A 113,170-nucleotide genomic window follows, 5' to 3' on the forward strand; every position below is an offset into this window, starting at 1 on the left:
CAAATGGTACTGGAATTTCCCATCATGGCCACCTATGCTATCCTGACCCAGGGCAGCCGCCTCGTCTATGCGACCCATGGCGACCGTTACAACCTGGAATCCCTGCCGCCCATGCAACCTGGCGACATCCTGCTCCATGGCCATACCCATGTCCCGGTCTGGCAGCCCTTCGGCCAAGATAACTATTATTTGAATCCCGGTTCGACATCGCTTCCCAAGGAAAATAGCCCGCACAGCTATCTCCTCTGGGAAGGGGCCACCTTCACCTGGAAGGACATGGCCGGCCAGACCTTTCACCAGCTCGTCTTATAGCATCCAGGGAAGGGATGGTTCCTATCTGCTTCATAACGGCGGAATAAGGCGGCCGTCTGCGTTTCTGAGGATACAGGAAAGGCGACGGTGCCAAAGCGGCGGACTGGCATGAGCCCCATGAGGGAATTGGTTAGGAAACACTCGTCGAAAGTCTCGATATCTTCCGGATACAAGGGCTTTTCGATGACATCATAACATTGACAGAGATAAGACCGGATGATGCCTGGCAGTAATCCGGCCTTTACGGGCGGCGTATAAAGCCGCCCGTTTTTTATAAAAAATAGATTGCTGACAGCGCCTTCTGTTAATTGGCCCTGCATATTGCAGAAAATCGGTTCGTCAATACCTTCGGCCCGGGCCTGTCGTTTGGCTAACATCGAGTCGCCATAATTAAAGGTCTTGTGCCGCACTAAGGGCGACGTTTCATTGCGGCGGATTGACGACAAGGCGATGACATAACCAGGGCGGACGGTCATAGATGCATATGGATTGGCACGGGATGTAAAATTTATATTTTTATCGGAAGCAAGTATTTTCAATACCCAATCTCCCTTACCCATGCTATACACATACTCCCACAAACGATGTTCCCAATCAAAAGAAAGCTCAATCCCTAAATATTCCAAGGTATGCCGCAAACGCCTTTCGTGAGCCTCCAGCCAGACTGGCCGGCCTTGATAGATGGGGATGGTTTCAAAAGCTCCCAGACCGAATTGGTAGCCGTCATCAAAGATAAGATTCATAATTAAAAGTGTCTCCTTTCAAAGCACTGAGCAAGGCTTTGGCTTTTTGCCAGATTTCTTCGTATTCAAAAGCCTCGTCGGATTCTGCCGTAATGCCGCCGCCGACGCCGATGGTATATTGATCATCGTGGTGGACGGCCGTCCGTATGACGATGTTTAAGTCACAGTTCCCGTCTAAGGACAGGTAGCCAATCGTCCCTGTATAAAGCTGGCGCCGGCTGAATTCTAATTCGTCGATGATTTCCATAGCCCGCTGTTTCGGCGCGCCTGTAATGGACCCACCTGGAAAGAGTGCCGTCAAGGCGTCGATGGCCGTCTTCCCTGGCCGTAGAGCCCCTGTTACGCCGGCGATTAAATGGAAAACCGTGGCATACGGCTCGATGGCAAACAGCGTCGGAACGGACACGCTGCCAGGACGGCAGATTTTGTGCAGGTCATTGCGCTCTAAATCGACAATCATCAGCAATTCACTCTGGTCCTTTTGCGATTGAGCCAGTTCCTGCCGCAGCCTTTTATCTTCTGCAGGCGTCTTGCCGCGGCGCCGCGTGCCCTTGATGGGACGCGTTTCAATCTGGTCATCGCGCAGGCACAGCAGCCGCTCCATGGAAGCACTGATGATTTGATAGGCTCCGTATTGTAAATAAGCTCCAAATGGCGACGGATTATCCCGGCGCAGACGGGAAAAGAAGGTGTACGGCGGGCAGTGGCTCCGGACATGAAACGTACTGGTAAAATTCGTTACGTAAACGTCGCCGGCGACAATATAATTCCTGAGCTTTTTCAAAGCCCTTTGATAGTCTTCACGAGTACTGTCGGGTTGGACGGTTATGGCATATCGGGGATTTTCGCCAGTACGTGGAAAGGACCTTTCCTGAAGGCGAGTCCGGATTTTTTCTTTCATCTGTGCTAAGAGAGCCTCGGCTGGCATTGTCTGCCCATTGGCGGCAAACCATACGGCATGGCTTTGCCGATGTTCGATGATGAAGAAATCGTAAAAGACCCAATTCATATCGGGCAGTGGAAAGGCAGGGGCGTGGTGGGACTTCATCCCATAGCGTGCCAGTCCGTAGTCATAGCTGACATAACCAATGGCTCCGGCCGTCAAGGGCAGGTCTGTCGGATTGGCCTGGTAATGCTTTTTCAAATAGGTTTTAAGGTACGTTTCAGCCGTTCCTTCACGAGCTTTTCCATCAATCTTCAGCTGGCCTTGTTCTACGCTTACCCTATGGTAGGGCACGAGGCCGATGATGGAATAACGCCCCAAGTGGTTGGTCAGCGACGAATCGAGGAAAACGGCATCTCTTTCATCGGCAAAGAGGGCGAAGAGCTGGCTGGCCGTATAGGGAAAGGGGGAATGGCAGATGAGCGGCTCAGTCATGACAGTCACCTGCTTTCTCCAGGCTGGATTCGGCCAAGCGGCAAAACATTGTTATCAGTTCCCTGCCATATTCGGATAAGACGGCTTCGGGATGGAACTGCAGCCCATAGAGCGGCCGGCTGTGGTGGGACAAGGCCATGACCGCGCCGTCATCACTGACTGCGTCTATGGTATAAACGGCGGGCAGCGTTTCCGGTTGGACCACCAGCGAATGATAGCGTGTGACCTGGAAGGTTTCCGGCAGGTCCTGAAAGAGGCCCCGGCCACGATGGTGAATCGCCGTGACTTTCCCATGCATAGGGCGTTTCCCACGGGTGACGACAGCCCCGGCGGCATAAGCCAGGATCTGCATCCCCAGGCAGACGCCCAAGATGGGCAGGGTGTGGCAGAAAGCGCGGACAATGGACAGAGAATGGACGGCGTCTTCTGGCCGTTTCGGTCCAGGTGAAATAATCAATCCCTGCGGTTTCAAGGTGGCAATCTCAGCCGGGCTTATCTGGTCACAGCGGTAAACACTTACGTCGCGTCCCGTTTCAGCGAATAAATCGGCTAGATTGTAGGTAAAAGAATCATAATTGTCGATGAGCAGATACATACGCCCTCCTTTATACAATAAAAAAGGATAACGACGGCAGCCCGAAAACTGCACAGTCGTTATCCTTATAGGTCCGTAAACTGTGGACTGAATCAGTATAGCACATTTTTACAAATTGCGGTATACTAAGGAAAAAGAAATGAGGGGGATTCGTTATGCGAAATTTAGAAAAGAAACTGCGCGCCGCTATCGTACAGGCTGCGCCTGTATTTTTCGATAAACAGGCGACGCTGCAGAAGGTCGTCCATCAAATCGAAGAAGCCGGTCGGAATGGGGCACAGCTCATCGTCTTTCCGGAGTCGCTGGTCCCATGTTATCCCTATGGCCTGACTTTCGGCTTTACTGTCGGCAGCCGGTCGGATGCTGAACGGGCAGACTGGAAGCGCTATTATGACCAGGCCGTCGTCGTCCGCCAAGACCTGCAGGATGTAGCCGCTGCGGCCCAAGCAGCCGGGGCCTATGTCAGCCTGGGCATTACCGAACGCGACGAAACGACGTATTCCCTGTACTGCAGCAATGTCGTCTTTTCACCGGAAGGGAAACTCGTTTCACACCACCGGAAAATCAAGCCGACCGGTGCCGAACGCTATATCTGGGCCGACTCGCATGAGCCAGCCACGTATTTCCCCGTCGTCCAGACGCCGTGGGGGCCCATGGGCTCGCTCATCTGCTGGGAAAACTACATGCCCCTGGCCCGGACGGCCCTCTACCAGAAGGGCGTCAGCCTCTATTTGGCACCGAATACGAACGATAACCCAGAATGGCAGGATACGGTCAAACACATCGCCATCGAAGGGCGCTGCTACGTCTTCAACGTAGACCAGTATTTCACCAAGGACATGTACCCCGCCGATTTGGTTGAAAGCGCAGCCGTTGCCAAATTGAATGACACAGCCTGCCGTGGCGGCAGCTGCATCATCGACCCGTGCGGCCATTACGTCACAGAACCCGTGTGGGACCAGGAAGCCATAATCTACGCCGACTTGGATATGGATCAAGTGGTCCTGCGTCACATGGAATTCGATGCCGCCGGCCACTACACCCGACCAGACATCTTGGAACTCATCGTGCATGAGTAGGGATGGTGTCGCGTGAAGGTTTCTGCCATCATGCGAGGCCACGTTCTCTTTTATGTTTGAAGTTTGATGTATGATGTTTGAAGCGATTGCTTTAAATTTAAAACCATCCGCTAACCACTAACCACTAGCTACTAACCACTTAAAAGGGGCTGTCGCATTAAGCCATTTCGGCTTTGTGCGACAGCTCTCTTTTTTTATTCTATTTCATCGTTCTATTCTCTTTTTTTAGCTAAACGTAAAAAAGGTACACGAAACAGACCGGCCATCCAGTCGGCAAAAAACGTGTGCCTTTGCTATGTATATGGTTATTCAAGCACTCTTTTTCACTTTTTTTAAGGAATAAAGGTATGTCCCGAAATTGCCGGATTGCAGCTTGTGATGTAAGGTCAAGACATTGTGGGCCATTGCCAGTATGATGCTGGTTGCCAGGGCGTTCTCCGTTCCATGGCTCAAAAAACGCCGGAACGACAGATTCGCCTTGATGTCGGAAAAAGCGCCTTCAGACTGGATGGAACGGTTCATTCGAAGCATCTTCCCTGTAGGAGAACTGATGTGAGCTTCCATTTCGGCCCGTTGGGCTTGGAACCTTTTAGAAAGTTCTAATTGCTTCGTCCTTTTTTCCAACGGCTTCTTGCTGCGATTGCCATGAATGCATCCTTTCTTATAGGGACAGTCCGAACAATCCTCACAGACATAATGGCTTTTGCGTATTTTAAATCCCGTGCTGGTTGTTTCGGTCTTTTTCCCAACACAGGTCAGCTTACGGTGATTGTGGCAATAAAAGACATCATTTTTCGCATCATAGTCCATATTCTGGAATTTGCCAATATCTTTTTTGAAACGGCGTTTTTTCCGCTGCTCATGGTCGGACGGTTTGATGTAAGCATCATACCCCTGTTCGGCGAGCTTCGTGTAATTTTCTTCGCTTTCATAGCCGGAATCTGCAATGATACGGGTATACTGGAAAGGGAAATGCTTGCGAAAATCTTCGAGGAAAGGCAGCAGGGTGGTACAATCTGAAGTCTGCGGTCCGACAGTGACCCAGGTAACGAATCCAGCGTCCACGCTATATTGTACATTATATGCAGGCTTGACCTGGCCGTTTTTCATGGCGTCTTCTTTCAGATGCATGAAGGTGGCATCGATATCGGTCTTGGCATAGCTGTTCCGGTCCCCGCAGTAATGAAGCTGGACGGCGTACTCTTTTGTCTTATGCAGGAAATCCTTGGCTTTTTCAATGGCCTTTTGCAATGGCGTCTTACGATGGCCTTTGCCATGGACGAAAACGATGTGTCCTTCTCGTTGGAGCCGTTTTAATTTCCCCAACAGCCGCCGTAAATGGTACCGATGGACAGCGTGTGTATGGAGCACTTGGATGCCAAAGAGTTCCTGGGTCTTAAGAATAAAGCCCGGAATTTTTGCTAATACTTTGGCCTGCCGTTTCGTGACACTCTTCTTCCAGACAAAAGTGTATTTATTGGCAACAGATTCGATTTTTGTCCCATCGATGAACAAATTCTTCAGCGATAAGGCCCCGGCCTGAGCCAAGACGGCATCCATGTCGGCAAACAAGGTCCGGCTGCATGCCGCCATATGATGAGAACGGAAACGGGCGATAGTCGCATGATCGGGAACGGGTTTCCCTTCCAGCAGATATTGGAAATTCAAATCTCTCCGGCAAGCCGATTCAATACGACGGGAACTGAAAATCTGGTTCATGCTGGCATAAATAACGATGGCCAGTAACTGGCGTGGTGAAGCCTGATTTTTCTCGATACGAGAATACGTCTGGTACAGCGGTGATAAATCCATCCTTTCTATGAGCAGCTTCACTAACCGCACGGGATCGTCATCCGGAATCTGAAATGAAATATTCAAGGGAAGTGATAGTTGATAAGGCGCTTCCCATATTGTATAATTGACATGCGTATTTAGTGTCGTCATAACTCTATTTTACGCGCAATCCCGGGCTTTTTACAGTCCGGGATTTGTTTTTTTCAGATTTTTTTGTTCAGCCCTAATGGATACGGCTGCCTGGCCCCTGGCGGGTGACATTGCGGGAACGACCTCGGTCCGGCGCGGTCCGGGTAGGCCGTGCCGGATGCCGTGCGTGCTATTTGCGTCCGGCGTGCTGCTTTGTTTGAGCGCAGCGAGTTTCAGCACGCCAGCAAATGGCACTCTCGGCAAGAGGAGTGGAGCACGCGAACCAGCTAGGGGCCAGGTGGCCGATGCCAACCTCTTCAGAAGAATCCCTCAGACCGCCGTTGGCGGCCAGCTCCCCTTCACAGGGGAGCCTTTTGGCGCTCCTGCGCCTGATTTCCAGAGTCTATTGCGGCAAAGCCGCTTCTGAGTCCGAGCAAACCGTCCACGAAGAACGACCATAAAGCTATGATGTTTTTGCATACATAAAAAGAGCCTGTGCACGATTACGTGCGACAGGCCCTTTTTCACCGCCGCAACATGCGGTATTTGAATTTGATTCGTTTCAGGCCCGTGGCTTTCCAGAAGTTGCGGGCCATTTTTTCGGAAATGATGTAAAACGCTGGGATGAGGAGCAACCCGCAGAGGGTAGCGAAGGTCATGCCGCCGACGACGGCGACGCCCATGCCGCAGCGGGCTCCGGCACCGGCACCGCTGGCAAAGGCCAAGGGCAGGCAGCCGATGATGGCCGTAAAGGCCGTCATGAGGATTGGCCGCAGGCGCAGCTTGGATGCGATGACGACGGCTTCCATCGGGTCGATGCCCTTGTCGACGCGCTCTTTGGCGAACTCGACGATGAGGATGGCGTTCTTAGCTGCCAAGCCGATGATCATGATGACGCCGATTTGCATGTAGACACTGTTCAAGAAGCCGCTCATGTTGGCATTGAACAAAGTCGCTAGCTGACGGATGGTGTATTCTGAGCCGACGGCTCCAAAGATACCCGTCGGTACAGTGAATAAGACGGCGAACGGCATGGACCAGCTTTCATAGAGGGCCGCCAGGCAGAGAAAGGCAAAGACTAGAGCCATAATCAGAATTTTTGTCGTTGAACTGGACGAGGTGCTTTCTTCGCGGCTCTGGCCGGACCATTCAATGGTCATCCCCGTAGGCATGACGCTCTTGGCCGCTTCTTCGGCTGCTGCCATGGCTTCGCCAGAGCTGTAGCCGCTGGCGGCGCTGCCCTGGATGGTGACGCTGCGGACGCCATTAAAACGGGTAATTGACGACGGGCCGGTGGTCATGGAGCTGGTCAGCAGCGTATCGAGGGGAACCATTTTCCCAGACGACGACTTGACGGAAATGAATTTCAGACTGTCTGCCTGAGAGCGATACGACGTGTCGGCCTGGACGATGACCTTGTACGACCGGCCGAACTGGGTGAAGTCATTGACCGACGAACCGCCGAAATTGGTCTGGAGCGCCGTGAAGACGTCGGACAATTCGATGCCCAGATTCTTGATTTTTTCACGGTCTACCGTATAGGCCACGCTCGGTGTATTGGTGGCATAGCTCGTGCGGACACCGGATAATTCCGGCCGCTGCGAGCAGGCGGCGACGACCTGGTTGGCCGCATTGCCCAGTTCCGTATCGGACAGGCCCGTATTATCCATGAGCTGCATGGTCCAGCCGCCTTCCTGGCCCATGCCGGGGAGGGATGCCAGATTGAAAGCCGCTACGCGGGCTTCGGGATGGTTGGGGACGACAGTCTTATTGAACTTGGCGATAATCGATTCTCCCTTCGGGCATGGTGATACTGGCCATAAACACGCCCTGGTCTTCGTCGGGGACGAACGTCGACGGCAGAACTTTGTAGCAGATGCCCATAAGGCCCGTGACCAGGATGAGGAAGACAGCGGCATATTTCAGATGACGGATCATCCAGCCGACTTTCCCCGTGTAGCGGTCCTTGAAATGATCGAAAACCCGGTTGAACCCGCGGAAGAAGGCACCCAGCGGCCCGGCCTGGATGGCCTTATCATCGGGCTTCAGGAGAACACCGCATAAGGCCGGCGTCAAGGTCAGGGCGACGAAAGCCGAGATGACGACGGAAATGGTGATGGTCACAGCGAACTGCTTGTAGAGGACGCCCGTGACGCCGCCGATGAAGGCGACAGGGATGAAAATCGAGGCCAAGACAGCAGTCGTGGCGATAATCGGCCCTTGGACTTCTTTCATGGCCGCTTCCGTCGCGTCCTTGGCCGACAGTTTATCCTTGGACATATGCTCTTCGACGTTTTCGATGACGACGATGGCGTCGTCGACGACCAGGCCGATGGCCAGGACCATGGCGAAAAGGGTCAGGGTGTTGATGGTGAAATCGAGGACCTTAAAGGACGCAAAGGTCCCGACGATAGAAACCGGCACGGCCAGGACCGGGATGAGCGTCGTCCGCCATTTCTGCAGGAAGACGAAGACGACGAGGATGACCAGGAGCAGCGATTCGACAAAGGTATCTTTGACTTCGTTGATGGATGCGTTGATGAAATTCGTGTTATCCATGACAATGGTATAATCCAGGTCCGGCGGGAAGGTTTCCTTGGCCTGTTCCAGGACCTTCTTGACTTCCGTAATCGTGTCCAGGGCGTTGGCGTCGCTGGAAAGCTGGATGCCGAAGCCAATTCCTGTCTTGCCGTTGATTTTGGAGTTGCTGCTTTCGTTCTGCGTCCCCGTCTGGATATTGGCCACATCTTTGAGGTAGACGAACTGGCCATTCGAGGTAGACTTCAAGATGATATTGCCGAATTGTTCCGGCGTCGACAGCTGGCCTTCGACTTTGGCGCTGTACTGTTTTTCCTGTGTCGCCGGTGCCGGCAGGCTGCCAATGGTCCCGGCCGGAGCCGACATATTCTGTTCCTTGATGGCCGCAATGACGTCCGATACGGTCAGGCCGCGTTCGGCCAGTTTTTCCGGATTGAGCCAGACGCGCATGGCATAGCTGGAACCGAAGGTATTGACACTGCCGACGCCGTCGATGCGCTGGATTTTGTCAAGCAGGTAAATATCGGCATAATTCTTGAGGAACGCCTGGTTATACGTCCCGTTCGGCGAATAGATGTTAGCCATAAGGACCATGTCGCCAGAGGCTCTGCGGACGGTCAGGCCCTGGGTCTGTACGTCGCTGGGCAGGCTGTTCTTGGCCAGATTGGCGTCGTTCTGGACGTTGATGGCATCTGTATTGCCGTCACTGTCCAGGCTGAAGACGACGGACAGGCTGTACGAACCGTCGTTGCTCGACGTCGAGGACATATAGGACATATCATCGACGCCTTTGAGCTGGTCTTCGATGACCTGGGCGACGGTCTGATTGACGATGGTCGCATTGGCACCGGTGTAGGTCGTACTCAGATTGACCGTCGGCGGCGAAATCTGCGGATACTGGGCAATAGGCAGGGACAGGAGGGATGTTATGTGCAATAACATAGTTTACATAAATAGGGGTCTTCCCCCTACTGAAAAAAGTGATACTTTTAGGCATAAGAAGGAGTTGATTCTTATGCCATGGGAAGAAAGGAATGTCACCAAAGCTATGTTACGCAAAGAATTCGTTGAACGGGTACTTGCTCATGAGAAGAGCAAAAAAGCCCTTTGTCTTGAATATGGAATCAGTCGTCCTACAGGAGACAAGTGGATTAAGAGGTATCGTGAAAATTCTTCTTGTGAAGAACTTTCACGAGAACCTCACCACCGTGCCAATCGCACATCCCCTGAAATGGAAGCACTGGTCATCAAGACACGAAAAGAAAATTATGACGCGTGTGCCTTAGTTGTCCATACCCTTTTGAAACGACAAGGTATTCCAAACGTTCCCTGTGTCCGTACCATTAACAATATCTTTCATCGGTACGGCTTGATCACACCGGACGCCAGTCAGGCAGCTACACCTTATACACGTTTCGAAAAAGAAGCTCCTAACGACATGTGGCAAACCGATTTCATCGGTCACTTCGCCTTGAAAAACCAAAGACGCTGCCATCCTTTGAGGGTGATGGATGACCATTCCCGGTTCAACCTAAGCTGCCATGCTCAATACGGGGAAACCTTCGGCGATACGATACCGGTAATGAGAAAAATATTTCTGGAATACGGTATGCCAAAGGTAATTCTGTGCGACAATGGCAATCCATGGGGAACGGTCCAAAGCACCGGATTCACCAAGTATGAAGTATGGATGATGGAACGGGGCGTCCTGGTAATTCATGGAAGGATTAAACATCCTCAGACACAGGGCAAGCAGGAACGGATGAATCAGACGTTCCGGAAGGGAGGCATACAAGGTCAGTTGTACAAGAATCTGCGGGATGCCCAATCCCATTTCGATGCTTTTCGGGATTTTTACAACAACAGACGGCCGCATACATCGCTTACGTTAGAAACTCCGGCATCGCAGTACACATCCAGCCTAAGGAAATATCCCCGCAGGATTCGTTCCTGGGACTACGGTGAAGGCCTTGAATTAAGGCGCATCAAAAGTTCCGGCTATCTCACCTACGGAGGACAAGGCTACTTTCTCAGTGAAGCATTAGGCAACAAAATTGTCGCTGTCCGGGAGACAAAGTTGGATGGAAACTCCATTTTAACCTTGTACTTTAGGCAATTCATCATCGGGAAGATTGACGTAAATAAGCAAGTATTCCTGATGAAACGGGCTTATCTGATTCACAACGATCCTCGTTTAGAAGGAAAATTAAAGCTTCAATAAGAAGAAATTTGTAAACGATGTGCTTGCATAAAGTGTAAAGGATGTCCTTGCACAAAATGTAAACGATGTTATTCTTGACAAGGGACAGGCCCCCCAGGATGACGATGATGATGGAAATGACGATGGCGAAAATAGGCCATCGGATGAAGAAACTAGACATGACGCGCCTCCTTATTTAGCCGTAAGCGATACGGAAGAAGTCGAAGCCGACGAATCGGATGCCGTCAGGGACAGGCCCAATTCATCAGCCGTGGTCATGGTGACGTCCAGGTCCTGACCTTCCTTCAGATTACTCAGGCCTTCGACGACGATATCGTCCTTATCGAGGCCGCTCTTGACGATATAGTAGCTGCCGACCTGGTCGCCTAAGGTGACGACGCGGGCGACGGACTTATTATCGCTCCCGACGACGATGACGAAGGACTGGTCCAGGACCTGCTGGACCGCACGCTGAGGCACGAGGATGGCATCCTTCAAGGGGGGGGCCTTCCATGGTAACACGGGCGAACATCCCCGGCAGGAGGACGCCATCGGCATTATTGAAGAGAGCCTTGACCGTAATCGTACCGGTACTGTCCGACACTTCCCGGTCGAACTGGTACGATGTCGACGTTTCATCGTATTTCTTACCGTTGCTCAAAGTCAGGGATGCCGTCGGCGGCGTAGGGTCTTCCGGCTCATTGTCATTGGCCATGCGGAAGTTCAAGAATTCATTTTCACTGATCGAGAACTAGACGTAAATAGGATTGATCGAACCTACCGATACCAGGGCCGTGTTGCCTGACGTGACATAAGTCCCGCTGGGGACGTCGTCCACAGAGAGCTTGCCGGAAATAGGCGCCCTGATGATGGTGTCGTCTAAGTTTTCCTGGGCCTTCTGCAAGAGGGCATTGGCATCGTCGTAACTCGACTGATTGCTGTCCACCGTGGCCTGCTGGTTGGTCAGGGTCTGTTCGGCTACGGCGCCGGAAGCTGCCAGCTGCTGATAACGGTTCAAGTCGACGAGGGAGTTGTTGAGCGTCGTCCGGGCCTTGTCGACATTCGATTTGGCTGAGAGGACTTCCGATTCATATTGGCGGTCATCGATTTTATACAAGGGCTGGCCCTTTTCAACAGGATCGCCAGCCGTGAAGTATTTCTCTACGATTTCTCCGGAAACGCGGGGCTTGATGGTGACGGCGTTGGTCGATTTGATCTGACCCGAATAGTCGTGGCTCACAGCCGTATCCTGCTGGAGGACTTTCATGGCCTTGACCGACACAGCGGCACTCTTAGTCGGTGTCGTGCTGCCGCAGCCTGCCGTCAGCAGGGACAGGGCCAGCAGTCCGGCCATCACCGTAGTGAGAAGTGTTCCTTTTCCATAACGTAGCATATGCATGATTCCTTTCTCTACAACATGTTTTAAACTATATTATAAGTGTATCATGGAAAAAAAAGGCAACATGCCTAAATGTTAAAAATTAGGTGTCGCCTTCTTTTCGATAAGCTGCGAAATATGTACTTTTTATGGTAATTATATGTAGTTAGAAGCTGTCATGCAATTTTATTGCCATTGGCTACAAGTTTGAAGCGCAGGCCCAGGACTTCGGCTGCCCGCTTGCACATGAGCATACGCTGGGAAAAGATTTCAAAATAATCAATCATGGAGCAAATCGATTCATCGAGCTCGATGTTCAAGGTAATGACTTTCTTGTGCGTGTCGACGTGGAGCTTCGACGACAGGGCAGCATAATTGACGCGGTCGTGTTTGTCGAAGGTTTCCGGTACGGTGTTGCGGACGCGGTCCCGGCGGACATCGCTCTTGTCGGCCAGGATAAGGGCGGCAGACAGGGGGTCAAAGGCGATGCCGCTCCGTTCATCGTGCTGGCCAATGGCCGAGATGATGGCAGCAATATCTTCTGGTGGTGCGCCCCAGTCGCGCAGGAAATGGAACGCCATGAGGGCCCCCGTATGGGCATGGTCTACGCGGTTGATGCTGTTCCCCAAATCGTGCATATAACCGGCAATGCGCACAAGTTCCACCATGTGGGCGTCATAGCCGAGCTTCTTCAGGATTTTGCCGGCCGTGACGGCCACTTTAGCCGTATGCTTTTGCGAATGGTCCGTATACCCCAGAGCATCGAGGACCCGGTTTCCCTGTTCTAAATAAACATTCAGCTCTTTGGCATGGGCAATATTTTCATAAGTCAGTTTCTTCATGATATCATTCCTTTTCTGTGCTAGTCTTTTCAGTATAACAAAGGAATGTATAAACAGCGTAAATATTCCATAAAAATTGTGCTTTGCTTCTACCGAATCCAACAATTTGCTAATTCTCTATTTTTATTGTACCATATCGGCCCAATAAAGCAAATAGAAACTATGTTCGCTAAAGGGATAATCGTTTCGTCGAACATAGTTTCTTTATTTGCAAAAAAATCCGCCTAATTTTCATAAATGGCCTTATGAGACGTTTTTTATCATCTTGTGAGTAATCACATGGGAAACTTGTTTTATTTTCCTTAAATCGGCAAATTCAACAGGAACGTTTGTTGCATCTTGTCTTTTCTCATAGTACAATAGTAAACAAAGGAGGTGCCGCATATGTATTTACGAAAACGAGGCAAGAAATGGTATTATACGATTGAAGTCCCGACGGAAGATGGTCAGGGAAGGCAGCGTGTGGAACGCGTCGGCGGTACTTCGTATGCCCAGGCGGCGAAAGCCTATCGCCAGGCCATGAAAGCCCTGGATGAAGACGGGGAGCTGCCGGAAAAGCCGGAAGTCAAGGTCATGGCTTTTTTGCGGGACTGGCTGGAAAAGGATGTGCGCATCAATTTAGGCCCTAATACGTATGATTCTTATTCCGGCATCATTAAATGGCATATTGGTGCCCGTTTTGGCAATTATGCCCTGGAAGCGCTGACGACGGCAGAAATCCAGGACTGGATCAACAGCCTGAAAGAGGATGGTTATTCCCGGTCAACGGTTAAATCTATTTTCACGGTCTTCAACGACGCCATGCGCTGGGCCGTCTCCAACCGCCAGTATATCGAAATCAATCCCATGGCCAACGTCAAGATGCCGAAATTCGATATTCCCCGGAAAAAGCCGGTCATCTTTTCACATCAGCAGATACAGATTATTTTCCATGCCTTCCCGGTAGGGCATAAATATTATGCGCCGTGCATGATTGCCTATTGTACTGGCCTGCGTGTCGGCGAATGCCTGGCCCTGCAATGGTCCCATATCGACATGGAAAACCGCACGCTTTCCGTGGTCAGTACCTTGTATGACAAAAAGGGTGTGCCCGTCTGCAAGGCCACGCCGAAGACGAAGTCGTCGGTCCGGACCATTCCTTTTAATGAAACCTTATACAAGGCCCTGCTCCGCCATAAGGCCCAGCAGGCCAAGAACCATCGTCTTTACGGCGACGACTACGTCGAAAGCGATTTCGTCTGTACCCGTGAAGACGGCCGTCCCATGAACAGCAATGACATGCGGTACTTCAATATGTGGTGCAAAAAGGAATTCGGCGGCGGCAGTTTCCATTCCTTCCGCCACACCCATGCGACGATGATGCTGGAAAACAATATCGAGCTCGACTACGTTTCCAAGCGGCTGGGCCATTCTACCATTGCCACGACGGCGAACATTTACGATACGATTACGGATAAACGCAATCGGGAAGCCATGAAGAAGCTCGATTCGATTTTGTGAAATCATGGCGGCAAACGCGGCGGCAAGATGCCGTAAATATAGCATAAAACCTTAACTTTCCGATAAGTAACACTTATCGGAATAATATAACAAAAATCAAAAATATAGAGAAGGAAGAACCCCTTATATCATGTCTCCTCAAATCACTACCTATAGCGGAAAGTTTTTCGATATCACCCATCCCGACCCGGCAAGCATCTGCATCGAAGATATTGCCCACGCCTTGTCCCTCATCTGTCGGGGCAACGGCCATGTGATGACTTTTTATTCCGTCGGCCAGCATTGTCTGCAATGCGCCAACGAAGTGATGGCCCGCCAGCTGCCGTCCCGGCTGGTCCTGGCCGCCTTACTGCACGATGCGACGGAGTGTTATATGTCCGACGTGCCCCGGCCGATGAAGCAGCTCATGCCGATATACCGGCAGACGGAAGCCAAATTGCTGGCTATCATTTATGAGAAATTCTTAGGCCAGCCCTTAACGGAAGGGGAAACACGCCTCCTCAAAGGGATTGACGATGATTTCCTCTGGTATGACCTGACCTGTCTCTTGCACGACCAGCCTCAGGGCGAGCCGCCACAGGTCCATTGTATCCCCGATTACCGGCCGCGTCCCTTTGCCGACGTCGAAGCCGAATACTTGCAGTGCTATCGTTCTTGTCAGGAGGGAGTCTTATGGAAATAGCCATCGTCACCGGCGCTTCGTCCGGGCTGGGCCGGGAATATGCGAAATTGCTGGACCAAGAAGGATTGGATGAAATCTGGCTCGTCGCCCGGCGCCGGCCCCAGTTGGAAACCCTGGCTGGAGAACTGACGACGAAAAGCCGTATCTACGCCCTGGACCTGACGGACAGGGCTTCTTTGCTGACGCTGCAGCAAGCCTTAGCGGCCTGCCAGGTCACGGTCCGTTATTTGATCCACGCCGCCGGCTTTGGCAAGATGGGGCCTGTGGCGGCCGTTCCGGCAGGCGTCCTGGAAAACATGATCGACCTCAACGACCGGGCCGCTGTCAGCCTGGTCCAGGCTGTACTGCCTTATTGTCATGCCGGCAGTCATCTGGTCCAGATTTGTTCCTGCGCAGCCTTCCTACCCATTCCGGAACTGGCTGTCTACGCGGCGACGAAAGCCTTTCTCCTACGCTACAGCCGGGCACTGGCCGTGGAACTGGCACCGCAGGGTATCCTCGTATCTGCCGTTTGTCCGTATTGGGTGAAAGATACAGGATTCATCGCGACGGCCCGCCAGACCGATGAAGGCCGGCTGTTCCGCCATTTTCCCCTGGCCGGGACGAAGGAAGCCATTGCCCGCCGTTCCTTCCAGGCCGTGAAAAAAGGCCGAGTCGTCATCACGCCGGATGTCGTCTCGACCTTGCTCCGTTTTCTGTCGGGGTGGATTCCCCAATCGATTCTCTTGTACGGCAGCCGCTGGTTCCGCTGACTTTATAAGCCGATGGCTTTCAGTGCCTGGTCCAGGTCACCGATGATGTCGTCCGGGTCTTCCAGGCCGATGCTGAAACGGATGAAGCCCTTGCGGAATTTTTCCGGGTAGAGATTGATGCGTTCATCGTAGCTGGGCTGCGGGAAAATCAGGCTTTCGTCATGGCCGAGGGATACGGCGAAGGTGACGACTTTCAAAGCTGCGCAGAAGCGTTCGACGGCCTTGTCGTCGGCTGCGATGCCAAAGGAAATGACGCCGCCAAAGCCGTGCTTCATCTGTTTCTTAGCCAATTCATGACCGGGATGGCTGGCCAGGCCGGGATAGGAAACGAAGGTGACGTTTTGCCGCTGTTCCAGCCATTCGGCGATTTTCTGCGTCGATGCGTTGATGCGTTCCATCCGCAAGGGGAAGGTCACGGCACCGCGGAAAATCTGCCAGGCATTGAAGGGGCTGATGACAGAGCCGACGTTGACCTGGGCTTCATAGCGGATCCGGTCCATCGCTGCCAAATCATTGGAAATGATGGCCCCGCCCTGGGCATCGCCATGGCCGTTGATATATTTCGTCAGCGATTCGACGACGAAATCGGCTCCCAGGTCCAGTGGTCGCTGGTTGAGAGGCGACGCAAAGGTATTGTCGACGGACAAGACAGCCTCGTTTTCATGAGCGATTTTAGCGATGGCTTCGATATCTAAAATGCCATCAGTCGGGTTGTCCGGCGTTTCAATATGGACTAGGCGCGTCCCCGGCGTAATCGCTTTCTTGACGGCTTCCAGGTCAGTCATATCGACCATGACTGTTTCGACGCCGAATTTCTGGTTGAATAATTCGTGGAACAGGCGATAGACTGCCATATAACTGACTTTCGGATAGACGACGCGGTCGCCCGTCTTGAGCAGGGTCCAGAACAGGGCGTGAAGGGCGGCGACGCCGCTTCCCAGGACGATGGCGTCATCGGCACCATGAAGGGCCGCTACTTTTTCTTCCAGCCAATGTTGATTCGGGTTGCCGTTACGGGCATACATCAGCAAATCCGTCGATGAATAGTTGACCTTCGACAGATCATCGGGCAGCTTGTAGCTGTTGGCCATGTGCAATGGCCGGCGGACAGCGCCCGTTTCTGCGTCATAGCCGGCACCAGTGTGTACAGCCTGTGTCGAAATGTCATACCCCTTGAACTTATTTTCTTTCTTAGCCATAAAAAATTCCCTTTTATGGTGTAAATAAATATTATACAAGTATATTATAAAGTATATCATCAAAAAAGTAAAAGCCTTTTGTTTTCCAATTCATATTGACTTTTTGACTTTTGCTAAAATAAGCGTATAATAGAACTATACAAAGAAATAGAAACAGCGCCGTTTCAATTGTTTAATTTTGTAGGAGATGATTGGTATGAGCAAGTTAACCCATCGTATCGAAAAGAAGGCTGTCGAAATCCTGGTCGACCGCATCATGGCCGAACGGAATCCGGCAGACCGTCAAAAAAAATTGAAACGCTTATCTTATGTCATGCAGCATCTGTTTGGCGACCTCTTTGAAAAGGAATCCTTTGACGATGCACGCAGACTCATCGATGAAGGGGGCAAATGGTTCCGCTTCCTCAATACGGCTCTGGATACCTTGAACCCGCATGTCGTCAAGACGGCCGTCATGGACCTGGGCTTTGAAGCTGGATTTTACGGCCTGCGTACGCGCGACGCCGCCAAGGCGAAATATCACTGCAATATTCCCTGGGCCATCCTCTTCGACCCGACCAGCGCCTGCAACCTGCATTGCATCGGCTGCTGGGCTGCTGAATACGGTCATACGCTGAACTTGTCGTTCGACGTCATGGATAAAATCGTCCGCGAAGGCAAGGCTCTGGGCTGTCATTTCTACCTACTCACGGGCGGCGAACCGCTCATGCGCAAGAAAGATATCCTGCGTCTGTGCCGGAAACACCCGGACTGTGAATTCCACGCTTTTACCAACGGTACGCTCATTGATGATGCTTTTTGCGACGAAGTCACGGACGTAGGCAATCTCAGCTTCTCCCTCAGTATCGAAGGATTCCGTGAAGTCAATGACAGCCGCCGCGGCGAAGGCGATTTCGACAAGGTCATGCACGCCATGGACCTCCTGCGCAAGCACGGCATCGTTTTTGGGACGTCCATCTGTTATACCCGGAAAAACATCGACACCGTCACGTCTGACGAATTCCTGGACCTGCTCATCAAGAAGGGCGTCTGGTTTACGTGGTACTTCCATTATATGCCCGTCGGCAACGACGCCTCGCTGGACCTGCTACCGACAGAAGAACAGCGGGCCTATATGGTACGCCGGGTCCGCGAAATCCGCAGCGTAAAAGGTGGCAAGCCGATTTTCGCCATCGATTTCCAGAACGATGGCCAGTTCATCGACGGCTGTGTCGCTGGCGGCCGCAATTACTGCCATATCAACCCCAATGGCGACGTCGAACCGTGCGTCTTCATCCATTATTCCAGCGCCAATATCAACAATCAGAGCCTGCTCTCATGCTTGCAGCAGCCGCTCTTCAAAGAATATGCCAAAGGCCAGCCCTTCAACCACAACCATCTGCGCCCGTGTCCGATGCTGGAAAATCCGCAGTATTTAGCCGCCATGGTCAAACGCAGCGGTGCCAAATCGACAGACCTGCAGTCGCCGGAATCGGCAGAACACTTATGTAATAAATGCAAGGCTTATGCCGTACAGTGGAAACCGACAGCCGACAAGTTGTGGGCTGAAATCGAAGCTAATAAAGAAAAAGAAGCCGCGGAAAAGAAGGTCCACAGCCCTCAGTCCGCTACTCATTAGGAGGAATCCCATGAATATCCAGATTTTCGGCACGAAAAAGTGCTTTGATACCAAGAAAGCCATCCGCTATTTCAAAGAACGGAACATCAAGGCCCAGTTCATCGACTTGAAAGAAAAAGGCCTGAGTAAAGGCGAATACACCAAGGTCAAGCAGGCCGTCGGCGGCCTCAATGCCATGCTCAATCCGAAATGCAAGGATCAGGATACGCTGGCCCGCATCCAATATGCCGTCGATGACGAAAGAGATGCCAATGTGCTGGCGAACCAGCAAGTCTTAAAGACGCCCATCGTCCGCAATGGCGCCAAGGCGACCGTCGGCTACGTGCCAGAAGTCTGGAAAACGTGGGAATAGTTTTTAGTTTGACAGAAATTAAACGTTTGGGTATACTCATAGTTACTTAAACGTTTAATTTTTTTTTATGGTGAACGAGGTGTAGAAAATGAAATATACTGTAAAAAGAACCGCTGTATTAGCCTGTGCGGCCTTGATGATCGGCAGCGTTTCCCTGGCTGCCAGCACGCCGAAGGTCCAGGCCATGGGGCTGCCCAATCCCATCGTAACTTATGATACTTATGAAAGTGTCGTCAAAGATGCCGGCTTTACGCCCTTATATTTGACCCGCGATGCCGGATTCAGCTGCTACTATCTTTCTTTGATCGGCAAAAACACGGCAGATATCGGCTTCCAGCGCTTAGGACAGCCGGAAACGACGGTCCGCGTCCGCACGATGCCGCAGAAAGCCGATAAATCCATAAAAGACATTTCTGGCATCTATAGCGTAACCTGGAAAGACCAGGTCATCGACGGCGTCACCGTCAGCATAGCAAAAATCAGTGACACGTCCTATGCGGCTCATTGGAAAGTCGGGGACTATCAGTTCTCCGCCCAGGCAACGGGGATGAGCGCACCGGAATTCAAAGCCCTCCTGGAAAACAGCCTCGTCGACGACTCGGCTCATTATTTTGTAAAATAAAAAACATAGTTTATAGTTCGAAGTTCGTAGTTTGCAGACGATGGCTTTACATTTAATCATTCACTAAAAACTACAAAACTTAATACTCAAAAAGCGGCTGTCTTTATAGGACAGTCGCTTTTTTGCGAACCACGAACCACGAATTACTAATCACTACTTACTCCGTGCAGCTGAAGGGACGATGCCGATGGCACAGAGAATCGTAAAGACGATGAAGGCCTGCTGGATGTGCTGGGCCAGCCAATCCGAGGCAGCCGAGGCCCCGCTTTGCGACAGAATCAGGGTGATGATAGCCACACTGAGGACCTGACCGATGAGGCGGACCGTACTGACGACAGACGAGGCAGCGCCGTAATATTTTGGCGTCACAGCCCCCATGATAGCATTGTTATTCGGTGCCGTGAACAGGGCAAAGCCGATGCCGATGATGACTAGGGCCAGGGCGATGAGCCAGAAAAAAGGGTAAGAGACATCCACCGCTAAGAGACAGAGGCCAAAGGTAATCAAAATCATGCCGGAAGAAGCCAGGACGGCTGGATTGATACGGTCCGACAGGGCCCCGGTGACAGGGGACAAGAGGGCCATCAGTACGGGCTGAATCAGTAAAACCAGCCCCGTATCGCGGGCATTGAGGCCGGTAATGCGCTGCAAGTAAATGGACAAGAGGAAACTGATGCCGAAGGTCGCGCAGTAATTGAGCATGGCCGCCAGACTGGAACAAGAGAAGACGCGGTTGCCTGCAAAAATACCATTACTTCCGATAAGCCAACCATAATGGCAATCATGGCCAGGGCATACAACAGACTGCCAGGCAAATCGAGACTGCCTTTCGCGTTGACGATCCATTCTTCCTTCGTCATGCTGCGGGCTGCAATCAGCCAGGCCAGGGCACAGATGAAGGCGATGAAATAAAAAATCGTCTTCCAGCCTAAGTAATAAGAAAAGAAGCCGCCCAGGACAGGCCCAAAGGACAGGCCGCAATATACGGCGGCAATCGTAAAGCCCATGGCCAGGCCGCGGCGCTGTGGCGGCGTGACCAGGGATACGATGGCCATGCTGGTCGCGAAAATACTGGCACTGCCCAGCCCCTGCAGGATGCGCAGCAAGAACAGACCGTACAAGGAGTTCACAAAATAAACGGCCAGCGAAGAGACACAGAACAAGGAGACGCCGAATAAAAAGATATGACGCTTGCCAATCCGGTCGGCAATCTTGCTGATTGGCATGATGGTCACGGTCGAAGAAATCAAGAACAACTCAATGACCCAACTGAGCTGAGCATCAGTCGCACCATAAGCCGTACCGATGCTAGGCAGGGCTGTCGTCAGGGCGCTGCTGGTAAAAGGATTGATGAAAGATACCATCATGACGACGGCTAAAATCGTATTTTCATAAGATAAAAATCGCTGCATCGCGAATAACCCTCCGTAAAAATAAATTGATAGATAAATGTAATTATACTGCCAGAGAAAATCATTCGCAAGAAATAATTTTTTGAACTATTTTTACGAGAAAAGGCTGATTTTGCAAATAGTTGATTAGCTCAACTATTAAAACACTACTGTATAGAAAAAAGGCCCATATCCATAGATAATATAACACATCAGCCTGATACTAAATCATGCGATAATACGACAATATCGCGGACTATATAGCGATTCGCACAATCCAGGCGTCGACTCCGCTTAGTGTACCCAAAAATACCACGGATCCTATATCCGATTCCAACCAGCCTGCATAAGCCTAACAATATATATATCTCTGCAAACAGATACAGATATATATTATAAAACACAGAAAAACTTTTCATCAAAAAAATAATAGCATATCAGCAGGGAGAATCACAAATAGCCAAGATAAAATAAATGAATTCAATCAATGACTGCGAAGAACTCGATACAGCGATTTTGCAGTCATTTTGAACATGGGGTAGAAATAGCCCCTCGATTACTTCCGATAACGTTAAATTATCGTAAGTTATTTTAAATGAGAATTCAGGCACATATTGTAACGCTTTCTATCCCGCATAACCAAGCCATTTATCCAACAAGTAACATCATCTTCACTTTTTCTCAATAACTGTCAAATTTCCTCGCTTTTCATATCAAAGTCGGCAAAATATCGGCAAAAAAACTTGCTGAAAACCTAGTAAAAAAGCCGTTAAAAAGCCACTCAAAAATTCACAAAAAAGCCCTCGAAAAAGCGATTTTTGGAGGCATAAAAATTCAAGTACTGATGTCGCTTGGCTTTTTTTCGCTCATTTCCTTAGAATCTTCCTTGACCTTTCGATTCATGGTGACTATAATGAGCGTGTGTTTTATGAGCCTTTGGCTGATCATAACTCACTTTCATTGTCCAATCACTTCATTAGCTACTACATCTGCAAATGGCTGAACGGCAGATGACGAGCAACCAGCCTAAGAGGCAGCTCTCTATAAAAAGCAAAACCCCCACGGTGTCCAGACCGTGGGGGTTTATTGTTCCTACTTGGAACTCACTAACTTTTTCAGCTACGTTAAGTATAACATGTCTGCAAATCCGATTCAAGCTTTATATAGCATATTCGCTTATTTTTTATGCCACCGAAATTAGGTGAGAAATTTCAAATTTACACGACATAATCAAACAACTTAATTTCTGTAATCTTTCCGTTATGAGTTGTAAATACCAGCCATTTTCCTTCTTCATGATAAGAAATATACCCGCGGTCATTTTTCCAGGGTTCTCCGTAGGCTTGTTCAATAGCGTCAGCATCCATACCTACTGTTAGTCCAGCCGGTGTAATCAAGCCGTTATTGGCCGTTGAAAAGATACCGGTCACGACATTGGTATTGGCATCAAAAAAGATGTAAAACGATGACCCGTAGGCATAGCTATAACTGTATCCGCCCTCAGCATTGGGTACTTTATCCGAAATGTGTGTCGGTTCTCCGTAAATAGATTGTACATAGTCCGCCGATGAACCAATGGTGATACCACCAATCGCAAATTCTGAATCAGGAATGGCAGCAAAGACGGTAGAAATTGATACAATCAATAATGAGAATACGCTAAGAATAAGGCGTTTCATGTTACCACATCCTTTCTATTTTATTCTGGTCTTTACTTAGCAGTATAGTACATCTATAATATAGAAGAAGCAGTTGCTGGTATTGGCTGCGGAGGCGTCACCTCATTAGAGCGTGAATCCGTAGAGGTACTGCCACAGTTGTTCCTATAGAATCAGTTGTCGATGACATTGGCCCAAGATATCCCGTTTCTATTGAAGCGCTCTTTTGGGAGGTACGGTCGACAACTGATTTTTTCTTAGACGGATAAAATTCAAGAGGCCGTCGTTGTAAGACAGCCTCTTGTTCTATTAAGCGGTACATTCCCTATTTCGGTGTAACGGCTACGACGCGGACAGGCAGTCCGGTCGCGCCTTCGATATTGGGCCAGGCTGCCAGGAGGATGGCACCGGCAGGAGCTACCTTGTCGAGGTTATCCAAAAGCTCGATTTGGACGTGGCCCTGGCTGATACGGACATCATGGCCCTTTTTTCAGCCGTCGCATCTTCTAAATGGAAGACAGCGAAACGGTTGCCACTTTCGGTAGTATAAATTTTCTTCATGATCGGATATCCTGGTTGGGCCAGTGCTTCTTGTGCCAGTTCATCCCCTTGTTCAAAAACGGCTTTGCCATAATAACGGAAAAAGAGTTTTCCTTTTCCCATAAGTCCACAGATTTCTACATAAGGATTTTCTTGCATTTGACGATAGACTTCTTTCATTGCGCCGACGCCAAAATAGTTCACTCCATCTTTTAGCATGTGGAAACTGATAGGACGCGATTTAGGGCGGCCAGCTTCTATGGTATTCAAAAAGAAAGCACCGCTCTCATCAACACAAGCGTTTAACCAATCGTTAATTTTTTTTGCAATGATTTGTTTTTCGGGTATATGGTTTTTCCTTGGTTGTTTTTGTGGGATTATGTGGGATAATATTGATTTTTTATATTCCGATAACTTACAATGCCATAAGTCTGCATCGGCTTGTGTAATGGGACGGATGACCCGGCAGGGATTCCCGGCTGCGACGACATGGCTGGGAATATCATGGGTTACGACGGAACCGGAACCTATGACAACGTCATCGCCAATAGTGACACCGGGATTGATGACGACATTACCGCCAATCCAGACGTCTGAACCGATAGTGACCGGTTTGGCGTATTCCAGGTTGGTATTGCGGACTTCCGCATCAATGGGATGACCCGCCGTATAGATACTGACGTGAGGTGCCAAAAAGACGTTGTCGCCAAAGGTGACGTAGTTTTCGTCTAGTATGGTCAGCCCCGTATTGGCAAAGAAATGACGGCCAAAGCGGATGCGGTCACCATGGTCGAAGTAGACCGGCGCCAACAGCACCATGTCATCTGGCGCCTGGGCAAAACAGCGTTTCAGTTCTTCAAAAGCCTGACGGTCGTTCAAATCGTCAGAAGCATTGAATTTCCGCTGCGCCGCATGGACCCGCTGGAAGCTGTCATCGTGAACATTGAACGGGTCGTACAGCTCCTGGCCAATCATGCGGTCCCACTCTTTCTGATTCAATAGTATCCTACTCCCTTCTCTTATATGCAATGCTATCCTTGAATCCGATACCATAGCTGCATTTCAAAATCGTTGGGAATCCCCGGTTCTGACATGAGCTGGCCGAAGCCTACGACAATGCGCGTCATGGTTTGGCGAAAGGCTTTTTCTAAGGGCATTTGCTTCACTTTATGGAGATACCACGATTCATGGATGGAAAGACACATCCCCGATTTCAGCAGCAACAAGCGGGCATCATGGGCCGCCTGGATTTTTTCGGGGTCGCCCTGCGTATCCGCCTTTGCCGCTTCCAAGAGCTCCCGTTGTTCGTCTGGCGAAAGGTGGCTGCGGAACATATGCTGAGCCAGGCGCCGGAACCATGCATAGTCTTCTCCGGCATCGGCCAACAACCGCGTCATGAATTGTTCTGAAGCCCGGTCTTCTAAAAAAGCCTGCACGCAGGCCAATTCCTGATTTTCCAAAGACATATCATCACCTCGCAGAGTGTACGTCACGCCTCACCCATCATCTGGCAAACAAGCTTTATGGAATAATTCTACACGTCAGGCATTAATTCCTGCTTTCCCCTGCCTTTCTTCGGAATATATTTCATCGTGTACGTAAGACCTGTCTGGCCGCCCATTTCGATGAAATGCCAGTTTTTCTTCCATCTGTCCTATTTAATTCAACGAAATCCATGTGTTATAATAGAGACAAATTTTACTATATTTGAGGTGATTATGTTGAAAGGAAAAAAACTCGCATCCATGTTAGCTGTCACAGCTATGTTGACCAGCTTCGGCCTGACGGGGATTGTTGAAGGTGCCAGCCGGGCCGAATTAGCCGCGATTCACGTCAATCAGTCCGAAAATTTCCAGTATTGGAACGAGAATTCTCCGGCTAAGAAAAAGCTGGTAGCTTATGTGCAAAAAGTAACGAATCCCAAAAATCCTGATTTCATCCCGGCAGAACATCGCCTGGCCGTCTTCGATATGGATGGAACCCTGTTGGGAGAACGGACCCCGTCCTATACAGATGGCGTCTTTTATGTGGACCGTGTCCTGCATGACCCAAACTGTAAAGTGTCCGATGAAGACAAAAAATTTGCTCAAGCCTATTGAGATGCCATTTCTCAGCGGAAACCCGTTCCCCCGGAAATCGAAAAGAACTTGTACCACAACTTATATGCCGGACTGGCCGGGATGACGCCGCAGTCCCTGGACGCTTACGCCCAGGGATTTATGAAAAAGCCCGTTATCGGCCTGACGAACCTGACTTATGGCGAAGCCTTTTACCTGCCTATGGTAGAAGTGATTTCCTATTTAGAAGCTAATAATTTCACCTGCTACATCGTTTCGGCCTCTGACCGCCCTCTCGTCCGCGCACTCGTCCATGGAGCCCTGCCTATCGCACCGAATCAAGTCATCGGGTCGGATCCGCAAATCGTTGCCAGCCATCAAGGCCAAACTAGCGGTGGTTCATATCAAATGACACAGGAAGATACCATCCAGTACGGCGAATTGGACCGGGTCAATGAAAAAATGAATAAAGTGTCATCCATTGTCCGTGAAATCGGGATACAGCCGGTCTTAGCCTTTGGAAACAGCAGCGGCGATTATTCCATGTTCCGGTATACGCTAAAGGACAACCCCTATAAAGCTGAAGTATTCAATATTCTCTGTTATGATACGCAACGTGAATATGGCCGCCCTGAACGGGCCGAACGCGATAAGAAGACATCTGCCGAAAATGGCTGGAATACTATTTCCATGAAAAATGACTGGAAGACAATTTACGGAGATAACGTAAAAAAGACACAATGACCCACCAGTCCATCTATTTTGTTCGAAATGTTCCGTCATACTTTGAATAATAATTCTAAAAGCATTGACAAATACGCGTTTTAATGTATAATATTCCTTAATATTTGAATTTTAAAGCTATTTAACACTTCATCACAGTTTCGCCAGAAGACTCCTTCCTCTTAGGTAGGGGCATCAATGGTGATGGATTTCGCTGGTTCGATGCCTGCGAAATCCACCCTATGTCTTTTCCGTCTTAGCCTTTTCACTTCGTCTACGGTATAATGGTAGATAACAGAGGCGGTGAATCCTAGATGTACTTGACGCAATCGAATGTCATCCGCGGCTTGGCGAAACAAAAGTATACGATGCTCCGGGAAATGTGCCAATACAGCAATAACCTGTACAATGTAGCGGTCTATACGATTCGGCAGCATTACTTCGATACCCAGCAATTCTTGCGGTACGAAGAAAATTACCCCATCTGCAAGGAAAATGAAAACTATGGCTTGTTACAGGCCAGTGTCGCCCAGCAGATATTGAAGATAGCCGACCGAAGTTTTCGTTCTTTTTTCGGGCTTTTGCAGAAAGTCAAGTCAGGTGACTATGGTTCAAAGGCTGTCCGCCTGCCATACTATCGTGAAAAAGGCGGTCTTTTCAATCTCATCTTGTCGACGAACGCTATTACCATTAAGAATGGCTTCTTAACCGTGCCGATGAGCCGTGAATATATGAAACGCCATAATGGCCATCGGATTCGGATTCCTGTTCCCGACAGGCTGAAGGATAAGAAAATCAAGGAAGTCCGCATCTGTCCCATGTATGGCGGACGGTATTTCAAGATTCAGTATGGCTACTTACAGGACCCAGAACCGGTGAAAACCTCGCCAGACCGTGTCCTGGCTATCGACTTGGGCCTGGACAATCTGGCCGCCTGCGTTACCAATACGGGGACGTCGTTCCTCATGGACGGTCGTAAACTCAAATCTATCAACCAGTATTGGAACAAACGCAAAGCCAGACTCCAAAGCATTGCCGCCAAGCAGGGCCGGAAGACGACGAACCAGCTCTGTCAGTTAGCGAAGAAACGCAATTTCCGGATGAAGGACATCCTTTGCAAGACAGCCCGTTACATTGTTAATTTCTGCATTGACCATCAGATAGGTACCATTGTTTGCGGCTATGATGGTGAACGCGGGTTCAATGCCCGTCAAGCCATCCGTTTTTTAGAACGCCTGCGTCTCCGGGGCAATCTGCTCGACGGAGTCCCCTTGGATAACGGCGGTACGCTGCGTATCGAAATCAACTGCGTCCATGAAGCCCTTCCCGATTCCCTGCCCAATGACCAGGCCGACAATCGCATCCTCAAGGTCTGCCGTCATCTGCAGCAGTGCCAGCCCATCCTGGTCACGAAAGACCTGGTCCTGCGATTGAACGGTCGCTGCTGGCCCTCGATGCGATTCAGCGCTTATAGACTCATTTCTTCAGATATTGACTGGAAATGGCGGGGTTCCACGAGCAGAGTCCCGCCGTTTTTTCAAAGCGCCATTTCTGTCGGACGTCGGGATATTTGTCATGATCCACTTCGCTGAGGAACATGTCCAGAGGCCGGATGAAGTCGCGGTATTCGCCATATAAGGTCTTATAGACGACGTAAGTCTCGCCCGTTTCGGCGTCGTCGGCTAAATCGAGGATGCGGTACATATGGTTCTTGAAATGGCGCCACGTTTCGCCGGGCCTGGGCAGGTCGCGGCCGAGGACAAAGGCCGTCAGAGCCGCAAAGGACGGCAGGAAGGGTACGGCGTCGGCCCAATCCTCGTCGACGAAGCCTTCGTCGCTCATCTGCTGGATCAAGGCTTTCATGGGCTGGTAATAGCCATCGAAGTCGAGAAAGGCAAAGCGTCCTTCCATCTGATGCAGTTTCACCTGGCTCATGACCTGGCTGATTTCTTCCAGCGCCCCAATACCGCCGGGAAAGGCCAGGAAGATATCGCCTAAATCCATCATCTGCTGCTTGCGTGACGTCATATCCGGCGTCACAATCAGTTTCGTCAAGCCTTCATGCTGTAATTCCTCATCCATGAAGAACTGCGGTTCCACGCCGATGACCTGGCCTCCGGCCTGCAAAGCACCGTCAGCCAGTTTCCCCATGAGCCCAGTCCGGCTGCCGCCGTAAACGAGGGTGTGCCCGTGGCGGGCAATCCAAGCCCCTAACGCATAAGCATAATCAGCATAACAAGACCGGTTCCCGCTGCGGGAACCGAGATAAACGGTAATATTCATAAGTTGCGTCCTTTCTTTCCCCTAATATATGGTATAATAAGTGTTATTATATCATATATTAGGGGGATTTTTCGTTATGATTTTCGTTGCCATGATTCTGTTAGGTTCCGTTATCGGCTTTGTCGGTGCTGGCGGAGCCGGCGTCACGATTACGCTGCTGACGGTCGGTTTCGGTGTTCCTGTCCATACGGCCCTGGCCGTTTCCCTGGCGGCCATGACTTTTACCATGATTTCCGGGACGGTCAGTCATTACCGGGAACATGAAGTCGATGTGAAGCCTGGGGCCATCATCGGCGGCAGCGGTATGATCGGCTCGATTGCCGGCGCCAATGTGTCCAACATCATGCCGTCGGAACTGCTGGCGACGATGACGTCGCTCATGCTCATCGCTTCCGGACTGATTCTCTATGTCCGCCTCTACCAAGACGCCTGGCTGACCCGGCACTTTCCCGTGCGGACGACAGCCTTAACGGGAAAGAAGCTCTATATCTACGGCATCATTACCGGTCTCATCGTCGGCTTCCTGTCCGGTGCCTTCGGCATCGGTGCCGCGGCCTTCATCCAGCTGGCTCTGATGGTCGTCTTCGGCATTTCCCTGCTCCACGCTATCGGGACCTGCATGATGATCGTCCTGCCTATTTCGGCTGCCGGCGGCTTGAGCTACTTGTTCAATGGCCGCCTGGACCTGTGGATTTTCGTCCAGACCCTGCTGGGCCTGAGTCTCGGCGCCTATATAGGTGCAAAGTTCACGCACTTAGCCCCTAAGCCCCTGCTCAAGGCAGCTATCGTCGCCATGCCGACCCTGGGCGGCATCATCATGGTCCTCTTCGGCCGCTAAGCCTGCTGATGGCGGTGCCAGCAGTAGCAGATCAGGACCGTCAGGATGACCCAGAACATCAGCCGTCCGCTGTGCTGGCCGAGGTGGATGAGGTCATGGCCTAAAAGGACTTCGATGACGACCCGCGGGACCTTGCCGACAGCCGTCGCCAGGAAGTGGTCTTTCTGGCTGAGGTGGCTGACGGCGGCGATAGCCGTAAAGGGGACGTTGGGGATATACGGAATGGACCGGGCCATGGCCAGCGTCGAGAAGCGGCTGTATTTATCGAGCTGATTCCGCAAGTGATGGCGGGAGATGACGTGGAGGGCCTGGCGGCGCAGGACCGTCCGCAAGATGAGGAAGCTCAGTTCCGTCCCCAGGACTTCGCCAATCCAGGAAATGATAAGGCCAGGCACGAGGCCGAAGATGGCTCCGTTGACGGTCAGAAAGGGAATCGACGGCAGACCGGTCATATCGGTGACGGTAATCATGAAGATACTGATGAGAGCGGCATAGATGCCGAAAGATGAAATATACTCGATAAGACCGTCGACATCACCGGCCAGGCTCAAGCGGAACAGTTCCTGATAGAAGTCGGGGATGACCCACTGGACGCTCCAAAAAGCCAGGAATAAGCCTAGGCAGACGGCGCCTTTCATCACTTTGTCCCATAAAGGACCATTGCGAATAGCCATAGATATCCCCTTCTCTCACCCTTGATAATTCTATTGTATACCTAAAAAAGGCAGATTCACAAGTGTTTTTTGTAAACTGCCCAAAGGAGGTTTAACTATGACAAAAATATCGGATGCACCGAATTTTTTTATCGGCCGCAGTGAAGTCATTGCCCAGAATGATAAATTATCCAATAAAGCCCGTCAGAGCCTGTATACGGCACGGGCCGCCAATACCGTCGATGCCTACCGGTCGGACTGGAACGATTTCTGCGACTGGTGCAGCTATCACCAGCTGTCGTCATTCCCGGCCGAACCGGAAACCATCGTCAATTACATCAACGACCTGGCCGACAACGCCAAGGCCAATACCATCGCCCGGCGCATCAGTGCCCTGACCGAGAATTTCGACGCCGCCGGTCTCAAAGAGAATCCCTGCCGCTACCCCATCGTCAAAAACGCCCTGCGGGGCATCAAGCGCATGAAAGGGACCATCCAGCACGGCAAGGCACCGATTCTCTTCGACGACATCAAGGAAATGCTGACCTATCTTGAAGGCGACGAAATCCAGCAGGTCCGCGACAAGGCCATCCTGCTGGTCGGCTTCTACGGGGCCCTGCGCCGGTCAGAACTGGCCGGCATCGACGTGGAAGACCTGAAGTTCACCCGCCTGGGCCTGCTCATTACCCTGCGCAAATCGAAGACGGACCAGTTCGACCAGGGCCAGATGATTGCCATCCCCATGGTCAAAGACAAGGACCTCTGTGCCGTCACGGCCTTGCAGAAATGGCTCGATGTCAGCGGCATCACGACGGGTCCGGTCTTCCGGGGATTGACGAAGGGGCATCATGTCCGTAAGACCCGGATTTCCGATAAATCTATCGCCCTCATCGTCAAGCACTATGCCGGGCTCATGGGCATGAATCCCGACGACTACGGCGCCCACAGCCTGCGCCACGGCTTTGCCACGTCGGCGGCCCAGCATCACGTCGAAGAACGGCAGATCATGCGCCAGACCCGGCATAAGTCCCAGGCCATCGTGCGCCGCTACATCGACGAAGCCGACCGCCTCATCGACAGCCCGATTTTAAAGATTACCGAAGATTCTCACCCTCACTAATCCACTAGCTGCCGGGCCAGCACCGTCCGCACCTGTTCGGCCCGGCCTGGGGCTACCGGCAGGCGCAGGACCTGGCCCGGACGGATGTCACTGGTGCCGGTCAGGCCGTTTTCTTTTAAAATCGAATCCATGACCTGGCGCACATCCGTATCATCACCGGCTGTAACCGAAGCCAGCTGCCAGACGGTCTGCCCCGGTTCGACGGCGACGGAAATGAATTCCTGCGAAGGCTGGTAACTCCAGCCGATCTGCGTACACATAAAGAGGGCCAATATGGCCAAGATGACATATTTCATGACAATCACTCCTGACTTTAAAACGAACGTTCCTGGAACGAATTTTCTTAGAACAACCGTTCGTCGATGGTTTTATTATATCGTCGAACGGTTGTTCCTGTCAAGATATTTTGAACAAACGTTTGATTTTTTTTATGAATTTCGGTATAATGAAGGTAGCTTATACTGGAATTACTATAACTTTCCAAGACTGGAGTGATATATATGATTAATAATGAAAAAATGCTGACGACCCGTCAAAAACAAATCTTAGAATACATCCGCACGTGTGTCCATAAATTCGGCTATCCCCCGTCGGTACGGGAAATCTGCAAGGAAGTCGGCCTGAGCTCGACGTCGACGGTCCACGGCTATCTCCACCGCCTGGAAGATCTGGGCTATATCCGCCGCGACCCGGCCAAGAACCGGACCATCGAACTCCTCGACGAAGGTTCGTGGCGGTCCAAGAAAATCGTCCCCCTGCCCCTGGTCGGCCAGGTCCGGGCCGGTGCCCCCATCTTTGCTGAAGAATGTGTCGAAGACGTCTACCCCTTCCCGGCGGACTTCATCGGCAATGACGACTGTTTCATGCTCGTCGTCCAAGGGGACAGCATGAAGAACGCCGGCATCCTCGAAGGCGACCAGCTCATCGTCCGCCGCCAGGAAACGGCAGAAAACGGCGAAATCGTCGTCGCCCTCATCGGCGAAGAAGCGACGGTCAAGCGCTACTTCCACGAAGCCGACACGATCCGCCTGCAGCCGGAAAATGACGAATACGAACCGATTTATACCCGGGATTGCCAAATCTTAGGCAAAGTCATCGGCCTCTATCGTCGGTATTAAGGGAGGTCTTCTCATGTCTGATTTCTCGGTGGTCCTGCCCGATGACCTTCCCTTATTTTCCGGCATCAGCCAGGAAAAAAGGAAGGCCATGCTCACCTGCCTGGGCGCACGGGTCCGGACAGTCCGCAAAGGGGAATTCCTCGTCCTGGCCCAGGATGAAGTGAATTACATCGGCATCGTCCTCAGCGGCGAAGTCCATATGATCCATGAAGACCGCTGGGGCGACAAAGCCGTCCTGGCCGTCATCCGCAGCGGCGGCCTCTTTGGCGAAACCTTCGTCTGCGGCACAATCCTGCAATCCATCGTAACCTTCCAGGCCGTCAAGAACACGCAGTTCCTGGTCCTCCCCTTCCAGAAGGTCCTGCACATCTGTACCAATGCCTGTCCCTTCCATTACCAGCTCATTGAGAACATGCTGCATCTCATGGCTGACAAGAATGCCCAGCTGCTGACCAAACTAGAAGTCGTTTCCAAGAAGAAGCTGCGCAAGAAACTATTGACCTACTTCTCATTCCAGTCTGAACAGGCCGGCAGCCAGACCTTCACCATCCCCATGACCCGGACCCAGCTGGCCGACTATCTCTGTGCCGACCGGACGGCTGTCGCCAGGGAACTGGCTCACATGAAAGACGAAGGCCTCATCGAAATAGACCAGCAGCGGGTGACGCTGTATTGAAAAAAGAGGCTGTCGCATTAAGACAGCCTCTTTTTGAGTATTAAGTTTGCAGTTTGTAGTTTTTAGTGAAGGTTTTTAAATTTAAAGTCCTTTTCTACAAACTCCGTACTACAAACTATAAAGTAACCAGGACCTCGCATGATGGCAAAAACCATCGTGTGAGGTCCCTTTTCTGTAGGGGCTCGCACGTGGCGAGTCCGCTCCGGGATATGTCCTATCATCCCTGACGGGCGCCCCACGTGGTCGCCCCTACCAATCACGGACTACTCTACTATAAAGAAAGAGCAACCTCTCAGTCAGCTTCGCTGACAGCTCTCCTATAAGGAGAGCCACGAGCACGAGCCACTAATCTTTTTTGGCTGCGATGCCGTAGGGAATGGACAGGAAGAGGACGGCACCGACGATGTTGCCTAAGGTGACGAAGGCCAGGTTGTAGAGGTAACCGCCGACGCTGACGGCCGTACCGGCGGGATTCAGCAGACCCAGGGTCAGGACGGTCATGTTGGCTACGCTGTGTTCAAAGCCACAGGTAAAGAAGGCGTAGAGGCACCAGAAGACCATGATCAGTTTGCCGCTGTCCGATTTGCAGCGGAAGCCGCACCAGACGGCCAGGCAGACCAGGACGTTACAGAGGATACCTCTGAGGAAGAGGACCAGCGGCGGCAAGCTCATCTTCATGGCAGCGGCATTGGCCAAAGCCTGGCCGACGCCGCCAGCCGTGCCGGCAGCGCCATAGAAGAGCAGGGACAGGACGATGGCGCCGAACCAGTTGCCCAGGTAACAGACGACCCACAGGCGGATGACGTCCGTCAAGGTGACCGTCTTCGACCGCCAGCCATTGTAGAGGACGAAGGCGTTACCCGTGAACAGTTCCGCCCCGGCGATGATGACCAGGCTCAGGGCGATGCCGAAGGACAGGCCCATGGCGATCTTAGTCATGGGAATGGCTCCCAAGGTCCCGCTGACCGTAAAGGACAGGAGGATGCCAAAGCCGATATAGGCACCGGCTAAGGCCGACAACAGGAAGTATCCCAGGGGATTCTTCTTCAAGAGGCCTACTTTCGCAGCTGCCCCGGCCGCGGTCGCAGCGTATTCGTCGTTGTACATAGGCTCCTCCTTATTTCAGCGGCAACGGTTTCTGGAATACATCCAGATCGGCCGGATTTACGTCTTTGCCGACGTAGAACGGTTCCGATTTCAAGCCGACATAGCGGATACCGGACCAGTTAAGAGGACGGTAGATTTCCGCCTTCTTCGGCAGATGGACGTCCTGGAGGATGAACTTGATGAATTCTTCCGGACCCGTACGGTCTACCATGTAGCCGATATGTTCCTTGCCACCCGGAGCGGTCGGGTCGATATATTTCTTGGCAAAAGCATAGACGTTGGAGATAATCTTCACGACGCTGTCTTCATCGGCCCATTTGATGAAATCGACGCCCATGCGCGGGTTCTTTTTGCCTGTACGGCCCAAAAGGGTGATACGGAAATACTGTTCCTTGCTGCGCGTCCAGGCACGGTTCGGGCAGGCCCAGACACAGACGCCGCAGCCGATGCATTTTTCGACATTGCGGACAGGACGGAAATTCTTCATCTGCAAGGCTTCGACAGAAAGCTGTTTACACTTGCGGACGCACATGCCGCAGCTGACGCAGCGGCTGGCATCGAACTGAGGTTCCGTCATGCCCATGACGCCGAAGTCATGCATGCGGATTTTGTCGCAGTCGTTGGGACAGCCTGTAAGGGCGACTTTGACGTGCAGGTCGTTCGGGAAAATAGCCTTTTCGATCCGTTTCGCCAGGGCCGTCGTATCGTAGTTGCCAAAGGGGCAGACGCGGTTGCCGACGCAGGCCATGACATTTCGGGTACCGGACGCTTCAAAACCAGCGCCTCGTTCGCTCTGATTGATGTCGAGTTCATCGATGATCGGCTGGAGAGCCTGTTTTACTTCTTCAACTTTTTCAAAGGGAATCCCCATGATTTCAAAGCCCTGACGGATGGTCAGATGGATTTCGCCATTACCGTACGTTTCGGCAATATGCTGGACCTGGCCCAGGACCTTGGCATTCAGGGAACCGCCGGGTACACGTACACGGGCTGAAGCCATATTACGATTTTTTGTTACCCGGAAAGCGTATTTCTTTAACTTACCGCAATTCATATCCATAATGTATCAGCCTCCTAGTCGATCAATGTACGAAGTTCGGTGTATTTGAATACCGGCCCGTCCTGGCAGACGTAGACTTTGCCAATACGGCAGTGGCCACATTTGCCGAGACCGCAGCACATTTTGCGCGATTCAGAGAGCCAGATTTTTTCTTCATCGAAACCGAGTTTAATCAATTCCTGGATGGAGAACTTGATCATCATCGGCGGACCGACGACGACGGCGATGGCGTTGTCGAAGTCCTTGAGGGGCAGTTCCGGGATATACTGGGTGACCAAGCCGACATGGCCGTCGTAATCCCCTTCTTCCGGAGCCTTGTCGACGGTGCAGATGAAGTTCATGCCGTCGTCAATCCAGCGTTTGAGGTCTGCTTTGAAGAGGATGTCTGCCGGCGATTTGAAACCGGAGATGACAGTCAGGCTCTTGCATTCGTCCATGTGATCGGCGAAGTAGTCGATGACGCCATGGACCGGGGACAAGCCGGAGCCGCCTGTGACCAGGACGATTTCCTTGCCTTTGAACATATTGACGTCGAAGCCGTTGCCATAAGGCCCGCGCATGAAGAAGTGGCCGCCGACGTAGTTTTCAAAGATTTCATCGGTCAGGCTGCCGACTTTACGGATGGTGAAATCCAGGGAATGGTCGGTAATGCCGCTGACGGAAATGGGCGCTTCACCGTATTTCGGGATAGAGATTTCAAAGAACTGGCCCGGTTTGACCGGATGTTCTTTGCCGCGGTCATAGGACATACGGAAGGTATATTCCACATCAGCATGTTTAATGACTTCTAAGATTTCCGAACGGAACGGTAAATATTCGTTATTCATTCTCTGTGACCTCCTTCATGCCTTCCGGCAGTTTGACATTGATGCAATGGCTGAGCGAAATGTATTCCGGACAGATGGCATCGCAGCGGCCGCAGCCTACGCACATCTGGAAACCGGAACGCTGTTTGAATTCCAGCGTCTTATGGAGCACTTTGAAGCGCATCCGTTCGCCCGCCTTCTTGCGGAAGCAAAGGCCACCGGCAACCAGGGTATAGTCGTCGAACATACAGGACGTCTGTACACGGCGGCGTTCACCGGCTTTATGGTCTTCCGTGAAGAACACATCCTGCATGGACCAGCAGGTACAGGTCGGACAGGCCAGGGTGCAGCGGCCGCATTTGATGCAGCGCTTGTCGTATTCATCCCATACGTGGGATTTGGCGATAGCCGACGAGAGGTTTTCCGGAATGTGTACCTGGAGCTTGTTTTCCGTCACATGGTCCGGGACGACGTCGACTTCCGGTGCCTTGGCTTCGCTGACAGCTTTCCCAAGGACGTCATCTTTGACATCGAGGAAATACTGGCCGTCTTTGACGTTCAAGGCGACATCGTAGTTATCGCTGGTATTGGTGCCCATGGAAACGCAGAAGCAGTTGTCGAATTCCTGGCTGCAGCCCATGAGGACGAATTTGACGCGGTCGCGGACGCGTTTGTAATAATAGTCTTCCGGACCGTTCTGGAGGTACATGTAGTCGAAGCGCTTGATGGCGTGCAAGTCGCAGCTGCGCAGCAAAATGATGGCACCCTTTTCCGGGGCTTCGGCTTCGGTGACGGTATTTTCATTGAAATAGAACAACGTCTGGCAAACGGGCAATAAAACGTCTTTTGCCGAGTAGTCGGACCGTTTGTCCCAAACGATTTCTTCCGGCTTGGTAATCTTGCCATAGCGTACGATATCCTGCATCGAAGAACGTCCCGTGCCGGCAAACAGTTTCGGAGCGTAAATGTCATACGTATCCGACCATTTGGCAAAGACCGTGTTCAATGCATCTGCATTTAATTGATAGCCCATGCTGTTACTCTCTTTCTAAAGAAATAAATGATAAATATAATGGATAAACAAATACTTTTTTTCACATACACCGTGACGACATCATAAGCCGCCTCGTTGGTTTTATGATAACAGCGGGGAAAGAAAAAAGCTGTTGCCGTAGCAACAGTTTTTTCTAAACTTTTCTAAATGTTATGCTTTTTACTCATTCAAAATCGTTATGGAATTTAATCTTGCGATACGTTTCAAAGGTCATCCACTTATCGAAGAGTTCGGCATCGGAGTTTTCCCCGGCCTTGGCGTAGTCCGCCTTGAAGGCAGCGAATTCCTGCGGCGAATGGACGTTGATGGCAAAGCCGCGGCCGTTGACTAAAGGCTGTTCTGTATAGGCATAGCCGTCGAGGGCCAGAATGTTGGCGACTTTGGCGTCGCGGATTTCGACGGCAACCTTGTCGCGGAGGATGAGGATGTCGAAGTTATCCGGATAGGCATAGGTTTCGCCTTTCGTCGGAATCGTATCGCCGATGTGGTACTGGTGGAAGGCCGGTTTGGCCTTGGTGATATTGAGGCTCTGCATGCCGTAGAAGAAGTCTTCAAAGACGTCGCCGCGGGCCTTCAGGGAGCCGTTGACGAAGGTGTGGTCGGCGTTGGTGTCGTTAACGTCGATGACGACGCCGCAGGCCGAGGTCATATTGGTGACGCGGTCGATGAGGATGAGTTCGCCCAGGACCTTGTGATGACTGAAGGTATCGACGACAATCGGTTCCTGCAGGAAGAGCGTGCAGACGGCGATTTCGTTCTTCGTAAGGCTCGAAGCGCGTTTCTTTTCGCCTGTATTGACGTCAATGGTGTAGTCGATATCAGTGAGGACGCCGACGATTTCCTTGGTCCCCAATTTGACGACGTATTCTTTGCCGACAGCCAGGTCCTGGTCATCCATCCAGAGCATGGTCGCTGTAATGCGCTGACTCAGGGCGACGTCCGTCCCCTTGGTAAAGACGCAGCCCCGGGATACGTCGACTTCGCGGTCGAGCTGGACGTTGACCGGCTGGCCTTTGACGGCCGAATCGACGGTATCGAAGCCGATGAGGATGGATTTGACCTTAGCTTCTTCCTTGCTGGGCAGGGTCGTAATCGTATCGCCGACGGCCAAGGCGCCGCTTTCGATCTGGCCCTGGAAGCCGCGGAAGGTGTGGTTCGGGCGGCAGACGCGCTGGATGGGCAGGTAAAAGCCTTCTTCTTCGTCTTCTTCGACGTTGACCGTTTCCAGATAGTCGAGGATGGTCGGCCCCTGGTACCAGGGCATATTGGCCGAGGCCTTGGTAACGTTGTCCCCTTCCGTCGCCGAGACAGGGATGAGGATGACGTTGGCCAGTTCCAATTCATCGCGGAGCTTGGCGATCTGGACCTTGATTTCTTCAAAACGTTCCTGGCTGTAGCCGGCCAGGTCCATCTTGTTGATGGCGAAGATGAAGTAGCGGATCCCCATGAGGGCGCAGATGCGGGCATGGCGGCGGGTCTGGACCAGGACGCCCTTGGTGGCGTCGATGAGGATGATGGCCAAGTCGGCAAAGGAAGCGCCGACGGCCATGTTGCGCGTATATTCTTCATGGCCCGGCGTGTCGGCGACGATGAAGCTGCGGTTGTCCGTGCTGAAATAACGGTAAGCTACGTCGATGGTGATGCCCTGTTCCCGTTCTGCCATGAGGCCGTCCAGGAGCAGCGAGTAGTCGATGGCCCCGCCGCGGCTGCCGACCTTGCTTTCCAGTTCCAGAGCCTTCTTCTGGTCGGCGTAGAGCAATTTGGCGTCATAGAGCAAATGACCGATGAGTGTCGATTTGCCGTCATCGACGCTGCCGCAGGTAATAAATTTTAACAAGCCGTTTCCGTTTCTATCCATTTTAGAAATACCCCTCTCTCTTTCTGCGTTCCATGCTGCCAGCTGCTTCATTATCGATGACGCGGCTCGTCCGTTCCGACGATACGGCGCTCAGCGTTTCATCGATGATGGCATCCAGCGTATCGGCATCGGATTCGATGCCCCCTGTCAAAGGATAGCAGCCCAAGGTCCGGAAGCGGATCTTCTTGTGCATGATTTCTTCTCCCGGCTTGAGGCGCATGCGGTCGTCGTCGACCATGATGATGTTGCCGTCACGATAGACGCAGGGCCGTTCCTTGGCAAAGTACAAAGAGACGATGTCGATGTTTTCCCGTTTGATGTACTGCCAGATATCTTTTTCCGTCCAGTTGGAAATGGGGAATACGCGCATGCTTTCGCCTTTATGGATGTGCGTATTGTAGAGCTTCCACATTTCCGGGCGCTGGTTCTTCGGGTCCCAGGCCTGGGCTTCATTGCGGAAGGAAAAGATACGTTCTTTGGCGCGGGATTTTTCTTCGTCCCGGCGGCCGCCGCCAAAAGCAGCGGTGAAGCCGTATTTGTGCAGGGCCTGCTTGAGGGCCTGGGTCTTCATGATGTCCGTATAGGCTGCGCCGTAATCGAAAGGATTGACGCCCTGTTTGACGCCTTCCTGGTTGATGTATTCAATGAGCTGCAGGCCGTACTTCTTCATGGTTTCATCGCGGAAGCGGATCATTTCCTTGAACTTCCACGTCGTATTGACATGGAGGAACGGGAAAGGCGGCTTTTCCGGATAAAAGGCCTTCCGGGCCAGGTGAAGCATGACAGAACTGTCCTTGCCGATGGAATAGAGCATGACCGGCTTTTCACATTCCGCAGCGACTTCGCGGATGATGTAAATCGCTTCGGCCTCTAACTTGTCGAGATGCGATAATGCACACATAATATGAATCCCCCTATTGATAAAATGCAGTTTCCAGTTTATAGTCTGCAGTTTGCCGTAATGGGTGCTCTTTTACTACAAACTCGCTACTACAAACGGCAAACTAATTAATATGAATTCGCCTGTTTGCGGTCGACGGTGATGGTCTTTTCACTGCCGTCGGCCTTATGGATATGCCAATGCAGGTAGTGGCCGTCAGCAGTGACGTTCATCGTGCTGCCGCGGCCGCCCATATCGGCGCCGAGGTAGAAGTCGATGGCCTGGACCGGGCAGACTTTGACGCAGGATACACAGCCCCAGCAGTCCTTGGGATAATGCATCCAGGCCTTGCCCTGGCCGTTGCGGTCGATGAGGCTGCCCGGGCAGACGTCGATGCACTGGCCGCAGCCGATACAGCGTTCCTGCTTAATGCGTATGCTCATAAGTTTCCCCTCCTGGTACTAAATCGCGGTAGATCATGTGGACCTGGCCGTCTTCGTCCATGCGGGAATTGACGTATTTCAGCCAATCCGCACGCTGTTCCGGATAATCGAGGTTCTCTGCAAAGGAATGCCACCGCGTTTCCTTGCGGGCCCGCAGGTGGGCGATGAGGACCTTGCAGACCGTCAGCCGTTCGCGCAGTTCGTAGACGAAGAGCAGTTCATGGTAATCGCTGGCGCCGACGTGGGCGGCCAGTTCCATGAGCTGGTCGATCTTTTCATCGGCCAGGGCCAGCTGCTTTTCGTTGTACTGGTAATGGCTGCCGATGCCGCCGGCGTAGGTATCCATGACTTTCTGCATGGCTTCTTCCAGCTGTTCCACAGTGAAGAAGCTGTCCGTCTCACCGAGGGCGGCGTTGTATTCGGCTACCTTTTCGGCGAGGATGGCTTTTTCCTGGGCTTCATCGAGGCCGGATGCATCGCTCAGGCCCTGGCGGACCATATCCTTGGCGGCGATTTCCCCTTCGACCAGGGCACCAGTGACGTATTTCTGCGGACAGCCGCCGGCGACGTCGCCAGCCGCATAGAGGTGGCGGATCGTCGTCTGACGGTTCGTGTCGACCCAGTAGCCGCTGGCCGTATGGCCGCCGACGACGTACGGTTCGGTCCCTTCGATTTCGACGTTCTGCTGACTCGGCAATTTCCCCGACTCGATCCATTTCAAAGTCTGGCTCGGCGCCATGTTGAGGTAGGCCTTGAGGAGCGATTCGTCCTGAGCCGGCGTGATGCCTTCCGTGCGGAGATAACAGGGACCGTTGCCGTCCAGCGTTTCCCGGACCGTGCCGTACAGGCGCTGGGACGTGGTCAGGCCGTATTTCTGTTCATATACGTCACCGCGGGCGTTGACCTGCTTGGCCCCGACGCCCTGGGCGATAGTCCCTGTCGGCGCGATGGTATCCTTGCAGCGCAGGGCGATGAAGCGCATTTCAAAGGTCGTCATTTCGGCCCCGCCCCGGATGCCCATGGCATAGCCGGCACCGGTGTTGAAGGGACAGTACCACATCTTGTGCCGGGAAAAACCGGGATTGTTGGGCCGGTAGAGGCCGGCTGCGCCGCCTGTGGCACAGAGGACGGCTTTGGCCCGGATTTCATAGGCCGTGCCCGTGCGCATATCGAAGCCCAGGGCGCCGGCCATGGTATTGTCGCGGACGATGTAGTCGGTAATATTCAGATGGTTGATGACCTGGACGCCATCGAGCTTCTTGACGGCGTCGGCCAGGATGGTCTTGATATTTTCGCCGTTAATCTTGATGTTGCGCGTGCCGCGGGCGACGTATTCTCCTTTTTCGTCCTTCAAGATGACCAGTCCCAGGTCTTCCAGCTTCCTGGTGACTTCGTTGAGGCCTTCGGACATGGTGAGGAGCAAGTCTTCCCGGACGATACCGGCTGCGTCTTTCTTGGCGTAGTCGACGTAGAACTGCGGCGTATGGCCCTTGGTGATATAGGCGTTCAGGGCATTGACGCCGGCTGCCAGACAGCCGCTGCGGCGGATATCGGCCTTTTCGGCGATGACCACGGACGCATCAGACAGGCTGCGGAGGGTCAGGGCGGCATAACAGCCGGCCGTCCCGCCGCCGATGATGAGGACATCCGTATGGATGATCTTCTCGCTGGTAATCTGCATAACATAGACTCCTTCGTTAAATATAGAAAACGTCAGCCGAGGTCATGGCGCTGTTTTCTTTTAAATACGTCTTGTCGCCGTCGAGGACGTACAAGCGGTAAATGAGGACCTGGACGGTCTCGCCGACAGACAGTGGCGGGTCGTCGAAGGAATATTCGCCGTGGATGGCCAGGCCCTTGATGCGGACGGTCACGTCGAGGTGGCTGCCGCGGAAGACGACGGCTTCGACCGTCCCTTCTTCAGCAGCGCTGATATACTGTTTCATCGTGCCGTGTTTGTAAATTTTAAGGAACTCCGGTCGGACGATGGCTTGTTTGCCCGCTCCGACTTGCAGGAATCCCGTGAGGATGTTGCAGTTGTCGATGACAACTGGAGTTCCGATAAATTGAGCTACAAAGGGCGTCCTGGGCTGGCGGTAAATATCCAGCGGCGTCCCGACCTGTTCGATATGGCCGTGGTTGGTGATGATGATTTCATCGGCCACTTCGACGGCTTCGTCCTGGTCGTGGGTGACGAAGATGCTGGTAATGCCGACGCGGTGAATCGTATCCTTGAGCCAGTTGCGCAGTTCCTGACGGACCTTGGCGTCGATGGCGGCAAAAGGTTCATCCAGGAGCAGGACCTGGGGATTCGGCGCCAGGGCCCGGGCAAAGGCCACGCGCTGGCGCTGGCCGCCGGAGAGCTGGTTGGGATAGCGCTTTTCCATGCCCGACAGGCCGACGAGGTCGATCATCTCCAATACGCGCTGGCGTATCTCCTCTTTCGGCCGCTTCTGGATTTCCAGGCCGAAGGCGACGTTGTCGTAGACGGTCATATAGCGGAACAAGGCGTAGTTCTGGAAGACGAAGCCGATGCCCCGCTTGGCAGCGGGAATGTCGTTGACCCGGCGGCCGTCGATGAAGATGTCGCCGCTGTTGGGATTCTCCAGGCCGGCCAGCATGCGCAGGATCGTCGTCTTGCCGCTGCCGCTGGGACCGAGGAGGGCGACGAGCTTGCCCTTGTCGATGCCAAAGGAAACGTCGCGCGACGCGTGGAAGGACCCATAATTCTTTTCGATGTGTTTCATTTCGACGTACATGAGCTTCACCTCCTTTATGACGTTTTATCGGCCTTGGCTTCGAGGAAAGTCCGGAGCAGCAGGACGATGATGGCTAATAAGACGAGCAGTGACGATACGGCAAAGGCCGCCGTAATGGCATCGGCCGACCCCGATTGATAGAGGGCGTCGATTTCCAGGGGCAGCGTAAAAGTCTCGCCGCGCAGTTTCGACAAGGCACTGACGGCACCGAATTCGCCCAGCGCCCGGGCCGTGCAGAGGACGATGCCGTAGAGCAGGGCCCATTTGATCTGCGGCAGGGTGATGCGGAAGAAAATAGTCCAGCCGCTGGCTCCCATGAGGGCCGCCGCTTCCTCTTCATCGCGCCCGTTGGTACTGAGGACGGGGATGATTTCCCGGAAGACGAAGGGAAAGGTGACGAAAATCGTCGCCAAGATGACGCCGGGAACGGCAAAGACGATTTGGATATCCGTCCCCCAGTAGTCGTTGAGGACTTCGATCCACTGACCGATCCAGCCCATGCGGCCGAAGGTCATGATGAAGGCCAGGCCGGCGATGACCGGCGAGATGGAAAAGGGTATATCGATGAGGGTCGTCAGGAAATGCTTGCCCCGGAAGTCGAATTTGGAAATAGCCCAGGCCGCACCGAGGCCGACGATAGTATTGACGATGACGGCGGCGACCGTGGCAATCAGGGTCAGGCGCAGGGCCGACAGGACGTATGGCTTCGTCAGGGCTTGTACGTAAAAGTCCCAGCCTTCGGCCAGCGAGTTGGTGAGGACCGACACGAGGGGAACGATGAGCATGACCACGATGAAGACGACGCTGATCGTGAGCAAGGCGATTTCCGTCTTACTGTGTTTCATAATGGCTCCCCTCCTCTACTGGACGCGCCGGGCCTGATGGACCTGGATCATATTGATAGAAAACAGTGTGACAAAGGCGATGACCAGCATGGCCAGGGCGATGGCCGTGGCGCTGGCGTAATCGACGCAATTGAGCTTCTGCATGATGACGTAAGAAACGACCTGCGTATGATGCTTGGCACTGTTGCCAGAAATGTAGATGACGCTGCCGTATTCGCCGAGGCCCCGGGCAAAAGCCAGGCCGAAGCCCGTCAACAGAGCCGGCCGCAGTTCCGGGAAGATGATGCGCCGGAAAATGGTGAACTGCGACGCGCCGAGCATGCTGCCCGCTTCTTCATACGTCGGGTCGAGCTTCTCCAGGACCGGCTGGATCGAGCGGACGACGAACGGGATGCCGACGAAGACCATGGCGATGGTCAGGCCGATCTTGGTATAGGCGATCTGGATGCCATAGCTGGCAAAGAAACTTCCGAAGAAGCCCGTATCGGAATAGAGCTTGGAAAGGGTGATGCCGGCGACAGCCGTCGGCAAGGCAAAGGGCAGTTCGATGACGCCGTTCAAGAGACGTTTCCCGAAGAAATCGTAGCGGACCAGGACCCAGGCCAGGATGAAGCCAAAGACGCAGTTGACCAAAGCCGCCAGGACAGAACAGGAAATGCTGGTGATGAAGGCGTTGCGGATGCCGCTGTTGGTGATGAGCTTGGCATAGTCATTGGCCGTCAGCTGCAGGGAGTGCGCCAGGACCGACGCCAGCGGGATGAGGATGAGCAGGGACAACATGGTAAGGGTCATGCCCATGGACAGGCCGAAGCCGGGAATAATCTGATTGCGCCCGCCGGAACGGGCAAAAAAGTGTTTCATCCGGCTCCCCTCCTATGCATCGCCGTTGACGTCGGCCATGATCTTATCGAACAAGGCGTCGTCGTTGAAAAATTTAACATACGCAGCCTCCCAGCCGCCGAAATCGCTGATCTTGGTCAGCTTGACCTTGAGATCGAAGCGGTCGGCATAACGCCGGAGGATATCCGGATTAGACGGCCGGAAACCGTTCTTGGCGGCCAGTTCCTGGGCCTCATCGGAATAGAGGTAGGCCAGGTATTCATGAGCCGCCTCTTCATGACCCTTGCGCCGGGCCAGGCGGTCGACGACAGCCACGCTGGGCTGGGCCAGGATACTGATGCTGGGCACGACGAGGTCGAACTTATCGGGATATTCGCGCATCGAATAAAGCGCTTCGTTTTCCCAGGCGATAAGGACGTCACCTTGTCCGTTTTCGACAAAGGTCGTCGTCGAGCCGCGGGCGCCGGAATCCATGACCGTCACATTGCGGTACAAGTCGGTCATGAAGGCCCGGGTCTTGATTTCATTTCCCCCGAAATGGTCAAGGCCCCAGCTCCAGGCGGCCAGGAAGTTCCAGCAGGCGCCGCCGCTGCTCTTCGGGTCCGGCGTAATGACGCTCACGCCGGGCTTTACCAGGTCGTCCCAGTCGCGTATCCCTTTCGGGTTCCCCTTGCGGACCAGGAAGACGATGGTCGACGTGTACGGCGCCGAATCGTTGGCGAAATCCCCCTGCCAGCCTTCATGGATGAGGCCGGCCCTTTCGATGAGCGACACATCGTGGGCCAGGGCCAGGGTCACGACATCGGCCTTGCTGCCTTCGATGACCGACCGGGCCTGACTGCCCGATCCGCCATGGGACTGGATGATGCGGATATCCTTGCCTGTCGTCTCACGATAGTGCTGCTGGAATAATTCATTGTATTCTTTATATAACTCACGGGTTGGATCATACGAGACATTGGTCAGCGTCATCGTGCCGCCGCCCCCGGCGTCATCGCTGCGTCCGCAGCCAGCCAGGGCCCCGGCGACGGCGAGTGCCGCCGAAAAAGCCAGTATAGCTATGATGCGCTTCTTGTTCATTTTCTTTCCCCCTCTATACCGACTTAGATTCCTTACCCCTCAAATAAAGCCGTCGATAAATAGCGTTCGCCGCCATCCGGCAGGAGGACGACGATAGTCTTGCCTTCGTTTTCCGGCCGGCTGGCCAGTTCCAGGGCCGCCTGCAGCGACGCACCGGACGAAATGCCGACCAAAAGGCCGTCGGTCTTGGCGACTTCCCTGGCCCGGCCGTAGGCGTCCTCATTGGATACGTCGATCACATCATCTACGAGAGATATATCCAAAACTTTCGGGATGAACCCGGCGCCAATCCCCTGAATGGCGTGCGGGCCCGGCCGGCCGCCGTGCAGGACGGCGGAATCTTTCGGCTCGACGGCGACGATCTGGACGTCCGGCTTATGGCCTTTCAGGCCCTGGGCCGTACCGGTGATGGTGCCGCCTGTGCCGACGGACGAAATGAAGATATCTACCTTGCCGTCCGTGTCGCGCCAGATTTCTTCCGCCGTCGTCTGGCGGTGGATGGCCGGATTGGCCGGATTGTCGAACTGCTGGGGAATGAAGGCATTGCCGTAAGAATCCCTCAATTCTTCGGCTTTGCCGATGCTGCCGCGCATCCCCTCGATGCCCGGTGTCAGCACGATTTCCGCCCCCAGGGCCGACACGATCTTACGCCGTTCCAGGCTCATCGTATCGGGCATGGTCAAGATCAGGTGCAGGCCCTTCACGGCGGCGACCAGGGCCAGGCCGATGCCGGTATTGCCGCTCGTCGGTTCGATGATGACCGTATCTTTGTTGATCTTCCCCTGCCGTATCCCTTCGTCGATCATGGCTGCCGCTACGCGGTCCTTGACGCTGCCCAAGGGGTTCATGTACTCCAGCTTGGCCAGGACGCGGGCCTTGAGGCCGTGCCGAGCCTGCCAATGAGTCAGTTCCAAGAGCGGCGTGTTGCCAATCAGCTCTGTCAAATACGTTGCCACATGCTCCATGTACTCAGCTCCTTTTTGGCAAAAAGAAAAGCGCCGCCTGCTGATGCAGATGGCGCTATAAATAGACGTATGCCCATGACTTCATCTGCCAGGTTATTTCCTGCTGGAATTGGCACCTTACCTACGTAGGTTGCCGCAGCGTCATCGGGCCAGTCCCTCAGCTGCTCTGGATGAATAGGTTTCGTATTGTATTGTCCTTATGAATGGTTGTACAATACGATCATATCATACAACACATGATGGTCAAATTTTTTAAGTACCCCATGATAACATACCTCTTTGATGACTAAAATGAATAGCTTCCTATCGGAAACGTTACCAAGAGTGTACACTTTACAGAGTATATTGTCAAGGGATTTTAAGCAAAAACTTTCATATTTTACAATGTAAACGTTATACCTATGGCTTTAGATAGGAATTTAACTTTATAAATTATATTTTTTATAAGTAAAAAGGGCTTGTTGTATATACAGCAGGCCCTTTTTTGAGTTTTAAGTTTGTAGTTTTTAGTTTGCAGCAAATGGTAAAAAATTTAAAACTTTCTTCTATAAACTACAAACTCTGTACTACAAACTTTAAAGAGAAAGGAGCCTTGCATGATGGCAGAAGCCTTCGTGCGACAGGCCCTTTTAAGTGGTTAGTAGTTAGTGGCTCGTGGCTAGTAAATGGCTTTAAATTTAAAACCATTCACTAAAAACTGCAAACTGCAAACTTCGTACAGCTGACGGCTGACCGCTAACACCCTCAATGCGTCGCCGTGGGCTGGGCGTCGTGATGGGCCGTTTTGTTGTCGGCGTGGACGAGTTCTTTGCCGCAGTGGTAGACGATGGAGATGGCCAGGACCATGAGGGCGATGGCCAGGACGAACTGCAGTCCTTCGATGAGGAACGACCAGTTACCCGAGGCAATCTTGATGATCAGGGCATAAGCCGATTCGACGAGGGCTGTCATGGTAACGCAGAACATGACGACCATGGGGATGTAGAGCATGAAGCTCTTGCGGCCTGTCGTCTTGAGGAAGACCGTCAGGCAGATGAGGACCATGGCCGACAGCAGCTGGTTGGCCGAGCCGAAGAGAGGCCAGATGTTCATGTAGCCGCCTAAGCAGAGCAGGAAGCCGAAGAACAAAGTGATGACCGTAGCAAAATACTTATTGACGCAGATTTTCTGGATCGTGTTCATTTCCTGTCCTTCATCGACGCTGAACAGTTCCTGGAAGGACATACGGCCGATACGGCCGACGGCATCGAGGGTCGTCAGGGCCAGGGCCGATACGCACATGGTCATGATGCAGGCAGCTGCCGTCTGGGACAGGCCGAACATGGTGAAGAAACCAGCGACGGCGCCGGAGAAGATCTGGAACGGCGTGCCCGAAGCGACGTGGCCGTTGGAAGCGGCAGCGCAGGCGATGACCAGGGAAACGACGCCTAAGACCGATTCGACGCACATGGAACCGTAGCCGACAAAGACCGAATCCTGTTCCTTATCCAGGGTCTTCGACGACGTACCGGACGAAACGAGGCTGTGGAAGCCGGAAACGGCACCGCAGGCGATGGTGATGAACAGGATTGGGAACAAATCCTTGCCGCCGACCGAGAAGGACGTGAAGGCCGGCATATTCAGCGTCGGCTGGGCGATGAAGATACCGATGACGCCGCCGGCGATCATCATGAGCAGCAGGAAGGCGCTGATGTAGTCGCGCGGCTGTTTCAGGAGCCACATGGGCATGATGGAAGCAAAGAAAATATAAGCGAAGATGATGTACAGCCAGGTCATGCGGTCCAGGTAAATCGGCAGGTCGATGCCGACATAGAGCATGGCGATCAAGAGGACGATGGCGATGACGAAGCGTACTTTTTCACTGGGATTGAACTTCTTGATGAACAGGCCAAAGGCAATGGCGACGAAGATGAACAGCATGGAAATGGAAGCGGCAGCCGCATTGGGCAGGACCATGGATCCATCCTTGGCAAAGCCATTGAACGTCGTAGCGACGATATCGCCGAAAGCGGCGATGACCAGCAGGCTGAAGACCCAGCAGAAGAGCAGGAACAGGCGGCGGCCCGTCGTGCCGATGTACTTTTCGATGAGGACGCCCATGGATTTGCCGTCATTCTTCATGGATGCGTAGAGGGCTGCGAAGTCCTGGACGGCACCGAAGAAGACGCCGCCGATCATGAGCCATAAGAAAGCCGGCAGCCAGCCGTAGGCAGCGGCGATGATCGGGCCCGTGACGGGGCCGGCACCGGTGATGGACGAGAACTGATTGGCAAAGACCGTGAACTTAGAAGACGGCGTATAATCCTGGCCATCTTCCAGGCGATGGGCCGGCGTCAGGGCGTTGGGGTCGATGCCCCACGTCTTAGCCAGCCACTTGCCATAGAACCGATAGGCTACCGCCAGGATGACGATAGCACAAGTGACTAAAACAACACCATTCATAGAAATTCCTCCTATACTCCCAAAAAACAAATGGATCTGTGCGGAGGAGCTGAAGATGTTAAGGTAAATAAAAATGAATGCCATAAAATACATCTTCGCTTCTGCGCATGTGTACGGTATAACACGATTAAAAGGGCCTGTCAAATATACTATTAAGTCATCGTCGGCGTTTTACTTATATTTTTTAAGAATAAAAAAGAGATTAAACGTTATGATTTCGTTTAATCCCTTTAACATATTACATGTCAATGTGACAATTATTTATATTTTATGGATTTCAGTTTTTTTCATCCTCAGTGCCCGGATACGCTGGCCTGGCTCGTCTGGCTGGCCTGACGGTGCTGGGCCGCACGCGGACGGCGAACCCGCTTCTTACGGGCAGCGGCTTTTTTGGCATTGGCCTGGAAATTGGCGACGATAGTCCGGGCCAGCCAGCCCATGAGACAGCCTGTCAGCAAGATCTTGACAGCCAGCAAGTCCCACGTCGTCGATAACAATAAGGCCAATACGACAAAAATAGACGTAACGATCGTTTTATTCATGAACAAACACATCTCCCCTGTCGACATACATAAAAATCATCATACTAACTTTAATTATACACGTTTTTCATGGATTAAACAAGGGCTTGTCGCACATGCGACAGCCCTTGTTGAGTATTAAGTTTGCAGTTTGTAGTTTTTAGTGAAGGCTTTAAATTTAAAACCATCCTCTACAAACTCTGCACTACAAACTATCCAGCAGGAGGGACAAATTTAAAATTTGTATTTATATTGCAGGGGCTCGTACGACGGCTACTCAAAAGTCAGCCGCATCTGGTACCATGTGACGCCGCCGTGGACGGAGGCGCTGATGCCTTCGTTCTGGAAGCCGAATTTCGCATAGTACGGGAGGAGCTTGTCTTTGCAGGTCAGGACCAGGCCCTGTCGTCCCTGCTGCCTGGCGTCGGCAATGGCCGCTTCCAGGAGCTTCCCGGCATAGCCATGGCAGCGGCACGAAGGCAGGGTATTGACGCCGAAAATCATCTGCCAGGCCCCCTTTTCGTCATGCATGGCCGCCTGAGCGTACATGGCGTCAGTCAAATCCCGTTCATCCGTCACCATGCCGTCGACGAAGGACACGAGGTCCCCCTTTTCATCGAAGAGCAGCCAGAAATGGGCCGCATAATGGGCCAGGCGGTCCCGGAATTCATCGGCCGTCGCCGCTTCTGCCGGCGGGAAGCAGGCTTTCTCTACAGCCGCCACAGCGGCTAAATCGGCCATCGTAGCCGTCCTGATTTTTATAAACAATCTCCTCTTTCCTATCTATTTTCTCTCCATTATACAGGCCATCGCCGCCTGCCGCAACAGACAGCCTTCAGGCCTTGCCCTTGAATTTATGGATCAGGCTGGTCCGATTGGTCACGCCGAAGCGGTGATAGAGCTGGGACAAGCGCTTCTTGACGGTGAAAATGAAGGTACAGCGCTGATATTCCTGCAGATAGACCTTATACGACGAGTCGGCCCTCAGCTGACACGAACCCTCAACCAGCCACAAGTCCTCCGTCAGTTCCTTGGCCCGGTACGTTTCCTGGCTCATGACACAGGGGATGAGCCGGTTGGCACTGGCCCGGAAGATATCGCCGACCCGCTGCCGCCCTTCGGCACTCATTTCCCGGCCGGCGCCGAGCCAGACGACATCGGGCGCCAGATAAGCCAAGAGCAGGTCCAGGCTGGATGAGGCGAAATAGGAATGTAAAATACGGCGCGCCAAGGCAATCAGACTGCGCCGCGTCGATGAAGTCTTCATAAAAAGGCATCGCCTCCTTTTCCTAAATGTCATCTTTTATTGTAATTGAAAAAGTGCCTTTTTGTAAACCAGTATGGTACGTTACCTTTATTGTAAATTATCATCAAATTTCAAAAAAAAATCACCTGTATTTTACTACAGGTGATAGATATAAAATATACATAGTACCTGGCGATTCCGCCCTTTACTATTCGTTTCAGTCATTATTTAATTTTATTGAGCTGCGTCGCCAATTCTTCTGCCGACGGGTCGCCGTTGACCGGCGTCATGATGTTCTGCGCCCCCAAGTAGAGCGTACCGCCGGACGCCGTGGCCTGCTGCTTGCTGTGGCCGTTCTGGTAGGCTGCGGCCAGGTTGCCCAGGACGAAATAGGACCGTTCGGCACTGCTCATGCTGGACGTGGCTGCGGGCTTGATGAATTTGTTGCCGTTGACGTAGACCGTGCCGTCTTTGACGCTGGCGTGTTTGCCGCTCATTTCATAGAGCTTGTTGGCATAATTGTCGCGCCGTTCCTGATTCGATGGATGGTCAGAGGGAGAGAAGATTTCACCGACAAAGTTGCTGGCATTATCGCCCTGTTTTTCCATGACCCGCTGCCAGATGGCGGCCGTCGCACCGGGATTATAGCCGGCACGGGTGATATACCCGAAGGACAGGTTGTCCGCTTCCCATTCGGCAGCCCTGTCGATATGGACCGTTTCAATCTGATTGCTGACCGTGTTGAGGATGAGGTTGTTCAGGCCCGAGCCGCCAATCGTATCGGCCAGGACCATCTTGCCGATTTCGACATTGACCTTCTTCTGCGTCGAATTGGCGACGTGGTGTTTCTGGCCGTGGCCCATTTCATGGCCTAAGACGACGGCGATTTCATCATCGTTGCTGACCAGGTCGAACATGCCCTTATTGACGACCATGACGTGGCCCATGGTGCAGGCCGCATTGAACGTCGTGTCCGGGCTGACATACCAGCGGTAGGGCAAGGTCTTGATGCTGGGGTCCGTCTGGGCGATGCTGGCGCTGAGGCGGTTCATGATAGAAGCCAGCCGTTCATCGTAATAAGAATTATTGAGGACGCCGGTCTGCTTGGTGACGGACTGGTAAATCTCGCTCTGTCCTTCTTTGGTCGTGTCATAGTGCTTGATCTGCTTGCTCAAGGCCGATTTCACCTGGAAGCCGCCGATGACATCGGTAATGAGGTCAGCCTGGACCGGCTGGACCGGCACGATGCCCATAGGCAGTGAGAACGCGGCCATGGCTGCCACACAGGCAGCGGCTATTTTTTTCTTCATATGCATAAAAATCACCCTTCCCCTGTACTGGAAATCTATACTTCCATTATACAAGGAAAGGGTGGACTTGCAAGGCTTAATAAGGTCAGGATATGTACGATTCTCCCCCAAAAAGCTAATGAGGAAATTCCAACATAACCTGCGGCGGGCTTGCCACGTGCAAGCCCCCTACAGGAGTCACGAACCACTAAAACTAAATCTGGGCAAAGAGTTTCTTCCGGGTCCGTTCGGCTTCGGCTTTGATCTTTTCGATGTCCAGTTTGGTGAATTCTTTATGGCGCAAGAGGACTTCGCCGTTGACCAGGACCGTATCGACATCCATGCTGTTGGCACTGTAGGCCATGAGGCTCAGGGTGTCGTTCTTGGGGTACCAGTGCAGGCCTTCGCGGTCGACGAGAGTGATGTCGGCTTTATAGCCTGTTTCCAATTTGCCGACGTCTTTGTAGCCCAGGCACTTGGCGCCGCCTTCGGTCAGCATGTTGATGGCCGTTTCGGCCGGGATGACCAGCGGGTCCAGGGTATTGGCCTTGTGGATGAGCGTAGTCAGGCGCATTTCTTCGACGATGTCCAGGTTGTTGTTGCTCGATGCCCCATCGGTACCGAGGCCGACTGTGATGCCTTTGGCCAGCATCTTGGGGACCGGCGCGATGCCGCTGGCCAGCTTGAGGTTGCTGCCCGGATTGTGGGCGACGCGGACGTGCTTTGCCGCCATGATATCCATATCGTCATCATCGACCCAGACGCAGTGGGCAGCCAGGCAGCCGCAGTCCAATACGCCGATTTCATCCATCAGGGCGATGGGCGACTTGCCGTATTGCTGCTTGATGTTTTCCACTTCCCCCTTAGTTTCGCTGAGGTGGATATGGATTTCGGCTCCCAGTTCCCGTGCCTGGTCGACGAATTTATGGAGATAATCAGGCGGGCACGTATACGGCGCATGCGGCCCCATCATGACCGTGATGCGGCCATCGGCCTTGCCGTGCCAGTCGAGGAAGAGCTGGCGGTTTTCATCGAGGCCGGCCTGGGCATTCGGCCCGATACCGATACTGCCGCGGCACAAGCAGGCGCGGATACCCGATTCTTCGACGGCGCGGGCTTCCTGGTCCATGTGGTCGTACATATCGGCATAGGCCGTCGTACCGCATCGGATCATTTCGGCAATGCCCAGCATGGACTGGGCGTAAATGACATCGTCTGTCAATTTGGCTTCAGCCGGCCAGATTTTCTTTTCCAGCCAGTCCATGAGCTGCATGTCGTCGGCATAACTGCGGAAGACCGTCATGGCTACATGGTTATGGGTGTTGACGAAACCCGGCAGGGCCAGCATGCCCTTGCCGTCGATGACTTCGTCGTAATCCGATGCCTTCGGCGCTTCGGGAAATCCCGTGATGCGCGAGCCGTCGATGGCGATGTTCTGGCCTTCTAAGACGCCGTGGTCCTGGTAGAGGGCTACGTGCTGAATCAGTTTTTTCATCGTTTCCCCTCCTGGTCCTTAGTCGAGATTCAAATATTTACGCTGTTCTTCGCTGAGCGTGTCGATGGCATAACCCATGGAAGCCAGTTTGATCTTGGCGATTTCCGTGTCGATTTCATGGGGCAGGACATAGACATGATTGCCCAGTTCGGCATGGTGTTCGAGGATGTATTTAGCAGCCAGGGCCTGGACGGCAAAGGACAGGTCCATGATTTCAGCCGGATGACCGTCACCGGCAGCCAGGTTGACCAGGCGGCCTTCAGCCAGGAGGTTGATGACATGGCCGTTCGGGAGTTCATAGCCTTCGATGTTGTGGCGGGCTTCAAAGTGGCGGACTGCCAGGGCTTCCAATTCGGGTTTGTTGATTTCTACGTCGAAGTGACCGGCATTGGCCAGGACGACGCCGTCTTTCATGTTCTTCATATGTTCGCCGCGGATGACGTCCTTGTCGCCAGTCAGGGTGACGAAGATATCGCCGACTTTAGCGGCTTCAGCCATGGGCATGACTTCAAAACCGTCGAAAACGGCTTCGATGGCTTTGATCGGGTCGACTTCGGTGACGATGACATGAGCGCCCAGGCCTTTGGCACGCATAGCGCAGCCCTTGCCGCACCAGCCATAGCCGGCGACGACGACTTTCTTGCCGACGACGGTCAGGTTCGTCGTGCGCATGATGCCGTCCCACGTGGACTGACCTGTGCCGTAGCGGTTATCAAAGAGGTATTTGCAGTACGAATCATTGGCTGCGACCATGGGGAACTTCAATTCGCCGGCTTTGTCGAGGCCGTGGAGACGGTTGACGCCTGTCGTCGTTTCTTCCGTGCCGCCCAGGAGATTTTCCATGGCATCGGCCCGCGTCGTGTGCAGGAGATGGACCTGGTCGCCGCCGTCGTCGATGATGATGTCCGGATGATGGTCCAGGGATTTATTGAGGAAATCGAAGTATTCTTCGTCCGTTGCGCCATACCAGGCATAGACGGTCAAGCCATCTTCGACGAGGGCTGCAGCGACGTCGTCCTGCGTGGACAAGGGGTTGCTGCCGGTGACGATGACGTTGGCGCCGGCGCGATGAAGGACTTCTGCCAAATAGGCCGTCTTGGCTTCGAGATGGACGCTGACGCAAATCGTTTTGCCTTTAAAGGTCTGGTCGGCTTTCAGTTTGTCGCCAATGGCATTGAGGGCCGGCATGTGACGATCGACCCAGCTGATTTTTTCATGACCGCTTTTAGCTAACTTGATATCGCGAATAATAGATTCCATACGAGTAAGACCTCTTTCTGTAATGAATTAGTGTTGGAAAAACGCCGGTACGGATATGGCATCCGGCCGGTGGATGATGCCCTGTTCCGTCACGATGGCGCGGATATTTTCATGAGGCGTCACATCGAAGGCGGGATTGAAGACGGGCGTTTCGGGGAGGGCTGCCGCCGCACCCCGGAAAGAACGGACTTCATCGTGATTCCGTTCTTCAATAGGAATCTGGCTGCCGTCGGCAATGGACAAATCGAAAGTCGAAGCCGGCGCGGCGATGTACAGGGGAATATCCAGTTCCCGGGCCATCAGGGACAGGCCGTAAGTCCCGATCTTATTGGCCGTATCGCCATTGGCGGCGATGCGGTCGGCACCGACGATGATGGCATCGACGCCTTTCGTCTTGAGCGTCCAGGCCGCCATGTTGTCGGTAATGAGCGTCACCGGGATATGGTCAGCCATGAGCTCGAAAGCCGTCAGGCGGGCGCCCTGCAGGAGGGGCCGCGTTTCATCGGCGTAGACCATGGACACCAGGCCCCGGCGATGGAGCTCGCGGATGACGCCCAGCGCCGTGCCGACACCGGCCGTAGCCAGGGCACCGGCATTGCAGTGCGTGAGCAGCGTCAAAGGACGGCCTATCTTTTCCAGCTCGTCGGCCCCGAACCGGGCCATAGCCGTATTGATGGCAATATCGGCTTTATGGATGGCCACGGCCTTTTCTTCCAGGGCTGCCGTCGTGGCTTCAGCACCGTCGGCTTCATGCTGGCGGGCACAAGCCATCATCTGGGTCAGGGCCCAGTGCAGGTTGACCGCCGTCGGCCGGGCCGCATCGAGGTCCCGGCAGATAGCTTCCAGGTCCGTCAAAAAGGGCGTATCTCCCCCTTTCTGGCACAGGGGCCGCGCCGCCAGGACGACGGCATAGGCCGCAGCGACGCCGATAGCCGGCGCCCCGCGGACAGCCAGGACGGAAATGGCCTGGCGCACGTCCTGCCACGTCTGGCAGGGCAGATAGATTTCTTCAAAGGGCAGCTTCGTCTGATCCAGGAGGAACAGCGTGCCCGCTTGCCAGCGCAGTGTATCCATTATACCGTAAACCCTCCATAAGCCTGCAGGGTGTGGCGGCAGGCGCAGTCCTCATTATCATATAATTCGATGCTCTTCAGGATGAGCTGCTGCAGGCGCTGGGAATTCTCAGCCATAGCTTTGACGACTTCCTCATGGGTCAGGGGCGTCGGCGAAATGCCGGCGGCAAAATTGGTGACCATGGAAATCGTGGCATAGCAGATTTCCGCTTCCCTGGCCAGGCAGACTTCGGGGACGTTGGTCATGCCGACCAAATCGCCGCCGAGCTTTTCATACATCCTGATTTCAGCCGGCGTTTCGAAGCGGGGCCCTTCCGTGCAGACATAAGTTCCCTTATCATGGAGCGTATAACCGCCAAGGGCCTGAGCCGCAGCCGCTACGGTCCGGCGCAGGGTCGGGCAGTACGGTTCGGTCATGTCCACGTGGACGACGCCGTTTTCGCCACCGTCGAAGAACGACGTATGACGGCATTTGGTGAAATCCAGGAACTGGTCGGTCAGGACGAAATCGCCCGGCTTGTCATCGCGGTTCAGCGAGCCGACAGCCGTCGTCGACAAGATGGCCGTGACGCCCAGGCGCTTCAAGCCCAGGATATTGGCCCGGTAATTGATGAGGTGCGGCGGAATGGAATGATTCCGGCCGTGGCGGGGCAAAAAGACGAGTTCCTTATCCTTATACGTCCCCTGCCAATAATGAATGGTCCCGTAAAAGGTATCCATATAGTCTTCATGGACATTGGACAAAATCTTCGGGTCGCAGACACCGGTACCGCCGATGATGGCAATGAGTCCCATCGTAAAACCTCCTTCGGAGAATCAATTCTTCTTATGGCGCTGGGCAGCCGCTTCATACAGCGCTGCCAGTTCATCGTGAGACAATACGTATTTGGCCCCGCAATACTGACAGGTCATTTCCACCTGCGGGTCCTTCAAGAGGGCTTCCTTATCTTCCTGGCGCAGGGACAACAGAGCATTTTCAAAGCGCTGGCGCGAGCACGTGCAGCGCCAGTACAGATTCTGCCGGTAGAGTTCCTTGAAATGCATACCGCTGAGGATGATGTCAATGAGGCCTTCACCATTGGGATGGTCCTGCAAATACGTCGTCAAAGCACCGACCTGGGTGATATTGGCTTCGACACGGGCCAGGTCTTCATCCTTCGCGCCCGGCAGGGCCTGGACGAGGAAACCGCCGGCTGCAGCAATGGTGTAATCCTGGCTGACCAGGACGCCCAGGCTGATCGTCGACGGCACTTGTTCCGATGTGAACAGATAGTAAGCGATGTCTTCGGCAATTTCACCGGACACCAAATCGGCCTGGCTCGTATAAGTCGTCTTTTCCGGCGTGAAACGCGTCACCGTCAACTGGCCGTGCTGGCCGACACCGGCTGCCACATCGAGCTTGCCATTGACCTTCAGCGGCAGGTCGACCTGCGGATTGTCTACATAGCCGCGGAGCTTATTCGTATCGAAGCAGTCTGCATGGACGGCGCCTAAGGGCCCGTCACCAGCGACCTTCAGGGAAACGCCTTCGTGGTTCTTGTAATCGCCAGCCAACAGGGCTGCGCCGGTCATCGTCCGGCCCAGAGCCGCACTAGCCACAGGCGACAAATTATGGCGCTGCCGTGCCTTCTCGACGATACCCGTCGTCAAGGCAATAGATACCCGGATGAGCTCATCCGATGTATAATGAATGATCTGGTTGCGTGTAATCATGTATGTTCTATCCTTTCTTTACAAATCCAGTCTCTATTATACAACATCGGTGCAGACCTAGCCAGTGCCTTTTGCATGTGTTGGGGAGCCTATCGGCCCCGCCGGTCGCAGGCCGCCTAGAGTGACCCTCGTCTCGTGAAAAAATAGTGGCTCGTGGTTCGTGACTCGTGGCTCGTAAAAGCCTGCCATTATACTCGAATCAGCTGTGGTCGAATCTCTCTGGCGGGCTTCCTACAGGAAGCCCCTACAATACGGCCACCCAGGCCGTTTTTTTTGCGAACTGCGACCGGCCACCTGCGAACTGCGTTCATTTCATGAATCTGTCGCGGCGGAACGCCGCATCTGAATCCAAAAAAGATCACACATGATAGCTGCTGATGTGACCCCAAAAAGTTAGACCTTGGTAACGAGACAGTTTTTACTGTCTCGTTACTTTTTTTATGCTGTCTGTCGGAAAATTCTGTATTGTACAGGACTTTTCCAACCTAGTTTTTCTTTGATTCTTTGCTCATTATAGTATTTGATATATCGTTCGATAGCGGCTTTTAGTTCCTCATAGCTGTAGTAAATCACCCCATAATACATTTCTTGCTTCATTAAGCCGAAGAAGTTCTCCATGACAGCGTTATCATGACAGTTGCCCTTTCGAGACATACTCTGAAAAATTCGTTCTTCTTTAAGATTCTGGGTATAGGCTTTCATTTGATATGCCCAGCCCTGATCGGAGTGAAACGTTCTTCGATACGGACAATCAGCCGTGATTTTGATTGCTTCAGCCTGAGCTTCCAGTATGCTTTTAGCTGAAGGATGTTTCGCTATTCCATAACTGATGATTTCATTGTTGAACATGTCCAGGAAAGGATCCAGATAAAGCTTGTGCAGGGTCAGATGTCCCTGTGTATCTACTTCATAGTATTTGAATTCTGACGTGTCGGTTGTAATCTTCTGGTGCGGAATAGTCGTGTTAAAACGACGTCGTATCCGATTCGGAGCCACGTTTCCTACCTTGCCTCTATAAGAGCTGTATTTACGGCTTTTTCGAGTAAAGGATGTTACCTGAAGGCCTAGTTTCTGCATGATACGTTGGACTTTCTTCTTGTTCACGCAATACCCTTGATTTTTTAATTCACCGGTCATGCGCCGATAGCCATAATCTTTATGCTGGCTACGGATTTCCTGTATTTTGTCTTCTAGTTCTTGATCGGGATTCTCACGGTCAAACCGTTTCTGCCAGTACATATAGGTTGCCTTGGGCATCTGCGTATAGGAGAGAAGATCGTTTAATTTGAATGATCTTCGGAGACTGCAGATGATTTTTGCAACCCTCTCGTTTTTGCTTCGTCCTCTAAACGCAGTCTCCTCAGTTCTTTTAAAAAAGCATTCTCTATCCGGAGTTTGAGATTTCCATCCTCTAACTCCTGGACATGTTCCACACTGGTATCGACGACTGGTTCCTGACCCTGAGTATCTGGTTTTCTGGTTCGTGATTCGCTCAAAGTTCTTTTCCTGCCTTTCCTATGTGGCCGTAATGCATCCGGCCCAGCTATTTTAAATTCATTGACCCATCTGACAATCATTGTCGGATTGTTGATTCCTACTTGAAGGGCGAGTTCCTGATATGAAAATTCGCTTGTTAAGTAAGACTGTACCACAGAAAGTTTCTCTTTGAAAGAGTATATTTTTCGAGAGCGAGATCTTTTCAATCCATCATCTCCAAATGCTTTGTAGGCTGCAGTCCACTTTAGCAATTGGCTGCTACTTTCCATTCCATATTTACGTGAAATAGAAGTATACCCTTCGTCACTGCTCAAGTATTCCAGCACTATTTTTTTCTTAAATTCATAACTGTGTTTTGCCATAAAAAAACTGACCCCCAATCGTTAGATTTTTGGTCTAACTATTGGGGGGGCAGCTCACGCTGCTTCATGCATGGTCTCTTTATTATCAACTAAATCCCATATTCCTTAAAAAGTTTTTCACAAAAATCAGCATCAGAAGCCGCTTTGGCTACATCATCATGACGATTCTCTTTTATTGAACCTCTCCCGCTTATAGAAGCAGGAGATTCTTGAGAAGGTTGCTGTTTAAGTTTCCTCCTGAAATCAGGATAGCCTTATTCTCAAAGGGCTGTCCAAAAGCCCCTTACACAGTCCCTCGAAATCGAAGTTCTGCTTACTTTTACGAAGTATGTTGGCGGCGCCATTGATATCGGCATTAGCCGTCCTGCCGTTGGCGAAACGGTACAGTCCGCGCCGGATTCGTTTCCCACTGAACGTTCCTGTATAGGGTGTATCCGGCTGGTATACGGGAATGTTGTCCAAATCCAGGCAGCTGGCCTGAGAGGTATACGATTCTTCCTGTTCCAGATAGGTTATCCCATAGCGTTCACACAGGTGTTTCAAGGTACTACGAAGATAGCTCAGACTGATTTGAGTGAAATGCTGATTCATCACTTTGCCCAGCTTTAGTCCTCGTTTAAAATCGCGATTATAGCCGCAGACAATGATCCCTATCTGATGACGGATGCAAAAATCGAGGATATAGCGGGCTGTCTTGCGAAGGATGTCCTGCATCCGGAAATTGCGTTTCTTCGCTAACTGACAGAGCTGGTTCGTCGTCTTCCGGCCCTGCTTGGCGGCAATGCTTTGGAGTCTGGCTTTGCGTTTGTTCCAATACTGGTTGATAGATTTGAGTTTACGACCGTCCATGAGGAACGACGTCCCCGTATTAGTAACACAGGCGGCCAGATTGTCCAGCCCTAAGTCGATAGCCAAGATACGGCCTGACGAGGTTTTCACTGGTTCTGGGTCCTCTAGGTAACAATACTGAATCTTGAAATACCGTCCACCATACATGGGACAGATACGGATTTCCTGAATTGTCTTATCCTTCAGCCTGTCGGGAACAGGAATCCGAATCCGATGTCCATTATGGCGTTTCATATATTCACGGCTCATCGGCACTGTTAAGAAGCCATTCTTAATGGTAATAGCGTTCGTCGACAAGATGAGATTGAAGAGACCGCCTTTTTCACGATAGTGTGGCAGGCAGACAACCTTTGAACCATAGTCACCTGACTTGACTTTCTGCAAAAGCCCGAAAAAAGAACGAAAACTTCGGTCGGCCATCTTCAATATCTGCTGGGCGACACCGGCCTGTAACAAGCCATAGTTTTCATTTTCCTTGCAGATGGGGTAATTTTCTTCGTACCGCAAGAATTGCTGGGTATCGAAGTAATGCTGCCGAATCGTATAGACCGCTACATTGTACAGGTTATTGCTGTATTGGCACATTTCCCGGAGCATCGTATACTCTTGTTTCGACAAGCCACGGATGACATTCGATTGCGTCAAGTACATCTGGAATCCACCTCCTCTGTTATCTACCATTATACCGTAGACGTAGTGAAAAGGCTAAGATGGAAAATACATAGGGTGAATTTCGCAGGCATCGAACCTGCGAAATCCATCGCCATTGATGCCCCTACCTAAGAGGAAGGAGTCTTCTGGCAAAACTGTGATAAAAGGCTCATCAACATACCAAGTCTCTCTTCGCCTTCTTTACGACCTTTGGCCTCTCCCTCTTTACGCCCCTCAGCTTTGCCTTCTTCAAAGGCATCGCGATGATCCGAGTTATAGTCGAGGATGGTGAGTTCGCGATTGATGTAAGCCAACCAGCGTTCCATTTTCGTCATGTCACGAATCCGCTTCTTCGGCAATAAAAAACAGCACTGTTGGACAGAGTTCTTATCACACTTTATTTTTTCAAAATACCCGTTGCTATAAGAGCTATAAACCCGAGTCCACTTAAGCCTGCAAATGTAATATTGCCCAAATATAGACTATAAAAAACCACCCCTAAGATAGCCATGCAAATAACAAACGCCATCCATTGGCCTCTTCGGTCCCGATTTATGGTGCCTTGAACTTCCAGTAATTCTTTTTGCCGTATATGTTCTGAATTCTCTTTAAACTCTTGTAATATTATTTTAGGAGCATCGGCATAAATATTTTTATATTTTTCCATCATTTCAGGCGGTGGAATAGGGTCTTGATACTGATATGCAGATTGATGTTGAAGCACTACTCCAGTCGCATTACGATTATTAGATTTATTTTTGATTTCGTTCCTTTTGGGTACAGATTGATTATTCAACTAGTTATTTTTCTTGTTCAATCCGGCTGCCCACCTCCTCAATAGTAGTCCATAGCGTTTTTCCTGTTTTAGCCCAACTTTCGTTAGTTATAGAAGCAGCATCATTGTGCGTATTTTTTGAATAATCAGTCTGTGGAAAAACAGTAAATGTCGAGAGGCCGCACATCAGCATCGCAAATAAAGCTTTCATTTTCATATTTAATTTTCTTGCCATATTGCCACCTCCTATTAGGATAAATAGAATAAATACAATAGCGGATTTCATGGGCAGTCAATTGATTTTTCAACAGATTCACCATTCCTTTTTTTATTATAGCATGAAACAGAACGAGTAGGATATATCCATACCTCCATGATACAACAGAAAAAGGACGGTTCTGGAAAACTTAATCGTTTTCTAATCATTTTTGAACCAAATCCAAAATATTTAAGGAATCGTTAATGTAGATTGGGGCCTATCGGCCCCGCCGGTCGCAGTTCGCAGGCCGCCGGTCGCCTCGGACTCAAATGCCGCTGCGCGGCAACAGACCCAGAATAACGACATCGCCTCGAGTAACCCTCGACTCGTAAAAAATGCCCCAATCGGGGGCCGTTTTTTTTTGCGAACTGCGACCGGCCACCTGCGAACTGCGTTCATTTCATGAATCTGTCGCGGCGCAATGCCGCATCTGAATCCGAGAGAAAGGCCGTTGTTCGTGGTTCGTGGCTCGTAAAAGCCTACCATTATACTCGAATGGGCTGTGACCGAATCTCACAGCGGGCCGCACAAGGCCATGGGCCGTGTATTTTTATGACCTGTGACTGCGTTTATTTCCATCGCCTGACTGCGATTCCGTAGGGGCCGTCCCAGAGCCTTTCTAGCCCGTCAGGTACAGGACCGGTTATCAGAACGGACAACAGCGTCGGGCGGCCCGCTACGCGCGGAGGGCTCATTTTGTTGCAGCCTTCTTTCTTTCCCATACCTAACACAATAGCTGGCATTTTTCCTTTTTGTGAAAAATTGCCAGCTCTCTGTTTTTAGACGCACTTTAAGACGCGCTACCTTGCAGACCGCTATGATACCATTGGCATTGAGGACATTAGCGTCAAAGCGATGGCAAAGCAGAAAAAAGGTGGCAAGTTCAGCTTTGGCAAATCCGTAACTGACAATGGCTGGAATATGTTCACGAACATGCTGGAGTACAAGCTTGCTTGGCAAGGTAAACAGCTTATCAAGATAGACAAGTGGTATCCAAGCAGCCAGCTGTGCCATGTTTGCGGATATCAGAACCACGAAACCAAGGACTTATCTGTAATGGAATGGAAAAGGGATATGCATGAAAACCTCCTGACATGAAATCAAAAAATGCAATGAATCGATGCTGCTTTGCCTCCCTTGCCTTTTGATAGCATTTATGCTATCATCTAAATAGGAACATAAAGGAGATCATGATGTACAAGATTGAATTTTATGAGAACCAGCACGGCGAATCAGAAGTCTGGGATTTTCTGGAAGCCCTGCGGGTGAAAAGCAAAAGCAGCAAGGATGCCCGTATCCAGTACAACCAGATTCTCTTCTACATCGACCTGCTCGCAAAAAACGGCACCAATCTGCCGGTCAATATCACCAAACATCTGGAAGAAGACATCTGGGAACTGCGTCCAGGAAACAACCGGGTCTTTTATTTTTACTATGACGAGAGCCAGTATGTACTGCTCCATCATTTCCGCAAAAAATCACAGAAAACACCGAACCGGGAAATCGCCCGTGCCAAAACGGAACGCGACGATTACATCCGCCAAAAGGAGGCAGAACAATGAGAACCTGGGAAGACTATAAGAATCATGTAAAGGCCGTCAGCGAAGAAGAACGCCGCAATATGGAAGAAATCGAAGAAGTAAGCGACATTGTTTCCTCCATCATCCGGCGGAGACAGGAACTGGGCATCAGCCAGCGCGCCCTTGCAGAGCGATGCGGCATCCCACAGTCCTCGGTAGCCCGTATCGAAACACTGAAGACAACGCCAAAGCTCGATACTCTCGTCAAGCTTATGCAGGCCCTCGACCTGAAACTCCAGGTGACTGCAGCCGGCTGACAAAAATCAAAATGAAATAACGTCCCGTTCATCATAGACACTGCCGCTGCCAGTCCCATTGCGGACGCAGCGGTCCAGTGCCATGATGGACGCCACGATTCCGTCGATTTTTTCGACGGATTTTTCTTTGTCCGTTTCGATGTTCCCCGCCGGGTCCTGCCGCATCACCACGTTGCCCTTGAACCCCTGGCCGAACGGCACCATAGTGATTGACCGTGTTTTTTTGTGACCTGTGACTGCGTTATTCCCATCGCCTGACTGCGATTCCGTATGGGCCGCCCAGAGCGTTCTGACCCGTCAGATGCTGGAGACAATTCCCCGGACGGGATGACAGCGGCGGGCGGCCCGCTACGCGCTGAGGGCTTCCCGAAGCGTCGTTGTCAGTCTGAGTTTGTCGCGGCGCAATGCCGCATCTGAATCCGAGCCAATCGCGGTCTATTCCCCACTAATTTTGAAAAAGCAAGGAATAGGCTGTCGCCAATTCCAAACATCGGGCAGAAGCCATCGCAGCTACGGTAGGAAAAAAAATCATTGGCATCAAATCGGTATCTATGAATAACTATAGCGAAGATTCAATCCGTTATTGTGATATGCTGGCGCCTGATTCGCTAAGATATGAAAAGCCCAAATCCTTAGACCTCTCTAACCAGCTGGCCGCCAATTCAACGACAGAAAGTGAATCCGTCGACGTTGAGTGGATTATTGATTGAAGAACATAAAAGATTAAAGGCGCTGTCGTAGAAGGCAGCGCCTTTTAATGTATATTTTTACTTATCTTTAATTTGTGGCAGCTGTGAAACTAAAATCTGTAAAGATATGACGTTTTTATTTTTTTGTTCAACAGCTCCTATAAACTTTCCTGTTATCACAACAGAGCTTCCTTCTTTTATATTTCGAGTCCATTCTTTATTTTTTTCGTTAATAGCACCTAAAATATCGTATCGTTTCCCATTAAAGTTCCATCGATAAATACATACAGCAATATTATTGGAATTATTGAATTTTCCTTGATGAATTACAATTCCACTAACCTTTACATATTTTCCTTTATATTTACTATTCGTTTCCGAAATATTTTCATTATATTTTCCCATTAAGCCTTCTGCTGTAATGACATAGGGATTTTCTTTCGTCCCTAATGGCGGCTTTTTTTGTATAACCTGCTTCACGGGTGGCGTTGCTGGAGAAGAGCTGTGCCGATACGACACAGCGTAATAAATTGAAAAAATGACAATGCATACAGCAGAAATAAAAATAAGAGATTGAAAAATAGTCTTCCTTAATTCATGATTTTGAGTAGTAACTTTTGCAAATTGCTCCCTATCAGGTTGACTTATATCTGGCTGACTATCTGGCTGACTTATATATCGAGTAGTCTGTGTCTCGTGGTCAGCATGCGCCGATAACTCATTGTTATCTTGAAAGAATGTCTTTTCTAAAGTCAACGAGTCTTCTATGATTTCCTGGGCATCATTAGGTGAACTGTTTTGACTTGCCGCTGATACGGCTACCACATCATTTTTATTTTCTTTAGCAGAATCATTTTGTAATTCAGGCAGTTCGCGCTTTTGGACAGGATATTTCTCATTGAGCTTCTGAATAGCCGTAATCGCATAGGGATTTCCATTATCTGCAGCTAGTTTATACCAATATTCCGCTTGTTCGTAGTCTTGTTGAACGCCTTTTCCATATTCATAGAATTGCGCTACATTATACATCGCTTGAACGTTTTTTCTTTGCGCTTCTAATAATGTATTTTTAAACATTAATTTTTCTGGCGCAATGGGATCTGCACAAACCGGCTTCTTTGAAGGTCGCCTCTTAGAAGTACGGTGGGTAGTTGCTTTTGAAGAACGTTTAGATGCTTTTTGTTTATCTTCCTGATAATAATTGCAATGGGATGAACCGATACATTGGCCATTATAATAACTACATTTATTCTTTGTAAAAAAGAGGCAACGCCTTTTATCTCTCCGTTCATCATCCTCGTCTTTTCTCAAGAACTCAATATGGTGCGGAGTATCCATCCAGCCTTTGGGATGCTTATTTCTCATCAGATTCTCACCTCACTGGGGCTTAATTCATTGTGAGCATCAAAAAGAATCAACCGTTTTTCTCCCCGGCATCGGGCTTACGTTCTGCTACCATTCCGCCTTTTTGTTCCGGAATGGAATACTGGCAATTCCCAGGCACTTCATAGGATTTGCCTTCTTTATTATAGGTCAGATTGAACACCATGTCGGTCAGCCATTTCTTAAAGGATGGATTGTCCTGGAACTGTTTGAAGAGTTCCATATTGTCTGCCATGATGGAAAAAATGACCTGCTGCAGGGCTCGTTCGCTCTCGGTCCGGGCTTCTTGTTCATCAGAGTTTTTCATAGCGTTGCGGTACTTCTCATCGCGGGAAACCATGGCCGGAATCTGCAGGAGCTGTCGTTGTACGTTGTCAGCGTCGTTCCACTGGATATTCCCGAACATATCATTGAATTCCGAGATGATGTGCGACAAGGGGTCCATTTCCGGTTCTACAATATGGCCAACCTTACCGGTAGGAACGGGGGCGATTTCAGCATCTTCGTCTTCCAGTCTGATGGCTACTGCTTCCCGTGCCTCGTTCCGATAGCTGTCCAGGTCCACAGCGGCCAAGATACCCTCTGACAGGTCATCGGTCTGAGGGGATGGCAGTTTGGGAATCAGTAGATTCAGGAAAATAGATAATTTTTCCCACGCTGCATTGCCATAGGGAAGAATAGACCCCAGGAAACCATAGGTCCGCACAAAAGCCTTGGCGGCACTCTTGAACTGAATCTGGTCCTCCGTTTCCAGCTGGTCATAAAGGACAACACACGAATCGAGGAGCGGATCCAACCGGTCCCGTTCCCCGCCGCTCAGAAACAAGTCCACTACTTTCTCTACATCGCTGTGGTCATAGACCTGATAGTCTTCCATCAGGGAAATCAGGTCGTAAAGCTTATTGGGGTCCGTTTCGCCGGACAAAATCGTCGTCCGGTAGAATTTGGAAAAGGCTTTTTCAATCGTTTCCGCCTTGTTGGCAAAATCCAGCACATAGACTTCATCCTTGCCCGGCGCCGCCCGGTTCAGCCGGGACAGGGTCTGGACAGCTGCAATGTCCGAAAGGGGTTTGTCTACATACATAGTCTGGAGCAGCGGTTCGTCAAATCCCGTCTGGAACATGTCGGCCACGACCAGCAGCCGGTACGGGTCCTTCTTGAATTCCTGGGGAATCTTTGCGTCCGGAAAACCATTCATCGCTGCCGAAGTCAGAGGCGGTTCCTGGCCGTGATAGCTACATTCCCCGGAAAAAGCGATGATAGCCTTATACGGGCTGTGCCGGTCGGCCAGACACTTGGTAATGGCATAGTACGTTTCAATGCAACGGGGAATACTGGCCGTCACCACCATGGCGCGAGATTGGCCGCCCAGTTTCTTCCTGGCAATGATCTGTTCGTGGAAATGGTCTACCATCATCGCCGCTTTCTTGGCAATGACGTCGGGATTCCCTTCGACAAAGGAGCGCAGTTTCTTCTGAGCCCGCTTCTTGTCAAACATGGGGTCGTCTTCCACCTTTTTGGCAATCTTATACCAACTGTCGATGGTCACGTAATTCTTCAGCACATCCAGGATGAAGCCTTCCTGAATGGCTTGTTTCATGGTATAGACATGGAAGGGCCGATGTTTGATTTGGCCGTCTTCTTCATAAGGCGTGCCAAACACCTCTTCCGTCTTGTTTTTAGGCGTAGCCGTAAAGGCGAAGTAACTGGCTGTTTTTACCAGTTTCCGTCCCTCTACCATGGCGTTGATCTTGTCTTCATTATCCAGTTCACTGTCCGAAGCCAGTCCGGAAAGGGCCAGATTCATATTGGCTGCATTCCGCCCACTCTGTCCCGAATGGGCTTCGTCGATGATGATGGCAAAGGTATGGTTTATATGTTCCTGTCCGATTTCTTGAGAAATATAAGGGAACTTCTCTACTGTGGTCACAATGATCCGCTTGCCGTCCTGGATGGCCTTTTTCAAGTCGCCCGAGTGCTGGGCCCATACGACGGTATTCTTTACCTGCATGAACTGTTTAATCGTATCCCGGATCTGCTTGTCCAGAATCCGCCGGTCCGTCACGACAATGACCGAATCAATCATAGGCCGTCCATCCCGTTCCAGTCCGATCAGCTGATGGGCCAGCCAGGCAATGGAATTGGATTTGCCCGACCCGGCACTGTGCTGGATGAGATAGCGTTTACCCACACCGTACTGCCTGACATCGGCCAGGAGTTTTTCTACACAATCCAACTGATGATAGCGCGGCCAGATTTGTTTGACCGATTTCTTTCGGGTTTCCGGATTTTCCTCGACGACGACTTGGACGTAGTTCTCGATGATACGGGACAGTTTCGTCTTCGTCAGGATATCTTTCCATAAGTAGTCCGTCATGATGCCTTCGGGGTTGGGCGGATTCCCGGCCCCATCGTGGTATCCTTTGTTGAAAGGCAGGAACCAGCTGGCCTTCCCGCAAAGTTTCGTGCAGAACTGGACCGTCTGATCATCTACGGCAAAATGTACGATACAGCGCTTGAAGGAAAACAGCAGTTCCCTGGGATTGCGGTCTTTCTTATACTGCTCTACGGCGTCGGCTGTCGTCTGCCCGGTGAAATGGTTCTTCAGCTCTATGGTAATAACGGGCAGGCCGTTGATGAACAGACAGAGGTCCAAAGCCAGTTTTGACGCGTCGATAGCATAGCGCAGCTGGCGGGTAACACTGAAAATGTTCTTGTCAAATAGCCGTTTCGCCTGTTCATTGTTTTCCGTCGGCGTGAAATAGAACAGGATCAGGTCAGCTGGATAGGCTTTGATGCCATTGCGCAGCACGTCGATGATACCGCGCCGGGTGATTTCTCCAGAAAGACGGTTCAAAAACTGCCGCTTCTTCTGGTCACTCTGGTTGACGCCGAGCTTTGCCATCTCTTTGGGTTGAGTATCATTCAAAAAGCGAAAGAGCCGGGTTTCATCGATGGCATATTCTTTATTGTAATCTTCATTCGTCCCCTGCTGGTAGCCATTCTGATTCACCAGCCAGTTCACGATGAGCGTTTCAAAACCCTTTTCCGTTTTATCCGTAAAAGCCATCGTCAGTCCTCCTCTCCAGGGATTCCTGTTTCTTCGTCATTGTCTTCCCCATCATCAGCCGTCAAGTCGTCCACGTGTTCGTAAGCAGGAACAGGGATATTCCGGACATCGATTTTGCCGGTGACCACGTCAGAGATGATGGTGGAGCATAACTCTTTTAAAAATTCAAGCTGTTTATGTTTTGTGCATATCAGTCTATTTATCTGACTTGTCTTAAGACAAATGTAATCAATAATTTTATACTGTATAGCAATAGATGGCAAACCAATAACAAAATTTCTTATAAAATCAGCAGGAACTCTTTTTTGACCTGCTGACCCAGTCATTTGCCCTTCTCCGAGACTCCTGAAAATTTTAGTCATCGTAATATAGTACAGATATTTAGGCAGAACATCGTTTCCTGCTCTTAAATTAAAAAGTTCTGTTGTCCCATATCCTATATCTGATTCTAGTTCATCAAGGCAAGCACCCTTGCCATTTTCAAAGCATGGTGTAATTTTAGCAACAATAACATCATTTTTAGCAAATGATGAAAACCCTGTTCTTACTTTTGCAATTGGCTGTTTGATTGAGCAATCAATTTTACCATTTTCTGAAATATTTTCCATTGGTAAGAAAACCACTTTATCTTGATCCGTGTGCTTCTTTAATTGATTACTAATCGACGCACCAACCTTACATATCCTCTTAATTTTTATAACCTTCCATGTTGCGGGGATTTTCGGTAGATAGTAAACATCGGTTTTCTTCATAACTACATTCGAGTCAATTCCTTGAAGGATAGCAGAATTAATAATTTCTGCTTTCAATTCCTCCAGCTCCTGTATTTCCTTCCGCCGAATTCCAATCAGCTTGTTAATCTCCGAAACCTTCCAGTCCAGGAAGCGCACAATCTGGTCCTGCTCGGCACGAGGAGGGACGGGAATCAGAATAGTTCTCATTTCACTATAGCGAGTGGTCCACAAATCTGCGACAATCCCCCTGCCGTTTCTGTAATACTCTTCAGAAAATCTATAATTGCGAAGCAAATAATGAATATATTCACTATTCAATTCATTTCTAGGTGTCAGAACAATGTTGATAAGTGAAACTGACCCATCCAGTTTGGATACGCCACAGGAACCTTTTCTGTCTGAACGGCTATTGATAACAAAATCTCCTGCCTTTACAAGTTTTCGGTTGTCACTATCATTGGACTTGGCTGCATGTGCAAGCTGTGGTAGTATCCCTTTCTTCGTTACTGATAACGGCTTATAATCCTTATCTGAAACCTTTTTCTTGCGTTCAGTAAACAACGCATTTATCTTCTGAAGTTTCCAATGTGCTGGTATCTGGGGAATCCACGTGACATTAGTATTCATCACATTGCTATATTTCTTCATTACTCCAGCCCCCTGACGATGTCATCCATAACGCCTTCTGATTCTTTTTCCAGTTCCGCCAGGGACGCCAGGATATCTTTCATATCCCGCAGTTTTACGGGCTTGTAGAAGTATTTAGTAAAGCTGATTTCATAGCCGATTTTGGTCTTGTCTTCGTCTACATAGGCATCGGGCGCATAGGGCAGGACTTCTTTCTCGATGAAGGTATGGATACCGCCTTCATACTGGAATGGGATGTTTTCTGTATCCCGCAGTTCCGGGTCCGCTTCCCCGGCGACTTCTTTCGCTTCTGGGTCGGTTTCGGTGATATAAGGACGGATTTTCTTCAGCTGTGTCTTCTTCAATTTAGTGGCTTTAGCAAAGGCATCCCAGTCGTCAAAGGGCGCCGTCTTAGCTGCTTCCTGTACGGCCTGGCGCACGTCTAACAGCTCCGTATGTTTTTTGAACAGGACTTTCCCCTTTTCATCCTTTTCGGGAATCTCCCGTTCCGGGAACACCCGCAGGCGCAGGGGCCGGTCCACGGTGACATTCCAGTAGCCGAATTCGCTGTTGTCGAAAATCTTGCTGACGTCGCTTTCTTCCATGTCGAGGAAGATGCGGATGATTTCTTTGCGGATATCCGGCGTGAATTCGCAGTTCTTGTTCCCCATGTTCTTGCGCAGGGGCGATTTCATCTGCGTCGCATCGATGAGCTGGATTTTGCCTTTCCGGCGGGCTTCTTTCTTATTGGACAGGACCCAGATGTAGGTGCCAATGCCCGTGTTGTAGAACATGTTATCCGGCAGGGCAATGATGGCTTCCACCAGGTCGCTTTCGATCAGATAGCGGCGGGCGTTGCTTTCCCCGCTGCCGGCGTCGCCGGTGAACAGGGACGAACCGTTATGGACTTCGATGATGCGGCTGCCCAGTTCGGTATCGGTCTTCATCTTGGATACGTTATTGAGGAGGAATAAGAGCTGCCCGTCGCTGGTGCGGGGGATCATCTTCAGCAGTTCCCCACCCGGCAAGTAGGTATTGAAGCGGGTATCAAGGATTTCATTTTTGCCACCCAGTTTGTCGGCATCGGTCTTCCAACTCTTGCCATAAGGTGGATTGGAGAGCATGAAGTCGAACTGCCGCGACGGGTTCCCGTCCAGAGACAAGGTCGAGCCATAGGCAATGTGTTCCGCTTCCTCGCCATCCCCTTTCAGCAGCATATCAGCCTTGCAGATGGCATAGGTTTCCGGGTTGATTTCCTGACCGAACAGGTGAATAGAAACTTTTTTACTCTGTTTGGCTGCCAGTTTCAGGAGCCGCGCCTGGGCCACTGTGAGCATCCCGCCAGTCCCGCAGGCTCCATCTCAAAGGCGTTCGTATTTGATACAATCGAACGATAGTCAGAATTTTGCACACCCCCGTGTGCATAGTATCATAAAGTGATTAATCAGCCCCATTTATATGTTTCTTGTACCATTGAATGATTTCATCTCTTTCATCTTCAAAAAATTGTGTGGTTATATAGATTTCTTTTCCATCAAAAATTAAAGGATTTTTCCTGTAACGAATGTGGCTACTGTTTCCCTTATTGGCATCTCGGCGATCTGCCAGAACTGGATAGTCTGTTCGATTAAAAAGCTTTTTAGTATATTCCTTAGTCTTTAACTGCTGAATTTCATCGTTTGAAACAAGTCCGCGTCTCATTACTTCTTTGAAAAGTTCATAAGCCAATTTCCCTGTGCTAAGAACCCCATATGTAGACGCATCATTTATTTTAAACGTTGGTTTGTGTGGTTTGCTACCAATTAACAGTCGGATATCATTAGAATCCAATTGCATCAATCCAGCTATTTTCTTAATCGTATTAAGCTTGTTTTGACTGCTTTGATTAGTTTCTATATAAGCATTATCAGCCAGTTTATATGCTTTTCTCATCCCCAAATCAGTTTTGTTGAACCAGGGAAAATCGGAATTATAATAAGAACTTGGATCGAGTCCGAATAAAATACTATGAACCTTTCGGTAGGCATCACTCATATCCTTTGTATCGATTAACGTGTCTATTACTTCTACTTGCAAAACTTTTTTATTTGTAATGTCCACATCTTCATCCCAGTTAAACCACTCTGACTTTTCTGTTTCATCAATTTTGACCGCATCAGGAATCCACCATATTTTTTCTGCTTTTTTATAAAGAATACCAGCTCTTTCTTTAATCTGATCTTCGGCCCAACTATCACAAGTCTTGATATACTCATTCAAAGACAATTTACTGCACAAAAAGCCTTTCTCTGGCATGTTCTTCTTCTTTGCAAAAGGCGAATTACTATAATCAGAGTTATAGGCTGTTAAGGTTAAATTTCCTGGAGTATTCAAATATTTTGTTTGAATAAGTTCCCAATTTTTGCCGAGCTGTTTTTTCCATTCATCGTTAAGCGTTTGTGGCATCACATGTTCTATCGTCAACACTTTCTCATCAATCAGCTTTTCTACGGCAACAAGCTCCTTATTACCAAAATTTTCCAACCTTTCTAATATGTATTTTCGCATACTCGATTTGGCGTCATATAAATCATAAGATTCAAAATGTTCATGGAATTCGTGATTATTGGGAAAGCGACTTCTCCCCGTTTTAGATAACAGCTTACTGCAGAATACATCATAATAATCCATATCACTGTTATTTACTTCTTTATCAACTTCGGCACCAATCTGAACAAAAAGCTTATTGAGCGCATTCGTCGGTAAATCACAGATTTCTCTTCTGATAATGAAATTTTCAATTACCTCTAAAGCTTTCTTTAACTTTTCCTCAGAAATATACCCACTTGATTTTGCCTTAAACAAATCCATTATCAATGGGATACAAGTTTTTACGTCAAGTTTATCAATGCGTTCAAGAATATCCGAATATGATGTTTTTCTCTGTTGGGGATTAACAATAAAGTTATAATAGTGCGCATATTCGAGCATGTCCTGAAGTATCGATTCAATGGAAAGCTTACTGTCTTCACGATAATATTTGAACTCGAAATACAGTTTTTTCTCATCATAAAGCTTTCTCGTTTTATTTGCCAGGTAAAATCGAATAAATTTATTAATATCATGATGACCAACAGCTTGTTCCAAGGGTTCCCAATAGTTTTTATAAAATTTTTCCTGCTCCCTATGCTTCATGTTCATCAATACATAATTACGAATCTTATCTGCTGTTTCCAAATCAAGTCCTGTCGAATTCAGGCTTTCAAAAATAAGTTGTGGATCATCCCCGTTCTGTGGCTGTAAACTGATGCTAACTATATCGAGTTTTCCAATAGCATTATATACACCTTCAAGCTCCTCCGGGGTCATTTTTTTAATCTCAGAATAAAAATAGTTATAATTTGCAGTAACACAGGTGTCCTCAATCGGTGCCTTACCTTCAATCAATGCGTCATAAGCTGCGTCATCCCCTTGAATAAGCTTTAATTTTAATTTTTTTTCGTTGTCCGCATATTCATCGGTCAGATAGGCATTTTTGATTTTTTCGGTATTAATTGGGTGTGTCAAGAGTTTTGTGTAAATCGATTCAATAAGCAACATCGTATTGCTGCATAAGCTGAGACATCCTGTCGTCCATGAGCAGCTGGTTCCGGACCATCGCCCAGTTTGCGACGTGACGACCCTTCCATTTTTTATAGAGCTCTTGGATGCGTAGGTAGAAAATCTTGAAGACTGCATCCTCGTTGGGGAAAGCGCCTTTCTTGGTCACCTTGCGGAAGCTAGAGTTGACGCTCTCGATGGCATTGGTCGTGTACATGATCTTGCGCACGGCACTGCCATAGTTATAGAGCTGCTCGACGTGTGAGAAATTGTTTTCCCATACGCTGACCGCGCCTGGATAAGCCTGCCAGTCGGTCTTGAACTTCTCGAATTCCTGACGGGCCTGCTTGACGTTGATGGCACCATAGATGAGCTTCAGCTGCTTCGTGAATGCACTCCACTGCTTGCGTGGGATGTAGCGGATGGAATTGCGGATGAGGTGTACGATGCAGCGCTGAACCGTGGCATGCGGGAATACAGCCTTGGCGCCTTCCTCCAATCCGCTCACGCCATCCATGGACAGGATGCCAAGATCCTTAACGCCGCGAGCCCGCAGCTCGTCGAAGATCTGCATCCAGGCATGCTTGCTCTCCGTCTCGTTGATCCAGAGGCCAAGGACATCCTTGCAGCCGTTGACGTCATAGGCAAGCATGACATAGACGGCCACCTGCTGGACGCCATACTCCGTGCGCAGCGATACGTAGATGCAGTCGACGAAAGCAAATGGATAGAACGACTGGAGCGGACGATTCCGCCATGCCTCGACCTCTTCCATGACGCAGCCTGTGATGGTGGAGATCTGTTCATGTGACATCTGGAAGCCGTAGATGTCTTCGATGGTTGCAGCGATGTCGCGTTGGCTCATGCCACGGGCATACATCGCCAGTACCTTGCCCTCGATGGACGAAACGTCGCGCTGGTGCTTCTTGATGATCTGCGGTTCAAACGTACTCTGGCGATCCCTAGGGACGCGGATAGGAACCTCGCCCAGAGAGGTCTTGAGCGTCTTGGATGAATAGCCGTTCCGGACATTGTCACCGTCTTCGGAGCGCTCATGCTTCTTATGGCCGAGATGATTTTCCATCTCACCTTTGAGCATGGACTCAAAAATGGGGCCAAAAATCTGCTTCAGGACGTCCTGTACGTCTTCCGCGCTCTTGATGTCGTAGTTGTTGAGGATTTGCTGAGCAATCTGCTCGCCTGGGGTAGTTGGTGGAGTTTTACACTTTGCCATTCTGTTACCGTCCTTATCTTTGTTTACCCCAGTATGGGGCATAAAGTAGATTCATGCAATACCGATTTACACAAACTATTTTACACTCCCTATTAATTGATTTCACATTCAAATCAGAATGCTCAAGAACATAATTGCGTACTGCCAGAAGAAGGAGTGAAACAGTTGTTATCCTCTGTTGCCCATCAATAATAACAAATTCCTCGCAGCTGCCACTATTTTCAGACACATATACTAATGATCCAAAAAAGTGAGATTTATGCTTGCATTCATAAACATCCTTTAAATCTTTTAAAAGTTGTTCACAATTTTTCTTTTTCCAACTATAAGGTCTCTGATAAACAGGAATAATAAATTTTTTATCTGGACCGCTTATTAATCTTAATATATTATTTTCGTTCGCTTTCATATTGTCATTCTTCTCCTAAGATAATCGACATTCATAGGTTTATTTTATCACAGCACGTATATATGGTAAACTTTTAGACATCAAAAAGGCCGCCATCCATAATCAGATAACGGCCATTCTCCTCTTTCTTCTATATTTTGATTTCCGTTCCGTCCTTAAAGGTCACCCGGATATCATCTTTGCTGTACACCGTGATGAAGTCCACCAGGCTGCCCCACAGCCGGGCATCGAACTCCTTGATGAGTTCCTGCTCCTGAAGCTCCTTGATGAAGCTGTCTATCTGTCGGCTCCGGGCCTTACGATACTGAATAGTTTCACAAGCCTTGTCGTACTGCTTTTTCGCCGCTTCATACCGACTGACCAGCTCATTGTAGTTCCGATCGTAATCATCCTGGTCCTGCGCGACCCGGGCATTTTCGGCGATGAGCTGCTGAACCTTATCAGCCAACAGATTCAAATCCGTGCTGATTCTGTCCCTTTCCATTTCCAAGGCTTCCGTATCGGTAAGCTTTTCTTTCAGCAATGTGATATTACTCAGGATTTCATTTTTGTTGCCGATGAGCTGATTGACGGCTTTCACAAAGATTGCCTTGATTTCATCTTCCGTAAGATGCGGCGTCGTACAGCGATTCTTGAACTTGTCGTTGCATCGGTAGATGGTTCGACGGTACTTGTCGGTCGAGTGCCAGACCTTGGCGCCGTACCAGCCGCCACACTGGCCGCACTTGATTTTGCTGGAGAAAATAGATACACCGCTGTAACATTTCCTGCCTTCACGCCGCCGTTTGATTTCTTCCTGCACCCAGTCAAATATCTTTGGGCTGATGATGGCCTCGTGGTTATTTTCTACATAGTACTGCGGCACTTCCCCTTCATTTTTCTTTGTTTCCTTGGTAAGGAAATTGACGGTAAACCGTTTCTGCAGCAAGGCATCTCCTTTATATTTCTCATTGGTCAGGATGCTTTCCACTGATTTCGGATACCACCGTTTTTTCCCGGACGGAGTATCCAGCCCTCTGGCTGTCAGTTCTTTTGCAATGGAATGAAATGTGTAACCGTCTAGGAACAATCGGTAAATCAGCTTCACTGTCTTAGCCTGTTCCCGGTTAACGACCAGATTCCCGTCCGGCCCCCGGTCATATCCGAGAAAGTGGCCGAACGGCACACATACCTTGCCATCAGCGAACCGTTTCCGGTGACCCCAGGTGACGTTTTCCGAGATGCTCCGGCTTTCTTCCTGCGCTAGGGAACTCATGATAGTGATAAGGAGTTCCCCCTTAGCATCGAGCGTCCAGATATTTTCCTTCTCGAAATATATCTCGATGCCCTTGTCCTTGAGCTTGCGTACCGTCGTCAGGCTGTCCACGGTATTTCTGGCAAAGCGGCTGACTGATTTTGTGACGATGAGGTCGATTTTCCCATCCATGGCATCCCTGACCATCCGCTTAAAACCATCGCGGTGACGCGTGTTGGTAGCCGAGATGCCTTCATCGGTGTAGATGCCAACGAACTCCCAGTCATTCCTCTCCTTGATGTAATTCGTATAATAGTCCACCTGTGCGGCATAGCTGGTAACCTGGTCATCATGGTCCGTGGAAACCCGGGCATAACCAGCTACTCTCCGCTTCTTCCGGCTGTTAATCGGGGCCGCCGTATAACGGCTGATGGTAGCCGGGATGGCCCTTACTGTCTTTGCCACTTTTCTCTGCTCTCCTTTCTCCGTGCCTTGGAACGTCGCTTGGACGGCGTAGGTGTATAAGAAATCTCTTCTCTTCTCCCATCCTTAAAATGGACAGTCAGGCAATTTGGCTTTCCGGCTTCGATATATTCCACTTTCTCCCGAAATCTATCCTCATCAAAAGCTTTTACCCCCATGGCCTCTGCGGCCACACGCTTCAGGTCATCTTCCCGGATGCTGACCGATTCACATTTGCCGCCTTTGCTGCATCGCCAATAAACAGGCCTGTCATGCTTCGTTTTGCACCGCCGGAAAGAGGATCCGCACAAGGCGCACCGGACACGTGTCGTAAAGGCGGAGAACCGTGTTCCCTTGCCATTGGCCATGTAGTTTTTCATCCATGCCCTCTGGCGATCCTTATACTCATCGGTCCAGCAATCCTTTTTCGCCGTTGATACCCAGTGCCGGATAAGCTTCTGTCCGTTTTTCATACAGAAAACCATCACGTGGTATTCTGGCACTACTATCTTTTCGACCTGGTCAAGGAAGGCCTGCTCATCGAAATCATCCAGGCCTAGGACTTCTGTACTCTCCTTTACAAGGACTGCATGCGGGATACTTCCTTTTGCGCCGCAATTCCGGCCTTTCAGCTTATGGGAGCCACAATCCCAGAATTCTTCAAAGCCCCGGTCTGTGCGGCGATTGTGCATATAACTCCGACCGCAGATGCCGCATTTGATTTTCCCCGTGAAGCAGGTCGTATTCAAGGACTTATTGGCCAGCGCCCCCAGTTCCTTTCGCCGCGCCATCTCCTGCTGCACGTAATCAAAGGTTTCCTTGTCGATGATAGGCTCATGCGTATTTTCAACATAATACCTAGGAAGTTCGCCCCGGTTCTTCTTCCGCTTCTTGAGGATTGGATCCGTCACATATTCCTTTTGGAAAAGCATATTGCCGGTATAGGTAACATTGGTCAGGACAACCCTGATGTTGGAATCCATCCAGCGGCAGCCATTCCGGGTCGTGATGCCTTCGGCAGCAAATTCCCGTTCGGTTTCAAGACGTGACTTGCCATCCAGGAAATTCTGGAATATGCGTCTGACAACAGCCGCTTCCTTGGGGACTATCACTAGGGTATCCCCTTCCCAACGATACCCGTAAACACGGAACCGCCCGTTAGGATTCCCCTGCTCAAATTGTTTCTTGATGCGCCACCGGATATTTTCACTAATGGAGCGGCTCTCTTCCTGGGCAAAGGAGGCCAGGATGGTCATCATCAGCTCGCCATCACCGCTCATGGTATGGATATTCTCTTTTTCAAACCAGACTTCGATGCCCAGCTCTTTCAGATGCCGGACGGTACGCAGAAGGTCTACGGTGTTGCGGGCAAAACGCTGGATGGACTTGGTCAGGATGATGTCTATCTTCCCGGCTTCGGCATCTTCCAGCATCCGCAGGAATTCCTGCCGCTTCTTCATCCCCGTCCCAGAGATGCCATAGTCCGCATAGACCCCGGCGTATTCCCAGTCCGGGTTCTTCTGGATGAGGCTGCTGTAATAACTGACCTGCGCCGAAAGGGAATGGTGCATCCGCTCCGATTCCATGGATACGCGGGCATAGGCTGCGACTTTCTTTCGCTGCTTCAAATTTGGTATGCTTCGTTCAATCTTACGGATAGTCCGCATAGAATCAGCTCCTTTCGACACTATATATCACTCTGTTTGATACAATTATCAAGTGTATAAGTCCCCGGAAAAAGGCTGATAGCGGCGGATCATCTCCTGTTCGAAGTCCCGGTACTCCTTCCCGGTGATGAGCTTTTCGGCCAGCATCCGCCTTGCCAGATGCATCACCACCTGGAAGGCTGTTTCATTCTGAAATGACCTTTTATCCATAGCGAACACCTTCAAACCGATAAGCAATATAGCAGGCGTGGGAGCAGAACTTCCGATGGCTGTTGCCATAGACGGTGAATTCCTTTCCGCAAGCCGGACAGGTATAGTTGTAGACTGCCTTCCGCTTCACCAGCTCCAGATGTGCATTCCACCACTTATTCCGGCAGGCATCGCAGCAGAACCTTTTCCGCTTCCGTCCGGGATTCTGTGTGATTGGCCTGCCACACTGCTCACAGACTGCCCCCGCTGTACTGGCAGCCAGACTGTGCCGCCGGCAGAACGACTTCACCGTGTTGATAGAAATCTGGAGCCGCGCCGCTATCCTGCCATATCCTGCCCCATCCCGGCGCAAGGCAATAATCTGTTGTTTCTGTTCGTCCGTCATCGAGGACACCGTAAGCGGAAAATAAATCGGTGGATTTAATCTCCTGGCTGTTTGTGAGACAATAGGCTCATCAAACAGGATGAATTAGACCAATTAGAGTTTCTCCCATTTTGTCTAAAAACTCTAATTTATCCTATTCAGTAAGGAGGATGTTTTTGGATACTCAAAAAATTACACACGAAATAAGAATGAAACACTGGATGCAGATCATCGCGCAGCGCCAGCAGAGTGGCTTAACGGTGAAGGAATTCTGTGCGCAGCAGGATATCCCTATCAAGCAGTATTACTACTGGCAACATAAACTCCGTATTCGTTTCGCACCGGCACAGGCGCCGGAAACTAAAAAGGAAGAAGTCCCCACACTAGTCCCTCTTTCGGCGGCGATTTCCGTTCAGGATTCCCTTATCGTGCAGTGTGGTGCGTTTTCCCTGGAAGTGACGGAGCATACTTCTGAAAGACTGCTGCAAAAGACGCTGCAGCTACTGCAGAAGGTGAATGCTTGATGGATTTGCATATTTCAGCAGAACATGTCTTCATCGCCTGTGGCTATACGGACATGCGCAAGTCCATTGACGGGCTCAGTGCTATCATCGCCCAGCAGTTCCAGATGGATCCGTTTCAGCTTTCTCTTTTCCTGTTTTGCGGCCGTCGCCGGGACCGGTTCAAGGCCCTGCTCTGGCAGGGTGATGGTTTCCTGCTCCTCTACAAACGCTTGGAAAAAGGAAGGCTGCAGTGGCCAAGGACACCTGATGAAGTCCGGGAACTCACACCACAGCAGTACCGCTGGCTCATGGAGGGGCTGTCTGTTGAACAGCCTCGGGCCGTGCAAAAGATTACGCCGAAAACGGTTTTGTAAAATAGCCGAAACACTGCATAAACGCTAGGGTTTTCGGCTGTTTTATGGTATAATAGATTTATCACAAATCCGTAAGATTGAGGTGCCGTATGACAGATATCCGTGAACAGGAAATGCAGGGGAAAATCGATGAACTGACCGCGCAGAAAGCGTCTCTGGAAGCAGAGAACAAACAGCTGCGCAAGCAGGTCGAATGGCTGCGCAAGGCTCAGTTTGGCCGCAAGTCGGAAACCAAGAAAGTCGTGTACCCGGAAGAACAGATGAGCCTGTTCAATGAAGCAGAAACAGAAGCGAAACCCAGCGCTCCGGAACCGGAAATTTCGGTCAAGCCGCACAAACGCAAGAAAAAGGTCGGCCATCGTGAAGAATTACTGGCCAAACTGCCTCATCGGAAAATTGTCGTCGAACCGGAAACGACGGTCTGCCCGGAATGTGGCAGCACACTTTCGCCGGTAGGCGAAGAATTCATTCGTTCGGAAGTCGTCTACATCGCAGCCCGCGTGGAAGTGAAGGATTTCTATCGTAAAAGTTATGAATGCCGTACCTGCCGCAAGCAGGGACAGCCTGCCATCCTGAAAGCAGCCATGCCTCAGCCGGTCATCCCCCATTCTATCGCCTCACCATCGGTGGTCGCCCATGTCATGATGCAGAAATATGGCTATGCCCTGCCACTGTACCGCCAGGAAAGCGAATGGAAACGCATCGGCCTGGCCTTTTCCCGGGCCAATCTGGCTAACTGGATCATCATCGCTTCCAAAGAATGGTTGGCCCCGGTCTATGGACGGATGCATGAGATGCTCCTGGAAGAGCGCTGTCTCCATGCTGATGAAACACCTATCCAGGTGCATAACGAAAAAGGCCGTAAAAATACGAGCAAGTCATATATGTGGGTCTATGCCAGCACGGCTTTGAATCCCACGCGGAAAATCCGTTTGTTTGAATATGCGCCGACACGCAGTGCCCATTGTGCAGAAACTTTCCTGGAAGGTTTCTCTGGCTACCTGCTGACGGACGACTATGTCGGCTACCGTTCCATCAAGACAGCGGGGCATTGCCTATGCTGGGCCCATGCCCGACGGAAGTTCGTCGATGCCGCTCCGGCTTATGCTAAAGAAACGGATGGACTCGAAAACACCTTAGTCAAAGCGGGTATCGACCAGATCAGCCAGTTATTCGACAAAGAAAAAGAATATAAATCGCTCTCACCGGAAGAACGGTATGAACGACGCCTCGGGGAAGAAAAGCCTATCCTGAAGGCGCTCTTCGCGTGGGCAGAAAACAATGTCGACAAACTGCTGCCCAAATCGCCGCTGACAACGGCCATGAATTATCTCCTGTCGAACCGTAACGGGCTGACCTGTTACCTCAAAGACGGACACTGTGACATTTCCAACAACACCGCGGAAAACAGCATCCGACCTTTCACCGTTGGGCGGAAAAACTGGCTTTTCAGTAACAGCCCCAAAGGAGCCAAAGCCAGTGCCATCGTCTACAGCCTGATTGAAACAGCCAAAGCCAACGGCTTGGACCCCGAACGGTATCTGAAATACCTTTTTGAAAAGCTGCCGAATACAGCAAACTTCAAAGATACCGAAACCTTGGATCAATACCTGCCTTGGGCAACAAAGCCCCAGGAAAAGTGCAAAGAATAAATAGAATCAAAGCCCTAGACTTATGAAAAAAGGATAGCATAAGTCTGGGGCTTTTTCTATACACTGATTTATTTTCCGCTTACAGGACACCTCCTGAAAATTTAGCTTTCAGGAGTAATAGGACAGAACAGCTATCGTTAAGTACTATGAAGGCAAAAAAATAGGGATGCCCGTGATGAGCATCCGATTTTTATTACTTGCACTTAATAAACCACTAATTCATTCGGCATTCCGTCTTCTCTAGAGCTTGTTCCTGACGAACCATCTGCAGAAATCAGGCTCTGCATCTCTTCATCAAACTCTTTCATACGAGTATCTTGATTGAAAAAGTGCAGTCCCCAGATCCTATACTGATTATTATCAACGTATGTTTTCACTGGAATTGCTTCTGCTTTCATCTGCAGCAGGAAATTCTCTTTCCACTTATCTTTTTCAAGAAGCATAGTTCCCTTCGGCTCCACGAATATTTGTAGCTGCTCAAATCGATCCGTTTCTGGCCGCTGAAGGAATATTACATAGTCCGGCTCGAAACGCTCTCCATCTTCAAATGAATAGAGGTGGAATTCCCGCTCGTTTCTTACCAGATATACCTTACTGTATACTTTTCGTAGCTCCTCTACATAATCACGAAAATATGCAACAAACGCTTTTTCTTCGGAAGTTCCGAAGTTATCAGTATAAACAAACCAATCTTCCTGAGACAAATCTATTTTCCATTTCTCTGGGACAGACGAATCATTCTGAGAGATACCCACGCCACCATCATGTGGCTCAGTGTAGTTGACTGTTTTATTACGGAATACTTCACAAACACGATGTGCTCTGAATTTTTTTGTTCCCAAATAAGTTTCCTCTATACCAGAAATCGAATCACTGATCTTCTTAAGCGTATTGAAAACCGCCTGGTACAACACATTGACAGCTGGTCTTTCTTCAGGACAATGGATATCAATTCTTACTTTCCCAAGATACTCATCTTTTGTAATAAACTCCCTCGTAGAGTGGACATTGGGAAAATACGATTTCAGTGTATTGAATCTGAAAATCGGATATTTCATCATGGCTTTGTTAACGATGGCATAGTTAATACTTGCTATTTCTCCGATAGTCATATGCGAGGTCTTCAGTTTGTTCACTGTATAATCATTTTCGTCTTGTCCTTCCTTCATAATTTCATCCAAACCGGAACTGCCTGACGAATAGGTATAACTATAAAGAGCATCACGAACATTCGGCTGAAGTCCGAACACTTCTTTACGACTCTTAACTTCACGGTCATTTATAAAAATCAATCCATCTTGATAGAGCGGGTCTGTCTTAAAATCTTCTTTAAGTACATATTCCCTTTGAACAATTTTATCTGTATCAAGTCCAATCTCGCGAAGAGCCTGATGAAGCTCTGTCACGTATCGATGATCGTTTTGGCAATGATATAAAAGCGTCTCGCAAATCCTCATCTCATTTGTTATATCGTCGTCATATTTTCTCTGATATTTCGGCTGTTCCGGATCTATCTGGAACGGGCAGTACCTCGCACCACGTCCAATCAGCTGAGCCTCAGCAATTGTTGCCGGGGATATTTTTCTTCCGCTCGACTGACGAGTTTCATATAAACGAACAATATCAAATAGATTAAGGACATCCCAGCCCTCATCTAGCTTCTTGACTTCAAAAATCGCTCTGTATGGATTATCCGCATCTTCCAAAGAATTCAAGAGAATCTGCTTATTTTGGGCATCCTTATCATCATTTACAGAAACACAATGCGGTTCCGCAAAGTCATCTCGTAGTTCTGCAGCGAGCGTATCCGCAGAGATGCCATTATCTGTAAAGTAAGTATAGGCCTTTTTCATAACAGGATTATCCGTTGAAGTGAAAAGCTCCAGCAGTTTATTCCCTGACAGATGACTTATTATATCGATGAAAGATGCCATGAACTCTTTGCTATCAGCAATCTTAGCTGCTTTAAACAAAACGACAGGCTTTATAGACAACCGGTGATCCTGAAACACTTTCAAACGATACTGGCTTAGTACCAATGCCTGCAAAGCGCGATCCATCAGCGGCAGATCAGAGCGGAGTGTCACAATGTCCTTTGAATATCTATCCTGATAGAAATTTGGAAGCGGATAATTGAAAATAATCTTGTTTTCATAGGCAGCTTTAATAGCCTGATTTTCAAGGTCACATGTCGCCGTAAATTCAAGCAGCACATTACCAGGGTTCCTACTGAATATATTCTTTACGGTCTGTTCCCATGAATGATAGCTATCAGATTCTGCCGCCGACATTTTCTTTTTCGTGTCTACATTCAGATGGTGCGCTTCATCAGATATAAGCACAACTTTCTGATTATCAAAATCATCAAAGGACATCCCATTTTCCTTTGGCATCCACATATCCATATGGAGCCCCTGGGTGGTTGAAAAGCAGATATTAATCCTATCTGGATTAGATGCCTGGAAATTTGTCACTTCCTGAATAATAATCTTTTCGCCGTCAATCACAATCTCATCATTAAAGAGATATTTTGTAGAGGACGAGTCAAGAAAGTTCACTTTTGTCTTTTCAACAATGTTTGAGAGATTGACAAAGAACAGAAAGTTCCTATATCCCTGCTTATAGAGATATAACATCAGTCCGGCCATGATCAACGTCTTTCCGCTTCCTGTAGCCATATGAAATAATGTTTGGGACGGATGCTGGCGCAGATTTCCCTCAAAATAAGTAATGAAATTCTCGAAGGCTTCTCTCTGGTATGGGCGAAACTCAAAGTTGGGGTTTATATTCTGCTGTATATACGATGGAAGCTGCTTTCCGGCTCTCGCTTCGCGGAGGACATCCATCTTTTCATATAAAAATGCCATGCGCTCAATCCTCCTTGTAAAAGCTTCTTGTAAATGCTTTGTCTTCCTCGGAAATTTTAAAGTCTTCGTCATCCATATCGCAATAGTTCACATAAAGCAGGTTCTTGTCCAGAAGTTCCATAAGAAAGCGTTTCTGATCATCAAGAGAAAGTGTCTCAAAATCAGAGGCCGCCGCATCAATATCCGCCGGATTTACCTTGCAGCTGATAAAACCACTCTTTACCATACGGTGGTAAATATCTTTAAGCGTATCTGTATCGGCTGCAACCTGAATCTCATCAGCAAAGTTCTGGTTGAGTTTGGCAAGCTCACAATACACGAACGAACCGCCCCCCTGCCAATTAACAGCTTTAGAAATACCTGTTGCATCTCCTTCAAGGACATTCTTTAAACGACTAATACTATCATTATTGCCATAATCCAACTGTTCTATGCCTATATATTGTCTATCCAACTTATGAGCAACTGCGCATGTAGTTCCACTTCCAAGATGATAATCCAGCACTATATCACCTTTATTCGTGGACATTTCGATTATTCTTCTAAGTAGCTTCTCAGGCTTCTTGCCGCCTTTAAGGGTTACATTTCCTTCTTTCGCAATACCCTCATAAGGAGTATCTATCCAAATATTAGAAAGTTGCATACTAGGAACTTTTCTACCATCAATAATTCTGATTTTCTTTGAATAAAACGCCATTTCGCGCCCATTGTAAATGTGTACAGTGTAATGCCCATCTCGAACTACTGTGTATACAACACCTTTATTTTTCTTTGATATATTCCTCTTTTCGACAACATCCTGACCCGCATTATCACCTATTGCAGTAGACTGGAAAATTGAATCAGAATGGTCCAATGTAAACTTTGAAACAATGTCATTAAAAACGGATTCTCCTAGTTCTTTTTCCGCCTCTTTAGGTGAGCTATAACCATTTTTATTTGCTATATATTTAAAAATATCAACAATTTTCCATACACTTGGATCGTCATCTATATTTTCAACATACCATTTATAATTTTTATCATACTCTGAAACAGTATATTGAGGATTATATGTCCATTTTTGCTTGTGCTTTGCAAAAGCCAATATGTATTCTGCCGTTTCAAAGACGCCAGGATTAACACTGGCGAATCCTGATGGGGATTTTGTTTTTACAGTAATCTTGTTAATAAAATTATTTTCTCCATCTTTATTGAAAATTTCCTTTAAAAGGCAATGCAGTTCTGCAACCCCATCATCGCTAATTTGAACAAATATCGCTCCATCTTCTCTTAACAGTTTTCTAGCAATCTCAAGCCGATTTTTCATAAATGTCAACCATGTTGACATTTTGAAATTACTGTTATATGCAAATGTATCTTCATTCTTTGATGTTTGAAAAAAATACGGAGGATCAATATAGATACATTTTATTTTTCCTTCAAATCGTTCTAATAATGATGAAATAACAAGAAGGTTATTTCCTTTAATTATAAGATTGTCTTTATCTGAGATATCGGTTACTCGTTCACAAATAACATTCAATCCTCGATTCAAGTCACTTTTGCCACCATCAAATTTATATCTTCTAGCATTGCAAAAGACCTTCGGATAAAGCAATCTATCAACTTCATCTGGAGCAAGTGTTTCATTATAGAAAATTTCAGAACGCTTCTGCTCCTCTTTTGTCTGCCCGCCCTCCAGAACGCAATCTTTATACGGGAACACAAGCTCCACCTTACCTGAAGTGCTAATCATCTTGCCGTATTCGTCAGCAAGCCCGATTTTATTCTTAAAACGGGTATAACTGTCTGGCAGAAATTCGCGATTATTAATTACCCACGCAAAGCCTACTTTATCAAAGACAAGAATATCATCGACTTCCTTAAAGAAGCGAGACTTTGTATCTTCGTTCGAAATCAGCAGTCGGATCAAGTTTTCGTCCATCTGCATGGCAGCTTCATAGACGGCATTGCGCAGAAATGTTCCATCTTCCGCAAAAAATCTCTCATCCTGCTTAAGTACATTCAGGACTATGTCAAAAAAATTCTCCATCTTATTTTCCTCCATCTTCTATAAAAAGTTCAGGTACGTTATATCGGATTTCTACGGTATTAAGTTGTACCAGTTCATTCGAGCTTTCGAGCAACACCTTCAGCAGCAGTTTTGGATTCTTTGCCGAATTTCTGATGTATTTATCGGTAAAGCCAGTGTATGGAGGACATGTTCTCCATACACTGGCTTTACCGTCACTTTCTTTCACAGGCATATCCAAAAAGCCTGAATTGCTACTATCTAGCTTGCGTTGGAGTTTATTCCAGACACAGTCAGAAATGAGCCTGTGCTCCTGAGCATGGATGATAATCATCATTGTGAAGTTCGGCAAATATTTTGAACAGGTGTCCATTTCAATACGCTGATGAAACTGGCTAAATAATTTTGGCATACTGCCTAAAAGGTGTAAGGTGCTGTATAACTAATTTAGTATAACACAAAAAGCCGGTACAGAACATCCTTCCCGATGTCCCATACCGGCTTTTTCTCATGCAATCTTCTGTTTTACATCAGCCACGATGGCTTTGACCGCCTGCTGCATCAAGGTGATATACAGCCTGTTCCGGATCTTTACCCACCAGCTTGTGGTGGTCTGGATTTCGGCTTCCAGCGGGTCCGTGAGGTTCTTCATCTGGGCTTCCACCACCTTCTGGACGTCATCCAGGTCGATGGATTTGATGGCTGCTTCGGCTTCGCTCCTGGCAAAGCCTACGACGGCATCGGCGACGGCTTTCCTGATTTCTTCACAGTTCATGGTCATTTACCTCCTAGAATCAGCTGTTCATAATCGGTGACGCCCCTAGCCACGGCTCTGGCCAGGGCATCCTGGGCATTGGCCAGGATGTCTTCATCATCTGGATTGGTGATGAAGGCCAGCTCGACCAGGACAGCGGGTATGTCGGTGTTCGTGAGGACATACAGACCGTTGACACCAGGCGTGGCAATCTTTACGCCACGATCTGTCGTATCCAGGGCATTGACAATCTGGTTCTGGATGCATCTCGCCAGCATGCTGCCACGGTAACTGCCGGCACAGGCCCAGGTTTCCGTGCCGTTGGCTGCTTCGGCTTCAGCGGCATTGCAGTGGATGGACACGAAGATGTCGGCATCACTGGCATTGGCGGCCTCGCAGATTTCCTCCAGGCTGTCAGACTGGAGCAGTTCTGTTGCTACTCCTGCCGCATTCAGGTAATTTTCCGCAGATTGACCGACTGCCAAAGCGACATCGCACTCACGCAGACCGCTTTCACTATTGACGGCTCCCGGGTCGGGATGGCCGCCTGGCGCATGACCGGGATTCAGGAATACTTTCATGGTTTTTCTTCTCCTTTCTGATGAACGGCGGACTTCACGGTGCCGCCGATGTAACCGAGAAGCCCTGACGCAATGGACATAGCCAGTTCGTTCAAGGCATAAAAAATCGCCAGGATCAGTGCTGTGACCAGACCGATGATGACGATACAGTCAGGAATATTGATTTTTTCAAACAAATTTACCCCACCACCTTAATCGTCAGTGTCACTTCGGTCTTTGACTCGGCACTTTCTTTTAGATAAGCATATAAGGCATCCGATATTTTCCCCATCATGGTGACTCCTAAATCTGTATCTTTTTCATAAGACAGCTTTGCGCTATCCGTTATCCCTGTCCCCGTCGTAAGTTCAACCTGGCAGCCCGCATAGCGTTGTTCTCCCTCTACCAGGAACAGAATGCCTTTATCACTGTCATTGCCAGCAAGCAAGGCCCCTCCTATTTTAGGACTCTCCGGTGATTGTTTCGTCGTGGCGAGCAGATATCCCATCAGCCACTGCGTGCCCTGTCCCGTCATCGTAAGGCTTACATCTGTAAAAGGAACAGTGGGAATCGGGGCGGCGTCGGTTGCACTGACAATCATGCCATTACTGATGGGTGCCGATATATAAGCAAGTTGAGGATTGGTACTGCTGCTTTCCTGCTCTTCCCCGTTGATAGTGATTTTCCCCGCATAATAATCGGTATCTGCTTTCAAGTTGATGCTCAAGGTATCCTGATACGTTGTAGCATATACGGTATTTCCATCTGAGTCTGTTTGTGAGGATAACTCCGGATGGTTGCAGGTAAGCGTAATGGTCTGATGCTCTTTTTGAATCAGGGTTATCGTCTTTCGTGCATCTGCCTGTGACAGGTCAGCCGTCCCCGTCACCAGTTCACCCTCTGAGGTATAAAACTTTTTCCCCTTAGCCACATCGGCGGCTTTCGCCGTTGTGTCAGACACTTCGCAGAACCGTGCCCTGCCGCCGTTTTTTAGGGGAATCAGGATGGATGGCACTTCGCTGTAACTGGCTCCGGCTATCGTCACATTTACCTTCATGGCCTTCCCTCCTTACTCGACAGTCAGGATTTTCGTCAGGCTGTCCTGGGAAACGGAAACGGTCGTCAGACTGCCCGTCACCTTGGTACCATTGATGTAGGCCGTCTTACCGCTGACAATCGTCCCCGCGGCGGCGGTGGCATCACTGGTATCGACTACGCTGGACTTGCCGCTGATGCCGAGGACCGTCACCCCGGACTTGATGTTCCCGCTGACCAGCTTGGCCTGTTCCTCGCTGCTGATGCGGACTGCCCCTTTGCCGTTATGGAACCCGGCCGGGATGGTATACGTGCCATCGGCCTTGCTGATACTGCCGCTGACGGCTCCGTTATTGGGCATGGAACCCGCGACGAAGCCGTTCCCGATAAAAGCGGATTTCCCCGTCAGGATATCGCCCGATGCCGCCGTAGCCCCGGTCGTATCATAAAAGACAGCTGTCCCCTGCCCTTCTGCCAAAGGGATGGAAACCTGCGGCACTTCCGCATACACGACCGAATTGATCTTTACATTTTTCGCCATGTTGATTGCTCCTTTACTCGACTTTCAACTCATAGCCATTAAAGCTGATTCTGCCATAGTTCGACGGGATGGCAGCTACCGTCACCCGGGAAAGGGCCGCATGACCGCTGTCAGCGGTGACGACCTGTTCCTCATCGGATGGGACGATGCGTTTTTCCTGATAGTCCCTAGACGGGGCCTGGGGCATGGAAAGAATGCCGATAAGGTTGTTCCCCTTATGTGCCATTGTCCGTCACGCCCCTTTCCAGGAAAAAAGGCCGGGGCGGGATAAGGGTATCGGTGCATCCGTTCTCCCGCACCAGCTCCACATCATAGACATAGCGGCCACAGGAAAGCCGCCGTGTATCGTCCGGCCAGAACACGAGGAAGCACTCCGTTCCTTCCTGCCGGATGCCCTGTTCCAGTGTCTTGGTCAGGACAGGCTTTTCATCAGCAAGGTTTTGTTTCAGCGTGAACGTCAGCTCATCGCGCTTTCCAGGGATGAAAGGTTCCCCCGTCACCCGGTCGCAGATGACCAGGCGGATTTCTGCCGAATCGCCCCTCACCAGGCGGATCCGGTTCTGCACCACGGAGAAGCTCATTTCCATCCCTCCTGTTCCGGCTGCCGCTGTTCCATGGCATCCAGCCTGCGGTGGGCATGTTCTGCCAGGGCTTCCACCCGGGACAGCCGTTCCGCCATCTTCTGCCGCTTGGCTTCCGTATCCGACAGCTGGCGGCGAAGTTCTGCGATACAGTCCCGGAGGCTCCGAACCGATTCATTCAGCGGCTTGATGACGCTGAAATTAAAGATGACGCCGCAGAGCATCAGGACCGATACCAGGGACGCAGCCATCTGTAACCATTCAGCCATATTCCTCACCTCCTAGCCTGTCCGCTGGAACATGTACACGACGATAGAGGGCTGCATGTTGTTGTGCGGCTGACCACCGCCCGTCCGGGAAAGGCTGTGGGAATGATTTCCATCCCAAGATGTATGCCCATCCACCTGATTTCCATGCCAGCAACCGTCGCCATAACCTACGGCAACAGGTGCATCATTGCCTTCACAGGCATCCCACTGGAAGTTGCGCGGCAATGACCCGCAGGACCAGTGACGATGATTTCCGCTGTCTCCGACTGTATGGCCATGAGCCGGAGTTTCTGGAATCGTAAGGTTGTGCTTCTCCTCGCCCAGCTTGTCCCCGGCCTTGTACATAGTTCCGCTGTCTGCCGCTCCGGCCCCGATTAGGCAACGTCCCATGGCAAAAGCCACCCAGGTCGTTCCCGGCCAGTACGTTGCCGGATTCTTCCCGTCCGCGGAAATGTAGATGGCATTGACGGGAAAAGGGCATGCCTGGATTTTGGCCACGGCTTCTTCATCCATATCGGCATAGGTGACCTTGCCCCAGCTGCCATTGCTGTGCAGGACGGTATTCAGCTTCCCGGCTGAAGGTGACGGGACCATTCCGCTCTGGCCTGCTGTCTTTTCGCCGCAGCCACTGAAATCCGGCAGGGTGATATCCTTCGTGCCGTCAAAAACAACCTGGTGAATCTTACGCCCCGTCTGCAGCTTCGACGCACTGGCCGCATTGCCGCTGATGCCGCTGGCATGGGCCTTGGCATCGGTCAGATGGGCATTGATGTCAGCTGCCGTAGCGGAAATCCGCTCATAGAGCCGGGCATCATTGCTGACCAGCTGGGACACGGTCTTGTTCTGCTGGTTGAAGACAACCGGGTCTTCCGAAAGATACTGTGGGAAAAGCACATCATAATCCAGCGTATTCTCCACAGCTTCTGTGGGCCGGACTTCCTGTCCGGCACGGTCCGGGAAGTCGGCAGACCATTTCTCTTTGCTATAATCATCCATTTGTCATCACTCCTTTCTTGGATACGATGGTCGCCGTCGAGAAGGTGGCTTCTCCGTTCCAGTGAATCTTGCCATTCCAGGAATAACCCAGGTAGATGGCATACCCCAGATGGGCCGGCTTGTAGATGTTGAGCTGCGTGATGAGCTTCTGCAAGGTCGTGGTATCTTTGTCGTTCATGATGCAGTACACCTTGAAGTAATACTCCTCATTGACTTCCTCGATATGGCCGGCACTGTAGAGATTGATGATAGAGTTCATGAAATCCTTCGTGGATACATCCACGTGCTGCAGCTTGAAGAGGATCCGCTGCCTGCGGAACTCGTCACTATCTCCATCACCGGGCTTGATGCCCAGGAACGATTCATAAAGCGGCAGCGCCCAGGTGGCGGTGTTCACGAAGAAGTTGTCCGCCAGGTTCTGCAGAGCCAGGCGCAGACGGTCATGCTCCTCATTGCAGGTTTCTGCCGCGCAGTGGAACATCGGGTCTTTGGATAAGAAATTCGGCAAATACTTCAGGATATTCATCCGGCTCTGGCGCATCCAGTCATTGGCTGACAAGGTTCAGCACCACCTTCCCTGCCACGGGAATCTGCTCGTTCGTCAGTTCCACGTTGGCCGCTTTTCCATTAAGCTTCAAATCCTTATAATCCGTAATGCCGCTGATGGAAAGGAGGAGTTTCCCCATCTGGGCCAGGCTGACATAAGAAAGCGTGAAGCCCGTCTGCTTGAGATAGGCTGTCATGGCTGCCTTTACGGCATCGGGGCTGGCTGTGCCATAGACATCTGCCGTCAAATCAATGGATAATGGCGCCGGCGAAACGACGGTCACGGTCGCACCGATAGGCCGCTGGCTTTCGATGTAGTCATAGACCTCCTGGATCAGTTCAGCCGATGCCGATTCATTCTCTGCCGTGACGATGATGACCTTCACCGTGCCATTGCCCTGCCAGAGCGGGATGACTTTGCAGTTCCCGACGCCATCGACAGACATGGCCCAGTCACGATAATGATTGGCATTGCCCGAGGTAATAGGCTGGCGCACCCGGAACAGGAGCCGGGCAAGGAGTGCGTCATCCGTTTCTTCATCCGCCCCATCGGTGCATTTCTTATGGTTAACGACTGCCGAGATATTCGGGATGGAATAGGGGATTTCTGTAATCGTTCCTTCGGCCACATTGCCACTCGCCCCGGCATCGGCAGCTTCCACGGGAATCGTAACCTCAGCGGCATCGGCAGGAATGGTGGCCGACTCCAGGGTATAAAATCGCTGGCCGTCTTTTGTCTGGAAGAGACTGCTGCGAATGATGTAGGCTCCTGCCATCCCCGTCACCGTAACTTCTCCTTTGGCCTTGACGGCTTTCTTGCGATCGACGCCAAATTCCGTTGCCCGCAGCGTCAGATAGTCGCCCCAGGACGTTTCGGCAAAGGCCGCGTCGCGCAGCATGGCCATCTCGGCATAGCTGCTCTCAAATTCCACGGCATTGGCGTCGATCAGGTCGCGGGCAAAGGTACCTTCCATGGTACTTTGCTCTTTTTCCGTGATGGTGTGCAGGGTCTGGGCCATGCGGCTCTCAATCACATCTTTGGTCTGTGCATCAAATAAATTGCTCATGCCTCGCTCCTTCCTGCCGTCACGGTCAATGATTCGTCACTGTAAATGGAAGTGACGTCAACCGTAATGGCCAAATCATCCCGTTCCCGCTTCTCCACCTCGATATGGTTAATGCGGGCAATGTACGGATTCACCATCAATCCCTCACGGATATTCTGGCAAATCCTGTCTGCCGTATACTGGCTGTTTGGCGCTCTCCCCTGATACGGCTCGATGGTAATGCCATAGCTGTCATCATACGCTAAGTACCGGTACCGTTCGGTGAGAAGTGCTTTATAAATCCAGACCTTGAGGGCTTCATTTTCCGTCACCATCAGGTTCTGGCCTTTTTCGTCGTAGCGGAAGCACTGCTTATCAAAGTCATAGCCGTATTCTACAAAAAGAGGCAGCGACTCATTCCGGTTCGCTGCCTGGATGCTGTTCATTGCTACAAAAGGATCAGCCATGGCCATCAATCCTCACAATCTCGTCCAAAATGATGTACTGCTGGATCCGGCCATTGATGAGCATGGGCATGATGGCCACGTACATGCCGGGCTTTAGTGTATCCGTATAGATGACGGAATCGGTGTAGTCATTATCGATGGCATGATTATGGGACTGGTAAGCCGCATCACCGCTGCCGCCGGCACGATTCTGTGTCGCCGATACCAGATGCCCTTTAGCTGTGCGGCCATAACCTGCCAGGAGATAATGGGAAATCCACAGCTCCTCTTTGGTCAAAATGATGCCATTGTAGCGGACCTTGATATCTGGCGGCGAAGCAAGGATCTGCCCGATTTGAATGTCCGGGCTGTTGCTGCTACGGCTGACCTGCTCCATCAGATTCAGCAGGCTGATATACGGATTTTTCTGCACACGCTCACCCCCTTGAGGTCTTGATAATCGTTGCCGGATAATAGTCGCTTCCCATATCGATGCTGCCTTCGTAGTGATGAAAGCAGCCATAGACATTAGAGCTATTGCCCCAGCAGCCGCCGCTCCCGTCATAGACGACGACATGCCAGTTCGGATCCGGCTTGCTGTAGCGGTTGTACATGATGATGTCGCCCTTTTCGAGCTGCGACGGGTCATAAGGGATAGCCAGACCCTGCGCTTCGGCATCGGCCCGGAGCTGGTCGCAGCCTTTCACGCCATTGTTATATTCCTGCGCTGCGAAAGGGGAATAGCCCGCCGCGGCGATGGTCGCCCGGTCGACACAGCCTTCTGAGCCATAGGGAGAAACGGTACCCTCGAAATTGGCCATGCACGCATCGACCACACTGCTGCCAGCCACAGCGCCACCTGTAGAAACAGAAGATGTCGATTCCGTTTCCGCTGGCGGCACATAATCCGGGTTGGCATTGTACGATGTACTGTCCAGTTCCTGCTTCTGCTCGTCCAGCAGTTTGTTAAAGACTAAGTGCAAATCCATCGTGTGCTTGTTCCCCTCAATCCGATGGCTGTCCGATTTGATGAAGAACCGCCCTTTGAGCTGTGCTTCCTGGATGTCCACGGAAAAGCCGGCAATGCACTGGATATGGCCGAGCGCCTTGACGGACATGTCATGGGCAACGGTCTTCAGCATGGCCCGGGCCTGCGAGGCATCGTCCTGCTTGGGGTCGGCCTTGCAGATGGCCTGGATGGTGCCGAATCGTTCGATGTCGGTGCCATTCGGCATCTCGCCTTTCGTCTGGCCTGCACTATCTACGACCACCACTTTCGACACCATGTCTTCGATGGACTCGGACACAGATGCCCCGGTGAGATTCGTTTTATCGCTGATGAGGAAGTTCTCCACCACCTGGTCATTGGTGCATACCACATTCAGCTTCCCGTCCGTCATGTAGATGTGATATCCCTTGCCATCTTGTGCCGACTGGTAAGACAGGGCCTGCTTGATGGCATCAGTTGCTGAGATGTCATCGGCAATGAAACTGCACACCACAGAAAGGTCCGGCATCGTCCCGGCTTCAATCGAAAAGTCATGGATGGTCTGCCGGATGGCATCAGCCACGGTCACATTGGCGTATTTCCGGGTAATGCGGGATTTTGCCAGATAGATGATATTATCGAAAGCCACAAAACACATGGCATAGGACTCGCTGTCCCGGCTCCGGGAAAAGATACGTCCCTGGAAAACGGGATACGTCTCCTGCGTGACCTCATCGGTATAGGAAAAACACACTTCATCTCCCAGCTCCAAAACGGCATTCGTCCAGTCCTTGTCTTTCGTGGTATAGGCGATATCAAATTCCAGCTTTCTCCCGGCCTGCTCCACATCGCCCGACCAGGTATAGGAAAGGGCATAGGCAGACAAGTCCGTGTTCTGCGGTTTATCTGCCTGCTGGTTTTCCGTATCGGCCTTATTTATCTTTGCCAACTGGAACATTTTCATCATTCCTTTTCAGGTTAATGGTCGTCAGCCGGATGATGTCCCCCGCCGATAGGCCGCCGCTGCGGATGATGCTGCGGTAGACCTGGAACTTGGAGAACTGCTCCTTATTGAGCGTAACCGATTTCCCGACGGCCCGGCCCACGACATTGCCGATGCTGTCGCCCGGATAATAGGTGATATTCTTCTTCAGCTTCTGCCAGAACGACTCAGGGCGTTTCTTCAGCCCCGTTGCCGGATCCGTTTTCCCTGTTTCCGCCGCTGTGACATAGCGGTATTCCGTCAGCGCCAGTTCATAATACACATCGCCGCTGCCGTCCTTTTCCCCGAACTTGAAGGAGCTGATCAGGCAGGGCATGGAGATAGGCGTGTCCGATACCGTGAGCTGGCAGACCTCGCCGCCTGTACGCATGGCTTCCAGTTCGGCGATATAGGTATAAGGCGACATCGTCATCATAGCAAAGGGATAATCCTGGGCGGGGAAAAATCCCGCCAGCGTCAGGGACTTCAGCCCGGTCCTGCCTTTCATGAGATACTCCCCGTAGTTGTTGATATTCACCGTGCCATGATTCGTATTGACAGAAACCATCAGTTCCGAAGGCAGCACGGGAAAGGTCACGACAGAGCTGCCCGCAGCCAGGGAAATCGTCAGATCCTGTGACGCCTGCCCGATGGCATTCAGGATGGATTCTAAGAATGAGGCCATCAGATGGTCGCTCCTTTCATGCGGTTCATGCCGTACAGCCGGATCTTTTCCACCAGCTTGTCGGCTACGGCGTCGATGTCCTGCTCGCTGCGGACGTTCATCGTGTCGATGCGAATAGTGATGGAGGGGCTGCCTGCATTCATGGCCTGCCTGATACTTTCGTCATGAGGGACCACGGTACTGCCGTTTGGCAGATGGACCAGCTCGCCCCGGCGGTCTTCGTTGATGACGGCAAAGCCGCCGCCAAAGTTCTCGACGCCTCCGGAAAAATGACTGATGGGTTCAATATTGAATCCCACATGAGTCGGCGCCCCGCCCGTCAGAGACGGGATGTCGATGGACAGGCCGTTGATGCTGGCAATGAGTCCGTTCACCTGGTCAATGACCCCGTTCACGCCGCTCCGGAAAGTATCCTTGATGCTTTCCCAGATGCTGGAAGCCGTCTCGCTGATGCCGTTCATGGCCCCGTCCCAGGCCGAAGCAATCCATTGCATCCCGGCATCCACGGCATCCGACACCGCCCGGACGGCCTGTTCGATATACTGCGAAACCGTATCCCAGTTGCTCCAGAGGAGATACAGCCCTGCGATGACGGCAGCGATGACAATCAGGATGGGATTGGCCATCGCTGCTGCGCCGACTGCCCGGATGACCGTAATCATCAGCCTGCCCACTGTCAGTAACGTACTGCCCATGCCTTTGGCAACGATGGCGATGCCTCTTGCCACCGTGATGAGGCCCTTGAACTGGGCAGCCAGATACTTCGATACGCTCCCGGCCTTGCTGATGCCCGCGGCGATGGAGCTGAACGTCCCAAAGGCCCGTCCGCCTATCGTCAGCACCCGTCCCAGGGTGGAACCGAAGAGCTGGAAGGTCACGATGCCGAAAGCCACTTGGCCGATCAGCGTCTTCTGCTCCGGCGTCAGCGACCGGAACCAGGCCGCCAGTTCCTTCACCCGCAGGGACATGGTCTTGAAATAAGGGGTAAAGGAAACAGCCAGGTCCATCCCGGCATTCTTCAGCTGGTTCATAGCAATCTGCATCTGCTCCGACGGGGTCAGCATCTTCTCATAGGCTTCCCGGGTCATGCCGGCAGACTGGGCCATCTGGTCCATGACCTTATCGAAATCCCCGGCTCCCTTGCCCGTCAGGACCAGGATGCTGTTCAGGCCCTCGACAGAACCAAAGAGCTGGGCCATCTGTTCGGCATCACCGCCCGTGGCCCGCTTCACTTCGCCCAGGAACTTCACCCATCCTACGCTCTGCAAATGAGCCGCGTTGAACTCAAGACCAAGGGACTGAGCCAGTTTCGCCGCTTCAGAAGACGGCTTCAGAATGTTGCTGTAGGCCGCCTTGAGTCCTGTAATGGCCTCGCTGGTCCGGATACCGTTCTTGGTCAGGACGGCAATGGAACCGAACAGTTCCTGGGTGCTGACATTGAGCTGTGCCGCAATGGGGATGACGTTGCCCATGGACTGGGCCATCTCGCCAAAGGATGTCTTGCCGAAGTTCTGTGCCAGGAGCATCTGGTCCGTCACCGCCGTGGCCTCTTCTGCCGATTTACCATAGGCATTGAGGACGGTCGTGACGCCGTTTACGGCAGTTATCGTATCTGTGAACCCGGCCTTGGCGGCGATGGTCATATCCTTGACAAAGCCTACAGCATGGCCGGCATCAACACCCGCCGAGATGGCCTGGTAGACCGATTCGGAAAGGTCGGCAACGCCTGCCCCGGTCTCATCGCTGACAGCACGGATTTCATCACTGACCTTCTGCATGGAAACGACCGTCGTATCCACCAGAGTCGAAATTTTGGCGATGCCATTGGCAAAGTCGCTGTGCAGCTTGAAGCCTGCCGTCGCAGCCGCCAGGATAGGTGCCGACAGCAGGGCCATCTTGTCTGACATACCGGAAATTTTGCTTCCCGTCTGCTCGATGCTCTTTGCCGTCCGTTTCTGGATGCGCTCATGCTCCGTCAGCTTGTCCGACAGGCCGCTGATCGATTGTTTTGCCGCCGCCATCTGGGCCTTCATGGTTCCCAGGCTGGCATTGACGCTCCGCACCGTCGGCGTAAACAAATCCCGCAAACGGATAGCCGCATCGATGACGTTATTGGCCAATAGGTATCACCTCTTAATGTTGTTACAGCTATAAAAATATAGTAAGATAAAAGAAATCTATCTTTACGGAGGAATTCCAATGCGCTATTTCAATGAAACAGAAAAAAGATTAGCTGAACGATATCACCATATGGAGCTTGGAACTTGCAAAATCTGTGAAGAATGTCATAAGAGAGAGCGTTTATCCTTGCCGATTGGCTGTTGGTGCGTAGGTTCCGATTTTAATAAAACTTCCAAGAGAATTCTATTTGTCGGTAAAAATGCCAGAAACAATCCCGGCACGATTGAAGACGGCTTCCGCAATCCCTTTCAATATACCCGTGAATCTCTGTGGAACAAAAGCTGGCCATACTGGAGCTATACTCGTGCTATCACTCTGAGAATATTCGGTGACGATTCCATAGAACACATCGCATTTACCAATATTGTCAAATGCAACAATTCCGGAGGAAAGGATACTACCTCAGATTTTGTAAAATCCAACTGTATCCTAAACCTAAAAGTCCTTCAGCAGGAATTAAAGGTAATACATCCTACTCATGTCATTTTTTATACATCTTGGTATTATGACGATTACATCCCTAACGTCTTTGACCGTTATAATATTCATTACAACGGTTTTAAAGATATTGGGAAAAGAAAAATGCCCTGGCAGGAAGCCATTTCCACGCTGGGCAATCAAGCCTTTCATGTACTACGTGTCGGCCACCCACAATGCAAGAAAAAAAGCGACTTCGTCTATGAAATATCTAAGTGGATTGAGCCTACCTTATGACTTTATGCCAGATAGCCGTATTTTCAACAGTTAATCCGATAATGTTGAAGATACTTTTTTATTGCGTTCTTCCATCTCATACCGAACAAAAGCGTACAACACCTGCCGTTCACCGTATCCTAGTTTCATGACCGCTGACGGCAGCAGGTGATGCTCCCGGAACAGGAGATACATCGCCTGCACTTCGCCATCGGTCCGGATCAGTTTTTTACGGCTTCATCCGCTTTTTTCTGCGTAGTGTAGCCGTTGAGTTCCGTAATCTGTGCCGTAAGGTCGGCAATCTCTCCGGCCAGAAAGAGCTTGCGGATGATGTCACCAGGGAGTACGGCCCCGAATTTTTCCAGCAGGTCCTTGTTCTTGAGATCGGGGTCTGCAATCCCCGCCAGGAGCGTCTGGGTCTGCATCTGATAAATGTCGATGTTATCGGCACTGCCGTTGGTGAAGTCCACGGCCATCTTCTGGATATCTGCATAGCGTTCCGGGTCGATGGCCCGGAGCGTGATGACAAAATCGAATCCGAACAGCTTCGAGAGCCGTTCCATCTTCACTTTCTTTTCAGGCCGTTCGGCCAGCTTGTTCACTACATCTGCTTTCAGCAGCCGGTCTACCATATTCATGTGCTTGTTCTCCTTATGCTAAATCCAGTAAATCCCAGTCTGAGAAGGTGAAGCTGTAGCTTTCCTCACCCATCTTGTCCACTTCCCAGTCAGCCAGAATCAGGCTGTCAAAGGTCGCATCCTTGATGACGATGCGCTCACTGCCGATGGCATCCTTGTCATCCAGGACGGAGACGATGGTCACGACAGTTTGCCTGCCCGCCTTGATGTTGTCGTTCATCTTCCGGATCATGTAGCTCGACACCTTGTGCAGCTTCAGCTGGCCTTTGCAGTCGTAGCCTGTGACCTTGTAGCCCTTGCCCACATGGCGGAGCATCTTCACTTCTTCCTTGGTCAGCGTGACCTCGGCCTTAAATGCCGTTGCTTCCGCCATTAGATCACCGTCGATATAAAGGTCGGCGTACTTGCCGTTCATGACCCGTTTGGCTTCCATGCTGTTCATGCTGCCTCACCTCCTAAATATGAATAGTTACCGTCACGTCTTCCATGGCATCCAGGATCGATGCCTTGACGGCGATGAACACATTGCTTCCGATATTGGCCAGCTTGATGTCCATTTCGGACATGTCTGCCAGCTCCGCTTTGGTATATTTGCCGTTGGATTCCAGCCATATCTTAGTGGATTCCACATCGATATAGGCTGTGTTCTGGTCCTGTTCCAGCAGCCCTTCCTGGGCCAGCTGGTCAAGATATCCCTGGATGGCCGTCACCAGGAGGCAGCGGTTCGCATAGCTGTTGGCGTACTTCCCGAGGTAATGGTCCTGGGCCGTCGTGCGGATATCATCGTGCATCATATCCATCAGGTCCACGAGCTTGATTTTCTGGAAACTCGTCCCCTTGTCCTGGACGGTGGTCACCAGGGAGTTGATGCCCCGGGCCAGTTTCACCTTTTCACCGTCAAAGAAGAAGAATAACTTCCCTGCCCCGGCCATGGTGTCCATTTCCTCTTTCGTCCAGACATCGCAGCCGATGACTTCCGGCAGCGGTGCGTAGGTGCAGGAAATCGTCATGGGCGTCCCGGCGATGATGCCGGCAATGCGGCTGCAGTACTGGGCCGTCGTATAGGTCTTGCTCTTCGTGCGGATGGTCTTGTTGACGAAGTTGATGACGCCTTCCGTATCTGCCGTACAGTCTGGCAGGACGGCCTTGATCATCTTGTCTTTATTGATACGCATCCCCTTGACCCAGGTGGCGATGGTATCGATGTGCGACGTTCCGATGTCCGGGATGACCAGGTAATCGAAGCGCTTGTTCTCGATGACCTTCAGGATATCCGTATAGTCCTCGGCTTCACTGCTGATGATTTCGGCGATGACCTTCTTCGGGCTGTTCACATAGCCCCGGAGCGCCAGTTCTAGCTGCTCCCGGTTGCTGTCGGACAGTTCCTTGGGGATGTCATCTGCCGTGTACAGATTCACTTCTGTCACCGAAGGCAGGGTCTCTTCCTTCAGGATCATGAGGACAATGCCGCGCTCACTGCGCTCGATGGCGCTGATGCCTTTTTCCTTGAACACGACATTAATGGATGGCATTTTCATGTTTCGTTGTCTCCTTTCCCTGATACCGCTGATGCAGCACTTTCATCCGTTCGGCTGCTTCCGTTTCATCGGCGGAATCATAGTACTGGACGGTCAGCGTCAGCCGGCCGCCATCGTTGTCGGACCCGATGAGTTCCTCGTTCATCGAGAGGACAGCAAAAAACCTGTCCTGGACGGCAATCCCGTCACGGAACAGGTCTTCTGCAGCAGCCAGCACTTCATAGATGGATGTGCTGGCCGTCTGCTTCTGCGGTATATAGGTGATGTACATATCCGTATCCCGGTACACTTCCTTGCGTCCCTGGGGCGAAGCCACCGTCATCGTCTTCAGGAAAAACGCTGGCGGACAGAACCCTTCCTTCACTTCCTGCAGGTACACGGGATACGGGAACCGTTCCTTCAGCTTCTGCTGTATGGCCTGCAGGATGTCAATGTCATGGATCATGTGCCGCCTGCTTTCTTCAGGAGCTTTTTCGCCAGTTTCTCCAGGCCTGGCTGCAATTCCCGGGCTTCGAAGGCTTTGACGGATTTCTCCGTATAATGCTGGCCTTCATAATAGCCAACGGTCCTGCCGCCCGGCGTTTTCTTGACATGGCCGTTATTGAGCAGGTGATGGACCGGGTGCCGATTGACCAGTTCATAGGTCAGCTCCGAACCGTTATAGCCTTCCACCTTGTGCTTCCAGCCTTTCTTCAGCTTGCCCGTGCTGCCTTCCGGCGTGTTCTTCACGCATTCCTTCCTGAGCTTGTTGCCAAGCGTCACTAGGCCCTTTTCGGCAGTGCCGGGAAACTCTTCAATGATAGAAAGCAGTTTTTCCGAAAGGTCATCCAATCCTTTGACCTCAAAGTCACTTCCGCTCATTGTCCATCCCCCTCACTTCTTCCGTGCAGTACAGTTCCAGGGCTTCGTGGCGCATGTACGGGTCCACGATGGTGTCGATGTCATACAGGTGATTCTGGTACTTCACCTTCATGTCATGAGTGACGCCCGGACGCCAGCGGATGGTAATCTTGCTGTACTCCGTATCCGCCTTGCGTTCCATCTCATAGAACACTTTGCCCCGGGCAGGCTCAATGGATGCCCAGCAGCGGTACACCACGACGTCGGCCTGGGTATCAAAGCCGTATTCATCCGTCGCCGCCTGCTTCCCCAGAATTTCAATTCGCTTGTTCAAAAGCCCGGTCTTCATAGGCATCCCCCTTTCAAAAATAGCTCCGCCGCACCCCGAACAGCAGCCACCGCAGCCGCTTCAGCAGGCCGGAATAATCGGCTTCTTCCCGATGCTCATACAAAAAGGCAGCGGCATAGAGGATGGCTTCATGAAACACGACGGGATTCTCTTCGGCATCCGCTTCCTCGCAGCGGGCCAAGTCCAGGCACAAGGCCTGGGCCGTTTCCAGGGAAGACAGGATGACGTCATCATTGGACGTATCATCCTCATCAATCCGCAGATATTCCCTGGCTTCTTCCAGGCTGACCAGCATGGCTTATCCCTTCGCCTTCATCTCCAGGGCCTTGACCGCTTCCTTCAACATCAGCATGCCATCGACGCGCTGGCTTGCGAGGAAACCAATCTGACCGTTGGCGGCATACAGTTCGTTGAGCCGCTTGAAGGAGCGGTATTCCCGGTCGGCAATCCAATAGTAGCTGAAATCGCCGAAGAGCATGGGACGGTTGCCGGCCGCCAGTTCCGGGGCAAAGGATGTGCAGTAGCAGGGACGGTTCAGGATGGTATCCGGTGTCCCGGCCGTGACGGACGGCTGCCAGATGTAGTTGCCGTTGTTGTCTTTGATTTTGCGCAAGGCCTTGATCGTAGCATCGTTCAGGAGCCATACGGCCTTGCGGCGGTACGGGATACGCAGGGAGTGATACAGGTCGATGACATCATCAAAGGTGATGGATGCGCCATTGGCCGTCACTCCCAGTTCCGCAGACGGGAACACGCCAGTCGGCTTGTTCTTCCCGTCGCCCGTGAGGAAAGCTTCTTCTTCCTTCGTTCCGATACGGCGGGCAAATTCTCCGGCGATATAGCTTTCCAGGTCGAAGACGCTGTCATTCAGGAGTTCTTCCGATACACGGATAGCCGTACCCAGCTTGTACGCCCCGATGGACTGCTGGCCGAAGGTATCCTGGCTGTCCGGATAGAGGCCGTTCTCTTCCATCCAGGACGCTTCGCCATGTCCCGTCACGACGGGAATCTTGCGGTCGCCGCTGGTATGGATGACCGTCGCCAGGCTGCGGAAGAAGTTCTCTTCCTGGAGCTTGTCGATGAGCTGATGCTCAAATTCATCCGGCACCAGGTAGCCGCCATCAGCATCCGTGCCCACGCTCAGGGCGTTCTGTACATCGATGAAGTTTTTATGGCGGATGCTGTCCCAGAAGGCTTTCTGGTAAGCCAGGGATGCACAGCCTTTCTTTTCCGGAACCTGGTTCCCCGTACCGGGCTGTTCCGTGATGGGAGAAGATGTCGGCTGGGCCAGCTGGGCATCGAGCTGCTGCTGGCGTTCCAGACGGTCGATTTCCTTGCCCAGATTCACCACATCCGTTTCCATCTTGTCATACCGGGATGCATCTTCTGCCGATACCATGCCGTTCTCATCGCGGGCCGTATCCAGGAAGGCTTTCGCCGCATCCCAGAGGTTCTTGCGCTTCTCACGCAGTGCTAAAATCGTATCCATTGTATTTGTCCTCCTGTCAATGAATGAGCAATGCCAGCCGTTTCTCTAAGGAAGCGGCTGGCACTTTATGAATCGGTTCATGAGGTTTTAGTTTTTGTACTAACGAATTGGTGACAGTGACAGGAGTATAAATCATGGCTTCTGGTTGCTCTCCATCGTCCTTCTTCTGATCAAAAAGGATTTCATCAGCAAAGCCAAGTTCCACGGCCTTTTTGGCATTGAGCCAGGTCTCGTTATCCATCATGTGAGAAATCTTCGTGCGGGCTAGGCCGCTCTTAATCTCGTAGGCATTGATGATGCTTTCCTTGACCTCGCTCAGCATGCCGATGGTCTTTTCCATCTCTGCCTGATCCCCATAGGCCAGGGTCGCCGGATTGTGGATCATCAGCATGGCCACCGGCGACATACAGACTTTTGTCCCGGCCATGGCAATGACAGAAGCGGCCGAAGCCGCCAAACCATCAATCTTGACCGTGACGTTGCCCGGATAATCCATGAGCAGGTTATAAATCTGCGCGGCTGCAAAACAGTCACCACCCGGGCTGTTGATCCAGAGCGTGATGTCGCCGCTTCCTGCGTTCAGTTCATCCTTGAACGCCTTCGGCGTCACCTCATCGCCCCACCAGGTTTCGTCGGAAATCTGGCCGTCCAGGTAGAGGGTGCGTTCACTGCCGAAGGAATCCGGCGCTTCGTTTGTCACCCACTTCCAAAATTTATGTTTCATTCGTGTCTCCCTTCTGGGCAAAAGCCCCGGCATCCTTGAGTTTCGTCATGCTGCCGTTCACAAGATACAGATTGCCGCCCTCCTCATCCGGTACAGGGTTCATATCTTCCATTTCCCGGATATCATTGGCAGACAGCCAGCCATTCTGCCGGCCGATGCTGTAGCCGGTCATGCGGCTCTCATAATCGCCGCGCATCAGGCCGTTGACGTTGAACTTGAGAAAATACTGCTTCTTCTCTTCTGGCAGAAACAAGGCTTTCTGCATGGCTTGTTCCCAGCGGATGACCCACGGGTCCAGGGTGTACTTTACAAATTCCATGGACTGCTGCTCGATGTTATTGAAGGAGCTTTTCTCCAGGTCCCCAATCATGTGCGGCGGGATGCGGTAGAGCCTTGCGATTTCGTTCAGCTGGAATTTCCGCGTTTCCAAAAACTGTGCTTCTTCCGGCGGGATACCGATCTGCTGGTACTTCATGCCCTCTTCCAGTACAGCTACCTTGTGGGCATTGGCGCTCCCCTGATAGACAGCGTTCCAAGAATCCCTGATTTTTGCCGGGTCCTTGAGAACACCCGGATGCTCTAACACACCGCTGGGGCTGGCACCGTTGGCAAAGAAAGAAGCGCCGTATTCCTCGCAGGCCATGGTCATACCTACGGCGTTCCGTGCCATGGCAATGGGCGAATAGCCGACTAGGCCGTCAAAGCCAAGGCCGGGGATATGCAGTACTTCTTCCTTAGGCAGGGCCACCTGCCCATATGGCCTGATGTTCGGATTCTCATCACTGGTCTTGGTGTACAGATAAAAAATCCGTCCCTGATCATCCCGGCACACGGTCATCTTATCCGGCCGCAGTGGATACAATCCTTGCACCCTTCCCAGGCGGTCACGGATAATCTGGGCGTAGGCGTTGCCCCAGATGAGCAGGTGGCTCATAAGCGTTTCCCTGAAGATGAACGATGTCATCTCCGGATTTGGCTCATCATGGAGCAGATGGTACAGCGGGTGGTCATAGACCCGTTCCTTGCCGCCCGGCGTGTAGCGGTACATCTGGAGCGGCAGGGCCGCCAGGGTTTCCGCCAGAATACGCACACAAGCATACACGGCTGTAGTCTGCATGGCCGTGAACTCGTTCACCGTCTTGCCGCTCGTAGACAGACCAAACAGGTAACGGAAATCCGTGCCGATATAATAGTTCTGAGGCTTGTCCCTCGACTTAAATAACTGGGACAAGAATGGAATTTTCATAAATTACCTCCTGAATTCGGGCACAAAAAAAAGTATCTATGACTTCTCACAGATAGGAACAAGTTGAATACTAATAAAAACTGTTTTAAAATAATACTATAATTACCATATATATTAGGAGATGATACCATGAAAATTTACGATATACCCGCTTCTCCTTACCGGTTAATCCTGCACAACCACCCACCCGCCTCCAGTATAAAAACATTATGTCAGCTAATGGCCCATAAAATTATCGGATATATTTATGACAAAGAAAATCGCAAAAGAGTCGTAAATATCGTATTAAGCCAAGATGAACTTATCCATTCAAAGAATCGACTTATTTGCACTAGCATTCCGCCCAATCACCGTCCGTATATTTTAATTGGTAATATTTTTTTTGAAAGACTAGTAACAGAAAAGCAGGAATGTTTATTTATGATTTTTCATGAAGTAGGTCATATTGTATTAAATCATTATCAAAAATATGCAGCAATAACGAAAGATAGAAAAAAGCTACCACCAGGAACCGTTATTCCTCCTGAAAGAGAAGCTGATGCCTTTGCCGCTCAGCTTTTAGGTACTAACTTAGCAATAAAAGCACTACAAGAACTATGGGATTCACGCAGTCACGCCGTAGAACCTGAAATGCTTCATAAAAAAGCTCTGAAAGAAATAGAAGCACGTATCCAATTACTCAAAAAACAATAACGCCCCGTTCATCATAGACACTGCTACAGCCTGCTCCGTTGCGGATACAGCGGTCCAGCGCCATGATGGACGCCACGATTCCGTCGATTTTTTCGACGGATTTTTCTTTATCCGGCTTAATGTTTCCCGCAGGGTCCTGCCTCATGACAACATTGCCCGCCATCCATTTGAGAACAGGATTTCCGCCATGGATGATATTCCCTTCCATCAGGAGCTTGAACAGCTCTTTCGACGGCGGCGACATATCCTTGAACCCTTGGCCGAAGGGAACCATGGTAACCCCCATGTCTTCCAGGTTCTGCACCATCTGGGTGGCGTTCCACCTGTCGTAGGCGATTTCCCGGATATTGTAGGTTTCGCCCAAGTGTTCGATAAATTTTTCAATGAAGCCGTAATGGATGACGTTCCCTTCCGTAGTCTGGATGAAGCCCTGTTTCTGCCAGACATCGTAAAGGACATGGTCCCGGCGGCACCGCAGTTCCAGAGTGTCTTCCGGCAGCCAGAAGAACGGCAGAAGCACATACTTTTCTTCTTCAGTCCGTGGCGGAAAGGCCAGAACCAGAGCCGTGATATCTGACGTGCTGGACAAATCCAGACCGCCGTAACACATACGCCCCCGGAGAGAATCCAAATCGATGGGAAGATTCCCTTTATCGTAGACCTGCTCCGGAATCCATCGGATGCTGGCCGATGTCCAGATATTCAGCCGGAGCTGTTTGAACACATTCTCCTCGGCAGGATTCTCGATGGCGTTCTGATACGCTTCCCGGACACGCTCAATTTTGATGGTGTGTCCCAGGGACGGGTTCGCCTTGTACCAGTTGGCTTCATCCGTCCAGTCTTCGTCAGCTTCCAAGCCATACACGACAGGATAGAACGTATAATCTTTCTTACGGCCCTGCATCAAATCCAGGGCCTTGGTATGCAGCTCATAACAGATGCTGTTCTTGTCGTTGCCTGCTGTGGTGATGATGAAAAAGAGCGGCTGTTCCCGGGCATCGCCGGAACCTTTGGTCAGCACATCGTAGAGCTTCCGATTCGGCTGGGCGTGGATTTCGTCAAATACAAGACCCGAAACATTCAGCCCGTGCTTGGTTCCTGTTTCAGCAGAAAGCACCTGGTAGAACCCGGCGTTGCGGTAGTTGATGATCCGCTTCCCTGCCGACCGTATCTTGGAACGGCGCAGGAGCGCGGGACTCATTTCCACCATCTGCCTGGCGACATCAAAGACGATGGAAGCCTGGTTGCGGTCACAGGCTGCGCCATAGACTTCCGCGCTCGGTTCATTGTCGGCGTAGAGAAGGTACAGGGCAATAGCCGCTGCCAGTTCACTGTTGTGCGTTTTGACCATATTCCGCCCGGCCAGGTAGCAATGGGACGGGCTATCCACCTGGATGCACTGCATTTTGACTTTATAGTCAAGCATCCGGATTTCTTTCAAATAATGAAAACAGGAACGTGTCTGTTTCACACGCTCCTGTCTGCGGATGCTTTTTCGATGAAGTTTGCTGACCGGCTGGTCAGTAAAGGCTGTGAACCGGATCTGATATAGTATTTCCCCGGTCGGCTCCCCGTAACGGGTAGACGGACAGGTAGTCAGAGAATTCTTGATTCCCAGCGTCCACAAGAGTTCCTGTACAGATTCCGCCAGCTGCCGGATGGTACTGACGTAGATACTCTGGCCTTTGACATCACTTACACAGCCATCAGAATCCATGAGTCCCTGAAGCAGTTCCCATCGTTGATGTTCCGATGACCGCAGGTATTCCGGCCGGATAACTTTTTCTCTGAAGTGCGGCACCAGAATGTTCTTCAGTTCTTTATAGACCAGGATTTCGCTGCCGCCGCAGGTCTGTGGATACCGATTATGCAGAGGGTAAGGGATGAATGAAATAAGGTCATCCACATCGCAATCCCGGACAGTGATTTCCGGCTTCGTTGCGCAGCCATTCCCCAGCCAGTAGCCATACAGATACGGGTCTACAGGAAGGTTTGCCTCTGGAAGATGTAAAGGTTCATTTACGGGAATCCGTATGATGGAACGGTTGTCGCTGAACGTTTCACGATACTGCCGGGTACGGCGGTAAATCTCGCCCGTTGTCCAGCGTTTCGCCCTTGTCTTTCCATGGATGTACTCCACATCCCACAAATGCCGTTCCCCGGCCACAATCCGGCCGCCATCACGGAAAACCAGCTCATAGGCCTGCTCCGTGTCATCTATCAGACTTTTCGCCACCACATGACATGGCTTTCCCCGCTCATCGAAAACGCAATCCCCAATGGCAATGGTTCCCATGGTTTTCCACCCGTCCGGGGTTGGAATCGGCGTGTCTAATGCGAGCTGTTTCCCGTTCTTCTTTGGTATCTCTATATAGGCCGTCAGGAACTGCCGTTTCCCGTCTTCCTTCACGATACCGAACAAATCACGCACGATCTGTTCCTGCCAGGGCAGGAGCAGGAAAGGTTTACCGGCCCATTTTCCTTTGGTATGACAGAGATTTTCGATAAAAGCGACGGCCCGGTCGGCCTTTTCTTTATCATAATGGGAATCCGGCAGCATGAACGCTGACGGCTTATACACAAATGCCAAACTCGTCACCCCCTTAACAGCAGTTCCATTTCATCCGTTTCTTTTTCTCCCCCGTTTTCTTCCCCGACCATACGGCTCCGGGCAGACGGGGTCAGGCCGAACTGCTCGCAGAATTTCAGCATGATTTTGAGGTTAGTCTGGGCGATAGACACCTGCGGCACCTGCTGCAGGTAACCATTCGGCGTCCGCACCATATCCCCATGCCGGGTAATGAATTCTTCCGCCCCTTTCCAACGTGCGTATGCCTGGCAGTAGCCGGCAAAGGCCATCATATCCAGATTGGTCAGCATGCCCATCTCAGCAAGGACTTTCCCCAGCCGTTTCCATTCCTTCTTGGCATCATCTTCCAGCCAGTCCGGGCAACGGGGCAGCCGGCCCTTGGGCAGCGGTTCTTTTTTGTTGAGCGGCCGGTGGCCGGGATTTCCCTCCAGCACCTTGAGTGCCGTCGGTTTCGGTTTCCTTCCTCGTACAGCCAATGGCGCCCACCTCCCAATAAAAAAAGCCCTTGCGGGCTGTACGACAGAGAAGGCCGCGTCTGCGGCCTCCTCATATTTTTTAATTATTTATGCCTTTCTACCAAAAGAGGCCTTGCGGTCTCTTTCCGGGGTCCTCAGTAAAGTCCTTCAAGGGCTTCGTATTCCTTTTCCAGCCGGCTGAGGGTCTGACAGATGCATTGGAACCGGAAGCGATTCTTGCAGGTCCGTTGTTCTTTCTTCAGTTTCCTGATTTCTTCCATCCGGCCTTCCAGGATGTACCGCCCTGCGCCCTTCAGCATTTCGTAGTAGTCTTTTTCGAATCTCGTCATCGTAAAATCCTCGCTTTCATGTGCTTTTTTCTTTGGGGCTTGTCCCCTTTGTCATGTATATATATCACTCTAAAGGCACATAATAGCAAGTCATTTTTCGGTTATTTATGCATTTTATTAGACAATTTCCCATTCATCGGCGCCGGGTACCAGTCCGAGGCTGCCGCCCGTGTCCCACTGCACGTGGATGGTTCCGGCATCATCGACGTACTGAACCGTGCCTTCGGTACCTGCAGGCGGTGCCTGCACATCATCCATAAAGATCAGCCGTACCCGTGCGCCCTTCGTCCTTGCCCGGCTTTCCGTCAGCCCTTTCCGCAGGATGGCAAGGTCGAAACCGAACTTGCGGTAATCCCGTTCCATGTTCTGGTAATACCAATCGCCCGGTTCCCCAAATCTCCGCTCCTCATGCATGATATACACCAGACCGCGGATTGTGTTGCCGTCCGTTTCGACAGGGATTGTTTTCTTATAGTAGAACCGCGGGAATCCTTCATATGCATCAAGCCGCCGTTCATCTGCTGCCGAAATGCGCCAGAGGACGACCGGCACGAAGGCATCCGCCTTTTTCTCGATAGTGGCGTAGCATCCGGTCAGGGAGCCTTTGAAAAGCAGCTCATACCCATTTACCTGTCCTGTCCCCGCAAGGGTGGCATCGGGACACCGCTGTGCCATCTGCGCTTCACTCATGTTGCTGCCGTAGGCAATGTAGATTTTTTTATTCATCGCTCTCATCCTTTCTGAAGGGAATGCCCTTCTACCACCCTAAGGGCAGCCGAAGCTGCCCGTGAGGCTATCCCCTTCAAGCGGCGTTGCGCCATGCAGAGTTGCCCGTGAGGTGTTTGAGGAAGTGGAGCCGGCAGGTCTTGAATTCGTCGCCGATAAGTCCCAGCCGGAGCATCCAGCACCGGAAGGCATATTTTTCATTGTCTGTTTCGGTCTTCCGTGCCGAGGCTTTCTTCTGCGTAAGAGCCTGATGGGCAACCGCAAGGCAGAACTGGATGTAGGCCTTGATTTCGCCGGCGTGTAAGGTGCCGTTGAAAAGGCGGAACTCGACGGTTCCTTTGGTGAAGGTGGCATGCAGGTTCAGCCCGTGATAGCGGGTGCTGTTGTAATGATGGTCCCGTCCGTAAGGCGCTTCCTGATACCAGAGATCGGCGATGCCGTCCAGTGTGTCCGGCTTTTTCCGGTTGAGATCCTTCAGGAACGTGGTATTCGTCTTCCGGCAGTACCGCCTTTCCCGCGAGGGGTTGATCTGGAGAGCGCGGTAAATCATGTCTTCCTTGCTCGCCATGATGTTCACCAGATTCCGCAGGGTCTTTGCCGTGAACCGTTCGGCTCCGACGTGGATGTGGATGCCGCAGGACTTGTTGGCGAAGGCTCCGGCCTTGCGGAGCGTCCGCACCAGTTCCTGCAGCTTCGGAATATCTTCGTAGGAAAGGATGGGGCTGACCACTTCCGTGCGGTAGCTGGCGGAAGCGTCCATGATTTCGCCGTTCACCTTTTTTTGCGAGATCAGGCTGGAGTCGTTCATGGCTTTCCATTTCCGTCCCCTGTCATCCTTTGCGGTGTAGGTATCGTAGGCTCCGCCTTCATGCCTGCTTTCTGTTCCGAAGAAGCGGGCCATGAGGCTGGCCGCCCGGTTTCTTGTAATCCCTGTCATTTCCATTTCGATTCCAAAGTGCAGTGTTTTCATAATTATCTCTGTCCTTTCTATGTGTGCGTGTGTTCTTTCGGTACACTATATATCACTCTAAAGGCACATAATAGCAAGTCATTTTGAGAATAATCATGAATTAAATTGAGAATTTATGTGTCCTGATTCCGGCGTTCCTTCTGCCGTTCGGCATGGGCGTGAGCTTCCGCTTCTGTGCTGAAAGCGCTCCATCCATTCAGCCCTTTCAGCAGGGCCATGCGTGATTCGTGGCTGGCTTTGGTTCCCATGCCGATGCGCAGGAGCCACATCCGCAGATAATACTTCTCGTTTTCTGGTCGCCGGGTTGAAGGATTGATCCGTTTCGCCTTTTTCGCCGCGCTGACCATGAAGGCCGCCAGTTCAATCAGGGCGCGGTTCTTCACGGCGTTGTCTGTTGTGGCAAAAAAGAATGTCACCGTGTCTGCGGTAATCAGGAATCCCCGACCTTCCTTGCTGTAGTTCTGGTAGACCGCAAAGAAGGAAGTCCTGTCTGTCACAGGCTCATCTTTCAGGTCTTCAATCAGCCTGTCCGGCACATGGATGTTTTCATTTTCTGCGGCGCGGTTCAGCAGGTACTGCTGGGCATGGAGCATGAAGACCAGATTGCGGAGCTGCGCCCCGTTCATGCCATCAAGGGGAACCTTAATTTCCATCATATCCGGATTCATTTCCTGTTCAGGTCCTTCGTCCTGCTGTGGTCGGGGTTTCTGCACCGCTTCCGGCCGCGGAAGGATGCCTTCCCGCTGAAGGAAACCAATCATGGCGGCTTCTGTCTTTCCATCGTCACATTCGATATCGCCGCTGCGAAGGATGCGGAACCCCCGCCCTTCGTAGGCAAAGGCCGGCGTCCCCGTATAGCGGAGCTTTTCGTTATGGTTAAAGGGAATCAGCCTTCTGGCCAGTTCCTTGCGGTCGTTCAGATTCGTCTGGATTGTCATGGTCTATGTACCTCCTTGTTTTGTTAGTACATATATCACTCTGAACGCCAATAATAGCAAGTCATTTCTGCACTTTATTATAGGGAATTTTCTCATTTCCACGCAGTACAAACACACTTTCGCTTCCAGACTGTTCGATGTATCGCTTCACGATAACATCGACGAATTTTTCATCCAGTTCAATGCCATAGCAGATACGGTTCGTCTGCTGGCAAGCCATGAGCGTTGAGCCAGAACCCAGGAACGGGTCCAGGACGATGCAATGGCTCATGGACGAATTCTGGATGGGATAGGCCATCAGAGCCACCGGCTTCATGGTCGGGTGTTCTTTGCTGGCTTTCGGACGGTCATATTCCCAAATGGTCGTCTGCTTACGGTCGGAATACCACTGGTGCTTCCCGTTCAGCTTCCATCCGAACAGGCACGGCTCGTGCTGCCACTGGTAAGGGCTGCGGCCCAGAACCAAGGCGTTCTTCTTCCAGATGCAGCACCCGGACAGATAAAAACCGGCAT

119 protein-coding genes and 1 riboswitch (2 of these 120 cut by a window edge) are annotated in these 113,170 nt (G+C 51.0%); of the genes, 24 read left to right on the forward strand and 95 right to left on the reverse strand.

The window, feature by feature from the left end; translation table 11 throughout:
- Nucleotides 1–312, forward strand: the 3' portion of a protein-coding gene (gene yfcE / locus ACFWUB_RS00585; RefSeq protein WP_072981310.1) for a phosphodiesterase. 234 nt of this gene lie to the left of the window's left edge; only the last 312 of its 546 coding nucleotides appear in the window; its start codon lies beyond the left edge, outside the window; the stop codon is at nt 310–312.
- Here the strand turns inward: yfcE and ACFWUB_RS00590 are convergent.
- The 3 genes from ACFWUB_RS00590 to ACFWUB_RS00600 are packed head-to-tail and all read right to left on the reverse strand — an operon-like array spanning nt 294 to nt 3,028.
- A complete protein-coding gene (locus ACFWUB_RS00590; protein ID WP_416183999.1) occupies nt 294–1,055 on the reverse strand; it encodes an aminotransferase class IV in 762 nt (253 codons plus the stop codon). The two genes, yfcE and ACFWUB_RS00590, sit on opposite strands and share 19 nt — an antisense overlap.
- Nucleotides 1,039–2,433 (reverse strand): aminodeoxychorismate synthase component I, encoded by a 1,395-nt coding sequence (gene pabB / locus ACFWUB_RS00595; protein ID WP_416184000.1) that lies wholly within the window; start codon nt 2,431–2,433, stop codon nt 1,039–1,041. The genes ACFWUB_RS00590 and pabB overlap by 17 nt, the downstream gene beginning before the upstream one ends.
- The gene (locus ACFWUB_RS00600) at nt 2,426–3,028 is read right to left on the reverse strand and encodes an anthranilate synthase component II (protein WP_416184001.1); all 603 of its coding nucleotides are present in this window, start codon (nt 3,026–3,028) and stop codon (nt 2,426–2,428) included. Before ACFWUB_RS00600 ends, pabB begins: the two co-directional genes overlap by 8 nt.
- Before the next feature lie 155 nt (nt 3,029–3,183).
- Here ACFWUB_RS00600 and ACFWUB_RS00605 point away from each other — a divergent pair, with 155 nt between their 5' ends.
- Complete coding sequence (locus ACFWUB_RS00605) at nt 3,184–4,107, forward strand: carbon-nitrogen hydrolase family protein (protein WP_416184002.1); 924 nt, start codon at nt 3,184–3,186, stop codon at nt 4,105–4,107.
- Nucleotides 4,108–4,416: 309 nt separating this feature from the next.
- Here the strand turns inward: ACFWUB_RS00605 and ACFWUB_RS00610 are convergent, their stop codons facing one another.
- The 3 genes from ACFWUB_RS00610 to ACFWUB_RS00620 all read right to left on the reverse strand — a co-directional run bounded on the left by ACFWUB_RS00610 (nt 4,417) and on the right by ACFWUB_RS00620 (nt 9,510).
- Nucleotides 4,417–6,051: an IS1182 family transposase gene (locus ACFWUB_RS00610; protein ID WP_292282715.1), complete on the reverse strand. Its 1,635-nt coding sequence runs from the start codon at nt 6,049–6,051 to the stop codon at nt 4,417–4,419.
- A 503-nt stretch (nt 6,052–6,554) separates the two neighbouring features.
- Nucleotides 6,555–7,817 (reverse strand): efflux RND transporter permease subunit, encoded by a 1,263-nt coding sequence (locus ACFWUB_RS00615; RefSeq protein WP_416184372.1) that lies wholly within the window; start codon nt 7,815–7,817, stop codon nt 6,555–6,557.
- The gene (locus ACFWUB_RS00620; protein ID WP_416184003.1) at nt 7,798–9,510 is read right to left on the reverse strand and encodes an efflux RND transporter permease subunit; all 1,713 of its coding nucleotides are present in this window, start codon (nt 9,508–9,510) and stop codon (nt 7,798–7,800) included. Before ACFWUB_RS00620 ends, ACFWUB_RS00615 begins: the two co-directional genes overlap by 20 nt.
- Nucleotides 9,511–9,583: 73 nt before the next feature.
- Between ACFWUB_RS00620 and ACFWUB_RS00625 the strand changes: the two genes are divergently transcribed.
- Entirely contained in the window at nt 9,584–10,789 is a 1,206-nt protein-coding gene (locus ACFWUB_RS00625; RefSeq protein ID WP_416184004.1) for an integrase core domain-containing protein, read from the forward strand.
- Nucleotides 10,790–10,960: 171 nt separating this feature from the next.
- On the opposite strand, the gene ACFWUB_RS00630 is transcribed toward ACFWUB_RS00625, so the two are convergent.
- The 4 genes from ACFWUB_RS00630 to ACFWUB_RS00645 form a co-directional block, all read right to left on the reverse strand.
- Nucleotides 10,961–11,290 carry an HlyD family secretion protein gene (locus ACFWUB_RS00630; protein ID WP_204365351.1) on the reverse strand — a complete coding sequence of 110 codons (330 nt, stop codon included), beginning with the start codon at nt 11,288–11,290 and terminating at the stop codon, nt 10,961–10,963.
- Entirely contained in the window at nt 11,184–11,495 is a 312-nt protein-coding gene (locus ACFWUB_RS00635; protein WP_335340750.1) for a hypothetical protein, read from the reverse strand. The genes ACFWUB_RS00630 and ACFWUB_RS00635 overlap by 107 nt, the downstream gene beginning before the upstream one ends.
- Nucleotides 11,496–11,519: 24 nt before the next feature.
- On the reverse strand, nt 11,520–12,122 hold the full coding sequence (locus tag ACFWUB_RS00640; protein WP_204365429.1) for an efflux RND transporter periplasmic adaptor subunit: 603 nt from the start codon (nt 12,120–12,122) through the stop codon (nt 11,520–11,522).
- 200 nt (nt 12,123–12,322) lie between these two features.
- The gene (locus ACFWUB_RS00645) at nt 12,323–12,988 is read right to left on the reverse strand and encodes an HD domain-containing protein (protein ID WP_020311145.1); all 666 of its coding nucleotides are present in this window, start codon (nt 12,986–12,988) and stop codon (nt 12,323–12,325) included.
- A gap of 384 nt (nt 12,989–13,372) precedes the next feature.
- Here ACFWUB_RS00645 and ACFWUB_RS00650 point away from each other — a divergent pair, with 384 nt between their 5' ends.
- The 3 genes from ACFWUB_RS00650 (at nt 13,373) to ACFWUB_RS00660 (ending at nt 15,922) form a co-directional block, all read left to right on the forward strand.
- Nucleotides 13,373–14,488 (forward strand): tyrosine-type recombinase/integrase, encoded by a 1,116-nt coding sequence (locus ACFWUB_RS00650; protein ID WP_020311146.1) that lies wholly within the window; start codon nt 13,373–13,375, stop codon nt 14,486–14,488.
- 130 nt (nt 14,489–14,618) lie between these two features.
- Nucleotides 14,619–15,170 carry a hypothetical protein gene (locus tag ACFWUB_RS00655; RefSeq protein WP_292298918.1) on the forward strand — a complete coding sequence of 184 codons (552 nt, stop codon included), beginning with the start codon at nt 14,619–14,621 and terminating at the stop codon, nt 15,168–15,170.
- Nucleotides 15,161–15,922, forward strand: a complete 762-nt coding sequence (locus ACFWUB_RS00660; protein ID WP_292108190.1) for an SDR family NAD(P)-dependent oxidoreductase — start codon at nt 15,161–15,163, stop codon at nt 15,920–15,922. The genes ACFWUB_RS00655 and ACFWUB_RS00660 overlap by 10 nt, the downstream gene beginning before the upstream one ends.
- A 2-nt stretch (nt 15,923–15,924) precedes the next feature.
- On the opposite strand, the gene ACFWUB_RS00665 is transcribed toward ACFWUB_RS00660, so the two are convergent.
- The gene (locus ACFWUB_RS00665) at nt 15,925–17,121 is read right to left on the reverse strand and encodes a trans-sulfuration enzyme family protein (protein ID WP_416184005.1); all 1,197 of its coding nucleotides are present in this window, start codon (nt 17,119–17,121) and stop codon (nt 15,925–15,927) included.
- Nucleotides 17,122–17,317: 196 nt separating this feature from the next.
- On the opposite strand from ACFWUB_RS00665, the gene ACFWUB_RS00670 reads away from it, so the two are divergent.
- From ACFWUB_RS00670 to ACFWUB_RS00680, 3 genes are all read left to right on the forward strand, one after another.
- Nucleotides 17,318–18,739 carry a radical SAM protein gene (locus ACFWUB_RS00670; RefSeq protein ID WP_292298922.1) on the forward strand — a complete coding sequence of 474 codons (1,422 nt, stop codon included), beginning with the start codon at nt 17,318–17,320 and terminating at the stop codon, nt 18,737–18,739.
- Nucleotides 18,740–18,749: 10 nt separating this feature from the next.
- Nucleotides 18,750–19,091, forward strand: coding sequence for an arsenate reductase family protein (locus tag ACFWUB_RS00675; protein WP_020311151.1), 342 nt, complete (start codon nt 18,750–18,752; stop codon nt 19,089–19,091).
- Between the two features lie 88 nt (nt 19,092–19,179).
- Nucleotides 19,180–19,713, forward strand: a complete 534-nt coding sequence (locus ACFWUB_RS00680; protein WP_292261319.1) for a hypothetical protein — start codon at nt 19,180–19,182, stop codon at nt 19,711–19,713.
- 153 nt (nt 19,714–19,866) lie between these two features.
- Here ACFWUB_RS00680 and ACFWUB_RS00685 read toward each other — a convergent pair whose 3' ends face one another.
- From ACFWUB_RS00685 to ACFWUB_RS00705, 5 genes are all read right to left on the reverse strand, one after another.
- A complete protein-coding gene (locus ACFWUB_RS00685; protein ID WP_416184006.1) occupies nt 19,867–20,415 on the reverse strand; it encodes an MFS transporter in 549 nt (182 codons plus the stop codon).
- Complete coding sequence (locus ACFWUB_RS00690; protein ID WP_416184007.1) at nt 20,313–21,125, reverse strand: MFS transporter; 813 nt, start codon at nt 21,123–21,125, stop codon at nt 20,313–20,315. The genes ACFWUB_RS00685 and ACFWUB_RS00690 overlap by 103 nt, the downstream gene beginning before the upstream one ends.
- Nucleotides 21,126–22,321: 1,196 nt before the next feature.
- Nucleotides 22,322–22,783: a hypothetical protein gene (locus ACFWUB_RS00695; protein WP_296820978.1), complete on the reverse strand. Its 462-nt coding sequence runs from the start codon at nt 22,781–22,783 to the stop codon at nt 22,322–22,324.
- A 396-nt stretch (nt 22,784–23,179) separates the two neighbouring features.
- Entirely contained in the window at nt 23,180–24,301 is a 1,122-nt protein-coding gene (locus ACFWUB_RS00700; protein ID WP_416184008.1) for a DapH/DapD/GlmU-related protein, read from the reverse strand.
- Between the two features lie 32 nt (nt 24,302–24,333).
- Nucleotides 24,334–24,768: a hypothetical protein gene (locus tag ACFWUB_RS00705; protein WP_020310197.1), complete on the reverse strand. Its 435-nt coding sequence runs from the start codon at nt 24,766–24,768 to the stop codon at nt 24,334–24,336.
- A 252-nt stretch (nt 24,769–25,020) separates the two neighbouring features.
- On the opposite strand from ACFWUB_RS00705, the gene ACFWUB_RS00710 reads away from it, so the two are divergent.
- The 3 genes from ACFWUB_RS00710 (at nt 25,021) to ACFWUB_RS00720 (ending at nt 27,674) form a co-directional block, all read left to right on the forward strand.
- Nucleotides 25,021–25,401 (forward strand): hypothetical protein, encoded by a 381-nt coding sequence (locus ACFWUB_RS00710; protein WP_416184009.1) that lies wholly within the window; start codon nt 25,021–25,023, stop codon nt 25,399–25,401.
- 48 nt (nt 25,402–25,449) lie between these two features.
- Nucleotides 25,450–26,103 carry a haloacid dehalogenase-like hydrolase gene (locus ACFWUB_RS00715; RefSeq protein ID WP_416184010.1) on the forward strand — a complete coding sequence of 218 codons (654 nt, stop codon included), beginning with the start codon at nt 25,450–25,452 and terminating at the stop codon, nt 26,101–26,103.
- 293 nt (nt 26,104–26,396) lie between these two features.
- Nucleotides 26,397–27,674, forward strand: a complete 1,278-nt coding sequence (locus tag ACFWUB_RS00720; protein WP_416184011.1) for an RNA-guided endonuclease TnpB family protein — start codon at nt 26,397–26,399, stop codon at nt 27,672–27,674.
- Here ACFWUB_RS00720 and ACFWUB_RS00725 read toward each other — a convergent pair.
- A complete protein-coding gene (locus ACFWUB_RS00725) occupies nt 27,559–28,365 on the reverse strand; it encodes a TIGR00730 family Rossman fold protein (RefSeq protein ID WP_416184012.1) in 807 nt (268 codons plus the stop codon). The two genes, ACFWUB_RS00720 and ACFWUB_RS00725, sit on opposite strands and share 116 nt — an antisense overlap.
- Nucleotides 28,366–28,441: 76 nt before the next feature.
- On the opposite strand from ACFWUB_RS00725, the gene ACFWUB_RS00730 reads away from it, so the two are divergent.
- Nucleotides 28,442–29,203, forward strand: a complete 762-nt coding sequence (locus tag ACFWUB_RS00730; RefSeq protein ID WP_020310964.1) for a sulfite exporter TauE/SafE family protein — start codon at nt 28,442–28,444, stop codon at nt 29,201–29,203.
- On the opposite strand, the gene ACFWUB_RS00735 is transcribed toward ACFWUB_RS00730, so the two are convergent.
- The gene (locus ACFWUB_RS00735; RefSeq protein ID WP_416184013.1) at nt 29,200–29,877 is read right to left on the reverse strand and encodes a TVP38/TMEM64 family protein; all 678 of its coding nucleotides are present in this window, start codon (nt 29,875–29,877) and stop codon (nt 29,200–29,202) included. The genes ACFWUB_RS00730 and ACFWUB_RS00735 overlap by 4 nt on opposite strands.
- Nucleotides 29,878–29,974: 97 nt before the next feature.
- On the opposite strand from ACFWUB_RS00735, the gene ACFWUB_RS00740 reads away from it, so the two are divergent.
- Nucleotides 29,975–30,976 (forward strand): site-specific integrase, encoded by a 1,002-nt coding sequence (locus tag ACFWUB_RS00740; protein WP_416184014.1) that lies wholly within the window; start codon nt 29,975–29,977, stop codon nt 30,974–30,976.
- On the opposite strand, the gene ACFWUB_RS00745 is transcribed toward ACFWUB_RS00740, so the two are convergent.
- Nucleotides 30,973–31,272 carry a LysM peptidoglycan-binding domain-containing protein gene (locus ACFWUB_RS00745; protein ID WP_292282369.1) on the reverse strand — a complete coding sequence of 100 codons (300 nt, stop codon included), beginning with the start codon at nt 31,270–31,272 and terminating at the stop codon, nt 30,973–30,975. The genes ACFWUB_RS00740 and ACFWUB_RS00745 overlap by 4 nt on opposite strands.
- A 204-nt stretch (nt 31,273–31,476) precedes the next feature.
- Here ACFWUB_RS00745 and lexA point away from each other — a divergent pair, with 204 nt between their 5' ends.
- Together lexA and ACFWUB_RS00755 are read left to right on the forward strand one after the other, a co-directional pair.
- A complete protein-coding gene (lexA, locus tag ACFWUB_RS00750; RefSeq protein WP_020310960.1) occupies nt 31,477–32,094 on the forward strand; it encodes a transcriptional repressor LexA in 618 nt (205 codons plus the stop codon).
- 13 nt (nt 32,095–32,107) lie between these two features.
- Nucleotides 32,108–32,770: a Crp/Fnr family transcriptional regulator gene (locus tag ACFWUB_RS00755; protein WP_302512207.1), complete on the forward strand. Its 663-nt coding sequence runs from the start codon at nt 32,108–32,110 to the stop codon at nt 32,768–32,770.
- Nucleotides 32,771–33,115: 345 nt separating this feature from the next.
- On the opposite strand, the gene ACFWUB_RS00760 is transcribed toward ACFWUB_RS00755, so the two are convergent.
- From ACFWUB_RS00760 to ACFWUB_RS00900, 29 genes are all read right to left on the reverse strand, one after another.
- The gene (locus tag ACFWUB_RS00760) at nt 33,116–33,877 is read right to left on the reverse strand and encodes a formate/nitrite transporter family protein (RefSeq protein ID WP_020310958.1); all 762 of its coding nucleotides are present in this window, start codon (nt 33,875–33,877) and stop codon (nt 33,116–33,118) included.
- Between the two features lie 10 nt (nt 33,878–33,887).
- Nucleotides 33,888–34,877, reverse strand: a complete 990-nt coding sequence (gene asrC, locus ACFWUB_RS00765) for a sulfite reductase subunit C (protein ID WP_416184015.1) — start codon at nt 34,875–34,877, stop codon at nt 33,888–33,890.
- A gap of 74 nt (nt 34,878–34,951) precedes the next feature.
- Entirely contained in the window at nt 34,952–35,764 is an 813-nt protein-coding gene (gene asrB / locus ACFWUB_RS00770; protein WP_020310956.1) for an anaerobic sulfite reductase subunit AsrB, read from the reverse strand.
- Nucleotides 35,757–36,776: an anaerobic sulfite reductase subunit AsrA gene (gene asrA / locus ACFWUB_RS00775; protein ID WP_020723818.1), complete on the reverse strand. Its 1,020-nt coding sequence runs from the start codon at nt 36,774–36,776 to the stop codon at nt 35,757–35,759. Before asrA ends, asrB begins: the two co-directional genes overlap by 8 nt.
- Before the next feature lie 184 nt (nt 36,777–36,960).
- Nucleotides 36,961–38,655, reverse strand: coding sequence for a sulfate adenylyltransferase subunit 1 (locus ACFWUB_RS00780; protein WP_416184016.1), 1,695 nt, complete (start codon nt 38,653–38,655; stop codon nt 36,961–36,963).
- A 1-nt stretch (nt 38,656) separates the two neighbouring features.
- Nucleotides 38,657–39,559: a sulfate adenylyltransferase subunit CysD gene (gene cysD / locus ACFWUB_RS00785; RefSeq protein ID WP_343224142.1), complete on the reverse strand. Its 903-nt coding sequence runs from the start codon at nt 39,557–39,559 to the stop codon at nt 38,657–38,659.
- 104 nt (nt 39,560–39,663) lie between these two features.
- Nucleotides 39,664–39,978 (reverse strand): 4Fe-4S dicluster domain-containing protein, encoded by a 315-nt coding sequence (locus tag ACFWUB_RS00790; protein ID WP_020310954.1) that lies wholly within the window; start codon nt 39,976–39,978, stop codon nt 39,664–39,666.
- On the reverse strand, nt 39,962–41,659 hold the full coding sequence (locus ACFWUB_RS00795; RefSeq protein ID WP_416184017.1) for an adenylyl-sulfate reductase subunit alpha: 1,698 nt from the start codon (nt 41,657–41,659) through the stop codon (nt 39,962–39,964). The genes ACFWUB_RS00790 and ACFWUB_RS00795 overlap by 17 nt, the downstream gene beginning before the upstream one ends.
- A 16-nt stretch (nt 41,660–41,675) precedes the next feature.
- Entirely contained in the window at nt 41,676–42,737 is a 1,062-nt protein-coding gene (locus tag ACFWUB_RS00800) for a sulfate/molybdate ABC transporter ATP-binding protein (protein ID WP_020310952.1), read from the reverse strand.
- Between the two features lie 14 nt (nt 42,738–42,751).
- On the reverse strand, nt 42,752–43,582 hold the full coding sequence (locus ACFWUB_RS00805; protein WP_416184018.1) for a sulfate ABC transporter permease: 831 nt from the start codon (nt 43,580–43,582) through the stop codon (nt 42,752–42,754).
- A 15-nt stretch (nt 43,583–43,597) separates the two neighbouring features.
- Nucleotides 43,598–44,443, reverse strand: a complete 846-nt coding sequence (gene cysT / locus ACFWUB_RS00810) for a sulfate ABC transporter permease subunit CysT (protein WP_292298945.1) — start codon at nt 44,441–44,443, stop codon at nt 43,598–43,600.
- Between the two features lie 12 nt (nt 44,444–44,455).
- Complete coding sequence (locus tag ACFWUB_RS00815; RefSeq protein ID WP_292106210.1) at nt 44,456–45,502, reverse strand: sulfate ABC transporter substrate-binding protein; 1,047 nt, start codon at nt 45,500–45,502, stop codon at nt 44,456–44,458.
- A 32-nt stretch (nt 45,503–45,534) separates the two neighbouring features.
- Nucleotides 45,535–46,467 carry a cysteine synthase A gene (gene cysK / locus ACFWUB_RS00820; protein ID WP_020723820.1) on the reverse strand — a complete coding sequence of 311 codons (933 nt, stop codon included), beginning with the start codon at nt 46,465–46,467 and terminating at the stop codon, nt 45,535–45,537.
- A gap of 78 nt (nt 46,468–46,545) precedes the next feature.
- A riboswitch (SAM riboswitch) is annotated at nt 46,546–46,644 on the reverse strand.
- A gap of 567 nt (nt 46,645–47,211) precedes the next feature.
- Nucleotides 47,212–48,909, reverse strand: a complete 1,698-nt coding sequence (locus ACFWUB_RS00825; protein WP_292298951.1) for a carbon starvation protein A — start codon at nt 48,907–48,909, stop codon at nt 47,212–47,214.
- Nucleotides 48,910–49,202: 293 nt separating this feature from the next.
- On the reverse strand, nt 49,203–49,451 hold the full coding sequence (locus ACFWUB_RS00830; protein WP_020310944.1) for a hypothetical protein: 249 nt from the start codon (nt 49,449–49,451) through the stop codon (nt 49,203–49,205).
- 252 nt (nt 49,452–49,703) lie between these two features.
- Nucleotides 49,704–50,171: a GNAT family N-acetyltransferase gene (locus tag ACFWUB_RS00835; RefSeq protein ID WP_292282380.1), complete on the reverse strand. Its 468-nt coding sequence runs from the start codon at nt 50,169–50,171 to the stop codon at nt 49,704–49,706.
- A 94-nt stretch (nt 50,172–50,265) separates the two neighbouring features.
- Entirely contained in the window at nt 50,266–50,697 is a 432-nt protein-coding gene (locus tag ACFWUB_RS00840; protein ID WP_020310942.1) for a nuclear transport factor 2 family protein, read from the reverse strand.
- Between the two features lie 203 nt (nt 50,698–50,900).
- Entirely contained in the window at nt 50,901–51,992 is a 1,092-nt protein-coding gene (locus ACFWUB_RS00845; protein ID WP_020310941.1) for a M48 family metallopeptidase, read from the reverse strand.
- 187 nt (nt 51,993–52,179) lie between these two features.
- The gene (locus ACFWUB_RS00850) at nt 52,180–53,460 is read right to left on the reverse strand and encodes an amidohydrolase (protein WP_370854330.1); all 1,281 of its coding nucleotides are present in this window, start codon (nt 53,458–53,460) and stop codon (nt 52,180–52,182) included.
- Nucleotides 53,461–53,478: 18 nt separating this feature from the next.
- Nucleotides 53,479–54,720, reverse strand: coding sequence for an adenosylhomocysteinase (locus ACFWUB_RS00855; protein WP_014016682.1), 1,242 nt, complete (start codon nt 54,718–54,720; stop codon nt 53,479–53,481).
- Between the two features lie 27 nt (nt 54,721–54,747).
- Nucleotides 54,748–55,794, reverse strand: coding sequence for an S-methyl-5-thioribose-1-phosphate isomerase (mtnA, locus tag ACFWUB_RS00860; RefSeq protein WP_416184019.1), 1,047 nt, complete (start codon nt 55,792–55,794; stop codon nt 54,748–54,750).
- Entirely contained in the window at nt 55,794–56,588 is a 795-nt protein-coding gene (gene mtnP, locus ACFWUB_RS00865) for an S-methyl-5'-thioadenosine phosphorylase (protein WP_302681260.1), read from the reverse strand. The genes mtnA and mtnP overlap by 1 nt, the downstream gene beginning before the upstream one ends.
- 21 nt (nt 56,589–56,609) lie before the next feature.
- Nucleotides 56,610–57,506: an Hsp33 family molecular chaperone HslO gene (hslO, locus tag ACFWUB_RS00870; protein WP_020310936.1), complete on the reverse strand. Its 897-nt coding sequence runs from the start codon at nt 57,504–57,506 to the stop codon at nt 56,610–56,612.
- A gap of 438 nt (nt 57,507–57,944) precedes the next feature.
- Nucleotides 57,945–58,820, reverse strand: coding sequence for an IS3 family transposase (locus ACFWUB_RS00875; protein ID WP_416184373.1), 876 nt, complete (start codon nt 58,818–58,820; stop codon nt 57,945–57,947).
- On the reverse strand, nt 58,787–59,365 hold the full coding sequence (locus ACFWUB_RS00880; RefSeq protein ID WP_416184020.1) for a transposase: 579 nt from the start codon (nt 59,363–59,365) through the stop codon (nt 58,787–58,789). Before ACFWUB_RS00880 ends, ACFWUB_RS00875 begins: the two co-directional genes overlap by 34 nt.
- A 243-nt stretch (nt 59,366–59,608) precedes the next feature.
- The gene (locus ACFWUB_RS00885) at nt 59,609–60,865 is read right to left on the reverse strand and encodes an RNA-guided endonuclease InsQ/TnpB family protein (RefSeq protein ID WP_416184021.1); all 1,257 of its coding nucleotides are present in this window, start codon (nt 60,863–60,865) and stop codon (nt 59,609–59,611) included.
- A 128-nt stretch (nt 60,866–60,993) separates the two neighbouring features.
- Entirely contained in the window at nt 60,994–61,200 is a 207-nt protein-coding gene (locus ACFWUB_RS00890; protein WP_020311627.1) for a hypothetical protein, read from the reverse strand.
- A gap of 62 nt (nt 61,201–61,262) precedes the next feature.
- Nucleotides 61,263–61,661 (reverse strand): DUF2335 domain-containing protein, encoded by a 399-nt coding sequence (locus tag ACFWUB_RS00895; RefSeq protein WP_416184022.1) that lies wholly within the window; start codon nt 61,659–61,661, stop codon nt 61,263–61,265.
- A gap of 4 nt (nt 61,662–61,665) precedes the next feature.
- Nucleotides 61,666–61,875, reverse strand: coding sequence for a hypothetical protein (locus ACFWUB_RS00900; RefSeq protein WP_020311629.1), 210 nt, complete (start codon nt 61,873–61,875; stop codon nt 61,666–61,668).
- 879 nt (nt 61,876–62,754) lie between these two features.
- On the opposite strand from ACFWUB_RS00900, the gene ACFWUB_RS00905 reads away from it, so the two are divergent.
- From ACFWUB_RS00905 to ACFWUB_RS00915, 3 genes are all read left to right on the forward strand, one after another.
- Nucleotides 62,755–62,997, forward strand: coding sequence for a zinc ribbon domain-containing protein (locus ACFWUB_RS00905; RefSeq protein WP_292107541.1), 243 nt, complete (start codon nt 62,755–62,757; stop codon nt 62,995–62,997).
- 92 nt (nt 62,998–63,089) lie between these two features.
- On the forward strand, nt 63,090–63,461 hold the full coding sequence (locus tag ACFWUB_RS00910; protein ID WP_292107539.1) for a type II toxin-antitoxin system RelE/ParE family toxin: 372 nt from the start codon (nt 63,090–63,092) through the stop codon (nt 63,459–63,461).
- Nucleotides 63,458–63,736: a helix-turn-helix domain-containing protein gene (locus ACFWUB_RS00915; RefSeq protein WP_416184023.1), complete on the forward strand. Its 279-nt coding sequence runs from the start codon at nt 63,458–63,460 to the stop codon at nt 63,734–63,736. The genes ACFWUB_RS00910 and ACFWUB_RS00915 overlap by 4 nt, the downstream gene beginning before the upstream one ends.
- A gap of 6 nt (nt 63,737–63,742) precedes the next feature.
- On the opposite strand, the gene ACFWUB_RS00920 is transcribed toward ACFWUB_RS00915, so the two are convergent.
- The 11 genes from ACFWUB_RS00920 to ACFWUB_RS00970 all read right to left on the reverse strand — a co-directional run bounded on the left by ACFWUB_RS00920 (nt 63,743) and on the right by ACFWUB_RS00970 (nt 79,103).
- Entirely contained in the window at nt 63,743–63,940 is a 198-nt protein-coding gene (locus ACFWUB_RS00920) for a terminase (RefSeq protein WP_416184024.1), read from the reverse strand.
- Nucleotides 63,941–64,503: 563 nt separating this feature from the next.
- Entirely contained in the window at nt 64,504–65,790 is a 1,287-nt protein-coding gene (locus ACFWUB_RS00925; protein ID WP_416184025.1) for an OB-fold protein, read from the reverse strand.
- Between the two features lie 49 nt (nt 65,791–65,839).
- Complete coding sequence (locus tag ACFWUB_RS00930; RefSeq protein ID WP_416184026.1) at nt 65,840–68,878, reverse strand: type I restriction endonuclease subunit R; 3,039 nt, start codon at nt 68,876–68,878, stop codon at nt 65,840–65,842.
- A 2-nt stretch (nt 68,879–68,880) separates the two neighbouring features.
- Complete coding sequence (locus ACFWUB_RS00935; protein WP_416184027.1) at nt 68,881–70,260, reverse strand: restriction endonuclease subunit S; 1,380 nt, start codon at nt 70,258–70,260, stop codon at nt 68,881–68,883.
- On the reverse strand, nt 70,260–71,576 hold the full coding sequence (locus ACFWUB_RS00940; protein ID WP_416184028.1) for an HsdM family class I SAM-dependent methyltransferase: 1,317 nt from the start codon (nt 71,574–71,576) through the stop codon (nt 70,260–70,262). The genes ACFWUB_RS00935 and ACFWUB_RS00940 overlap by 1 nt, the downstream gene beginning before the upstream one ends.
- 103 nt (nt 71,577–71,679) lie before the next feature.
- Nucleotides 71,680–73,818: a DUF262 domain-containing protein gene (locus tag ACFWUB_RS00945; protein WP_416184029.1), complete on the reverse strand. Its 2,139-nt coding sequence runs from the start codon at nt 73,816–73,818 to the stop codon at nt 71,680–71,682.
- Nucleotides 73,805–75,052, reverse strand: a complete 1,248-nt coding sequence (locus tag ACFWUB_RS00950) for an IS256 family transposase (protein ID WP_020311933.1) — start codon at nt 75,050–75,052, stop codon at nt 73,805–73,807. The genes ACFWUB_RS00945 and ACFWUB_RS00950 overlap by 14 nt, the downstream gene beginning before the upstream one ends.
- A gap of 13 nt (nt 75,053–75,065) precedes the next feature.
- Entirely contained in the window at nt 75,066–75,461 is a 396-nt protein-coding gene (locus ACFWUB_RS00955) for a DUF262 domain-containing protein (RefSeq protein ID WP_416184030.1), read from the reverse strand.
- A 130-nt stretch (nt 75,462–75,591) separates the two neighbouring features.
- On the reverse strand, nt 75,592–77,160 hold the full coding sequence (locus ACFWUB_RS00960; protein ID WP_416184031.1) for a recombinase family protein: 1,569 nt from the start codon (nt 77,158–77,160) through the stop codon (nt 75,592–75,594).
- The gene (locus ACFWUB_RS00965) at nt 77,145–78,824 is read right to left on the reverse strand and encodes a recombinase family protein (protein ID WP_416184032.1); all 1,680 of its coding nucleotides are present in this window, start codon (nt 78,822–78,824) and stop codon (nt 77,145–77,147) included. Before ACFWUB_RS00965 ends, ACFWUB_RS00960 begins: the two co-directional genes overlap by 16 nt.
- 48 nt (nt 78,825–78,872) lie before the next feature.
- On the reverse strand, nt 78,873–79,103 hold the full coding sequence (locus ACFWUB_RS00970; protein WP_416184033.1) for an SHOCT domain-containing protein: 231 nt from the start codon (nt 79,101–79,103) through the stop codon (nt 78,873–78,875).
- A gap of 471 nt (nt 79,104–79,574) precedes the next feature.
- Between ACFWUB_RS00970 and tnpA the strand changes: the two genes are divergently transcribed.
- The 3 genes from tnpA (at nt 79,575) to tnpC (ending at nt 81,927) form a co-directional block, all read left to right on the forward strand.
- Entirely contained in the window at nt 79,575–79,922 is a 348-nt protein-coding gene (gene tnpA, locus ACFWUB_RS00975) for an IS66 family insertion sequence element accessory protein TnpA (RefSeq protein WP_416184034.1), read from the forward strand.
- Nucleotides 79,922–80,275, forward strand: coding sequence for an IS66 family insertion sequence element accessory protein TnpB (gene tnpB / locus ACFWUB_RS00980; protein ID WP_020311937.1), 354 nt, complete (start codon nt 79,922–79,924; stop codon nt 80,273–80,275). The genes tnpA and tnpB overlap by 1 nt, the downstream gene beginning before the upstream one ends.
- A gap of 113 nt (nt 80,276–80,388) precedes the next feature.
- Nucleotides 80,389–81,927: an IS66 family transposase gene (gene tnpC, locus ACFWUB_RS00985; RefSeq protein WP_416184374.1), complete on the forward strand. Its 1,539-nt coding sequence runs from the start codon at nt 80,389–80,391 to the stop codon at nt 81,925–81,927.
- Between the two features lie 203 nt (nt 81,928–82,130).
- Here the strand turns inward: tnpC and ACFWUB_RS00990 are convergent, their stop codons facing one another.
- The 19 genes from ACFWUB_RS00990 to ACFWUB_RS01080 form a co-directional block, all read right to left on the reverse strand.
- On the reverse strand, nt 82,131–84,794 hold the full coding sequence (locus ACFWUB_RS00990; RefSeq protein ID WP_255917166.1) for a DEAD/DEAH box helicase family protein: 2,664 nt from the start codon (nt 84,792–84,794) through the stop codon (nt 82,131–82,133).
- Between the two features lie 4 nt (nt 84,795–84,798).
- Nucleotides 84,799–86,829, reverse strand: a complete 2,031-nt coding sequence (locus ACFWUB_RS00995) for a DNA methyltransferase (RefSeq protein ID WP_255917167.1) — start codon at nt 86,827–86,829, stop codon at nt 84,799–84,801.
- 1 nt (nt 86,830) lies between these two features.
- A complete protein-coding gene (locus tag ACFWUB_RS01000; protein WP_255917168.1) occupies nt 86,831–87,220 on the reverse strand; it encodes a hypothetical protein in 390 nt (129 codons plus the stop codon).
- A gap of 96 nt (nt 87,221–87,316) precedes the next feature.
- Nucleotides 87,317–87,583, reverse strand: coding sequence for a hypothetical protein (locus ACFWUB_RS01005; protein ID WP_416184035.1), 267 nt, complete (start codon nt 87,581–87,583; stop codon nt 87,317–87,319).
- 2 nt (nt 87,584–87,585) lie between these two features.
- On the reverse strand, nt 87,586–88,143 hold the full coding sequence (locus tag ACFWUB_RS01010; RefSeq protein ID WP_298762044.1) for an N-acetylmuramoyl-L-alanine amidase family protein: 558 nt from the start codon (nt 88,141–88,143) through the stop codon (nt 87,586–87,588).
- A complete protein-coding gene (locus ACFWUB_RS01015; RefSeq protein WP_292017253.1) occupies nt 88,140–88,319 on the reverse strand; it encodes a hypothetical protein in 180 nt (59 codons plus the stop codon). The genes ACFWUB_RS01010 and ACFWUB_RS01015 overlap by 4 nt, the downstream gene beginning before the upstream one ends.
- A 2-nt stretch (nt 88,320–88,321) precedes the next feature.
- Nucleotides 88,322–89,179: a hypothetical protein gene (locus ACFWUB_RS01020; RefSeq protein WP_416184036.1), complete on the reverse strand. Its 858-nt coding sequence runs from the start codon at nt 89,177–89,179 to the stop codon at nt 88,322–88,324.
- A 12-nt stretch (nt 89,180–89,191) separates the two neighbouring features.
- Entirely contained in the window at nt 89,192–89,698 is a 507-nt protein-coding gene (locus tag ACFWUB_RS01025; RefSeq protein ID WP_298762038.1) for a hypothetical protein, read from the reverse strand.
- A 13-nt stretch (nt 89,699–89,711) separates the two neighbouring features.
- The gene (locus ACFWUB_RS01030; RefSeq protein ID WP_416184037.1) at nt 89,712–89,924 is read right to left on the reverse strand and encodes a hypothetical protein; all 213 of its coding nucleotides are present in this window, start codon (nt 89,922–89,924) and stop codon (nt 89,712–89,714) included.
- Nucleotides 89,914–90,279 carry a hypothetical protein gene (locus ACFWUB_RS01035; RefSeq protein WP_416184038.1) on the reverse strand — a complete coding sequence of 122 codons (366 nt, stop codon included), beginning with the start codon at nt 90,277–90,279 and terminating at the stop codon, nt 89,914–89,916. Before ACFWUB_RS01035 ends, ACFWUB_RS01030 begins: the two co-directional genes overlap by 11 nt.
- Nucleotides 90,276–90,548: a hypothetical protein gene (locus tag ACFWUB_RS01040; protein WP_416184039.1), complete on the reverse strand. Its 273-nt coding sequence runs from the start codon at nt 90,546–90,548 to the stop codon at nt 90,276–90,278. The genes ACFWUB_RS01035 and ACFWUB_RS01040 overlap by 4 nt, the downstream gene beginning before the upstream one ends.
- Before the next feature lie 12 nt (nt 90,549–90,560).
- Complete coding sequence (locus ACFWUB_RS01045) at nt 90,561–91,544, reverse strand: phage baseplate protein (protein ID WP_416184040.1); 984 nt, start codon at nt 91,542–91,544, stop codon at nt 90,561–90,563.
- The gene (locus tag ACFWUB_RS01050; protein WP_416184041.1) at nt 91,537–92,103 is read right to left on the reverse strand and encodes a putative phage tail protein; all 567 of its coding nucleotides are present in this window, start codon (nt 92,101–92,103) and stop codon (nt 91,537–91,539) included. The genes ACFWUB_RS01045 and ACFWUB_RS01050 overlap by 8 nt, the downstream gene beginning before the upstream one ends.
- On the reverse strand, nt 92,090–93,157 hold the full coding sequence (locus ACFWUB_RS01055; protein ID WP_416184042.1) for a baseplate J/gp47 family protein: 1,068 nt from the start codon (nt 93,155–93,157) through the stop codon (nt 92,090–92,092). The genes ACFWUB_RS01050 and ACFWUB_RS01055 overlap by 14 nt, the downstream gene beginning before the upstream one ends.
- Nucleotides 93,154–93,603 (reverse strand): DUF2634 domain-containing protein, encoded by a 450-nt coding sequence (locus tag ACFWUB_RS01060; RefSeq protein WP_416184043.1) that lies wholly within the window; start codon nt 93,601–93,603, stop codon nt 93,154–93,156. The genes ACFWUB_RS01055 and ACFWUB_RS01060 overlap by 4 nt, the downstream gene beginning before the upstream one ends.
- The gene (locus ACFWUB_RS01065) at nt 93,596–94,015 is read right to left on the reverse strand and encodes a DUF2577 domain-containing protein (RefSeq protein WP_416184044.1); all 420 of its coding nucleotides are present in this window, start codon (nt 94,013–94,015) and stop codon (nt 93,596–93,598) included. Before ACFWUB_RS01065 ends, ACFWUB_RS01060 begins: the two co-directional genes overlap by 8 nt.
- Before the next feature lie 4 nt (nt 94,016–94,019).
- Nucleotides 94,020–95,528 carry a hypothetical protein gene (locus tag ACFWUB_RS01070; RefSeq protein WP_416184045.1) on the reverse strand — a complete coding sequence of 503 codons (1,509 nt, stop codon included), beginning with the start codon at nt 95,526–95,528 and terminating at the stop codon, nt 94,020–94,022.
- Nucleotides 95,503–96,237 carry a hypothetical protein gene (locus ACFWUB_RS01075; protein WP_416184046.1) on the reverse strand — a complete coding sequence of 245 codons (735 nt, stop codon included), beginning with the start codon at nt 96,235–96,237 and terminating at the stop codon, nt 95,503–95,505. Before ACFWUB_RS01075 ends, ACFWUB_RS01070 begins: the two co-directional genes overlap by 26 nt.
- Nucleotides 96,237–98,357, reverse strand: coding sequence for a phage tail tape measure protein (locus ACFWUB_RS01080; RefSeq protein WP_416184047.1), 2,121 nt, complete (start codon nt 98,355–98,357; stop codon nt 96,237–96,239). The genes ACFWUB_RS01075 and ACFWUB_RS01080 overlap by 1 nt, the downstream gene beginning before the upstream one ends.
- Nucleotides 98,358–98,436: 79 nt before the next feature.
- On the opposite strand from ACFWUB_RS01080, the gene ACFWUB_RS01085 reads away from it, so the two are divergent.
- On the forward strand, nt 98,437–99,132 hold the full coding sequence (locus tag ACFWUB_RS01085) for a hypothetical protein (RefSeq protein WP_416184048.1): 696 nt from the start codon (nt 98,437–98,439) through the stop codon (nt 99,130–99,132).
- 200 nt (nt 99,133–99,332) lie between these two features.
- Here ACFWUB_RS01085 and ACFWUB_RS01090 read toward each other — a convergent pair whose 3' ends face one another.
- From ACFWUB_RS01090 to ACFWUB_RS01135, 10 genes are read right to left on the reverse strand one after another with little or no spacing between them, the layout of a single operon-like run.
- Nucleotides 99,333–99,749, reverse strand: a complete 417-nt coding sequence (locus tag ACFWUB_RS01090; RefSeq protein WP_416184049.1) for a phage tail assembly chaperone — start codon at nt 99,747–99,749, stop codon at nt 99,333–99,335.
- Nucleotides 99,750–99,762: 13 nt separating this feature from the next.
- Nucleotides 99,763–100,191, reverse strand: a complete 429-nt coding sequence (locus ACFWUB_RS01095; protein WP_022227242.1) for a phage tail tube protein — start codon at nt 100,189–100,191, stop codon at nt 99,763–99,765.
- Nucleotides 100,192–100,204: 13 nt separating this feature from the next.
- Nucleotides 100,205–101,287, reverse strand: a complete 1,083-nt coding sequence (locus ACFWUB_RS01100) for a phage tail sheath subtilisin-like domain-containing protein (protein WP_416184050.1) — start codon at nt 101,285–101,287, stop codon at nt 100,205–100,207.
- Entirely contained in the window at nt 101,268–101,732 is a 465-nt protein-coding gene (locus tag ACFWUB_RS01105) for a phage tail terminator family protein (RefSeq protein ID WP_416184051.1), read from the reverse strand. The genes ACFWUB_RS01100 and ACFWUB_RS01105 overlap by 20 nt, the downstream gene beginning before the upstream one ends.
- A complete protein-coding gene (locus ACFWUB_RS01110; protein ID WP_416184052.1) occupies nt 101,729–102,148 on the reverse strand; it encodes an HK97 gp10 family phage protein in 420 nt (139 codons plus the stop codon). The genes ACFWUB_RS01105 and ACFWUB_RS01110 overlap by 4 nt, the downstream gene beginning before the upstream one ends.
- Nucleotides 102,135–102,461, reverse strand: a complete 327-nt coding sequence (locus ACFWUB_RS01115) for a phage head closure protein (protein WP_416184053.1) — start codon at nt 102,459–102,461, stop codon at nt 102,135–102,137. The genes ACFWUB_RS01110 and ACFWUB_RS01115 overlap by 14 nt, the downstream gene beginning before the upstream one ends.
- A 28-nt stretch (nt 102,462–102,489) precedes the next feature.
- On the reverse strand, nt 102,490–102,771 hold the full coding sequence (locus tag ACFWUB_RS01120) for a head-tail connector protein (protein ID WP_416184054.1): 282 nt from the start codon (nt 102,769–102,771) through the stop codon (nt 102,490–102,492).
- A gap of 3 nt (nt 102,772–102,774) precedes the next feature.
- Nucleotides 102,775–103,965 (reverse strand): phage major capsid protein, encoded by a 1,191-nt coding sequence (locus tag ACFWUB_RS01125; RefSeq protein WP_416184055.1) that lies wholly within the window; start codon nt 103,963–103,965, stop codon nt 102,775–102,777.
- A gap of 16 nt (nt 103,966–103,981) precedes the next feature.
- Nucleotides 103,982–104,689, reverse strand: coding sequence for a head maturation protease, ClpP-related (locus tag ACFWUB_RS01130; RefSeq protein ID WP_416184056.1), 708 nt, complete (start codon nt 104,687–104,689; stop codon nt 103,982–103,984).
- Nucleotides 104,679–105,935, reverse strand: coding sequence for a phage portal protein (locus ACFWUB_RS01135; protein WP_416184057.1), 1,257 nt, complete (start codon nt 105,933–105,935; stop codon nt 104,679–104,681). Before ACFWUB_RS01135 ends, ACFWUB_RS01130 begins: the two co-directional genes overlap by 11 nt.
- A gap of 129 nt (nt 105,936–106,064) precedes the next feature.
- Between ACFWUB_RS01135 and ACFWUB_RS01140 the strand changes: the two genes are divergently transcribed.
- Nucleotides 106,065–106,628, forward strand: coding sequence for an ImmA/IrrE family metallo-endopeptidase (locus tag ACFWUB_RS01140; protein ID WP_170088032.1), 564 nt, complete (start codon nt 106,065–106,067; stop codon nt 106,626–106,628).
- Here ACFWUB_RS01140 and ACFWUB_RS01145 read toward each other — a convergent pair.
- From ACFWUB_RS01145 to ACFWUB_RS01175, 7 genes are all read right to left on the reverse strand, one after another.
- Complete coding sequence (locus tag ACFWUB_RS01145) at nt 106,615–109,188, reverse strand: terminase TerL endonuclease subunit (RefSeq protein WP_416184375.1); 2,574 nt, start codon at nt 109,186–109,188, stop codon at nt 106,615–106,617. The genes ACFWUB_RS01140 and ACFWUB_RS01145 overlap by 14 nt on opposite strands.
- Nucleotides 109,189–109,223: 35 nt before the next feature.
- Nucleotides 109,224–109,694: a phage terminase small subunit P27 family gene (locus ACFWUB_RS01150; RefSeq protein ID WP_416184058.1), complete on the reverse strand. Its 471-nt coding sequence runs from the start codon at nt 109,692–109,694 to the stop codon at nt 109,224–109,226.
- Nucleotides 109,695–109,828: 134 nt separating this feature from the next.
- The gene (locus tag ACFWUB_RS01155) at nt 109,829–110,023 is read right to left on the reverse strand and encodes a hypothetical protein (protein WP_416184059.1); all 195 of its coding nucleotides are present in this window, start codon (nt 110,021–110,023) and stop codon (nt 109,829–109,831) included.
- A 117-nt stretch (nt 110,024–110,140) separates the two neighbouring features.
- Nucleotides 110,141–110,749: a DUF4314 domain-containing protein gene (locus ACFWUB_RS01160; RefSeq protein WP_416184060.1), complete on the reverse strand. Its 609-nt coding sequence runs from the start codon at nt 110,747–110,749 to the stop codon at nt 110,141–110,143.
- Nucleotides 110,750–110,825: 76 nt separating this feature from the next.
- Nucleotides 110,826–111,719, reverse strand: coding sequence for an amidoligase family protein (locus tag ACFWUB_RS01165; protein ID WP_416184061.1), 894 nt, complete (start codon nt 111,717–111,719; stop codon nt 110,826–110,828).
- Between the two features lie 113 nt (nt 111,720–111,832).
- Complete coding sequence (locus ACFWUB_RS01170) at nt 111,833–112,657, reverse strand: hypothetical protein (protein ID WP_416184062.1); 825 nt, start codon at nt 112,655–112,657, stop codon at nt 111,833–111,835.
- Between the two features lie 61 nt (nt 112,658–112,718).
- On the reverse strand, nt 112,719–113,170 hold the 3' end of the coding sequence (locus tag ACFWUB_RS01175) for a site-specific DNA-methyltransferase (RefSeq protein ID WP_416184063.1). Its footprint extends 787 nt past the window's final position; only the last 452 of its 1,239 coding nucleotides appear in the window; its start codon lies beyond the right edge, outside the window — the gene reads right to left on this strand; the stop codon is at nt 112,719–112,721.

Source organism: Megasphaera sp. (assembly GCF_047831605.1).
Lineage (GTDB): Bacteria > Bacillota > Negativicutes > Veillonellales > Megasphaeraceae > Megasphaera > Megasphaera intestinihominis.

Coding starts and splice junctions, on each gene's coding strand:
- ACFWUB_RS00590 (WP_416183999.1), bottom strand. CDS start 1,055: ATGAATCTTATCTTTGATGACGGCTACCAATTCGGTCTGGGAGCTTTT.
- pabB (WP_416184000.1), bottom strand. CDS start 2,433: ATGACTGAGCCGCTCATCTGCCATTCCCCCTTTCCCTATACGGCCAGC.
- ACFWUB_RS00600 (WP_416184001.1), bottom strand. CDS start 3,028: ATGTATCTGCTCATCGACAATTATGATTCTTTTACCTACAATCTAGCC.
- ACFWUB_RS00605 (WP_416184002.1), top strand. CDS start 3,184: ATGCGAAATTTAGAAAAGAAACTGCGCGCCGCTATCGTACAGGCTGCG.
- ACFWUB_RS00610 (WP_292282715.1), bottom strand. CDS start 6,051: ATGACGACACTAAATACGCATGTCAATTATACAATATGGGAAGCGCCT.
- ACFWUB_RS00620 (WP_416184003.1), bottom strand. CDS start 9,510: ATGTTATTGCACATAACATCCCTCCTGTCCCTGCCTATTGCCCAGTAT.
- ACFWUB_RS00625 (WP_416184004.1), top strand. CDS start 9,584: ATGCCATGGGAAGAAAGGAATGTCACCAAAGCTATGTTACGCAAAGAA.
- ACFWUB_RS00640 (WP_204365429.1), bottom strand. CDS start 12,122: ATGGCCGGACTGCTGGCCCTGTCCCTGCTGACGGCAGGCTGCGGCAGC.
- ACFWUB_RS00645 (WP_020311145.1), bottom strand. CDS start 12,988: ATGAAGAAACTGACTTATGAAAATATTGCCCATGCCAAAGAGCTGAAT.
- ACFWUB_RS00650 (WP_020311146.1), top strand. CDS start 13,373: ATGTATTTACGAAAACGAGGCAAGAAATGGTATTATACGATTGAAGTC.
- ACFWUB_RS00655 (WP_292298918.1), top strand. CDS start 14,619: ATGTCTCCTCAAATCACTACCTATAGCGGAAAGTTTTTCGATATCACC.
- ACFWUB_RS00660 (WP_292108190.1), top strand. CDS start 15,161: ATGGAAATAGCCATCGTCACCGGCGCTTCGTCCGGGCTGGGCCGGGAA.
- ACFWUB_RS00665 (WP_416184005.1), bottom strand. CDS start 17,121: ATGGCTAAGAAAGAAAATAAGTTCAAGGGGTATGACATTTCGACACAG.
- ACFWUB_RS00670 (WP_292298922.1), top strand. CDS start 17,318: ATGAGCAAGTTAACCCATCGTATCGAAAAGAAGGCTGTCGAAATCCTG.
- ACFWUB_RS00675 (WP_020311151.1), top strand. CDS start 18,750: ATGAATATCCAGATTTTCGGCACGAAAAAGTGCTTTGATACCAAGAAA.
- ACFWUB_RS00680 (WP_292261319.1), top strand. CDS start 19,180: ATGAAATATACTGTAAAAAGAACCGCTGTATTAGCCTGTGCGGCCTTG.
- ACFWUB_RS00685 (WP_416184006.1), bottom strand. CDS start 20,415: ATGCTCAATTACTGCGCGACCTTCGGCATCAGTTTCCTCTTGTCCATT.
- ACFWUB_RS00690 (WP_416184007.1), bottom strand. CDS start 21,125: ATGCAGCGATTTTTATCTTATGAAAATACGATTTTAGCCGTCGTCATG.
- ACFWUB_RS00695 (WP_296820978.1), bottom strand. CDS start 22,783: ATGAAACGCCTTATTCTTAGCGTATTCTCATTATTGATTGTATCAATT.
- ACFWUB_RS00705 (WP_020310197.1), bottom strand. CDS start 24,768: ATGTCTTTGGAAAATCAGGAATTGGCCTGCGTGCAGGCTTTTTTAGAA.
- ACFWUB_RS00710 (WP_416184009.1), top strand. CDS start 25,021: ATGTTGAAAGGAAAAAAACTCGCATCCATGTTAGCTGTCACAGCTATG.
- ACFWUB_RS00720 (WP_416184011.1), top strand. CDS start 26,397: ATGTACTTGACGCAATCGAATGTCATCCGCGGCTTGGCGAAACAAAAG.
- ACFWUB_RS00725 (WP_416184012.1), bottom strand. CDS start 28,365: ATGAATATTACCGTTTATCTCGGTTCCCGCAGCGGGAACCGGTCTTGT.
- ACFWUB_RS00730 (WP_020310964.1), top strand. CDS start 28,442: ATGATTTTCGTTGCCATGATTCTGTTAGGTTCCGTTATCGGCTTTGTC.
- ACFWUB_RS00735 (WP_416184013.1), bottom strand. CDS start 29,877: ATGGCTATTCGCAATGGTCCTTTATGGGACAAAGTGATGAAAGGCGCC.
- ACFWUB_RS00740 (WP_416184014.1), top strand. CDS start 29,975: ATGACAAAAATATCGGATGCACCGAATTTTTTTATCGGCCGCAGTGAA.
- ACFWUB_RS00745 (WP_292282369.1), bottom strand. CDS start 31,272: ATGAAATATGTCATCTTGGCCATATTGGCCCTCTTTATGTGTACGCAG.
- lexA (WP_020310960.1), top strand. CDS start 31,477: ATGATTAATAATGAAAAAATGCTGACGACCCGTCAAAAACAAATCTTA.
- ACFWUB_RS00755 (WP_302512207.1), top strand. CDS start 32,108: ATGTCTGATTTCTCGGTGGTCCTGCCCGATGACCTTCCCTTATTTTCC.
- ACFWUB_RS00760 (WP_020310958.1), bottom strand. CDS start 33,877: ATGTACAACGACGAATACGCTGCGACCGCGGCCGGGGCAGCTGCGAAA.
- asrC (WP_416184015.1), bottom strand. CDS start 34,877: ATGGCTTCAGCCCGTGTACGTGTACCCGGCGGTTCCCTGAATGCCAAG.
- asrB (WP_020310956.1), bottom strand. CDS start 35,764: ATGAATAACGAATATTTACCGTTCCGTTCGGAAATCTTAGAAGTCATT.
- asrA (WP_020723818.1), bottom strand. CDS start 36,776: ATGGGCTATCAATTAAATGCAGATGCATTGAACACGGTCTTTGCCAAA.
- ACFWUB_RS00780 (WP_416184016.1), bottom strand. CDS start 38,655: ATGGATAGAAACGGAAACGGCTTGTTAAAATTTATTACCTGCGGCAGC.
- ACFWUB_RS00790 (WP_020310954.1), bottom strand. CDS start 39,978: ATGAGCATACGCATTAAGCAGGAACGCTGTATCGGCTGCGGCCAGTGC.
- ACFWUB_RS00795 (WP_416184017.1), bottom strand. CDS start 41,659: ATGCAGATTACCAGCGAGAAGATCATCCATACGGATGTCCTCATCATC.
- ACFWUB_RS00800 (WP_020310952.1), bottom strand. CDS start 42,737: ATGTACGTCGAAATGAAACACATCGAAAAGAATTATGGGTCCTTCCAC.
- ACFWUB_RS00805 (WP_416184018.1), bottom strand. CDS start 43,582: ATGAAACACAGTAAGACGGAAATCGCCTTGCTCACGATCAGCGTCGTC.
- cysT (WP_292298945.1), bottom strand. CDS start 44,443: ATGAAACACTTTTTTGCCCGTTCCGGCGGGCGCAATCAGATTATTCCC.
- ACFWUB_RS00815 (WP_292106210.1), bottom strand. CDS start 45,502: ATGAACAAGAAGCGCATCATAGCTATACTGGCTTTTTCGGCGGCACTC.
- cysK (WP_020723820.1), bottom strand. CDS start 46,467: ATGGAGCATGTGGCAACGTATTTGACAGAGCTGATTGGCAACACGCCG.
- ACFWUB_RS00825 (WP_292298951.1), bottom strand. CDS start 48,909: ATGAATGGTGTTGTTTTAGTCACTTGTGCTATCGTCATCCTGGCGGTA.
- ACFWUB_RS00830 (WP_020310944.1), bottom strand. CDS start 49,451: ATGAATAAAACGATCGTTACGTCTATTTTTGTCGTATTGGCCTTATTG.
- ACFWUB_RS00835 (WP_292282380.1), bottom strand. CDS start 50,171: ATGGCCGATTTAGCCGCTGTGGCGGCTGTAGAGAAAGCCTGCTTCCCG.
- ACFWUB_RS00840 (WP_020310942.1), bottom strand. CDS start 50,697: ATGAAGACTTCATCGACGCGGCGCAGTCTGATTGCCTTGGCGCGCCGT.
- ACFWUB_RS00845 (WP_020310941.1), bottom strand. CDS start 51,992: ATGCATATGAAGAAAAAAATAGCCGCTGCCTGTGTGGCAGCCATGGCC.
- ACFWUB_RS00850 (WP_370854330.1), bottom strand. CDS start 53,460: ATGAAAAAACTGATTCAGCACGTAGCCCTCTACCAGGACCACGGCGTC.
- ACFWUB_RS00855 (WP_014016682.1), bottom strand. CDS start 54,720: ATGGAATCTATTATTCGCGATATCAAGTTAGCTAAAAGCGGTCATGAA.
- mtnA (WP_416184019.1), bottom strand. CDS start 55,794: ATGGATACACTGCGCTGGCAAGCGGGCACGCTGTTCCTCCTGGATCAG.
- mtnP (WP_302681260.1), bottom strand. CDS start 56,588: ATGGGACTCATTGCCATCATCGGCGGTACCGGTGTCTGCGACCCGAAG.
- hslO (WP_020310936.1), bottom strand. CDS start 57,506: ATGATTACACGCAACCAGATCATTCATTATACATCGGATGAGCTCATC.
- ACFWUB_RS00880 (WP_416184020.1), bottom strand. CDS start 59,365: ATGGCAAAACACAGTTATGAATTTAAGAAAAAAATAGTGCTGGAATAC.
- ACFWUB_RS00885 (WP_416184021.1), bottom strand. CDS start 60,865: ATGTACTTGACGCAATCGAATGTCATCCGTGGCTTGTCGAAACAAGAG.
- ACFWUB_RS00890 (WP_020311627.1), bottom strand. CDS start 61,200: ATGACGAAAATGGAACGCTGGTTGGCTTACATCAATCGCGAACTCACC.
- ACFWUB_RS00900 (WP_020311629.1), bottom strand. CDS start 61,875: ATGGCAAGAAAATTAAATATGAAAATGAAAGCTTTATTTGCGATGCTG.
- ACFWUB_RS00905 (WP_292107541.1), top strand. CDS start 62,755: ATGGCAAAGCAGAAAAAAGGTGGCAAGTTCAGCTTTGGCAAATCCGTA.
- ACFWUB_RS00910 (WP_292107539.1), top strand. CDS start 63,090: ATGATGTACAAGATTGAATTTTATGAGAACCAGCACGGCGAATCAGAA.
- ACFWUB_RS00915 (WP_416184023.1), top strand. CDS start 63,458: ATGAGAACCTGGGAAGACTATAAGAATCATGTAAAGGCCGTCAGCGAA.
- ACFWUB_RS00920 (WP_416184024.1), bottom strand. CDS start 63,940: ATGGTGCCGTTCGGCCAGGGGTTCAAGGGCAACGTGGTGATGCGGCAG.
- ACFWUB_RS00925 (WP_416184025.1), bottom strand. CDS start 65,790: ATGAGAAATAAGCATCCCAAAGGCTGGATGGATACTCCGCACCATATT.
- ACFWUB_RS00930 (WP_416184026.1), bottom strand. CDS start 68,878: ATGGCTTTTACGGATAAAACGGAAAAGGGTTTTGAAACGCTCATCGTG.
- ACFWUB_RS00935 (WP_416184027.1), bottom strand. CDS start 70,260: ATGAAGAAATATAGCAATGTGATGAATACTAATGTCACGTGGATTCCC.
- ACFWUB_RS00940 (WP_416184028.1), bottom strand. CDS start 71,576: ATGCTCACAGTGGCCCAGGCGCGGCTCCTGAAACTGGCAGCCAAACAG.
- ACFWUB_RS00945 (WP_416184029.1), bottom strand. CDS start 73,818: ATGTTGCTTATTGAATCGATTTACACAAAACTCTTGACACACCCAATT.
- ACFWUB_RS00950 (WP_020311933.1), bottom strand. CDS start 75,052: ATGGCAAAGTGTAAAACTCCACCAACTACCCCAGGCGAGCAGATTGCT.
- ACFWUB_RS00955 (WP_416184030.1), bottom strand. CDS start 75,461: ATGAAAGCGAACGAAAATAATATATTAAGATTAATAAGCGGTCCAGAT.
- ACFWUB_RS00965 (WP_416184032.1), bottom strand. CDS start 78,824: ATGCGGACTATCCGTAAGATTGAACGAAGCATACCAAATTTGAAGCAG.
- ACFWUB_RS00970 (WP_416184033.1), bottom strand. CDS start 79,103: ATGGCAACAGCCATCGGAAGTTCTGCTCCCACGCCTGCTATATTGCTT.
- tnpB (WP_020311937.1), top strand. CDS start 79,922: ATGGATTTGCATATTTCAGCAGAACATGTCTTCATCGCCTGTGGCTAT.
- tnpC (WP_416184374.1), top strand. CDS start 80,389: ATGCAGGGGAAAATCGATGAACTGACCGCGCAGAAAGCGTCTCTGGAA.
- ACFWUB_RS00990 (WP_255917166.1), bottom strand. CDS start 84,794: ATGGCATTTTTATATGAAAAGATGGATGTCCTCCGCGAAGCGAGAGCC.
- ACFWUB_RS00995 (WP_255917167.1), bottom strand. CDS start 86,829: ATGGAGAATTTTTTTGACATAGTCCTGAATGTACTTAAGCAGGATGAG.
- ACFWUB_RS01000 (WP_255917168.1), bottom strand. CDS start 87,220: ATGCCAAAATTATTTAGCCAGTTTCATCAGCGTATTGAAATGGACACC.
- ACFWUB_RS01005 (WP_416184035.1), bottom strand. CDS start 87,583: ATGAACTGTGAAGAAATCAGGAAAGCCGTCGCCGATGCCGTCGTAGGC.
- ACFWUB_RS01010 (WP_298762044.1), bottom strand. CDS start 88,143: ATGAAAGTATTCCTGAATCCCGGTCATGCGCCAGGCGGCCATCCCGAC.
- ACFWUB_RS01020 (WP_416184036.1), bottom strand. CDS start 89,179: ATGAAGGTAAATGTGACGATAGCCGGAGCCAGTTACAGCGAAGTGCCA.
- ACFWUB_RS01025 (WP_298762038.1), bottom strand. CDS start 89,698: ATGGCGAAAAATGTAAAGATCAATTCGGTCGTGTATGCGGAAGTGCCG.
- ACFWUB_RS01030 (WP_416184037.1), bottom strand. CDS start 89,924: ATGGCACATAAGGGGAACAACCTTATCGGCATTCTTTCCATGCCCCAG.
- ACFWUB_RS01035 (WP_416184038.1), bottom strand. CDS start 90,279: ATGAGCTTCTCCGTGGTGCAGAACCGGATCCGCCTGGTGAGGGGCGAT.
- ACFWUB_RS01040 (WP_416184039.1), bottom strand. CDS start 90,548: ATGGCTGAATGGTTACAGATGGCTGCGTCCCTGGTATCGGTCCTGATG.
- ACFWUB_RS01045 (WP_416184040.1), bottom strand. CDS start 91,544: ATGGATGATTATAGCAAAGAGAAATGGTCTGCCGACTTCCCGGACCGT.
- ACFWUB_RS01055 (WP_416184042.1), bottom strand. CDS start 93,157: ATGAGCAATTTATTTGATGCACAGACCAAAGATGTGATTGAGAGCCGC.
- ACFWUB_RS01060 (WP_416184043.1), bottom strand. CDS start 93,603: ATGGCTGATCCTTTTGTAGCAATGAACAGCATCCAGGCAGCGAACCGG.
- ACFWUB_RS01070 (WP_416184045.1), bottom strand. CDS start 95,528: ATGTTCCAGTTGGCAAAGATAAATAAGGCCGATACGGAAAACCAGCAG.
- ACFWUB_RS01075 (WP_416184046.1), bottom strand. CDS start 96,237: ATGGCCTCATTCTTAGAATCCATCCTGAATGCCATCGGGCAGGCGTCA.
- ACFWUB_RS01085 (WP_416184048.1), top strand. CDS start 98,437: ATGCGCTATTTCAATGAAACAGAAAAAAGATTAGCTGAACGATATCAC.
- ACFWUB_RS01090 (WP_416184049.1), bottom strand. CDS start 99,749: ATGAATATGGTAGACCGGCTGCTGAAAGCAGATGTAGTGAACAAGCTG.
- ACFWUB_RS01095 (WP_022227242.1), bottom strand. CDS start 100,191: ATGAACAGCATGGAAGCCAAACGGGTCATGAACGGCAAGTACGCCGAC.
- ACFWUB_RS01100 (WP_416184050.1), bottom strand. CDS start 101,287: ATGAAAATGCCATCCATTAATGTCGTGTTCAAGGAAAAAGGCATCAGC.
- ACFWUB_RS01105 (WP_416184051.1), bottom strand. CDS start 101,732: ATGATCCATGACATTGACATCCTGCAGGCCATACAGCAGAAGCTGAAG.
- ACFWUB_RS01110 (WP_416184052.1), bottom strand. CDS start 102,148: ATGAGCGGAAGTGACTTTGAGGTCAAAGGATTGGATGACCTTTCGGAA.
- ACFWUB_RS01120 (WP_416184054.1), bottom strand. CDS start 102,771: ATGCTGGTCAGCCTGGAAGAAGCCAGGGAATATCTGCGGATTGATGAG.
- ACFWUB_RS01125 (WP_416184055.1), bottom strand. CDS start 103,965: ATGGATACGATTTTAGCACTGCGTGAGAAGCGCAAGAACCTCTGGGAT.
- ACFWUB_RS01130 (WP_416184056.1), bottom strand. CDS start 104,689: ATGAAACATAAATTTTGGAAGTGGGTGACAAACGAAGCGCCGGATTCC.
- ACFWUB_RS01135 (WP_416184057.1), bottom strand. CDS start 105,935: ATGAAAATTCCATTCTTGTCCCAGTTATTTAAGTCGAGGGACAAGCCT.
- ACFWUB_RS01140 (WP_170088032.1), top strand. CDS start 106,065: ATGAAAATTTACGATATACCCGCTTCTCCTTACCGGTTAATCCTGCAC.
- ACFWUB_RS01145 (WP_416184375.1), bottom strand. CDS start 109,188: ATGCTGCCGGATTCCCATTATGATAAAGAAAAGGCCGACCGGGCCGTC.
- ACFWUB_RS01155 (WP_416184059.1), bottom strand. CDS start 110,023: ATGACGAGATTCGAAAAAGACTACTACGAAATGCTGAAGGGCGCAGGG.
- ACFWUB_RS01160 (WP_416184060.1), bottom strand. CDS start 110,749: ATGAATAAAAAAATCTACATTGCCTACGGCAGCAACATGAGTGAAGCG.
- ACFWUB_RS01165 (WP_416184061.1), bottom strand. CDS start 111,719: ATGAAAACACTGCACTTTGGAATCGAAATGGAAATGACAGGGATTACA.
- ACFWUB_RS01170 (WP_416184062.1), bottom strand. CDS start 112,657: ATGACAATCCAGACGAATCTGAACGACCGCAAGGAACTGGCCAGAAGG.